The 115,343-nt window shown below is 71.6% G+C and carries 93 protein-coding genes, 2 pseudogenes and 1 riboswitch (1 of these 96 running past the window's edge); of the genes and pseudogenes, 60 read left to right on the top strand and 35 right to left on the bottom strand.

Annotated features, from left to right (window positions below; all coding sequences use genetic code 11):
* Positions 1–210: 210 nt before the first annotated feature.
* Positions 211–2,268, top strand: a complete 2,058-nt coding sequence (locus NX794_RS25505; RefSeq protein WP_258781294.1) for an ATP-dependent DNA helicase — start codon at positions 211–213, stop codon at positions 2,266–2,268.
* Positions 2,269–2,374: 106 nt separating this feature from the next.
* On the opposite strand, the gene lexA is transcribed toward NX794_RS25505, so the two are convergent.
* Positions 2,375–3,154, bottom strand: coding sequence for a transcriptional repressor LexA (gene lexA / locus NX794_RS25510; protein WP_030342891.1), 780 nt, complete (start codon positions 3,152–3,154; stop codon positions 2,375–2,377).
* 622 nt (positions 3,155–3,776) lie between these two features.
* On the opposite strand from lexA, the gene nrdR reads away from it, so the two are divergent.
* Both nrdR and NX794_RS25520 read left to right on the top strand, forming a co-directional pair.
* Positions 3,777–4,328: a transcriptional regulator NrdR gene (nrdR, locus tag NX794_RS25515; protein WP_258781295.1), complete on the top strand. Its 552-nt coding sequence runs from the start codon at positions 3,777–3,779 to the stop codon at positions 4,326–4,328.
* A 166-nt stretch (positions 4,329–4,494) separates the two neighbouring features.
* Positions 4,495–7,392: a vitamin B12-dependent ribonucleotide reductase gene (locus NX794_RS25520; RefSeq protein WP_258781296.1), complete on the top strand. Its 2,898-nt coding sequence runs from the start codon at positions 4,495–4,497 to the stop codon at positions 7,390–7,392.
* Positions 7,393–7,485: 93 nt separating this feature from the next.
* Here the strand turns inward: NX794_RS25520 and NX794_RS25525 are convergent, their stop codons facing one another.
* Positions 7,486–8,019, bottom strand: a complete 534-nt coding sequence (locus NX794_RS25525) for a TerD family protein (RefSeq protein WP_258781298.1) — start codon at positions 8,017–8,019, stop codon at positions 7,486–7,488.
* A gap of 152 nt (positions 8,020–8,171) precedes the next feature.
* On the opposite strand from NX794_RS25525, the gene NX794_RS25530 reads away from it, so the two are divergent.
* The 5 genes from NX794_RS25530 (at position 8,172) to NX794_RS25550 (ending at position 12,271) form a co-directional block, all read left to right on the top strand.
* The gene (locus NX794_RS25530) at positions 8,172–8,777 is read left to right on the top strand and encodes a YdbC family protein (protein WP_258781300.1); all 606 of its coding nucleotides are present in this window, start codon (positions 8,172–8,174) and stop codon (positions 8,775–8,777) included.
* A gap of 129 nt (positions 8,778–8,906) precedes the next feature.
* The gene (locus tag NX794_RS25535) at positions 8,907–9,566 is read left to right on the top strand and encodes a histidine phosphatase family protein (RefSeq protein ID WP_258781301.1); all 660 of its coding nucleotides are present in this window, start codon (positions 8,907–8,909) and stop codon (positions 9,564–9,566) included.
* 12 nt (positions 9,567–9,578) lie between these two features.
* A complete protein-coding gene (locus NX794_RS25540) occupies positions 9,579–10,493 on the top strand; it encodes an ADP-ribosylglycohydrolase family protein (RefSeq protein WP_258781302.1) in 915 nt (304 codons plus the stop codon).
* A gap of 375 nt (positions 10,494–10,868) precedes the next feature.
* A complete protein-coding gene (gene rnhB / locus NX794_RS25545) occupies positions 10,869–11,570 on the top strand; it encodes a ribonuclease HII (RefSeq protein WP_258781303.1) in 702 nt (233 codons plus the stop codon).
* Between the two features lie 68 nt (positions 11,571–11,638).
* Complete coding sequence (locus tag NX794_RS25550; RefSeq protein ID WP_258781304.1) at positions 11,639–12,271, top strand: hypothetical protein; 633 nt, start codon at positions 11,639–11,641, stop codon at positions 12,269–12,271.
* A 363-nt stretch (positions 12,272–12,634) separates the two neighbouring features.
* Here NX794_RS25550 and NX794_RS25555 read toward each other — a convergent pair whose 3' ends face one another.
* Together NX794_RS25555 and NX794_RS25560 are read right to left on the bottom strand one after the other, a co-directional pair.
* The gene (locus NX794_RS25555) at positions 12,635–13,255 is read right to left on the bottom strand and encodes a hypothetical protein (protein ID WP_258781305.1); all 621 of its coding nucleotides are present in this window, start codon (positions 13,253–13,255) and stop codon (positions 12,635–12,637) included.
* A gap of 268 nt (positions 13,256–13,523) precedes the next feature.
* The gene (locus NX794_RS25560) at positions 13,524–15,689 is read right to left on the bottom strand and encodes a RecQ family ATP-dependent DNA helicase (RefSeq protein WP_258781306.1); all 2,166 of its coding nucleotides are present in this window, start codon (positions 15,687–15,689) and stop codon (positions 13,524–13,526) included.
* Positions 15,690–15,913: 224 nt separating this feature from the next.
* Here NX794_RS25560 and NX794_RS25565 point away from each other — a divergent pair, with 224 nt between their 5' ends.
* The 6 genes from NX794_RS25565 (at position 15,914) to NX794_RS25590 (ending at position 24,882) form a co-directional block, all read left to right on the top strand.
* The gene (locus NX794_RS25565; protein WP_428985959.1) at positions 15,914–17,269 is read left to right on the top strand and encodes a DUF4192 domain-containing protein; all 1,356 of its coding nucleotides are present in this window, start codon (positions 15,914–15,916) and stop codon (positions 17,267–17,269) included.
* Positions 17,270–17,464: 195 nt separating this feature from the next.
* Positions 17,465–18,223 (top strand): NUDIX hydrolase, encoded by a 759-nt coding sequence (locus NX794_RS25570; protein WP_258781308.1) that lies wholly within the window; start codon positions 17,465–17,467, stop codon positions 18,221–18,223.
* Between the two features lie 158 nt (positions 18,224–18,381).
* The gene (locus NX794_RS25575) at positions 18,382–20,871 is read left to right on the top strand and encodes an ATP-binding cassette domain-containing protein (RefSeq protein WP_258781309.1); all 2,490 of its coding nucleotides are present in this window, start codon (positions 18,382–18,384) and stop codon (positions 20,869–20,871) included.
* Between the two features lie 162 nt (positions 20,872–21,033).
* Positions 21,034–21,921 carry a FadR/GntR family transcriptional regulator gene (locus NX794_RS25580; protein WP_258781310.1) on the top strand — a complete coding sequence of 296 codons (888 nt, stop codon included), beginning with the start codon at positions 21,034–21,036 and terminating at the stop codon, positions 21,919–21,921.
* Between the two features lie 454 nt (positions 21,922–22,375).
* Entirely contained in the window at positions 22,376–23,920 is a 1,545-nt protein-coding gene (locus NX794_RS25585) for an RNA polymerase sigma factor (RefSeq protein ID WP_258781312.1), read from the top strand.
* Between the two features lie 122 nt (positions 23,921–24,042).
* Entirely contained in the window at positions 24,043–24,882 is an 840-nt protein-coding gene (locus NX794_RS25590) for a serine protease (RefSeq protein ID WP_258781313.1), read from the top strand.
* Positions 24,883–25,014: 132 nt separating this feature from the next.
* Here NX794_RS25590 and NX794_RS25595 read toward each other — a convergent pair whose 3' ends face one another.
* Positions 25,015–25,245 carry a DUF7455 domain-containing protein gene (locus tag NX794_RS25595; RefSeq protein WP_146463514.1) on the bottom strand — a complete coding sequence of 77 codons (231 nt, stop codon included), beginning with the start codon at positions 25,243–25,245 and terminating at the stop codon, positions 25,015–25,017.
* 441 nt (positions 25,246–25,686) lie between these two features.
* Between NX794_RS25595 and NX794_RS25600 the strand changes: the two genes are divergently transcribed.
* The 6 genes from NX794_RS25600 (at position 25,687) to NX794_RS25625 (ending at position 32,739) form a co-directional block, all read left to right on the top strand.
* Entirely contained in the window at positions 25,687–27,810 is a 2,124-nt protein-coding gene (locus NX794_RS25600; protein ID WP_258781317.1) for a DNA gyrase/topoisomerase IV subunit B, read from the top strand.
* 372 nt (positions 27,811–28,182) lie between these two features.
* On the top strand, positions 28,183–28,704 hold the full coding sequence (locus NX794_RS25605) for a DUF1453 domain-containing protein (RefSeq protein ID WP_258781318.1): 522 nt from the start codon (positions 28,183–28,185) through the stop codon (positions 28,702–28,704).
* On the top strand, positions 28,701–29,852 hold the full coding sequence (locus tag NX794_RS25610) for a sensor histidine kinase (protein WP_258781319.1): 1,152 nt from the start codon (positions 28,701–28,703) through the stop codon (positions 29,850–29,852). Before NX794_RS25605 ends, NX794_RS25610 begins: the two co-directional genes overlap by 4 nt.
* Complete coding sequence (locus NX794_RS25615; RefSeq protein ID WP_258781320.1) at positions 29,849–30,532, top strand: response regulator transcription factor; 684 nt, start codon at positions 29,849–29,851, stop codon at positions 30,530–30,532. The genes NX794_RS25610 and NX794_RS25615 overlap by 4 nt, the downstream gene beginning before the upstream one ends.
* Positions 30,533–30,601: 69 nt before the next feature.
* Positions 30,602–31,150 (top strand): DUF485 domain-containing protein, encoded by a 549-nt coding sequence (locus NX794_RS25620; RefSeq protein ID WP_428985960.1) that lies wholly within the window; start codon positions 30,602–30,604, stop codon positions 31,148–31,150.
* On the top strand, positions 31,147–32,739 hold the full coding sequence (locus NX794_RS25625) for a solute symporter family protein (protein WP_258781322.1): 1,593 nt from the start codon (positions 31,147–31,149) through the stop codon (positions 32,737–32,739). Before NX794_RS25620 ends, NX794_RS25625 begins: the two co-directional genes overlap by 4 nt.
* Positions 32,740–32,793: 54 nt before the next feature.
* Here the strand turns inward: NX794_RS25625 and NX794_RS25630 are convergent, their stop codons facing one another.
* From NX794_RS25630 to NX794_RS25645, 4 genes are all read right to left on the bottom strand, one after another.
* Positions 32,794–33,474 (bottom strand): response regulator, encoded by a 681-nt coding sequence (locus NX794_RS25630; protein ID WP_258781324.1) that lies wholly within the window; start codon positions 33,472–33,474, stop codon positions 32,794–32,796.
* Positions 33,471–35,174: a sensor histidine kinase gene (locus NX794_RS25635; RefSeq protein ID WP_258781326.1), complete on the bottom strand. Its 1,704-nt coding sequence runs from the start codon at positions 35,172–35,174 to the stop codon at positions 33,471–33,473. The genes NX794_RS25630 and NX794_RS25635 overlap by 4 nt, the downstream gene beginning before the upstream one ends.
* Positions 35,175–35,284: 110 nt before the next feature.
* Positions 35,285–36,223, bottom strand: a complete 939-nt coding sequence (locus tag NX794_RS25640) for a ferredoxin family protein (protein ID WP_258781328.1) — start codon at positions 36,221–36,223, stop codon at positions 35,285–35,287.
* 53 nt (positions 36,224–36,276) lie between these two features.
* The gene (locus NX794_RS25645; RefSeq protein WP_258781329.1) at positions 36,277–37,533 is read right to left on the bottom strand and encodes a citrate synthase; all 1,257 of its coding nucleotides are present in this window, start codon (positions 37,531–37,533) and stop codon (positions 36,277–36,279) included.
* A gap of 172 nt (positions 37,534–37,705) precedes the next feature.
* Between NX794_RS25645 and NX794_RS25650 the strand changes: the two genes are divergently transcribed.
* Complete coding sequence (locus NX794_RS25650; protein ID WP_258781330.1) at positions 37,706–38,776, top strand: CobW family GTP-binding protein; 1,071 nt, start codon at positions 37,706–37,708, stop codon at positions 38,774–38,776.
* On the opposite strand, the gene NX794_RS25655 is transcribed toward NX794_RS25650, so the two are convergent.
* Positions 38,773–41,232 (bottom strand): DNA gyrase/topoisomerase IV subunit A, encoded by a 2,460-nt coding sequence (locus NX794_RS25655; protein WP_258781331.1) that lies wholly within the window; start codon positions 41,230–41,232, stop codon positions 38,773–38,775. The two genes, NX794_RS25650 and NX794_RS25655, sit on opposite strands and share 4 nt — an antisense overlap.
* Positions 41,233–41,537: 305 nt before the next feature.
* Here NX794_RS25655 and NX794_RS25660 point away from each other — a divergent pair, with 305 nt between their 5' ends.
* From NX794_RS25660 to NX794_RS25675, 4 genes are all read left to right on the top strand, one after another.
* Positions 41,538–42,932: a M16 family metallopeptidase gene (locus tag NX794_RS25660; protein ID WP_258781332.1), complete on the top strand. Its 1,395-nt coding sequence runs from the start codon at positions 41,538–41,540 to the stop codon at positions 42,930–42,932.
* Positions 42,929–44,317, top strand: coding sequence for a M16 family metallopeptidase (locus NX794_RS25665; protein ID WP_258781333.1), 1,389 nt, complete (start codon positions 42,929–42,931; stop codon positions 44,315–44,317). The genes NX794_RS25660 and NX794_RS25665 overlap by 4 nt, the downstream gene beginning before the upstream one ends.
* 217 nt (positions 44,318–44,534) lie before the next feature.
* Positions 44,535–44,695: riboswitch (cyclic di-AMP (ydaO/yuaA leader) on the top strand.
* 12 nt (positions 44,696–44,707) lie between these two features.
* Complete coding sequence (locus NX794_RS25670; protein ID WP_258781335.1) at positions 44,708–45,463, top strand: M23 family metallopeptidase; 756 nt, start codon at positions 44,708–44,710, stop codon at positions 45,461–45,463.
* A gap of 207 nt (positions 45,464–45,670) precedes the next feature.
* Positions 45,671–46,357 carry a GntR family transcriptional regulator gene (locus NX794_RS25675; RefSeq protein ID WP_258781336.1) on the top strand — a complete coding sequence of 229 codons (687 nt, stop codon included), beginning with the start codon at positions 45,671–45,673 and terminating at the stop codon, positions 46,355–46,357.
* A gap of 208 nt (positions 46,358–46,565) precedes the next feature.
* On the opposite strand, the gene NX794_RS25680 is transcribed toward NX794_RS25675, so the two are convergent.
* Complete coding sequence (locus NX794_RS25680; protein ID WP_258781337.1) at positions 46,566–46,847, bottom strand: HPr family phosphocarrier protein; 282 nt, start codon at positions 46,845–46,847, stop codon at positions 46,566–46,568.
* A gap of 176 nt (positions 46,848–47,023) precedes the next feature.
* Between NX794_RS25680 and NX794_RS25685 the strand changes: the two genes are divergently transcribed.
* The 4 genes from NX794_RS25685 to NX794_RS25700 all read left to right on the top strand — a co-directional run bounded on the left by NX794_RS25685 (position 47,024) and on the right by NX794_RS25700 (position 52,450).
* Positions 47,024–49,828: a bifunctional acetate--CoA ligase family protein/GNAT family N-acetyltransferase gene (locus NX794_RS25685; RefSeq protein WP_258781338.1), complete on the top strand. Its 2,805-nt coding sequence runs from the start codon at positions 47,024–47,026 to the stop codon at positions 49,826–49,828.
* Between the two features lie 139 nt (positions 49,829–49,967).
* Complete coding sequence (locus NX794_RS25690; RefSeq protein WP_258781339.1) at positions 49,968–50,555, top strand: DUF5998 family protein; 588 nt, start codon at positions 49,968–49,970, stop codon at positions 50,553–50,555.
* Entirely contained in the window at positions 50,555–51,745 is a 1,191-nt protein-coding gene (locus NX794_RS25695) for an alkaline phosphatase family protein (RefSeq protein ID WP_258781341.1), read from the top strand. Before NX794_RS25690 ends, NX794_RS25695 begins: the two co-directional genes overlap by 1 nt.
* A 54-nt stretch (positions 51,746–51,799) precedes the next feature.
* The gene (locus NX794_RS25700) at positions 51,800–52,450 is read left to right on the top strand and encodes a thymidine kinase (RefSeq protein WP_258781343.1); all 651 of its coding nucleotides are present in this window, start codon (positions 51,800–51,802) and stop codon (positions 52,448–52,450) included.
* A gap of 17 nt (positions 52,451–52,467) precedes the next feature.
* Here NX794_RS25700 and NX794_RS25705 read toward each other — a convergent pair whose 3' ends face one another.
* Positions 52,468–53,253: a VOC family protein gene (locus NX794_RS25705; RefSeq protein WP_258781345.1), complete on the bottom strand. Its 786-nt coding sequence runs from the start codon at positions 53,251–53,253 to the stop codon at positions 52,468–52,470.
* A gap of 152 nt (positions 53,254–53,405) precedes the next feature.
* Between NX794_RS25705 and NX794_RS25710 the strand changes: the two genes are divergently transcribed.
* Complete coding sequence (locus tag NX794_RS25710; protein ID WP_258781346.1) at positions 53,406–54,266, top strand: sulfurtransferase; 861 nt, start codon at positions 53,406–53,408, stop codon at positions 54,264–54,266.
* A gap of 65 nt (positions 54,267–54,331) precedes the next feature.
* On the opposite strand, the gene sepH is transcribed toward NX794_RS25710, so the two are convergent.
* Positions 54,332–55,372, bottom strand: a complete 1,041-nt coding sequence (gene sepH, locus NX794_RS25715) for a septation protein SepH (RefSeq protein ID WP_258781347.1) — start codon at positions 55,370–55,372, stop codon at positions 54,332–54,334.
* 479 nt (positions 55,373–55,851) lie between these two features.
* On the opposite strand from sepH, the gene NX794_RS25720 reads away from it, so the two are divergent.
* A complete protein-coding gene (locus tag NX794_RS25720) occupies positions 55,852–56,613 on the top strand; it encodes a hypothetical protein (RefSeq protein WP_258781348.1) in 762 nt (253 codons plus the stop codon).
* Here the strand turns inward: NX794_RS25720 and NX794_RS25725 are convergent.
* Both NX794_RS25725 and NX794_RS25730 read right to left on the bottom strand, forming a co-directional pair.
* Positions 56,537–57,856: a D-arabinono-1,4-lactone oxidase gene (locus NX794_RS25725; protein ID WP_258781349.1), complete on the bottom strand. Its 1,320-nt coding sequence runs from the start codon at positions 57,854–57,856 to the stop codon at positions 56,537–56,539. The genes NX794_RS25720 and NX794_RS25725 overlap by 77 nt on opposite strands.
* Positions 57,816–59,054 (bottom strand): MFS transporter, encoded by a 1,239-nt coding sequence (locus tag NX794_RS25730; protein WP_258781350.1) that lies wholly within the window; start codon positions 59,052–59,054, stop codon positions 57,816–57,818. Before NX794_RS25730 ends, NX794_RS25725 begins: the two co-directional genes overlap by 41 nt.
* A gap of 170 nt (positions 59,055–59,224) precedes the next feature.
* On the opposite strand from NX794_RS25730, the gene NX794_RS25735 reads away from it, so the two are divergent.
* Positions 59,225–60,352, top strand: coding sequence for a ferrochelatase (locus tag NX794_RS25735; protein ID WP_258781351.1), 1,128 nt, complete (start codon positions 59,225–59,227; stop codon positions 60,350–60,352).
* Positions 60,353–60,360: 8 nt separating this feature from the next.
* Positions 60,361–61,176, top strand: coding sequence for an inositol monophosphatase family protein (locus NX794_RS25740; protein ID WP_258781352.1), 816 nt, complete (start codon positions 60,361–60,363; stop codon positions 61,174–61,176).
* A 76-nt stretch (positions 61,177–61,252) separates the two neighbouring features.
* Here NX794_RS25740 and NX794_RS25745 read toward each other — a convergent pair whose 3' ends face one another.
* Positions 61,253–61,426 (bottom strand): hypothetical protein, encoded by a 174-nt coding sequence (locus NX794_RS25745; protein WP_258781353.1) that lies wholly within the window; start codon positions 61,424–61,426, stop codon positions 61,253–61,255.
* 415 nt (positions 61,427–61,841) lie between these two features.
* Here NX794_RS25745 and NX794_RS25750 point away from each other — a divergent pair, with 415 nt between their 5' ends.
* From NX794_RS25750 to NX794_RS25765, 4 genes are all read left to right on the top strand, one after another.
* On the top strand, positions 61,842–62,495 hold the full coding sequence (locus NX794_RS25750) for a response regulator transcription factor (RefSeq protein ID WP_258781354.1): 654 nt from the start codon (positions 61,842–61,844) through the stop codon (positions 62,493–62,495).
* A 6-nt stretch (positions 62,496–62,501) separates the two neighbouring features.
* A complete protein-coding gene (locus NX794_RS25755) occupies positions 62,502–63,752 on the top strand; it encodes a sensor histidine kinase (RefSeq protein WP_258781356.1) in 1,251 nt (416 codons plus the stop codon).
* A gap of 393 nt (positions 63,753–64,145) precedes the next feature.
* The gene (locus NX794_RS25760; protein WP_005481602.1) at positions 64,146–64,442 is read left to right on the top strand and encodes a DUF4193 domain-containing protein; all 297 of its coding nucleotides are present in this window, start codon (positions 64,146–64,148) and stop codon (positions 64,440–64,442) included.
* Between the two features lie 13 nt (positions 64,443–64,455).
* Positions 64,456–65,370 (top strand): hypothetical protein, encoded by a 915-nt coding sequence (locus tag NX794_RS25765; protein ID WP_258781357.1) that lies wholly within the window; start codon positions 64,456–64,458, stop codon positions 65,368–65,370.
* Between the two features lie 24 nt (positions 65,371–65,394).
* Here NX794_RS25765 and NX794_RS25770 read toward each other — a convergent pair whose 3' ends face one another.
* Positions 65,395–65,868 carry a DUF3093 domain-containing protein gene (locus NX794_RS25770; protein WP_258781358.1) on the bottom strand — a complete coding sequence of 158 codons (474 nt, stop codon included), beginning with the start codon at positions 65,866–65,868 and terminating at the stop codon, positions 65,395–65,397.
* A gap of 66 nt (positions 65,869–65,934) precedes the next feature.
* Between NX794_RS25770 and NX794_RS25775 the strand changes: the two genes are divergently transcribed.
* From NX794_RS25775 to NX794_RS25810, 8 genes are all read left to right on the top strand, one after another.
* Entirely contained in the window at positions 65,935–66,519 is a 585-nt protein-coding gene (locus NX794_RS25775; protein ID WP_258781359.1) for a PaaI family thioesterase, read from the top strand.
* A gap of 26 nt (positions 66,520–66,545) precedes the next feature.
* Positions 66,546–67,097, top strand: a complete 552-nt coding sequence (gene dut / locus NX794_RS25780) for a dUTP diphosphatase (protein ID WP_258781427.1) — start codon at positions 66,546–66,548, stop codon at positions 67,095–67,097.
* Position 67,098: 1 nt separating this feature from the next.
* Positions 67,099–67,869: a DUF3710 domain-containing protein gene (locus NX794_RS25785; RefSeq protein ID WP_258781360.1), complete on the top strand. Its 771-nt coding sequence runs from the start codon at positions 67,099–67,101 to the stop codon at positions 67,867–67,869.
* A 55-nt stretch (positions 67,870–67,924) separates the two neighbouring features.
* A complete protein-coding gene (locus tag NX794_RS25790; protein ID WP_258781361.1) occupies positions 67,925–68,785 on the top strand; it encodes an alginate lyase family protein in 861 nt (286 codons plus the stop codon).
* A gap of 130 nt (positions 68,786–68,915) precedes the next feature.
* Complete coding sequence (locus tag NX794_RS25795; protein ID WP_258781362.1) at positions 68,916–71,471, top strand: sensor histidine kinase; 2,556 nt, start codon at positions 68,916–68,918, stop codon at positions 71,469–71,471.
* Positions 71,468–72,154, top strand: a complete 687-nt coding sequence (locus tag NX794_RS25800) for a response regulator (protein ID WP_258781363.1) — start codon at positions 71,468–71,470, stop codon at positions 72,152–72,154. The genes NX794_RS25795 and NX794_RS25800 overlap by 4 nt, the downstream gene beginning before the upstream one ends.
* 43 nt (positions 72,155–72,197) lie before the next feature.
* On the top strand, positions 72,198–72,596 hold the full coding sequence (locus NX794_RS25805) for an OB-fold nucleic acid binding domain-containing protein (RefSeq protein WP_258781365.1): 399 nt from the start codon (positions 72,198–72,200) through the stop codon (positions 72,594–72,596).
* Positions 72,597–72,599: 3 nt separating this feature from the next.
* Entirely contained in the window at positions 72,600–73,397 is a 798-nt protein-coding gene (locus NX794_RS25810) for a DUF3159 domain-containing protein (RefSeq protein WP_258781367.1), read from the top strand.
* Positions 73,398–73,560: 163 nt separating this feature from the next.
* On the opposite strand, the gene NX794_RS25815 is transcribed toward NX794_RS25810, so the two are convergent.
* From NX794_RS25815 to NX794_RS25825, 3 genes are all read right to left on the bottom strand, one after another.
* The gene (locus tag NX794_RS25815; RefSeq protein ID WP_258781368.1) at positions 73,561–74,232 is read right to left on the bottom strand and encodes a potassium channel family protein; all 672 of its coding nucleotides are present in this window, start codon (positions 74,230–74,232) and stop codon (positions 73,561–73,563) included.
* Entirely contained in the window at positions 74,232–74,903 is a 672-nt protein-coding gene (locus NX794_RS25820; protein ID WP_258781369.1) for a potassium channel family protein, read from the bottom strand. The genes NX794_RS25815 and NX794_RS25820 overlap by 1 nt, the downstream gene beginning before the upstream one ends.
* A 113-nt stretch (positions 74,904–75,016) precedes the next feature.
* Positions 75,017–75,184 (bottom strand): hypothetical protein, encoded by a 168-nt coding sequence (locus NX794_RS25825; RefSeq protein ID WP_258781429.1) that lies wholly within the window; start codon positions 75,182–75,184, stop codon positions 75,017–75,019.
* 161 nt (positions 75,185–75,345) lie between these two features.
* Between NX794_RS25825 and NX794_RS25830 the strand changes: the two genes are divergently transcribed.
* From NX794_RS25830 to NX794_RS25850, 5 genes and pseudogenes are all read left to right on the top strand, one after another.
* A complete protein-coding gene (locus tag NX794_RS25830; RefSeq protein ID WP_258781370.1) occupies positions 75,346–77,400 on the top strand; it encodes an APC family permease in 2,055 nt (684 codons plus the stop codon).
* A 94-nt stretch (positions 77,401–77,494) separates the two neighbouring features.
* Complete coding sequence (locus NX794_RS25835; protein ID WP_258781371.1) at positions 77,495–78,823, top strand: class I SAM-dependent RNA methyltransferase; 1,329 nt, start codon at positions 77,495–77,497, stop codon at positions 78,821–78,823.
* Positions 78,824–79,197: 374 nt separating this feature from the next.
* A complete protein-coding gene (locus NX794_RS25840; protein WP_030566796.1) occupies positions 79,198–79,392 on the top strand; it encodes a ribbon-helix-helix protein, CopG family in 195 nt (64 codons plus the stop codon).
* Positions 79,389–79,781 (top strand): type II toxin-antitoxin system death-on-curing family toxin, encoded by a 393-nt coding sequence (locus tag NX794_RS25845; protein WP_258781372.1) that lies wholly within the window; start codon positions 79,389–79,391, stop codon positions 79,779–79,781. Before NX794_RS25840 ends, NX794_RS25845 begins: the two co-directional genes overlap by 4 nt.
* A 339-nt stretch (positions 79,782–80,120) precedes the next feature.
* A pseudogene (locus NX794_RS25850) lies at positions 80,121–80,991 on the top strand (IS5 family transposase).
* Between the two features lie 287 nt (positions 80,992–81,278).
* On the opposite strand, the gene NX794_RS25855 reads toward NX794_RS25850, so the two are convergent.
* The 5 genes from NX794_RS25855 to NX794_RS25875 form a co-directional block, all read right to left on the bottom strand.
* Entirely contained in the window at positions 81,279–81,491 is a 213-nt protein-coding gene (locus NX794_RS25855) for a hypothetical protein (RefSeq protein WP_258781373.1), read from the bottom strand.
* Positions 81,492–81,726: 235 nt separating this feature from the next.
* Complete coding sequence (locus tag NX794_RS25860; protein WP_258781374.1) at positions 81,727–81,855, bottom strand: hypothetical protein; 129 nt, start codon at positions 81,853–81,855, stop codon at positions 81,727–81,729.
* A 129-nt stretch (positions 81,856–81,984) separates the two neighbouring features.
* Positions 81,985–82,221 (bottom strand): helix-turn-helix domain-containing protein, encoded by a 237-nt coding sequence (locus NX794_RS25865; protein WP_258781428.1) that lies wholly within the window; start codon positions 82,219–82,221, stop codon positions 81,985–81,987.
* 35 nt (positions 82,222–82,256) lie between these two features.
* Positions 82,257–83,024, bottom strand: a complete 768-nt coding sequence (locus tag NX794_RS25870; protein WP_258781375.1) for a hypothetical protein — start codon at positions 83,022–83,024, stop codon at positions 82,257–82,259.
* Positions 83,025–83,328: 304 nt separating this feature from the next.
* A complete protein-coding gene (locus NX794_RS25875; protein ID WP_157854403.1) occupies positions 83,329–83,487 on the bottom strand; it encodes a hypothetical protein in 159 nt (52 codons plus the stop codon).
* Positions 83,488–83,732: 245 nt separating this feature from the next.
* On the opposite strand from NX794_RS25875, the gene NX794_RS25880 reads away from it, so the two are divergent.
* Complete coding sequence (locus NX794_RS25880) at positions 83,733–86,492, top strand: AfsR/SARP family transcriptional regulator (protein WP_258781378.1); 2,760 nt, start codon at positions 83,733–83,735, stop codon at positions 86,490–86,492.
* Between the two features lie 30 nt (positions 86,493–86,522).
* On the opposite strand, the gene NX794_RS25885 is transcribed toward NX794_RS25880, so the two are convergent.
* Entirely contained in the window at positions 86,523–87,425 is a 903-nt protein-coding gene (locus tag NX794_RS25885) for a serine/threonine protein kinase (RefSeq protein WP_258781380.1), read from the bottom strand.
* A 330-nt stretch (positions 87,426–87,755) separates the two neighbouring features.
* On the opposite strand from NX794_RS25885, the gene NX794_RS25890 reads away from it, so the two are divergent.
* From NX794_RS25890 to NX794_RS25905, 4 genes are read left to right on the top strand one after another with little or no spacing between them, the layout of a single operon-like run.
* Positions 87,756–89,027, top strand: coding sequence for a PD-(D/E)XK nuclease family protein (locus NX794_RS25890; RefSeq protein ID WP_258781382.1), 1,272 nt, complete (start codon positions 87,756–87,758; stop codon positions 89,025–89,027).
* Positions 89,024–90,169, top strand: a complete 1,146-nt coding sequence (locus NX794_RS25895) for a pPIWI_RE_Y domain-containing protein (protein WP_258781384.1) — start codon at positions 89,024–89,026, stop codon at positions 90,167–90,169. Before NX794_RS25890 ends, NX794_RS25895 begins: the two co-directional genes overlap by 4 nt.
* Positions 90,162–93,671, top strand: coding sequence for a pPIWI_RE_Z domain-containing protein (locus NX794_RS25900; RefSeq protein WP_258781386.1), 3,510 nt, complete (start codon positions 90,162–90,164; stop codon positions 93,669–93,671). The genes NX794_RS25895 and NX794_RS25900 overlap by 8 nt, the downstream gene beginning before the upstream one ends.
* A 31-nt stretch (positions 93,672–93,702) precedes the next feature.
* Positions 93,703–96,447: a pPIWI_RE module domain-containing protein gene (locus tag NX794_RS25905; protein ID WP_258781388.1), complete on the top strand. Its 2,745-nt coding sequence runs from the start codon at positions 93,703–93,705 to the stop codon at positions 96,445–96,447.
* A 957-nt stretch (positions 96,448–97,404) separates the two neighbouring features.
* On the opposite strand, the gene NX794_RS25915 is transcribed toward NX794_RS25905, so the two are convergent.
* Positions 97,405–97,917: a hypothetical protein gene (locus NX794_RS25915; RefSeq protein WP_258781389.1), complete on the bottom strand. Its 513-nt coding sequence runs from the start codon at positions 97,915–97,917 to the stop codon at positions 97,405–97,407.
* Positions 97,918–98,425: 508 nt separating this feature from the next.
* Between NX794_RS25915 and NX794_RS25920 the strand changes: the two genes are divergently transcribed.
* From NX794_RS25920 to NX794_RS25935, 4 genes and pseudogenes are all read left to right on the top strand, one after another.
* Positions 98,426–98,842, top strand: coding sequence for an SseB family protein (locus NX794_RS25920; protein WP_258781391.1), 417 nt, complete (start codon positions 98,426–98,428; stop codon positions 98,840–98,842).
* Positions 98,839–99,488, top strand: a pseudogene (locus NX794_RS25925) (hypothetical protein). The gene NX794_RS25920 and the pseudogene NX794_RS25925 overlap by 4 nt, the downstream one beginning before the upstream one ends.
* Before the next feature lie 2 nt (positions 99,489–99,490).
* Entirely contained in the window at positions 99,491–104,257 is a 4,767-nt protein-coding gene (locus NX794_RS25930; protein WP_258781392.1) for a putative T7SS-secreted protein, read from the top strand.
* A gap of 7 nt (positions 104,258–104,264) precedes the next feature.
* Entirely contained in the window at positions 104,265–105,023 is a 759-nt protein-coding gene (locus NX794_RS25935; RefSeq protein WP_258781393.1) for a hypothetical protein, read from the top strand.
* A 355-nt stretch (positions 105,024–105,378) separates the two neighbouring features.
* Here NX794_RS25935 and NX794_RS25940 read toward each other — a convergent pair whose 3' ends face one another.
* Positions 105,379–106,278 (bottom strand): NAD(P)-dependent oxidoreductase, encoded by a 900-nt coding sequence (locus NX794_RS25940; RefSeq protein ID WP_258781395.1) that lies wholly within the window; start codon positions 106,276–106,278, stop codon positions 105,379–105,381.
* A gap of 273 nt (positions 106,279–106,551) precedes the next feature.
* Between NX794_RS25940 and NX794_RS25945 the strand changes: the two genes are divergently transcribed.
* Positions 106,552–108,834 carry an ATP-binding protein gene (locus tag NX794_RS25945; protein ID WP_258781396.1) on the top strand — a complete coding sequence of 761 codons (2,283 nt, stop codon included), beginning with the start codon at positions 106,552–106,554 and terminating at the stop codon, positions 108,832–108,834.
* A 166-nt stretch (positions 108,835–109,000) separates the two neighbouring features.
* Here the strand turns inward: NX794_RS25945 and NX794_RS25955 are convergent, their stop codons facing one another.
* From NX794_RS25955 to NX794_RS25985, 7 genes are all read right to left on the bottom strand, one after another.
* Positions 109,001–110,167, bottom strand: a complete 1,167-nt coding sequence (locus tag NX794_RS25955; protein WP_258781397.1) for an NAD(P)/FAD-dependent oxidoreductase — start codon at positions 110,165–110,167, stop codon at positions 109,001–109,003.
* Between the two features lie 29 nt (positions 110,168–110,196).
* Positions 110,197–110,391, bottom strand: coding sequence for a ferredoxin (locus tag NX794_RS25960; protein WP_258781398.1), 195 nt, complete (start codon positions 110,389–110,391; stop codon positions 110,197–110,199).
* A 30-nt stretch (positions 110,392–110,421) separates the two neighbouring features.
* Positions 110,422–111,651 carry a cytochrome P450 gene (locus NX794_RS25965; protein WP_258781399.1) on the bottom strand — a complete coding sequence of 410 codons (1,230 nt, stop codon included), beginning with the start codon at positions 111,649–111,651 and terminating at the stop codon, positions 110,422–110,424.
* Positions 111,652–111,846: 195 nt separating this feature from the next.
* Entirely contained in the window at positions 111,847–112,047 is a 201-nt protein-coding gene (locus NX794_RS25970; RefSeq protein WP_258781400.1) for a hypothetical protein, read from the bottom strand.
* 90 nt (positions 112,048–112,137) lie between these two features.
* The gene (locus NX794_RS25975; protein ID WP_258781401.1) at positions 112,138–112,764 is read right to left on the bottom strand and encodes a DUF2637 domain-containing protein; all 627 of its coding nucleotides are present in this window, start codon (positions 112,762–112,764) and stop codon (positions 112,138–112,140) included.
* 273 nt (positions 112,765–113,037) lie between these two features.
* On the bottom strand, positions 113,038–114,021 hold the full coding sequence (locus tag NX794_RS25980; protein WP_258781402.1) for an Lrp/AsnC family transcriptional regulator: 984 nt from the start codon (positions 114,019–114,021) through the stop codon (positions 113,038–113,040).
* Between the two features lie 124 nt (positions 114,022–114,145).
* Positions 114,146–115,343, bottom strand: partial view of an aldehyde dehydrogenase family protein gene (locus NX794_RS25985; RefSeq protein WP_258781403.1) — the 3' portion only. 188 nt of this gene lie beyond the right edge of the window; only the last 1,198 of its 1,386 coding nucleotides appear in the window; its start codon lies off the right edge, out of view — the gene reads right to left on this strand; its stop codon occupies positions 114,146–114,148.

Below are 115,343 nucleotides of genomic sequence, written 5' to 3' on the forward strand. Positions count from 1 at the left end.
GGCTCCCCCGCCCCACGCCGTCCCCCACCCCGCCCCTTCACTCGTGCGGATGGCATCCCCGCGCCGCCGAAGCTCCTGACCACCCCGGTCCGCCACCCTGAACCCACCCCCGAACCCACCCTGAACCCACCCCGAACCCGCTCCCAGAGGTGCCCCCGGCTTTCCGGGGATCACCCGTTTGTCAGTGCCGGGCCGTAGGGTGGACGGGCTATGACGAAGCCCTCACTTCCCGAACTCCTGCATGCCGCCGTCGCCGCTGTCGGCGGTACGGAGCGCCCCGGCCAGGTCACCATGGCCGAAGCGGTCGCCGAGGCGATCGATGACGGATCCCACCTGCTGGTCCAGGCCGGCACCGGCACCGGCAAGTCGCTCGGCTACCTCGTGCCCGCGCTCGCGCAGGGGGAGCGGGTGATCGTCGCCACGGCCACGCTGGCCCTGCAACGCCAGCTCGTGGAGCGGGACCTGCCCCGCACGGTGGACGCCCTGCACCCGCTGCTGCGCCGCCGCCCGGAGTTCGCGATGCTCAAGGGCCGGTCGAACTACCTGTGCCTGCACCGGCTGCACGAGGGCATGCCGCAGGACGAGGAGGACGGCCTCTTCGACCAGTTCGAGGCCGCCGCGCCCACCAGCAAACTCGGCCAGGACCTGCTGCGGCTGCGCGACTGGGCGGACGAGACGGAGACCGGCGACCGCGACGGCCTCACCCCTGGCGTCTCCGACCGCGCCTGGGCGCAGGTGTCGGTGTCGTCCCGGGAGTGCCTCGGCGCGACGAAGTGCGCGTACGGCGCGGAGTGCTTCGCCGAGGCCGCCCGGGAACGCGCCAAGCTCGCCGAGGTCGTCGTCACCAACCACGCCCTGCTGGCCATCGACGCCATCGAGGGCGCCCCGGTGCTGCCCCAGCACGAGGTGCTGATCGTGGACGAGGCGCACGAACTCGTCTCCCGCGTCACCGGCGTCGCCACCGGCGAACTCACCCCCGGCCAGGTCAACCGCGCCGTCCGCCGGGCCGCCAAACTCGTCAACGAGAAGGCGGCCGACCAGCTCCAGACCGCCGCCGAGGGCTTCGAGCGGCTGATGGAGCTGGCCCTGCCCGGCCGCCTCGAAGAGATCCCGGAAGACCTGAGCTACGCCCTGATGGCCCTGCGCGACGCGGCCCGCACGGTCATCTCTGCACTCGGCACCACCCGCGACAAGTCCGTCCAGGACGAGGACGCGGTCCGCAAACAGGCGCTGGCCTCGGTCGAGTCGGTCCACGACGTGGCCGAGCGCGTCGCGAACGGCTCGGAGTGGGACGTCGTCTGGTACGAACGGCACGACCGCTTCGGCGCCTCCCTGCGCGTCGCCCCCATGTCCGTCTCGGGCCTGCTCCGGGAGAAGCTCTTCGCGGACCGCAGCGTCGTCCTCACCTCCGCCACCCTCAAGCTGGGCGGCGACTTCAACGGCGTCGGCGCCTCCCTGGGCCTCGGCCCCGAGGGCGCGGAGGGTGCCGAGGGCGAGGACCTGCCCCCGTGGAAGGGCGTCGACGTCGGCTCCCCCTTCGACTACCGCAGACAGGGCATCCTGTACGTCGCCAAGCACCTGGCCCGCCCCGCCCGCGACGGCGACCGTGCCGACATGCTCGACGAACTGACCGAACTGATCCAGGCGGCCGGCGGTCGCACCCTCGGCCTGTTCTCCTCCATGCGCGCCGCCCAGCTCGCCGCCGAGGAACTGCGCTCCCGCATCCCCGAGTACCCGATCCTGCTCCAGGGCGAGGAGACCCTCGGCGAGCTGATCAAGAACTTCGCGGCCGACCCGAGGACCTGCCTGTTCGGCACGCTGTCGCTCTGGCAGGGCGTGGACGTCCCGGGCCCCAGCTGCCAGCTGGTCGTCATGGACAAGATCCCGTTCCCGCGCCCCGACGACCCTCTGATGAGCGCCCGGCAGAAGGCCGTCGAGGAGGCCGGCGGCAACGGCTTCATGGCGGTGGCCGCCACCCACGCGGCCCTCCTGATGGCCCAGGGCGCGGGCCGCCTCGTCCGCGCCTCCGGCGACCGCGGCGTCGTAGCCGTACTGGACCAGCGCCTCGCCACCGCGCGCTACGGCAGCTACCTGAGGGCGTCACTGCCCGACTTCTGGTACACGACGGACCGTAACCAGGCCCGCAGGTCCCTCGCGGCGATCGACGCGGCGGCGAAGGAGTCGGAGGCGATGGCGGCGGAGGCGAAGGAGTCGGGGGAGGCCAAGGAGGCGGCGGAGGCGGAGGCCGAGCCGGACCCGGTGAAGTGAGGCGCCCGGCGCCGGCGATCGCGGGCACACGCAGGGCCCCGGAACCGGCGCAGGGGTTCCGGGGCCCGGTCTGGGAGCGGGCCGGCCGAGCCGCCCGCCGCACCGGTCAGACGCGCCGCAGTACGGCCACCACCTTGCCGAGGATGGTCGCGTCGTCGCCGGGGATCGGTTCGTAGGCCGCGTTGTGCGGGAGCAGCCACACATGGCCGTCCTCCCGCTTGAAGCGCTTGACCGTGGCCTCACCGTCGAGCATGGCGGCCACGATGTCGCCGTTCTCGGCGACGGGCTGACGGCGGACGGTGACCCAGTCGCCGTCGCAGATCGCGGCCTCGATCATGGAGTCGCCGACGACCTTCAGGACGAACAGCTCGCCGTCACCGACGAGCTGGCGGGGGAGCGGGAAGACGTCCTCGACGGACTCCTCCGCGAGGATCGGGCCACCGGCGGCGATCCGGCCGACGAGCGGGACGTACGACGCGGCGGGCTTGCCGGCGGTGTCCGTGGGCTGCACGGTCACGGCCTGGTCGGAGCCGCGGACCTCGTACGCACGCGGGCGGTGCGGGTCGCGGCGCAGGAAGCCCTTGCGCTCCAGTGCCATCAGCTGGTGCGCGACCGAGGAGGTGCTGGAGAGTCCGACGGCCTGGCCGATCTCGCGCATCGACGGCGGATAGCCCCGTCGCTGCACCGAGTCCCTGATCACCTCGATCACCCGGCGCTGCCGGTCGGTGAGCCCCGAGCTGTCCGCCCGGATGCCTGGAGGTCGGCCCGGCAGGGAGCGCTTGTGCGCCTCGGGATTCGTGGCTTCGTTCATCGCGTGTACCGGCTCGACCCGGCCCTGGGAGCGGTCCTGGGCGGTGATGGTGGCACTGTCTGCGGTGGTGGTCACGTCGGCCCCTCTCGATGGTCTCCCTGCTGGACAACGGTAGTTGCTTTCGAAAGGTTGCGCCAAACACACGTTCGAGTGAAAATTCGCGCTTTGTCTGACGCGATCACGTGTCTGGGTGTATGGCCAACGCGGCACGCGGCAACGGACGGTCCCTGGGACACGACGGGACCTGACGGACAAATGAGCCCATTGCTGTCATCTTCATCGCCGGAGCCTCGGCCTCGTGGGCCGCGCCCTAGTCTGCCATCCGGAACCCTGCCCACCGGTGCCCGGGACTCCCTTCTGTGCGGGAGCCGCACGCGTCCTCCGTGCGGCGACCACGCTATCTCCGCAAGCGCCACAGCGATACGACCGTGCGTCCGCGTGTTCGGGGGTGGTCGTCCCCCAGGCTCGGGCGGGCCGCCGGTGCCGACCGGGCTCAGCCGTTCCCGCCGCGACACGCGCGCCCGCCTCCCCGTATGAGCCGATCCCCACATCTAGTGGTTGGATGGCTACAGCAGCCCACAAGTTGTGGTCCCCCGGGTCCGAGAAGGCTCAGTCATCGCCTATGCTTAGGGCTGCTTCGCGGGGCCCCTGAGGCCTGGTGAGGCTCATGAGTCTGCTGTGAGGAGGGTTGGAGAACATGCACTGCCCCTTCTGCAGGCACCCCGACAGCCGCGTGGTCGACAGTCGTACGACCGACGACGGCACGTCGATCCGCCGGCGCCGCCAGTGCCCTGACTGCTCCCGTCGTTTCACGACCGTGGAGACGTGCTCGCTCATGGTGGTCAAGCGGTCCGGGGTCACCGAGCCTTTCAGTCGCACCAAGGTCATCAACGGCGTGCGCAAGGCGTGCCAGGGACGGCCTGTCACCGAGGACGCGCTCGCCCAGCTCGGCCAGCGGGTCGAGGAGGCGGTGCGGGCCACCGGAAGCGCCGAGCTGACCACCCACGACGTGGGGCTGGCCATACTCGGCCCGTTGCAGGAACTCGACCTCGTCGCCTATCTGCGGTTCGCCTCCGTCTACCGGGCGTTCGACTCGCTCGACGACTTCGAGGCCGCGATCGCGGAACTGCGCGAGACCACACGGGACCCCGCCCCGGACGACGAGGCCGCGGGAGCGGGGGGCCGGGAAGACGAACGCGGGCCCGGCGGGACCACCCAGGTCCCCGAGCCCGCCACCGCCGCCGACTGACAGGCGGGCCGGAAACCGGGCGGATGCCCGGATTCCGGCCGGGCGGCGGCGATCCACAGACCTGTTGCGGGCGGTAGCTGAGGGTGCCCGCAACACCAGACAGACCATGTGCCACGGGAACAAACGGGGCACTTCTGGGCGTTTTTGCCCGTACCAGGGAGGCGGCATGACAGAGACGGCGAGCGGTCCGGCACGAGGTTCCCGAGCCAAGGGCGGCAAGGCGGGGAACAAGGGGCTGCACATCGAGCGCATCCACACCACCCCCGGCATGCACCCGTACGACGAGGTGAGCTGGGAGCGCCGTGACGTCGTCATGACCAACTGGCGCGACGGCTCGGTCAACTTCGAGCAGCGTGGCGTCGAGTTCCCCGACTTCTGGTCGGTGAACGCGGTCAACATCGTCACCAGCAAGTACTTCCGGGGCGCCGTGGGCACCCCGCAGCGCGAGACCGGCCTCAAGCAGCTGATCGACCGCATCGTGAAGACGTACCGGAAGGCCGGCGAGGACCACAGGTACTTCGCCTCGCCCGCCGACGCCGAGATCTTCGAGCACGAGCTGGCCTACGCCCTCCTGCACCAGATCTTCAGCTTCAACAGCCCCGTCTGGTTCAACGTGGGCACCCCGCAGCCCCAGCAGGTCTCCGCCTGCTTCATCCTGGCCGTCGACGACTCCATGGAGTCGATCCTCGACTGGTACAAGGAAGAGGGCATGATCTTCAAGGGCGGCTCCGGCGCCGGCCTGAACCTCTCCCGCATCCGCTCCTCCAAGGAGCTGCTCTCCTCCGGCGGCAACGCCTCCGGCCCGGTCTCCTTCATGCGCGGCGCCGACGCCTCCGCCGGCACCATCAAGTCCGGCGGCGCCACCCGCCGCGCCGCCAAGATGGTCGTGCTCGACGTCGACCACCCCGACATCGAGGACTTCATCCAGACGAAGGTCAGCGAGGAGGAGAAGATCCGCGTCCTGCGCGACGCGGGCTTCGACATGGACCTGGGCGGCGACGACATCGCGTCCGTCCAGTACCAGAACGCCAACAACTCGGTCCGCGTGAACGACGAGTTCATGCAGGCCGTCGAGGACGGCGGCAAGTTCGGTCTGCGCGCCCGGATGACCGGCGAGGTCATCGAGGAGGTCGACGCCAAGGCGCTCTTCCGCAAGATCGCCGAGGCCGCGTGGGCCTGCGCCGACCCGGGCATCCAGTACGACGGCACGATCAACAACTGGCACACCTGCCCCGAGTCCGGCCGGATCACCGCGTCGAACCCGTGCAGCGAGTACATGCACCTGGACAACACGTCCTGCAACCTCGCCTCGCTGAACCTGATGAAGTTCCTGAAGGACGACGGCAAGGGCAACCAGTCCTTCGAGGCCGAGCGCTTCCAGAAGGTCGTCGAGCTGGTCATCACCGCGATGGACATCTCGATCTGCTTCGCGGACTTCCCGACCCAGAAGATCGGCGAGAACACCCGCGCCTTCCGCCAGCTCGGCATCGGCTACGCCAACCTCGGCGCCCTGCTGATGGCCACCGGCCACGCCTACGACTCCGACGGCGGCCGCGCCCTGGCCGGTGCCATCACCTCCCTGATGACGGGCACGGCCTACCGCCGCTCCGCCGAGCTGGCCGCGGTCGTCGGCCCGTACGACGGCTACGCCCGCAACGCCGACGCCCACCAGCGCGTCATGAAGCAGCACGCCGACGCCAACGGCACGGCCGTCCAGATGGACGACCTGGACTCCCCGGTGTGGGCCGCCGCCACGGAGGCCTGGCAGGACGTGCTGCGCATCGGCGAGAAGAACGGCTTCCGCAACTCCCAGGCGTCCGTGCTCGCCCCGACCGGCACCATCGGTCTCGCGATGTCCTGCGACACCACCGGCGTCGAGCCCGACCTCGCCCTGGTGAAGTTCAAGAAGCTCGTCGGCGGCGGCTCGATGCAGATCGTCAACGGCACCGTCCCGCAGGCCCTGCGCCGCCTGGGCTACCAGGAGGAGCAGATCGAGGCGATCGTCGCCCACATCGCCGACAACGGCAACGTGATCGACGCCCCCGGCCTCAAGCCCGCGCACTACGAGGTCTTCGACTGCGCCATGGGCGAGCGCGCCATCTCCCCGATGGGCCACGTCCGCATGATGGCCGCGATCCAGCCGTGGATCTCCGGCGCCATCTCCAAGACGGTCAACATGCCGGAGACGGCGACCGTCGAGGAGGTCGAGGAGATCTACTACGAGGCCTGGAAGCTCGGCGTCAAGGCGCTCGCGATCTACCGCGACAACTGCAAGGTCGGCCAGCCGCTCTCCGCCAAGAAGAAGGAGGAGGAGAAGGCCGAGATCACCGAGAAGGCCGAGGACACGATCCGTACCGCGGTCGAGAAGGTCGTCGAGTACCGCCCGGTCCGCAAGCGCCTCCCCAAGGGCCGCCCCGGCATCACCACGTCCTTCACGGTCGGCGGCGCCGAGGGCTACATGACCGCCAACTCCTACCCGGACGACGGTCTCGGCGAGGTCTTCCTGAAGATGTCGAAGCAGGGCTCGACCCTCGCCGGCATGATGGACGCCTTCTCCATCGCCGTCTCCGTCGGCCTGCAGTACGGCGTCCCGCTGGAGACCTACGTCTCGAAGTTCACCAACATGCGCTTCGAGCCGGCCGGCATGACCGACGACCCGGACGTGCGGATGGCCCAGTCGATCGTCGACTACATCTTCCGCCGCTTGGCGCTGGACTTCCTGCCCTTCGAGACCCGCTCCGCGCTCGGCATCCACTCCGCCGAGGAGCGCCAGCGCCACCTGGAGACCGGTTCCTACGAGCCGGCCGACGAGGAGGTCGACGTCGAGGGCCTCGCCCAGTCGGCCCCCCGCGCCCAGGAGCTGAAGGCGGTCGCCACGCCGAAGGCCGAGTCCGAGGCGGCCAAGCCCGCCCCGCAGCAGGCCCACACCAGCGCCGAACTGGTGGAGATGCAGCTGGGCATCCAGGCCGACGCCCCGCTCTGCTTCTCCTGCGGCACGAAGATGCAGCGCGCCGGCTCCTGCTACATCTGCGAGGGCTGCGGCTCGACCAGCGGTTGCAGCTGACCGACGCCGTACGGCTCGTGAAGTGAGCTGAAGGGGCGTGGACCGCGGGTCCACGCCCCTTCATCAGTTACCGGTCGTCGCCGGTGCGAGCCCTCAGGGCCGCTGTTCCCGGCCCATGACCCGGGTGAAGGTCGCCGGGTCCTCGTCGAAGCCGTGGACGCCGGGGTGGATCGTCCACTGGCCGGAACCGTCGCGGACGAACTCGGCGACCGTGGCGGCCGTAGCCCCCGGGACCGAGCCGAAGTCGTCCTCGGCGAGCACGGTGTAGCCCTCCCGGATCCGCACGGCCGGGTTCAGCACGCCGGCGAACGTCCGTTCCCCGTCACGCTGCTGGATGACGACGCCGGCCACCACGCGCGCGTAGCGGTCGTCGAGGCGGTCCAGCTCCACGGTCATGACCTCGTCCCAGCCGAACCCCTTGCCGTCCGTGCTGTCCCGGTTGAGCGTGATCGTGCCGTCCGGCGAACGGCTGTCGAAGTGCACTACGTACGCCGGGGCCCCGTACGGGTCCGTGGACACGAAGGTCCCCGCGACGATGTCCAGGTCGGAGGGCGGCTGCCCCGCGGGACTGGGATCCCACTTGAGCGCGATCTCGACCTTGCGGATTCCCTTGCTGAAGCCGGTCACCAGGCTGTCCCTTCCCCCTGAAGCTTCCTCGTCCCCAACTCCCGCCGAGCCGGGGCACCTTGCCCATCGTGCCACGCGCGCGGGAGCGCACGCGCGGTCGATCTCCGCCGGAGCGTGACCGGCGCCACGCCCGCTGGCCTTACGATGGCGCGGTGCTGGTCAAGTGGATTCGCTGCACCGTGGTGGACCGCCGCGGCTTCGAGCGCGGGCAGCGGAAATGGGCGGGGCTCCCGGGGGAGCCGGGGTTTCGGGGACAGGGCGGAGGCTGGAGCCGGCACCGGGAGGGCGTGGCGCACATCTTCGCCTTCTGGGAGAGCCGCGCCTTCTACGACTCCTTCATGGCCCGCTCCCACGACCGGCTGGCCGCCGCACAGGCCGGCACGTTCAAGGACGCCCAGGTCAAACTGTTCGAGTACCGCTTCGACGTGAAGACCGGCTTCGAGCCCCGCTTCACCGACGCCGACCTGGTCCGGGTGGCCCTGTGCCGGGTGCGCGAGGAGCGTGTGGAGCACTTCACCCTCATGCAGGAGAAGGTCTGGAACCCCGCGATGGCCGGCTCCCCCGGCATGATCCGCGGCATGTTCGGCGAGGCACCCCGGCAGGAGTTCATGATCCTCTCGATGTGGCGGTCGGCGGCCGAGCACGGCAAGTACCGCACCGAGCGCGTGGAGCGCCTCGCCCTGCGCGCCCAGACGGAGGCGGACATCGCCGCGCTCTCCGGCGACATCGTGGAGCTGGAGCCGTCCTGGATAGTCTGAGCGCCCCGTGCGTCGCGGTGCTGCCGCCGGGGAGACGATCCCGGCCGTTCCGGCGGTTCCGGTGTGACGTACACCGTATGGAGCCCGTACGAGGGCTCGACCGCCCCTCGTTCGATCTAGGGTTTCGGCATGGCACGACCACGGCGCATCGTCCTTGTCCGGCACGGCGAGTCCACGGGCAACATCGACGACTCCGTGTACGAGCGCGAGCCCGACCACGCCCTGGCGCTGACCGAGCGCGGCCGGCGGCAGGCCGAGCGGACCGGCGACAGACTCCGGCGGACCTTCGGCGACGAGCAGGTCAGCGTGTACGTGTCCCCCTACCGCCGCACCCATGAGACGCTCCAGGCCTTCGGCCTCGACCCGGGCCTCATACGCGTCCGCGAGGAACCCAGACTCCGCGAGCAGGACTGGGGCAACTGGCAGGACCGCGACGACGTACGCCTCCAAAAGGCCTACCGGGACGCCTACGGCCACTTCTTCTTCCGGTTCCCGCAGGGTGAGTCCGGCGCGGACGTGTACGACCGGGTCGGCGGCTTCCTGGAGAGCCTGTTCCGCAGCTTCGAGGCCCCGGACCACCCGCCCAACGTGCTCCTGGTGACCCACGGGCTGGCGATGCGGCTGTTCTGCATGCGCTGGTTCCACTGGACGGTCGCGGAATTCGAGTCACTGTCGAACCCCGGGAACGCCGAGATGCGGATGCTCGTTCTGGGAGAGGACGACAAGTACACCCTCGACCGACCCTTCGAGCGCTGGCGGGAGCCGGTGCCGTACTGGGTCACCGGATAGAGTGGCAGGGCGATGACGGCTGACTCCTCTTCCTCCGGGCGCCTGGAGCGTGCGCTGGCGAGCCTGCGCGGACTCTCCGTGGGGGACGCCCTCGGCTCCCAGTACTTCGTCCCGGCGAACTACCCCCTGCTGAAGCGACGCGACCTGCCCGACGGCCCCTGGCAGTGGACCGACGACACCGAGATGGCCGGCTCCGTGGTCGCCGTGCTCGCCGCCCACCAGCGGGTCGACCAGGACGCGCTTGCCCGCTCCTTCGCCGAGCACCACGACTTCGACCGGGGCTACGGCCCCGCGGTGGGCCGCCTGCTGCGCCTGGTCCGCGAGGGCCAGGACTGGCGGGAACTGGCCGCCGCGCTCTTCAACGGACAGGGCTCCTGGGGCAACGGCGCCGCGATGCGCATCGCCCCCTTGGGCGCCTGGTACGCGGACGACCCGGAGCAGGCCACCCACCAGGCCGAGATCTCGGCCTACCCCACGCATCAGCACCGGGAGGCCGTGGTCGGGGCGATGGCCGTCGCGGCGGCGGCCGCGCTGGCCGGCTCGCCGGGCGGACCGCCCAGCCCCGAGGCGCTGCTGGACGGCGTCATCGCCCTGGTGCCGAAGAGCGCGGTCGGCCAGGGCCTGCGCCGCGCCCGCGACATGCTCGACTACGGCGACGCGGCCACCGTCGCGGCCGTCCTGGGCTGCGGCAGGCGTACGAGCGCCCACGACACCGTCCCCTTCGCCCTCTGGTCCGCCGCCCGCGCCCTCGGCGATTACGAGACGGCGTTCTGGACGACCGCCCAGGTGGGCGGCGACGTCGACACCACCTGCGCCATCGTGGGCGGCGTCCTCGCCGCGAGCAAGGCCGGAGCCCCGCCCGCGGCATGGGTGGAGCGGACCGAGGCGCTGCCGGAGTGGGTGCCCGACGGGCTCGGAGCGTCTTGACATCGCACTTCACCACACCCTTCGCGACTGCGATCGGAGGCGAGTGGAGTGTCTCCGGGAAGGTGATCGACGGGGTGTGGTGGGGTCGGCCAGCCGCATGGCAATAGGCGGCACCCCCACGCAACCGAGCGGGTAAAACTCTGCCGGGTCCCCGCCGTGTGCGTCCTTCCGGCGCCGCCCCGGGCCACGGTGCCGTGTCGCTGCACTGTGTGCGGGAGCGAATGCGACGGCGCCGAGCCGCCAGGACGAATCGCCCGGTGGGCACTTCCGTCGACGACTCTCGACGGAACCCGGCATTCCGCTCCGGCGGCTACCGGACGCTTCGGCCGACCGGGGTGTCACCCGCCGATCCGGGCGGCGTACGCTAAGGGCGCCATGCCGTACGAACCGCCTACCCACACCGTCGAGCGCTCCCTGCGCGCCACGACCGGAGCGAAGATCATTGCCGGTGTCGACGAGGTGGGACGCGGCGCCTGGGCCGGTCCCGTCACCGTCTGCGCGGCGATCACCGGACTCCGTCGGCCGCCCGAGGGTCTCACCGACTCCAAGCTGCTGACGATCCGGCGCCGTACGGAACTGGCCGAGATCCTGCGGACATGGGTGACGTCCTACGCGCTCGGGCATGCTTCCCCCGAGGAGATCGACGAACTGGGGATGACGGCCGCACTGCGGCTCGCGGCGGTCCGTGCCCTCGGCACCCTGCCCGTCCGCCCCGACGCCGTGATCCTCGACGGCAAGCACGACTATCTCGGCACCCCCTGGCAGGTCCGCACGGTGATCAAGGGCGACCGTTCCTGCGTCGCCGTCGCGGCGGCCTCGGTGATCGCGAAGGTTCAGCGCGACAAAATGATGGCCGAACTGGGCATCGACCATGCAGACTTCGGATTCGCGGACAACGCTGGGTATCCGTCGCCCGTGCACAAGGCCGCACTGGAGGAGCGGGGGCCCACCCCGCACCACCGGTTGTCGTGGGCGTATCTTGATGCGTTGCCCCAGTGGCGGCACCTCAAGAAGGCCCGCACCTGGGCGGACGCACGCGTTCCGGAGATCGACGGTCAGCTCGGCTTCGACTTCTGACGGTTCCGGTCGCACTGATGTGCCCCCCGGTCGTCCATACCGCACCAATGTTTGATAAAAATCAGCTCATGCCTCTCATTCCCGAGGAGCCTCAGATTCACGAGAGTGCCCAGGGTCCCCGCGCAACTCCGGCCAGTGGCCGTACCGCGCCGACCCCTCGCCCCGTACCCGGCCCCCGACCCGCGGCTCCGTCCCGCCCCGGTCGTCCCGGCCCCGTAAGGCCGATGCCGCCGGCGCAGCGCGCGCCGCGTGACGTGGCTCCGGCCAAGCCGGGCCCCTCCGGCCCCGCCACCGCGTCCGCCTCCGTGGCGCCGCCCCAGATCCAGTTGATCCCCGCCTCGGCCGAAGGCGCGCTCGACGCCGCGGACGAGGCGGTGGACCTGCTGCTGGACTCGGGCCGTGCCCCCGGTGAGGTGCTCGTGATCACCACCGGTGCCCAGCACCCGTGGGCCGAGCACGAGTTGTCCTTCAGCGAAGCCTCCTACTGGGCGCAGCACGACGCCGGCGACGACGTCTTCTACGCCGACGCCACCGCCGCCGCGCGCGCCGGATCCCGTCCCGTGGTCGTCGTGGCCGTCAATGGAGGTCCCGCCTCCGCCGCTGCCACCGTCCTCCCGCTGGCCCACTCCCGGGCCGGAGCACTCCTGATCGTCTGCGGCGACCCGCAGCAGATCAACTCGGTGGCGGGCGCGGGTCTCTGAGCCGCGTACGGCACCTCGGGACACCGGGGCGCCGCAGGAGCCGCGCCGACGGCATCCGCACGGTGCGGCCTTCGGCCTGCCCGGGCGGGGGCCGGCGGTCGTCGCGCCCGGCGGCTCGCCGCCCGGCGCCACGGAAGTCTCGCGCTACGGGGGCGGCGGCGACCGTCAGGAGGAGTGCCCCGGTGGCCGCCGTCGGCGACCGCCGTGGGCGTACGGCGGGGGCGTGCGGCGTGGGCGTGCGGCGTCGGCCCGGTTCCTCGTCCGTGGGTGAACTCTCCCTGGCTCCGCGCCAGGTGAGGCGGAGGCTCAAGACAGCGCACGGCGACGCGAGGGATCAGCCGGTGACCGGCCGGGCGTCTTCCCTCAGCGGGCTGCCGCCCGCCGCAGGACCTCCGAGACGGGGCCGCCGCTCCGGGGCGCCAGCGGCGGAGCCTGCGCCAGAGCGAAGGGCTCCGGGGCGGAGTGCGCGTGGGGACGGCGTCCGCCGCGCCCCTCGCCGAGCACCTGCCAGCCCTCCTGCGTCAGCGTGATGTACGCCCCGCACCTGAGCCCGTGCAGCGTGCAGGCGTCGCGCAGACCCCACATCCAGGCGCCGTCCTCCTCCGTCCAACGCCCGTCGCCCTCACGGCAGTAGAGCAGCACGGCCGTCCGCACGGGGGTGCGGCGCCGCAGGTCGTGCGGAATGACCCGGCGCAGCTGGGACAGCAGCGCATTGCGGAACATCCACCCGTCCGCCGGCGCGGGACGGCGGGTGAACGAGGCGCTGGCGCACAGCCGTTCCTCGGGATCGAGGACGGCGATGACCGCCGTCTGCGGCTTGGGGTGATGCCGGGCGTGCAGCCCGCTGACGACCTCACGGGGGTTGCGCAGCAGAGGGATACCGGCGGCCGCCCACTCCGCCGGTTCGAGCAGGCGACTGGCGGAGGCGGTGGACGCGGACGTCGACAACGAGGCCGCCGAGGACGAGGCGAATCCGAAGGTCACGTTCCTCCCTTCGGCTACGCGCCCATACTGCGGGCGAGGTCGGATTCGGGGGAGCGCGCACCGCAGCGGAGCCCAACCGGACCACGGGCGAGCCGTGCGGGGAGCGGATCTCAATTCTTCCTGTCGAACTGGGATGCGGCAACGAGCAATTGGCGCCACCGCCGGTTATCTGGCGGTGCGGGGTTTATATCCCTACCCACCAAGTCGGCGTATGACGCCCGAGGCGTCGGATCACGTCACGGGGCGGTCGCCTCCGAAGGACAGGCGGTCATCCCTGGACGGCGAGCACCAGGGGCAGCACCCCTCGCGCCCCCGACTTTCTCAGCAGGCGTGCCGCCACCGCGAGCGTCCAGCCCGTCTCGGTGAAGTCGTCGACCAACAGCACCGGTCCCTGAGCGTCGGCGAGCGCCGCCGCGAGAGCGGGCGGCACCGTCAACGCGCCGTCCAGGGCCTTCAGTCGCTGCGCGCTGTTGCTGCGCGGCACCCGGGGCACGTCCTCGGCGTACTCCACCGCCCCGAGCAGGGGCATCCGGCCGACCTCGGCGATCCGGGCGCCCAGTGAGTGGACGAGTCGCGGCCGGGTGCGCGAGGCGAGCGTGACCACGCCCACCGGACGAGGTGGTGCGTCGGGTGTGCCGGAAGCCCAGCCGCCGGGCCCCCGGGCCCAGTCGGCCAGCACGTCCACCACCGCCCGTGCCACGTCGTCCGGCACGGGCGTGTCCGGTGCCTGGGGCGCGAGGAGTGGACGCAGCCGATTGCCCCAGCCGATGTCCGACAGGCGGCCCAGGGCCCGCCCCCGCGAGGCCTGTTCACCGGCCGGGATACGGCCCTTGAGGTCGACCCCGACCGCCGGCAGGCCGGTCGGCCACATGCGGCGCGGCTCGACCTCGACTCCCGCACGGCCGAGATCGCCGCGCGCGGCGTCCAGCGCCGCGGGGGACAGATCGGCGGTGAAGCGCGGCCCCGCGCAGTTGTCGCAGCGGCCACACGGTTTGGCGCCCTCGTCGTCCAGTTGGCGCTGCAGGAATTCCATCCGGCACTCGTCGGTGGACGCGTACCCACGCATCGCCTCCTGCTCGGCCGCGCGCTGCCGGGCCACCCAGGCGTAGCGCTCGGTGTCGTACGACCACGGCTGCCCGGTGGCGACCCATCCGCCCTTGACCCGCCGCACCGCTCCGTCGACGTCGAGGACCTTCAGCATGGTCTCCAGCCGGGAGCGGCGCAGCTCGACCAGCGGCTCCAGCGCGGGCAGCGACAGCGGCCCCTCCGCCCGGGCGAGGACGTCCAGGGTGCGCCGCACCAGCTCCTCGGGAGGGAAAGCCAGCGAGGCGAAGTACTGCCAGATCGCCTCGTCCTCCCTGCCCGGCAGCAACAGCACCTCGGCGTGGTCGACACCTCGGCCGGCCCGGCCCACCTGCTGATAGTAGGCGATCGGTGAGGAGGGCGAACCGAGGTGGACCACGAAACCGAGGTCGGGCTTGTCGAACCCCATCCCGAGCGCCGAGGTGGCCACCAGCGCCTTCACCCGGTTCGCCAGCAGATCGTCCTCCGCCTGCTGCCGCTCGGCGTTCTCCGTCTTGCCCGTGTACGACGCGACCGTGTGCCCGCGCCGGCGCAGGAAGGCGGTGACCTCCTCGGCGGCGGCGACGGTGAGGGTGTAGACGATGCCCGATCCCGGCAGCTCGTCGAGGTGGTCGGCGAGCCAGGCCATCCGGTGCACGGCGTCCGGCAGCCGCAGCGCGTTGAGGCTGAGGCTCTCCCGGTCCAGCGGCCCGCGCAGCACCAGCGCGTCCGAGGTGCCGCCGGTGCCCAGTTGCTCGGCGACGTCCGCGGTCACCCGCGCGTTGGCCGTGGCCGTGGTGGCCAGCACCGGGACGCCGGGCGGCAGGTCGGCGAGCATGGTGCGCAGCCGTCGGTAGTCGGGACGGAAGTCATGGCCCCAGTCGGAGATGCAGTGGGCCTCGTCCACGACCAGGAGACCGGTCGCGGCCGACAGCTTGGGCAGCACCTGATCGCGGAAGTCCGGGTTGTTGAGACGCTCGGGCGAGACGAGCAGGACGTCCACCTCGCCGGCCGCGATCTCGTCCTGGACCGAGGTCCATTCCTCGGTGTTGGCCGAGTTGATGGTCCGGGCGTGGATACCGGCCCGGGACGCCGCCTCCACCTGGTTGCGCATGAGCGCGAGCAGCGGCGAGACGATCACCGTCGGCCCGCTCCCGGCGGCCCGCAGAAGCGATGTCGCCACGAAGTACACCGCGGACTTGCCCCATCCCGTCCGCTGCACGACCAGAGCCCGGCGGCGGTCGGCGACCAGCGCCTCGATCGCCCGCCACTGGTCCTCGCGCAGCCGTGCCGCGCCCGTGGCATCCCCGACGAGCCGGGCGAGGACGGCGTCGGCCCTGGCCCGGAGATCCGCGTTGCTCGTGTGTTCCATGTCCTCCATACAACAGGACCGGACCGACAGCCGGGCGAGGCTGTGGACAGCGACGACGGCGTTGTCGTGTCCCTGATTCGACTTATCCACAGGCCCGAGCGGCGCCACGGAATCCGCGAGATCGTCTGCGCATGACGAATCACAGCGAAACCACCGGACCCTCCGAAAACCGAGACATCCCAGGGCAGCTGCCCTCCGCCGCATCCGCCGCACACGACCCACAGGTGACCCTCCGCACCCCCGCGGAGCTGGCCGACGCCCTGCCGTACCTGCTCGGTTACCGCCCCGAGGACAGCATGGTGCTGGTCGCCCTCCACGACCGCGAGGGCAAGGGCAGGTTCGGCGGCCGGGCCCGGCTCGGTATCCCCGCCGGCCAGGAGGACTGGACGGCCGCCGCCCGACAACTGGCCCATGGGCTGGTGACCGGCAGCGAGCGGCGCCGGGGCCGCCCGGAGCAGATGGTGGCCTACGTCTGCCAGGAGCCGTCCCCCGGCGAGACGGGCCAGGACGTCAAACGACGCCTCGAAGGGCTGGCCCACGCCCTGCGCGTCGAGTGCGGCAACCTCGACGTGCCGGTCATCGAGGCACTGTGCATCTCGGACGGCCGCTTCTGGAGTTACTGCTGCCCGACCGAGAGCTGCTGCCCCGCGGAGGGCTCGCCCATGGGTCTGCCCGGCACCTCCGTCCTCGCCGCCGCGGCGACCTACGCCGGCCTCCAGGTACGCGGCACACTCCGGGAGCTGCACGCCCGGTTCCAGCCCCGGGAATCCGCCGCGGCGCTGGAACAGGAGATCGCCCTGGACGCGGCGGGCATGACCCTGGTGCCCCGCATCCTGGACGAGACCAGTCGTGCGGGCATCGCGGCGGAGACCCTCACGCTCGCCGAGCGGATCATCCGCCGCTTCGCCGCCGCGACACCGGTCTCCGGCACCCACCCGGCCGACCTGCGTGACGACGGCCTGCTCGGTGACGACGAGGCGGCCGCCCTCATTCTCGGCCTCCAGGACCGCACGACCCGGGACCGCGCGGCCGCCTGGATGGAGGGCGAGGAAGCGGCCCCGGCCCTGCGGCTCTGGCGCGCCCTGGCCCGTCGGTGCGTCGGGCCGTACCACGAGCACGCCGCCGCACCACTGACCCTGGCCGGCTGGGTCGCCTGGTCGACGGGTGACGAACTGGAGGCACGCGAGGCGTTGGCCATGGCACTGGGCGCGGACCGGGACTACCTCTTCGCCCGCCTGCTCCACCAGGCCTGCAACGAAGGCCTCGACCCGGAGGCGATCCGCCGCTGCCTGCGGGCGGAACCCTCGGGCCGTGTGTCGCCGCGGAGCGAGGCTCAGCCGCAGTCGGCGACGCTGACGGAGCCCGAGCCGGACGGCAGGGCGCCGGGTGACCAGGCTGCCGAGGCGGGCACGGCCACCGGCACCCGCCGACGCCGCCGGGTCCGGCCCGCCGACGGTTCACGCGCCAAGCGACCGTCCGCGACGAGGCGACGGCCGACGGGCACCCGCCCCCTGCCGACCGCCTCGGACTCCACCGGGCCGGCCACCAGGGCCCTCCACGCCACCCGAGAGGAGGAATAGACCCCCGCCCGCCGGGACGATCACACCGCACCCGCTGCGCTGCGCCCCCGCAACAGGGCGTGTGACCTCGTACGACGCGACGACCGCGAAGAAAGGGAGCCGAACCCGACCGCCATAACGGAACGAAGCGGAACCACCACCTCTGCGACCGCCGAAGGGAGTGTTTATCGTCAGGCAGACGACTATCATCGCGGCATGCCCTACGACCCGTCAGCCTTCCCGCCCTTCGCCGTCACCGTGGACCTGGTCGTGCTGACCGTGCGCCGCCACGCCCTGTGTGCGCTGGCGGTACGCCGGGGCGAACCTCCCTTCCAGGGGCGCTGGGCACTGCCCGGAGGCTTCGTGCGGGCCGACGAGGACCTGTCCCAGGCGGCGGCGCGCGAGCTGGCCGAGGAGACCGGACTGCGCGCGCACGACCCCGACGCCCCCGCCCAGGACAACGGAGCGCACCTGGAGCAGCTCGCCACCTACGGCGACCCCAAGCGCGACCCGCGTATGCGGGTGGTCAGCGTCGCCCATCTGGCGCTCGCGCCCGACCTGCCCGCACCCCGCGCCGGCGGCGACGCCAGCAACGCCCGCTGGGCGCCGGTGGAGGAACTGCTCCAGCGGGACGGCTACGGCCGTGACGGCGAACCCGTCGCCCCGCTCGCGTTCGACCACGCCCAGATTCTCGCGGACGGGGTGGAACGGGCCCGGTCCAAGATCGAGTACTCCTCGCTGGCCACCGCGTTCTGCCCGCCCGAGTTCACCGTCGGCGAGCTGCGGCGGGTCTACGAGGCGGTGTGGGCCGTAGCCCTCGACCCGCGCAACTTCCACCGCAAGGTGACCGGAACCCCGGGCTTCCTCGTGCCCACGGGTGGGACGACCACTCGCCAGGGTGGTCGTCCGGCCCAGCTCTTCCGGGCCGGCGGCGCCACGCTGCTCAACCCGCCGATGCTGCGCCCCGAGGTCTGAGGAGCGGCGCGGACCGCCACCGAACAGCGCACGAGCCGACCAGTGGGCCTGTCCGGGTCCACCGAACGGCGTACCCGGACGCGGCGGCCCGCGCGGCTTTCAACGACAGAGCGCGCTATACACCAGAAAACCGGACATAGCGCGCTATCTTGCTGCAGGTGATCCAGGCCTTCGGACTGACCAGCAACCCCCGCAAGGCGCACCCGCCCGCCGTCGATGACATCTCCTTCGAAGCGCGCGCCGGGCAGGTCACCGCGCTCCTCGGCGGTGACGGCGCGGGCAAGACGACGGCGCTCAGACTGATGCTCGAACTCCAGCCGGGCCGTGGCATCACCCACTTCCGGGGGCGCCCCCTGCATCGGATCGCCCATCCCGCACAGGAAGTGGGTGTGCTGCTGGGTGATGTGCCGGGGCATCCGGCGCGCTCGGTCCGCGGTCATCTCCGCATGCTGTGCGCGGCCGCGGGAGTGCCCGCGCGCCGCGCCGACGAGGTCCTGGAGGCGGTCGGCCTCGTCAGCCTCCGCGAGGAGCGTCTGGGCACGCTGTCACGCGGCATGGACCGCGGTCTCGGCCTCGCCTGCGCACTGCTGCCCGACCCGCACACACTCGTCCTGGACCAGCCCACCCACGGTCTCTCCACCCGTGAGGCGCGGTGGCTGCACGGCATGCTCCGCGCCCACGCCCGCGAGGGCGGCACCGTGCTCTTCACCACCACCGACCCCAAGGAGGCCGCGCGCACGGCCGACCGGGTCGTCACCCTCGACGCCGGAAGGCTCGTCGCCGACCAGGAGGCCGCGGAGTTCGCCCGCACCCGGCTGCGTCCACGCGTGGCCGTCCGCAGCCCGCACGCGGCACGGCTCGCGGCCCTGCTCGGCAAGGAGGCCCGTACGGCCCGCCGGTCCGTGGAGGTCGTACGGGAGCAGGGCAACCGCCTCTCGGTGTACGGCAGTACGACCGCCGACATCGGCGAGATCGCCTTCCGGAACGGCATCCTGGTCCACCAACTCGCGGACGAGATCGGCGACATGGGACCGGGCGTCACGGGCACCGACGAGAAGGAGGAGCAGGCGGACGGGGGAGAGGCGGCCGAGCGCGAGTCGGCGGCGGACGTGCCCACGGGGGCCGAGGGGCGTCCTGTGGAGAGCACCGCGGAACCCGTGCCCTCGTCGGCGACGGAATCGGCCCGCGCCGCGCTGGGGCTGCCGCCCACTCCGCCGCCTGCGGAGCAGGGCCGCGAACGAGTCGTCGCGGACTCGTCCACGCTGGAGCGGGTGGGCGCCGAGCCGGGCCGGTCGGCGGCAGAACGGCAGACCGCCGGATACGCCCTGTCGGTGGCCGAGCCGAGCCAGGTGGAGCGTGGCTCTTCGGTGGCGGACCCGAACACCCCGGCACGTGACGCCCGCCGACCGGGGCAGGGGGGCCCGGTGCGGGAGCAGGGCCCTGTGGTGTCCTCCGCGGACCACGAGCGCGGCGCGGAGGACAGCGCGGTGAGCAGTCTCGTCGCGGACGACACGACGGCGACGGTCGCTCCCGTCGGCGAGAGCCGGGCCGCCGCCGGGCTCTCCGTGCGGGAGCACACGCGGACCGACCGGGGGGAACTCGGCCGGACCGTTGGGCGCACGTCCCCGGCGCAGCTTGCGGAGAGCACCCCCGGCGCCGCCGCGCACGGCTCCTCCCGGACCGCTGCCGCTCCCGGAACGGGTGACGCGACGGCCCGGGGGGATGGGGGCCCCTCCGGCACCGCCACCCGCACCCGCCTCCCGGGCGCCCGCACCCCCGGCGCCCGCGCGCCGGGGCCCGGAACCACCGCGCACCCGGACACCCCGCGCACGCTCGACACCGACTCCCCGCTCCCGCCCCCCATCGCCGTCCGGCCCTCGCCGAGCCCCCTGCGCCCCCTGCGCTACGAGATCCGGCGTGCCACCGGTATCGGGACCGGCTTCCTCACCTGCGGAGCCGTGCTCGTGGTGTCCGCGATCACGGCAGTGGTGCTGGCCCGCATCGGACACACCCCGCAGGCGCGGCTGTTCGCCGCGTGGCCGAGCCAGCTGCCGCTGCCGCCCGCCGCACTCGCGTCGGGGCTGCTGGGCGCGCTGGCCTTCGGCGACGAGTTCCGCCACCCCGCCCTGGCGGCGGACCGCGGCACCGTGCCCCGCCGCCTGGGGCTGCTGACCGCGAAACTGCTCGTCGCCGGGGCCACCGCGCTGATGCTGGCCTTCCTCACGGTGGGCTGCGACGCCGAAGTGCTCTACCTCGTATACGGACGGGAGCTGACACAGGTTCCCGCGGACTGGCTCTCCCTGACCGCGAGTTGGTTCGGGCTGGTGACCGCCTGTGCCTGGGCCGGGGTGCTGGCGGCCGGCGTGTTCCGGTCCACGACGGCGGGTCTGGCGGCCGTACTCGCCGTACCCGTGCTCGTCGTACCGCTCGCTCAGCTGGTGCTGCGGGGTTCGGGTGTGCGGATGGCGGCCGGGCTGCCGGTGCGGATGCGGGAGGTGCTCCTGCTCCAGTGGCCGTTCGGAGGGGACCGGTACCTGCTCGCCGTGGTGCGTGTACTCACCCAACCCGTGGGCGGGGCAATGACGTTGGCCGTCGCGGGACTGCTCTGCGCGTATGTGTTCACGATGCTGCGCACCAGGGTTCGGTGACCGCTCCGCGCATGCTTCGAAACCCACTGTGCGCACAACTCCCCGAAGAAAGCTCATTTCTTTCCGATAAGGCGTCAATTGCGACGGGGTGAGCGATCACCCTTTCGTGTGCTTTTCACCAAAGACCTCAAGGGAGTTGAAGACGGCGCCGACAAAGGTTCCGTGAGTACCCTTGCGCACACCATGATGACCGCCGCCCGCTCCGCAGACTCAGGTCTGACCGGCCCGGGCGATCTCGACCGCTACCCCTACGCCGAGGCCCCGATGGCCGACCGCGTGGGAGCGCCTTCCTGGGAGGGTGCCGAGCCGGAGTTTGGCCGCGTCGGCCGGCGCGCCACGGGCAGCCGTGGACGCGGCCTGCACGGCCAACTCGTCCAGCAGCTGGGGCAGATGATCGTATCCGGCGACCTGGGCGCGGACCGCCCGCTGGTGCCCGAGGAGATCGGCCAGCGGTTCGAGGTCTCCCGCACGGTCGTCCGCGAGTCCCTCCGCGTCCTGGAGGCCAAGGGCCTGGTCAGCGCCCGTCCGAACGTCGGCACACGCGTGCGTCCGGTCAGCGACTGGAACCTCCTCGACCCGGACATCATCGAGTGGCGGGCCTTCGGGCCGCAGCGCGACGACCAGCGCCGTGAGCTGAGCGAGCTGCGCTGGACGATCGAGCCGCTCGCCGCGCGCCTGGCCGCCGGGCACGGCCGCGAGGAGGTGCAGCAGCGCCTGTGCGACATGGTGGAGATCATGAGCCATGCCATGGCGCAGGGCGACGCCCTGACCTTTTCACGGGCCGACAACGAGTTCCACGGGCTGCTGATCCAGATCGCGGGCAATCGCATGCTGGAGCACCTCTCCGGCATCGTCTCGGCCGCTCTCCAGGTCTCGGGTGGACCGGTGACCGGCTGTGACCGCCCGAACGAGGCGTCCCTCGCGCAGCACGCGCGGATCGTCGACGCCCTCGGCACCGGCGACGGCGCGGCGGCCGAGACGGCCATGCGGCAGCTGCTGGCGATCCACCCCGAGGTGGAGCGCGTGGTGCCCGCCCCGCGCGAGCACTGACCCGCGCGGTGGCGGGCGCGGCCGCCGGGGTGCGACGTCCCCGGCGTGTTCGCGGCCTCGCCGGACCGGTTCTCGTGGTCGCGCGTCGCCTGGGCAGCGGACTCGCCGGGCCGCCGGATCCCCGGTCTCCGGCGGGTCCGGCGGGGCGATGGAGCGTACTGATGTGGTGGGTGACCGGACCTGACGCGGCCGGTGCTCTCGCCGTGCCCCTGTCTGACCGCTTTTGAACGCTTACGGGGTGTGACTCGGGCCACGCAGATTGGGCGTAACGCTCGCGGGAACAGCGCGATGACCTAAGAGGTGACAGCCGCGGAGGGAATACGGACGCCATCACAGGCGCTGTGCATCTTCCCGGCCCCCGCCCGCGCCGTCGGCCCGTCCACGGCCGGTGGTCGGCGCCTGTCCGCAGTGGACGGTGCCGGAAGCCGTTTTCCAACGTTCCGAGAGGTTGTTCGTGTCGGCCAGCACATCCCGTACGCTCCCGCCGGAGATCGCCGAGTCCGTCTCTGTCATGGCGCTCATTGAGCGGGGAAAGGCTGAGGGGCAGATCGCCGGCGACGATGTGCGTCGGGCCTTCGAAGCTGACCAGATCCCGGCCACTCAGTGGAAGAACGTACTGCGCAGCCTCAACCAGATCCTTGAGGAAGAGGGTGTGACGCTGATGGTCAGTGCCGCAGAGCCCAAGCGCACCCGAAAGAGCGTCGCAGCGAAGACCCCGGCCAAGCGCACCGCCACCAAGACGGTCGCTGCCAAGGCGGTGACCACCCGGAAGGCCACGGCCAGCACCGCCGCGCCGGCCGTGCCCACCGCCCCGGGCGAGACCGCGGACCCGGCCGAGGAAGCCGTGGCCGCCAAGAAGGCCGCCGCCAAGAAGGCGACGGCCAAGAAGACGGCCGTGAAGAAGACCGTCGCCAAGAAGACGGCCGCCAAGAAGACCACGGGCAAGAAGGACGACGGCGAGGTTCTCGAGGAAGAGGTCATCGAGGACACCAAGGTCGCCGACGAGCCCGAGGGCACCGAGAACGCCGGCTTCGTCCTGTCCGACGAGGACGAGGACGACGCGCCCGCCCAGCAGGTCGCCGCCGCCGGTGCCACCGCCGACCCGGTCAAGGACTACCTGAAGCAGATCGGCAAGGTCCCCCTGCTCAACGCGGAGCAGGAGGTCGAGCTGGCCAAGCGCATCGAGGCGGGTCTCTTCGCCGAGGACAAGCTGGCCAACGCCGACAAGCTCGCCCCGAAGCTCAAGCGCGAGCTGGAGATCATCGCCGAGGACGGCCGCCGCGCCAAGAACCACCTGCTGGAGGCCAACCTCCGCCTGGTGGTCTCCCTGGCCAAGCGCTACACCGGCCGCGGCATGCTCTTCCTGGACCTCATCCAGGAGGGCAACCTCGGTCTGATCCGCGCGGTGGAGAAGTTCGACTACACCAAGGGCTACAAGTTCTCCACGTACGCCACTTGGTGGATCCGCCAGGCGATCACCCGTGCCATGGCCGACCAGGCCCGCACCATCCGTATCCCGGTGCACATGGTCGAGGTCATCAACAAGCTCGCGCGCGTGCAGCGCCAGATGCTCCAGGACCTGGGCCGCGAGCCCACCCCGGAGGAGCTGGCCAAGGAACTCGACATGACCCCGGAGAAGGTCATCGAGGTCCAGAAGTACGGTCGCGAGCCCATCTCGCTGCACACCCCCCTGGGTGAGGACGGCGACAGCGAGTTCGGTGACCTGATCGAGGACTCCGAGGCCGTCGTCCCCGCCGACGCCGTCAGCTTCACACTCCTGCAGGAGCAGCTGCACTCCGTCCTGGACACCCTGTCCGAGCGCGAGGCCGGCGTCGTGTCCATGCGCTTCGGTCTCACCGACGGTCAGCCGAAGACCCTCGACGAGATCGGCAAGGTGTACGGCGTGACGCGTGAGCGCATCCGCCAGATCGAGTCGAAGACCATGTCGAAGCTGCGCCACCCGTCGCGATCGCAGGTGCTGCGCGACTACCTCGACTAGAACACGCTCGCACGGCCCCGATGGCCCGGTTCCCCTCGCGGGAGCCGGGCCTTCGTGCTGCGGGCGACAGCGCACTGGCTCACTCTGGGTTCTCCAGCAGGACCCCAGAGTGAGGAGGACGCATGCGCCGTTCCGTTGCCCGGGCACTGCTCCGGCCGCTGGCCCTGGCGGCCGCCATGACCGCCATACCCGTGTCGGGCGCGGCCCCGGCCGCCGCCGACAGTGTGGTGGTGGGCGGGTTCCCGATCGACGTCTCCCAGGCACCTTGGACGGTGGCGCTGTCCAGCCGTGACCGGTTCGGAGGTACGCGGGCGGGCCAGTTCTGCGGGGGCGTGGCGATCACACCGACAGCGGTGCTCACCGCCGCCCACTGCATGACCGACGAGGTTCTCGGGGCTCCGCCCGACCGGTCGGGTGATCTCAAGGTCATCGCGGGCCGCACCGACCTGCTGTCGACCGAAGGCGCCGAGATCGCCGTCGAGGACGTCCAGGTCAACCCGGGCTTCGACAGCGAGACGAACTCCGGGGACTTCGCTGTCCTCACCCTCGCCGAGGCGCTTCCGCAGAGCGCGGTCGTCCCCATGGCCGGCCCCGGTGACCAGGCCTACACGCCCGGTACCCGCGCCCTCGTCTCGGGCTGGGGAGACACGACCGGCGGGGGCGCCTACCCGCGCCGGCTGCACGCGGCGAACGTGAGCGTGCTCCCGGACGACCGCTGCGCCCGCGCCTATCCGGGCGGAGCCGAGGGCGCCTACCGGGCCGAGACCATGCTCTGCGCGGGCCAGGAGGAGGGTGGCCCCGACGCCTGTCAGGGCGACAGCGGCGGCCCGCTGGTGGCCGACGGGCGGCTGATCGGGCTCGTGTCGTGGGGGAGCGGCTGTGGACGCCCTGGGAGCCCGGGCGTCTACACCCGGGTCTCCGAGGTCGTGCGCGCGCTTCAGCCGGGCGCACAGGGGTCGTAGAGGCCGTGGCGAGGCCCCAGTGAGGCTCCTGGAGGCCCGCACGCGGGTATGAGCACGGGCGGCCGCTCCTGGTGGGGAGCGGCCGCCCGTTCACCGGCCTGTGCCGGGGCTGGCTCGTCGTGTGTGCGAGATTCAGCGCTCTTCTTCCGAAGCGGTGTTCGGAGCAGACGTCAGCCGCTCCGTCTCGTCCTGTATCTCAGCGGCGATCTTCTTGAGTTCCGGCTCGAACTTACGCCCGTGGTGGGCGCAGAAGAGCAGCTCTCCGCCGCTGAGCAGGACGACCCGCAGGTATGCCTGGGCGCCGCAGCGGTCGCAGCGGTCGGCGGCCGTCAGCGGGCTCGCGGGGGTCAGAACAGTAGTCACGTCGCCTCTTCTCTAGCTCGACGAGCTGTCGTACCAGGGTCAACATCCAACCAGCCCGAAAACGTTCCCGCTCGTGGCTTTTCCTCGAAAAAGTTTTTCCGGGGCGGCTGTCTGCTGCCGGTTGGCGGCGAATGTGCCGTAGTGCGTATCTGGTGTGCTTACGGGTTCGCGCGGTCTATGGGGGGTCGGTCCTCCCGGCTGGCTTGCCGGTTGTTCATGAGGACGTGCCCGGAGCCTAAATGGTTCATGCCTCCAAGGGAACGTGATGTGTACTTCACTCCATCGAGGTATCGAACAGGTATACGAGCCTGGACTAGGGTGGGTTCCCGACGAGGGTGGCGTTACACCGGCTCTACCAGGCCTCGGTACCCTCTGAGCGGCGACCGAAGCCGACCCCTTACCCAGAAGGGGCCATCTGAAATTCAGCGAGGAGCGAACCGCGTGACCGCCGATACGTCCGTGCCGTCCACAGCGCTGCTGGCAGGAGCAGACCGGGACGGTTCCAACTACACCGCGCGGCACCTGCTCGTCCTCGAGGGCCTCGAAGCCGTGCGCAAGCGCCCGGGTATGTACATCGGCTCGACCGACAGCCGCGGCCTGGTGCACTGCCTCTGGGAGATCATCGACAACGCCGTGGACGAGGCCCTCGGGGGCTACTGCGACCACATCGAGGTGATCCTCCACGACGACGGCTCCGTCGAGGTGCGCGACAACGGCCGCGGCATCCCCGTGGACGTGGAGCCCAAGACCGGCCTGTCCGGCGTGGAGGTCGTCATGACCAAGCTCCACGCGGGCGGCAAGTTCGGCGGCGGCTCCTACGCCGCCTCCGGTGGTCTGCACGGCGTCGGCGCCTCCGTGGTCAACGCGCTCTCCGCGCGTCTCGACGTCGAGGTGGACCGCGGCGGCCAGGTGCACGCCATCAGCTTCCGGCGCGGCGTCCCCGGCGCCTACAAGGGCGCCGGCCCGGACGCCGCGTTCGAGGCCAAGAGCGGCATGCGCAAGACCAAGAAGATCCCCAAGACCCGCAGCGGCACGCGCGTGCGCTACTGGGCCGACCGGCAGATCTTCCTCAAGGACGCCAAGCTCTCGCTGGACACCCTCCACCAGCGGGCCCGCCAGACCGCGTTCCTGGTGCCCGGCCTGACCATCGTCGTCCGGGACGAGTTCGGTCTCGGCGAGGGCGGCAGCAAGGGCGAGGAGTCCTTCCGCTTCGACGGCGGCATCAGCGAGTTCTGCGAATACCTGGCGAGTGACAAGCCGGTCTGCGACGTCCTCCGCTTCTCCGGCCAGGGCACCTTCAAGGAGACCGTCCCGGTCCTGGACGACCACGGCCAGATGACGCCCAAGGAAGTCACCCGCGAACTCGGCGTCGACATCGCGCTGCGCTGGGGCACGGGCTACGACACCACGCTGCGGTCCTTCGTCAACATCATCGCCACCCCCAAGGGCGGCACGCATGTGGCCGGCTTCGAGCAGGCGCTCGTCCAGACGATGAACGACGTCCTGCGCGCCAAGAAGCTGCTGCGCGTGGCCGAGGACAACATCGTCAAGGACGACGCCCTGGAGGGCCTGACCGCCGTCGTCACCGTGCGGCTGGCCGAGCCGCAGTTCGAGGGGCAGACGAAGGAGGTGCTCGGCACCTCCGCGGCCCGCCGCATCGTGAACCAGGTGGTCACCAGGGAACTGAAGGCGTTCCTGACCACCACGAAGCGTGACGCCGCCGCCCAGGCCCGTGTCGTCATGGAGAAGGCCGTCGCCGCAGCCCGCACGCGCGTCGCGGCCCGCCAGCACAAGGACGCCCAGCGTCGGAAGACCGCTCTGGAGTCCTCCTCGCTGCCGGCCAAGCTCGCCGACTGCCGCAGCGACGACGTCGACCGCAGCGAGCTGTTCATCGTGGAGGGCGACTCCGCGCTCGGTACGGCGAAGCTGGCCCGCAACTCCGAGTTCCAGGCCCTGCTGCCGATCCGGGGCAAGATCCTCAACGTGCAGCGGTCCTCGGTGACGGACATGCTGAAGAACGCCGAGTGCGGCGCGATCATCCAGGTCATAGGAGCGGGCTCGGGCCGCACCTTCGACATCGAACAGGCCCGCTACGGCAAGATCATCATGATGACGGACGCCGATGTGGACGGCTCCCACATCCGTTGCCTGCTGCTCACGCTGTTCCAGCGCTACATGCGGCCCATGGTCGAGGCCGGCCGTGTCTTCGCCGCGGTGCCGCCGCTGCACCGCATCGAGGTCGTCCAGCCGAAGAAGGGCCAGGACAAGTACGTCTACACCTACTCCGACCGTGAGCTGCGGGACAAGCTGATGGAGTTCCAGACCAAGGGCATCCGCTACAAGGACTCCATCCAGCGCTACAAGGGCCTGGGCGAGATGGACGCCGACCAGCTGGCCGAGACGACGATGGACCCGCGCCACCGCATGCTGCGCCGCATCAACCTCTCCGACCTGGAGGCGGCGGAACAGGTCTTCGACCTCCTGATGGGCAACGACGTGGCACCGCGCAAGGAGTTCATCTCCAGCTCGGCGGCGACGCTGGACCGCTCCCGCATCGACGCGTAACCGCTGCGCTGGGCTTTGGCCGCCGGGAGGGGTACGGGGGCTCCTGTCGGTGGCCGGTGGGACGCGGATCGCACGTCCGCCGCTGATGGGAGCCTGTTCGGTGGGCGGTGGGCACCCCGTTGCCCGTGGGTACGGTCCACCGCCGCAGCCCCTGTCCTCCGTCCCACGCACCGGTCCTCCCGCCTCTCGAACGAACCCGGCCGCTCCCGGGTGCTCCACCCTCGGATACTCCACCCCCGGGTGGAGAAGGGCCGTCGGCGGATCCACCCGTGATCCACCCCGGCTCCGATCCCGTGACCTGCGAACTTCCATAGCTTCGACGGTGTCGGCAGCGCTCGCTGGCGGCGCCCCTTCTCGCTCGCGGAGGATCGGATGTCCGGGCTCGTCAATGCGCTCATGATCGTGGCCGTGGTCGCCCTGGTGATCGTGCGGCAGTTCCGCGCCCGTCCGCTCAGTACGGACCGGCGCTGGTGGCTGCTGTCTCTAATCCTCGCCGTCGTCGCGCTGCGCGAGCCCGGCCTCCTCGACGCCCAGCACCCCGCGGAGTCCGCCGCTCTGCTCGTGGCGGAGTTGGTGACAGGCGTGGCGACCGGTGCCGGCTGGGCCTGGACCACCCGTATCTGGACGGCTCCGGACGGCGTCGTGTGGACCAAGAGCACCAAGGCGAGCGGCGCCGTGTGGTTCGGGGGTATCGCACTGCGGGCCGGTGTCTTCGCCATAGGTTCCCTGCTCGGCGTGCACCAGGACAGCGGCGCCCTGATGCTCGGCCTCGCCGGCACCCTGCTGGTCCGCGGCGGCATCCTGCTCTGGCGGGCGCAGTCCCCGCGGAGCACGAGCCGTACGGCCCCGGCGTACGGTGACCACACGAGGACGGTGTGGCAGGAGGGCGCGTGACCGAGAACGTATGGACCCGCTGGCCGTCACGCGAAGCCCTCGGGCGCGAAGGAACCAGCCGAGCCCGGCGCATGCTCGCCGTCACCGTCCGGCTGACCGTGCTCGCCGTACTGCTGTGGGGCGCTCTGAGCCACCGGCACCTCGGTACGGGGGGAGCGGTCGCCTCGGCGGCAGGCGTCCTCGTCGCCGGTGCCGCCGCCTGGGGCTTCTTCCGGACGACCTACGACCACCGGCTGTCGCCCTCTCTGGCGCTCATCGTCCTGCTGCTGGGGATCGCGATGACAGCCCAGGCCACGGGGTTCGCGGTGCCGGCGCTCGTGATCTTCTGCGGCTGCGGCGTCTGCGCGCTGGAGCGACTTCCGCTCGCCGCGGCCGGGCCGGTGGCGGTCGTGGCGTTGACCCTGTACTCCGCGTTCAACACCGACGCCTGGCTCACCACGGCGGTCACCGTGGCGGGCATGGCGCTGGCCGGGTATGTGCTGCGCCTGGACGCGGAGGCCCGGGGCAGCACCCAGCGGCTGCTGGCCCAGGAGCGGGCCGCCCGGCAAGCGGAGGCTGAGTCGGCCGCGCTGGCCGAGCGGGCCCGGATCGCGCGGGAGATTCACGACGTCCTGGCCCACAGCCTCTCGGCGCAGCTCGTGCATCTGGAGGCGGCCCGGCTGCTGATCGAGAACGGCGCCGACCGCGACCGGATCCTGGAGCGGGTGGTGGCCGCCCGGGGCATGGCCCGCGACGGCCTCGCCGAGACCCGTCAGGCACTGTCCGCCCTGCGCGGCGAGCTGACGCCGCTGGAGGACTTCCTCACCGAGCTCGTCACGGGGTCCGGTGGCGCGGAGGTCACCGTCACGGGTGAGCGCAGACCTCTGCCGGCCGAGGCGTCGGTGGCCGTACGCCGGGTCGCGCAGGAGGCGCTGACCAACGTCCGGAAACACGCCCAGGGCGCCAAGGTGTGCCTGCGACTCGCCTACGGCGAACACGAAGTGACGCTGGACGTCCGGGACTCGGGCGGCCGGCCGGGCGATCTCACGAGGTCCGGCGGCGGGTACGGTCTGCTGGGCATGCGTGAGCGCGCCGAGCTGCTGGGCGGTTCGCTGGACGCGGGACCGGGCGAGGAGGGGTTCGTGGTGACGCTGAAGGTGCCGGTATGACCGAGACGGAGGGGGAGAGGAAGCCCGCGCGGGTGGTGGTCGCGGATGACCAGACCGTGGTCCGGGAGGGCATCGTCATGCTGCTCGGCCTGCTGCCCGGAGTGGAGGTCGTCGGGGCCGCGGGGGACGGCGAGGAAGCGGTGCGGCTGGCTGGGGAACTCGCCCCGGACGTCGTCCTGATGGATCTCAGGATGCCTCGCTGTGACGGGGTGGAGGCCACCCGGCGCATCCGGGAGCAGTACCCCGGTACCCAGGTCGTGGTGCTCACCACCTACGCGGACGACGAGTCGTTGTTCCCCGCGCTGCGAGCGGGGGCGCGGGGCTATCTGACGAAGGACGCGGGCGGTGACGAGATCGTGCGGGCCGTGCAGAGTGTGCTCTCGGGAGAGGCGGGGCTGTCGCCCAGCGTCCAGCTCAGGTTGCTGGAGCGTCTTTCGGCGCCCGAGCCGCGGTCGGCCCCCGGCGAGCCGCCCGACGGGCTGACCACGCGGGAGGCGGAGGTGCTGGTGCTGATCGCCGAGGGATTCAGCAACCAGGAGATCGCCCGGAGACTGCATGTCTCCACCGCGACCGTGAAGACGCACATCAACAACCTCTTCGCCAAGACGGGCCTCAAGGACCGTGCGCAGGCGGTGCGTTACGCGTACGGCAAGGGACTGGTGAGGCCACCGTCGACATGAGTCACCTGATGGGGTGAAGAGCCCGAAGAAGAAGAGTCAGAGAAGCTCCCGGTCTGTCCATCCTTGGGCATGCAGCCAAGCAACGGTCGTTCCCCCGGAGCAGAGGACGACCCCGAGAACTCGCCCGAGCATCGGGAAGAACACGGCGCACCCGCCCGTGACGTGACGTACGAGGACCCCTGGTACGACGCACTGGCCTCCGGCTGGGGCGAGGTGGACGGTACGGGCAGGCCGGCACCGGCCGTGCCGTCGGCTCGCCAGGAGGTGAGCGCGGCGGCGATGCGGGCCCGGGACGTGTACGCCGAGGTGCAGCGCAGCCCGGCCTTCCAGGAAGTGCGGGGCAGGTACCGGCGGTTCGTGGTGCCGGGGGTGATCGCCTTCTTCCTCTGGTACGTGGGGTATGTGGTGACGGCCACGACGGCGCCCGGATTCATGGCGCGGCCCGTCGCCGGCGCGGTGAACGTGGGCATGGTCGCCGGGCTGGGACAGTTCCTCAGCACGTTCCTGCTCACGTGGGCGTACTCCCGGCATGCCCGGCTGCGTCGCGACCGGCCGGCGCTGGAACTGCGCTGGGAGACCCAGGAACTGACGCGCGGCGTGCGGGGAGGTGCCTCGTGAGGGACGGGCATCAGACTCTGGCGCTGCTGCTGTTCAGCTGCTTCGTGGCCGTCACGCTGGGAATCACGACCTGGGTGAGCCGCAGGCGGCACGGTTCGGCGGAGGAGTTCTACGCGGGCGGGCGGTTGTTCTCCCCGATGGAGAACGGTTTTGCCATCGCGGGTGACTACATGTCCGCGGCCTCCTTCCTCGGCATCACCGGTCTCATCGCGCTGTACGGCTACGACGGGCTGCTGTATGTCGTCGGGTTCTTCGTGGCGTGGCTGGTCGTGCTGTTCCTCGTGGCCGAACTGGTCCGCAACTGCGGGCGGTTCACGCTGGCGGACGTGGTGGCGGCGCGGATGAGCGAGCGGCCGGTCCGGATCGCCGCGGGCACGTCCTCGGTCACGGTGTCCGTGCTTTACCTGGTGGCGCAGATGGTCGGTGCGGGCAGCCTGATGGCGCTGCTGCTCGGCCGTACCGGCGGCGCGGCCCAGGCCTGGACGGTCATCGGGGTCGGCGCGCTCATGGTGGTCTATGTGTCGCTGGGAGGGATGCGGGCCACCACCTGGATCCAGATCGTGAAGGCGGTCCTGCTGATGAGCGGGACGATCGCGCTGACCGTGCTCGTCCTGATCCGGTTCCACGGCGACTTCGGCCGGCTGCTGCTCACGGCGGCGGAACGCAGCGGCCAGGGGAAGGCCTTCCTGGCGCCGGGGCTGAAGTACGGCGGGAACTGGACCGCTCGCCTCGACTTCATCAGCCTGGGGCTGGCCCTGGTGCTGGGCACGGCGGGGCTGCCGCACATCCTGTCCCGCTTCTACACCGTGCCGACGGCGCGGGCGGCGCGCCGTTCCACGGTGTGGTCCATCGGCCTCATCGGTGGCTTCTATCTGATGACGATCGTCCTGGGCTTCGGGGCGGCGGCGGTCGTCGGGACGGACGCGGTGCGCGAGTCGAACGAGGCCGGGAACACGGCCATGCCGCTGCTCGCCCTCGACCTGGGCGGCGGCGCGGGCTCCACGGGCGGGACCGTGCTGTTCGCGGTGGTCGCGGCGGTCGCCTTCGCGACGATCCTCGCGGTGGTCGCCGGCATCACGCTCGCCTCGTCCGCCTCGGTGGCCCACGACCTGTACGCGTCGCTGCGGCGTCCCAGGCGCAAGGCGCACAGCGAGGTGGCCGTGGCGCGGTTCGCGGCGGCCGGTATCGGTGTGGTCGCGATCGCGCTCGGGCTGCTGGCCCGCGATCTGAACGTCGCCTTCCTGGTCGGGCTCGCCTTCGCGGTCGCCGCGTCGGCGAACCTCCCGGTGCTGCTCTACTCCCTGTTCTGGCGGGGCTTCACCACCCGAGGCGCGGTGTGGGCGGTGTACGGCGGGCTGATCCCGGCCCTCGGGCTCGTGCTGCTGTCGCCGGTGGTGTCCGGCAGCCCCGGCTCGCTGTTCCCGGGGGTGGATTTCCAGTACTTCCCGTTGCAGAACCCGGGCATCGTCTCCATCCCGCTCGGCTTCCTCGCCGGCTGGCTGGGCACGGTGACCTCGGACGAGGTCGCGGACGAGGCCAGGTACGCGGAGACCGAGGTGCGGTCGCTGACCGGGGCGGGGGCCGTGTAGCGGCGGTCACCGCACGGCTCCCGCACCCGGACGCGGTCAGGGGCCAGGCCGCGCTCAGGCGCGGGTCGCCCACACGTAACGGTGCTCGGGGCGGCCCGCGTCGCCGTACTTGAGGGTCAGCCGGGCCCGTCCGGTGCGCTCCAGCAGCTTCAGGTACCGCTGCGCGGTCTGCCGGCTCACCCCCGTGCGCTCGGCGACCTCCTGGGCGGACAGCGCGCCCTCGGCGTTCATCAGTTCCCGGCGCACCAGCTCCGCCGTGGTGGGGGAGTGCCCCTTGGGCAGTCCCGGCTCCGAGGGCGCCGACAGCGCGCCGAAGATGCGGTCCACCTGAGCCTGTTCGGCCTCGCCGCCGCCGTCCAGGGTGCGCCGCAGCTCGGCGTACGCCTCCAGCTTGGCCCGCAGGCCGGCGAAGGCGAACGGCTTCACCAGGTACTGGAGCGCACCGTGCCGCATCGCCGCCTGCACCGTGGAGACGTCCCGCGCGGCCGTCACCATGATCACGTCGGTCTGGTGGCCGCGCCGCCGCATCTCCCGTACGACGCCCAGCCCGGTGCCGTCGGGCAGGTAGTGGTCCAGGAGCACCAGGTCCAGCCGGGGCAGGGTCTCCACCAGACGCAGCGCCTGCGCCGCGTCGTGGGCCTCGGCGGCCACGTGGAACCCGGGCACCTTCTCGACGTAGGCGGCGTTGACCCGGGCCACCCGGATGTCGTCGTCCACGACCAGGACCTCGATCATGGTGTCCTCTCCTCGGCGGCGTCCGGTGCGTGGTCACCGGGGCCGGGCTCGTCCGGCGCGGCGGACACCGGGTGCGCCGATGCCGGTCCGGCGCCCGTCAGTGCCTCCGGCAGGGCCACGGTGAACTCGGCGCCGCCGCCGTCCGCGGCGTCCACCGTCGCGCTTCCGCCCTGCCGTTCGGCGAGCCGGCGCACCAGGGAGAGCCCGATGCCCCGCTTGCCGTGCGCGGGCGGCTCCTTGGTGGACCACCCGTCGGTGAACACCAGCTCCCGCCGGTGCGCCGGAACACCGGGGCCGGTGTCGCGCACCCGCAGGACGACCGCCCGGCCCTCGGAGCGCAACTCGACCTCCACGCGCGCGTGCGCGGTCCCGGCGACCGCGTCGAGGGCGTTGTCGACCAGGTTGCCGACGATCGTCACGAGGCCTCGCGGATCGATCAGCCGGTCCGGCAGCCGGGTGCGCTCCGACACCCCCAGGGCGACCCCGCGCTCGGCGGCCACGGCGGTCTTGCCGATCAGCAGCGCGGCCAGCAGCGGATCCCCGATCTTCTCGGTGATCTGCTCGGCGGTGACCCGGTGGGCGCCGACCACCTCGCCGACGAACTCCGCCGCGTCGTCGTACATCTCCAGCTCCAGCAGCCCCAGCAGGGTGTGCATGCGGTTGGCGTGCTCATGGTCCTGGGCGCGCAGGGCGTCGATCAGCCCACGCGTGGAGTCCAGTTCCCGCCCCAGCTGTTCCAGTTCGGTGCGGTCGCGCAGCGTGGCCACGGCGCCGCCGTCACCGGTGGGCATGCGGTTGGCGACCAGGACGCGCCGACCGCACACCGTGAGCAGGTCGGTGCCGCCGGCCCGCCCGGTCAGCACGTCCGTCGTACGGCCCGCGCCGAGCGCCTCGTCCGGGGTCCGGCCGAGCGCCTCGTCGCCGAGGGAGAGCAGCCGCCGCGCCTCGTCGTTGAGCAGCCGGACCCGGCCGGCCCGGTCGAGGGCGACCACGCCCTCGCGGATGCCGTGCAGCATCGCCTCACGCTCCGCGAGCAGCGCCGAGATGTCGGAGAACGCCAGGTCCCGGGTCTGCCGCTGGACCCGCCGGGAGATCAGCCAGGCGGCCAGCGCGCCCACCGCGAGAGCGCCGCCCGCGTACGCGAACAGCTCCGGGATCGCACCGAGCAGCCGTGCCCGCACACTGTCGTAGGCGATACCCACGGAGACGGCCCCGACGAGGCGGTGATCGGCGTCGTACAGCGGCACCTTGCCGCGCGCCGAGCGACCCAGGGTGCCCTGGTCGATCTCCATGACCGCCTGGCCGGACAGGGCCGCTGAGGGGTCGGTGGACACCCGCCGGCCGATCTCCGAGGCCGTGGGGTGGGACCAGCGCAGCCAGTGCCGGTCGAGCACCACGACGTACTCGGCGTGGGTGGCCCGTCTGATCCGCTCGGCCTCCCGCTGCACCGGTCCGTCCGGCGTCGGCCGCGTGTCCCGGACGCCCGCGGCGATGTCGGGGTCCTGGGCCGTGGTCTCGGCGATGGCCAGCGCGCGGCGCATCGCCTCCTGGTCCAGCTGCTTGCTCAGCGGTGCGAGGAACAGCCCCGTCGCGAGCACGGCGACTCCCGCGGCGATCGCCACCTGCATCAGCAGCACCTGCGAGAAGGCCCGCCGGGGCAGGCCGAGGCGCAGGCGGCGTGCCGAGGGAGTGGGGCTCATACGCACGACGGTACGGGGCGAGCCCCGGCGGGCCCCAGCGGTGTGGCGTGGATCTCTTGATCAGCTCTTGATCAATGTTGATCGGTCGGCCACGGCCACGGACGTGCCGCTCAGCTCGCCATCGCCGTCGGACGCAGCTCGCGCACCGCCACCACGTCCATCCGCGCGGGCGTCCCCAGCACCGCCGCGCCGCAGCTCTCCGCGCGCGGCGGTAGCGCCGCTCCCCGGCCCACGGTGACGCACCACCGGCGCCCGTCGACGTGCCCGACGGTGACCCGCCACGGCGCGCTGCCCTCGGTCCGCAGGACGCTGAGCACGCCCGCCCGGTACTCGTCAGCGGCCGACCGGACGGCCAGCTCCGCCGCCTGGCCCGGCCGCTCCCAGGCGGAGCACCCGCGGCAGCCCTCGACGACCACGCGCCCCTCCTCGGCCCCGTGCAGGGCCTCCTTGACGGTGTGCGCCTCGGCGCGCCCGTAGGCGTAGCCGTACGGCAGGACGAGCACCGTCGGTGAGAAGCGATGTCCACCCAGATGGGTGACCTCCCAGACCCCGCGCACCCCCGAGGCGGCCAGCTCGGCGGCGAGCGGGCGGCCCAGCAGGGCGCAGCAGCGGTCGCGCTTGCCGTTGGTGCACACCAGCGCCAGCGGGTCGCCGCGATGCGGGCGCCCGTCGAGCGCCGCGTCGAAGGAGCGGGGGTCGCCCGCGCCGAGGGCGGCCAGGTCGAGACCGAGCAGCCGCTCCGGGTCACGGGTGGTGGCACCGCGCAGCCACACGCGGCCCGGCACGGTGTGCGCGGCGTAGACGCGCCGGACGGCGGGGGTGCCGGGGTCGGCGTGGCGGCCGGGGCGGCGGATCAGCGCGACGCGGACGCCGGTGCCCTCGGCCGCGGCCTCCAGAGCCCGGCCCAGCGCCGGGTCCAGGTGGCTCGAAGTGAGCGCCTTCGCGCCCCAGGGGCCGGGCTGTTCCAGCAGCAGCCACGTCCGTGCCGTGGCAGCCGTACCGGAAACGGGCTCGTCGAGAACCCGGGAGACGGTCGCACACCTACTCACAGAGGTGAGCCTAACCTGAGCCGGGGCAGGGTGACTTCCGGCCGTGCCCGTGCCTACTCCGGCAGGGGGCGCGGCGGGCGCGGTCCGACGTAGTGACCGCTCGGCCGCATGCGCAGCGGGCGCTCGCCGTACTCCTCCAGGGCGTGGGCGATCCAGCCCGCCGTGCGGGCCACGGCGAAGATCGTCTCGCCGGCGGTGGCGGGCATCCCGCTGGACGCGGTGAACACGGCCAGGGCCAGGTCGACGTTGGCGTGCAGCGGTGTGTGCCGCGCCGTGGTCGCGACGACGTCCCGGGCCGCGAGCAGGGCGGGCTCCGCGCGCGGCACGTCCTCCAGCAGGCTGAACAGGACCCGCGCGCGCGGGTCCTCACCCGGGTACAGCCGGTGGCCGAGGCCGGGGATACGGCGTCCCGCGCGCAGTTCACCGGCGATCACCGGCACGGCCGTGCCCTGGTCGAGCACGTCGAGCAGCATCCGGTGCGCCAGCCCGCTCGCGGCGCCGTGCAGGGAGCCCTCCAGGACGCCCAGGCCGGCCGAGACGGCGGCGTAGGTGTGCGCGCGGGCCGACGCGGCGACCCGGACCGCGAGGGTGGAGGCGGCCAGGTCGTGGTCGGCCAGCAGCGCGAGGGCGGTATCCAGGACGCGCAGGGACGCCTCGTCGGCCGGCCGGCCGGTGAGCCGGCCCCACAGCCGGTGGGCCAGCGGGCCGTCGTCCTCGTGCGTGCGCAGGGCGGGCGGGAGCGCGGCCACCAGGGTGGGGATGAGGAGCCGCGCGGAGCTGAGCACGGCCTCCTCCGACAGGTCGAAGCGCAAAGGGTCCTCGGCCGCCGCCGCGATCGCCGCCACGCGCAGCCGGTCGGCGGGGGAGGCGTGCTCGGACAGGGCGTCCACCGCGCGCCGGGCCACCTCGACGGTGTCCGGGGGCGCGGAGAAGGCGGCGCCCGGCGCCGGCCGCCCGGTCCACAGCCACTCCGCGACCTCCTCGTACGGGTGCCGGAGGGCCAGTTCGACGGCGTCCACACCCCGGAAGAAGTACCGGTCCTTGTCGATCAGCGTGATGCGGGTCCGCACCGACAGATCGCTCCCGGAGCCCGGACTCCCGGCCGCTTCCCGGCGATTGCGCCGGGCCAGTGCCTCGACCTCCTCCACCTCGAAGGTGCTGCCGCGCCCGCCGGGTTCCCGTCTGCTGCTGAGCAGCCCGCGGCTCACGTACGCGTACACCGTCTCGGGCTTCACACCGAGCAGTTCGGCGGTCTCCTTGGTGGTCAGCCGCCCGCCGGGACGACGGGGGACGGGTTCGTGATCGCGCATGGGGTCACGGTAGCCGTCTTCGCACAGGCGGCCCGGAGCCGCCGCCCGTGGTGCCCGCCGCCGGCCGAGAAGGGCCTCGCCGGCGCCGCTCGTATCCTGGTCGGGCAGTCGAAGCCAGAGTCCGCGCACCGGTTCCCGAGCCGGTACGCGTCCGCGTGAGAGAGGTCGCCCGTTGGGGAACAGTCAGTCCGGCAGCCGTGGCCAGCGGCAGATCCCGGTCGTCGTACTCGCCGGATTCCTGGGCTCCGGGAAGACGACGCTCCTCAACCACCTGCTGCACCGCGGCGGAGGCAGCCGTATCGGGGCGATCGTCAACGACTTCGGGGCCATCGAGATCGACGCGATGGCGGTCGCCGGCGCCCTCGGCGACTCGACCGTCTCGCTCGGCAACGGCTGCCTGTGCTGCGCCGTCGACGCGAGTGAACTGGACGGCTACCTGGCCCGGCTCGCCGCACCCGCCACCGGCATCGACGTGATCGTCATCGAGGCGAGCGGACTCGCCGAGCCGCAGGAACTCGTGCGCATGGTGCTGGCCAGCGAGCATCCGGGCATCGTCTACGGCGGCCTCGTCGAGGTGGTCGACGCCGCCGAGTTCGACGCCACGCGCGCGAAGCACCGCGAGATCGACCGGCACCTCGCCCTCGCCGACCTGGTCGTCGTCAACAAGCTCGACCGCGCGGACGACGCCGACCGGGTCCTCCGGCTCGTCCGCACGCTGACCGACGGCGCCGCCGTCGTCCCGGCCACCTACGGCCGCGTGGACCCCGAGTTCCTCTTCGACTGCCGGCCGAGCGAGGAGCGCGTCGGACAGCTCTCCTTCGACGACCTGCACGACCACGGCGACCACGGCGGCCATCTGCACACCGGCTACGACAGCCTGTCCTTCGTCTCCGGCACGCCGATGGACCCCCGTCGGCTCATGCGGTTCCTGGACAGCCGCCCCGAGGGGCTGTACCGCATCAAGGGCCACGTCGACTTCGGACCGTACGACGCGCGCAACCGGTACGCCGTGCACGCCGTCGGCCGGTTCCTGCGCTTCTACCCCGAGCCGTGGACCGCGGCCGAGCCCCGCCGCACCCAGCTCGTGCTGATCGGCTCCGGCATCGACGCGGACGCCCTCCGCAAGGAACTGGAGGCCTGCGAGGGCGACGCCCCACACGCCGACGAACAGGGCATGTGGGGCGTCCTGCGCTTCGTCCAGGGCTCCGAGGAGGAGCCCCCCGCTCAGGAGCCGGGGGCCTAGCGCACCGCCCCCGCGACCACCCCGACCGTCTTCGGCAGCGAGGTGCCCGAGCCGTCTCGGCGCGGGTCCATCTCCGGCAGCTGGGCCGGTGTGCCGTTCTTCTGCGCGGCCAGGGCCGGGACCGTGCCCACCCAGGCCAGCGCCAGGCAGTCCTCGCCCTTCAGGAACCGCTGGCAGCGCACACCGCCGGTCGCCCGGCCCTTGCGCGGGTACTGGTCGAACGGCGTCAGCTTCGCCGTCGTCTGCACCGAGTCGTCGAGCGTGCCGCGCGAGCCCGCCACCGTGAACACCACCGCGTCGGCGGCCGGATCGATCGCCGTGAAGGAGATCACCTTCACGCCCTCGGCGAGCTTGATGCCCGCCATCCCGCCCGCCGGGCGGCCCTGCGGCCGGACGATGGAGGCCTGGAAACGCAGCAACTGCGCGTCGTCCGTGACGAACACCAGGTCCTCCTCGCCGGTGCGCAGCTCCACCGCGCCGACGATCCGGTCGCCCTCCTTGAGCGTGATGACCTCCAACTCGTCCTTGTTGGACGGATAGTCGGGCACCACACGCTTGACGACACCCTGCTCGGTGCCGAGCGCCAGACCGGGGGAGGACTCGTCCAGCGTGGTCAGGCAGATCACCGTCTCGTCGTCCTCCAGCGAGACGAACTCCGCGAGCGGCGCCCCGCCCGCCAGATTCGGCGCCGTCGTCGTCTCCGGCAGCTGCGGAAGGTCGACCACGTTGATCCGCAGCAGCCGGCCCGACGAGGTCACCGCGCCGATCTCGCCGCGCGCGGTCGCCGGCGCCGCCGAGACGATCACGTCGTGCTTGACGCGCTTGGCGCCCGCCGCCTCCGGGAACGGCTCGGCGGTCGCCGTACGGGCCAGCAGTCCCGTCGAGGACAGCAGCACCCGGCACGGGTCGTCGGCCACCTGGAGCGGCACCGTGGCCACCGGGGTGCCCGCGGACTCCAGCAGGACCGTACGCCGGTCGGTGCCGAACTTCTTGGCCACCGCGGCCAGTTCCGCCGAGACCAGCTTGCGCAGCTCCGCGTCCGAGTCCAGGATCCGGGTCAGCTCCGCGATCTCCGCGGTGAGCTTGTCCTGCTCCGCCTCCAGCTCGATCCGGTCGTACCGGGTCAGCCGGCGCAGCGGCGTGTCGAGGATGTACTGCGTCTGCACCTCGCTCAGCGAGAACCGCTCCATCAGACGCTGTTTGGCCTCGGCGGAGTTGTCGCTGGAGCGGATCAGCCGGATGACCTCGTCGATGTCGACCAGCGCGGTCAGCAGGCCCTCGACCAGGTGCAGCCGGTCCCGCTTCTTGCTCCGGCGGAACTCGCTGCGGCGCCGGACCACCTCGAAGCGGTGGTCGAGATAGACCTCCAGCAACTCCTTGAGGCCCAGGGTGAGCGGCTGGCCGTCGACCAGGGCGACGTTGTTGATGCCGAAGGACTCCTCCATGGGCGTCAGCTTGTAGAGCTGCTCCAGGATCGCCTCGGGCACGAAACCGTTCTTGATCTCGATGACCAGGCGCAGGCCGTGCTCGCGGTCGGTGAGGTCCTTGACGTCGGCGATGCCCTGGATCTTCTTCGCGTTGACCAGGTCCTTGATCTTCGCGATGACCTTCTCCGGGCCGACCGCGAACGGCAGCTCGGTGACGACCAGGCCCTTGCGGCGGGCGGTCACCGGCTCGACGGCGACGGTGGCCCGCACCTTGAAGGTGCCGCGGCCGGTCGCGTACGCGTCGCGGATGCCGTCCAGTCCGGCGATCCGGCCGCCGGTGGGCAGGTCCGGGCCGGGTACGTGCTTCATCAGCGCGTCCAGGTCGGCGTTCGGGTTCCTGATCAGGTGACGGGCGGCGGCGACGACCTCGCGCAGGTTGTGCGGCGGCATGTTCGTGGCCATGCCGACCGCGATGCCGGAAGAGCCGTTGACCAGCAGGTTCGGGAACGCGGCGGGCAGGGCCACCGGTTCCTGCTCCTGGCCGTCGTAGTTGGGCGCGAAGTCGACCGTGTCCTCGTCGATCGACTCGGTCATCAGGCTGGTCGCCTCGGCCATCCGGCACTCGGTGTACCGCATGGCGGCGGGCGGGTCGTCGTTGCCGAGCGAGCCGAAGTTGCCGTGGCCGTCCACCAGCGGTACGCGCATGGAGAAGGGCTGCGCCATGCGCACCAGGGCGTCGTAGATCGAGGAGTCGCCGTGCGGGTGCAGCTTGCCCATGACCTCGCCGACGACGCGCGCGCACTTCACATAGCCGCGTTCGGGGCGCAGGCCCATCTCGTTCATCTGGTACACGATCCGGCGGTGCACCGGCTTGAGACCGTCGCGGGCGTCCGGCAGGGCGCGCGAGTAGATGACCGAGTAGGCGTACTCAAGGTAGGAGCCACGCATCTCGTCGACGACGTCGATGTCGAGGATTCTCTCCTCGAACGAATCGTCGGGCGGCGGGGTCTTCGTGCTGCGGCGGGCCATCGCTGCCTGGCTCCTTGCTGAAGCGTGGGACGGATCTGACGCCGACCATTGTGGACCTCCGCACTGACAGCCCGTGCCACGACCCGGTACCGGCGCCCCCGGGAACCGCCCCGCGGGACCCTCGGGCACCGTCCTCGGCACCGGGAGGCACCACCCGCGGAACCCTCCGGCACCGCCCCGTGATCCGCTGTGGGCGTACGTCCCCCGGGAACTTCTCCGAGGGCCCGCACGCTTTGCATACAGTGGCAGGAACGGCAGGAAAACCGCGGTTTCTCACGACCGCCTCCGCTCGCGAAGGGACGTACATGCCCATGGGTCACACGACCACGGCCGAGGCAGGCTCCGGGGGCCTGACAGCGACCGAGCACCGGCTGGCCAACGGTCTGCGCGTGGTGCTCTCCGAGGACCACCTGACCCCGGTGGCGGCGGTGTGCCTCTGGTACGACGTCGGCTCGCGCCACGAGGTCAAGGGGCGTACCGGCCTGGCCCACCTCTTCGAGCACCTGATGTTCCAGGGCTCCGGACAGGTCAAGGGCAACGGCCACTTCGAGCTGGTGCAGGGCGCCGGCGGCTCGCTCAACGGCACCACCAGCTTCGAGCGCACCAACTACTTCGAGACCATGCCCGCCCACCAGCTGGAGCTGGCGCTCTGGCTGGAGGCCGACCGCATGGGCTCCCTGCTGGCCGCCCTGGACGAGGAGTCCATGGACAATCAGCGGGACGTCGTCAAGAACGAGCGCCGCCAGCGCTACGACAACGTGCCCTACGGCACCGCCTTCGAGAAGCTGACCGCCCTGTCGTACCCGGAGGGCCACCCCTACCACCACACGCCGATCGGCTCGATGGCGGACCTGGACGCGGCGACCCTGGAGGACGCCCGCGCGTTCTTCCGCACCTATTACGCGCCGAACAACGCGGTGCTGTCCGTGGTCGGCGACATCGACCCCGAGCAGACTCTCGCCTGGGTCGAGAAGTACTTCGGCTCCATCCCCTCCCACGACGGCAAGCCCGCCCCGCGCGACGGCTCCCTGCCGGAGGTCGTCGGCGAGCAGAAGCGCGAGGTGCTGGTCGAGGAGGTGCCGGCCCGCGCGCTGATGGCCGCCTACCGGCTCCCCGAGGACGGCACGCGCGCGTGCGACGCGGCCGACCTCGCCCTGACCGTCCTCGGCGGCGGCGAGTCCTCCCGGCTCTACAACCGGCTGGTGCGCCGCGACCGCACGGCCGTCGCGGCCGGCTTCGGCCTGCTGCGCCTGGCCGGCGCGCCCTCGATGGGCTGGCTGGACGTGAAGACCTCCGGTGACGTCGAGGTGCCGGTCATCGAGGCCGCCATCGACGAGGAGCTGGCCCGGTTCGCCGAACAGGGCCCCACGCCCGAGGAGATGGAGCGCGCCCAGGCCCAGCTGGAGCGCGAGTGGCTGGACCGGCTCGGCACGGTCGCCGGCCGCGCCGACGAACTGTGCCGGTTCGCCGTCCTGTTCGGCGACCCGCAGCTCGCCCTGACCGCCGTCAAGCGCGTCCTGGAGGTGACCCCGGAGGAGGTCAAGGAGGTCGCCGAGGCCCGGCTGCGGCCCGACAACCGCGCGGTCCTCGTGTACGAGCCGAAGTCCCCGGAGTCCGTCGAGGACGCCCAGCTCCCCGAGGACCCCGAACAGGAAGCGACCGTAGAGGCCGGCCACAAGAACGAGGAGACGGCCAAGTGACCGAGCTCGCCCCCATGGAGTTCCACCCCCAGCCGCAGCCCGGCGCGGCCAAGCCCTGGGCGTTCCCGGCCCCCGAGCGCGGCACCCTGGACAACGGCCTGACGGTGCTGCACTGCCACCGCCCCGGCCAGCAGGTCGTCGCCGTCGAGGTGCTGCTCGACGCGCCGCTGGACACCGAGCCGGCCGGCCTGGACGGCGTCGCCACCATCATGGCGCGGGCCTTCTCCGAGGGCACCGACCAGCACTCCGCCGAGGAGTTCGCCGCCGAGCTGGAGCGCGCGGGCGCCACCCTCGACGCGCACGCCGACCACCCCGGGGTCCGGATCAGCCTGGAGGTCCCGGTCTCCCGTCTGGGCAAGGGCCTCGGCCTGCTCGCCGACGCCCTGCGCGCGCCCGCCTTCGCCGAGAGCGAGGTCGAGCGGCTGGTCCGCAACCGCCTGGACGAGATCCCGCACGAGCTGGCCAGCCCCGCCCGCCGGGCGGCCAAGGAGCTGTCCAGGGAGCTGTTCCCGGCCACCTCGCGCATGTCCCGCCCCCGCCAGGGCACCGAGGAGACCGTCGAGAAGATCGACGCGGCGGCCGTACGCGCCTTCTACGACCGCCATGTCCGCCCGGCGACGGCCACCGCCGTCGTGGTCGGCGACCTCACCGGCGTCGACCTGGAAGCGCTGCTCGGCGAGACGCTGGGCGCGTGGACCGGCACCCCGGGCGAGCCCCGCCCGGTGCCGGCGGTGACCGCCGACGACACCGGGCGCGTGGTCATCGTGGACCGGCCAGGCGCCGTCCAGACGCAGCTGCTCATCGGCCGCACCGGCCCGGACCGGCACGACCGCGTCTGGCCCGCGCAGGTGCTCGGCACCTACTGCCTCGGCGGCACCCTCACCTCCCGCCTGGACCGCGTCCTGCGCGAGGAGAAGGGCTACACCTACGGCGTGCGCGCCTTCGGGCAGGTCCTGCGCTCCGGCCCCGAGGGCGAGGGCGCCTCGATGCTCGCCATCAGCGGCTCCGTGGACACCCCCAACACCGGTCCCGCGCTGGACGACCTGTGGAAGGTGCTGCGCACGCTCGCGGCGGAGGGCCTGACCGACGCCGAGCGGGACGTCGCGGTGCAGAACCTGGTCGGGGTGGCGCCGCTGAAGTACGAGACCGCGGCGGCCGTCGCGAGCACCCTGGCCGACCAGGTCGAGCAGCACCTGCCGGACGACTTCCAGGCGACGCTGTACCGGCAGTTGGCCGCGACGGGCACCGTGGAGGCCACGGCGGCCGTCGTCAACGCCTTCCCGGTGGACCGGCTGGTGACCGTCCTCGTCGGCGACGCCGCGCAGATCAAGGCGCCCGTCGAGGCGCTGGGCATCGGCGAGGTCACCGTCGTCGCGGCGGAGTAGCACGGCGGCTCGACACCTGTGCGGGCCCTGCCGGTCGACGGACCGTCAGGGCCCGCACCGCTCCACTCGCCCTCCTGGATGCCCGATTTGAGACGGAGGAGGCCTGTCTGCCCTGTGGGATGCGCAACAAAAACCGCGATCCGTTTGAGGATGGAAAGCAGCGTTTCGTAGCGTCATCCAGGCTGTTCGTCAGGCAGTGCGCCGCGTCCGCGGCACCGGACAGTCATCGCCGAGTCCCCGTACGGCGCGAGCCAGGGGAGCCGGGGACCCATCGTCCCTGGGGTGAATCGGGCGCCCGCGCGCGAGCGAGGGGGCCCGTAGGAGACCTTCCTGCTCCGAACCCGTCAGCTAACCCGGTAGGCGAGAGGGAAGGAAAGGACCAGCCACCACATGGCGTTCATGTGCGCCTCCGGGAAGCACCGCAAGCCCGGTCGGGTCAAGCGCACCACCGCTCAGGCGGCCGGTGTCGCGGCCCTCACCACCACCGGCGTCATCGGCACCCTCGCCGCCTCTCCGGCGCTCGCCGCCGAGAACCCCGTGGAGCAGACCGGCCTCACGCCCGTCGTCTCCGTGAGCGACGACGCGGCCGAGCAGATCAGCGCGCAGGCCGACGCCCAGCAGCAGGCGGCACGGCAGCAGGCCGCCGAGGAGGCCGCGGCCAAGGAGGCCGCCGCGAAGGTCAAGGAGGAACGCGAGGCCCGGGCCCGCGCCGCCCGTGAGGCCGAGCGCAAGCGGCTGAACGCCTTCGTCGCCCCGATCGCCCACTCCTTCGTCTCCACCGCCTACCAGGCCAGCAGCTCCCTGTGGTCGTCCGGCTCGCACACCGGCATCGACTTCCACGCGGCGAGCGGCACCGCCGTCCACGCGGTCGGCTCCGGCACCGTGGTCTCCACCGGCTGGGGCGGCGCGTACGGCAACGAGGTCGTGATCAAGATGGCCGACGGCATGTACACCCAGTACGGCCACCTGTCCTCCATCGGTGTCACCGTGGGCCAGAAGGTCGTCCCCGGCCAGCAGATCGCCCTGTCCGGCGCGACCGGCAACGTCACCGGACCGCACCTGCACTTCGAGGCCCGCACCGGCCCGGACTACGGCTCCGACGTGGACCCCGTCGCCTACCTCCGCAAGCACGGCGTGCGCGTCTGACATCCCGCGCACCACATCCGAGGCCCCGGCTCACCGAGCCGGGGCCCTCGTCGTCTTTCCCGGGTTTTCCCGCCGACCGGCCGGATCGTCGGCCAAAAAATATCCATGGATTCCGGTCCGCCGTCGGAAATTCCGGCTCATTGGAATAGAGTCGCGGAACAGGCGTCCATCGTCGGCGTTTCACGGGGATGAAGACGGAGGTCGGTCATGCGAATTCCGGCGCACTCGGTGTGCACGGCGATCCGGGACGACATCGTCGCCGGTGTCCACGAGCGCGGCGGCCGGCTCACCGAGGAGGTCCTGGCCCGCCGCTACGGCGTCTCGCGCGTCCCCGTGCGCGAGGCGCTGCGCACCCTGGAGGCGGAGGGCTTCGTGGTCACCCGCCGGCACGCGGGCGCGTGCGTGGCCGAGCCGACCGAGCAGGAGGCCGCCGACCTGCTGGAGATGCGCGTGCTGCTGGAGCCGCTCGGGGCCGCGCGGGCCGCGCAGCGGCGCACGGACGCCCACCTCAAGGTGCTGCGGGGGCTGGTCAGGCTGGGTCAGGAGCGGGCCAGGCGGGGCAACAGCGAGGATCTGCGCTCGCTCGGCGGCTGGTTCCACGAGACGCTCGCGCAGGCCTCCGGCAGCCCCTCGCTGACCTCGACGCTCACCCAGCTGCGCCACAAGATCGCGTGGATGTACGCGGTGGACGCGCCGCCCAGTCCGCCGGAGTCGTGGGCCGAGCACGGCGCGATCGTGGACGCGGTGGCGCGTGGGGACGCCGAGCGCGCGCGGGCGCTCACGGCGCTGCACGCCGAGCGCGGGGCGGGCGCCCACCGCCTTCGCTTCTCCGGTGCGCCGGAGCGCGTGAGGACTTCGCAACATGCCGTAAACATGACGAGCGTCCGCCATTAACACGGACGCCGTATACAAAGAGGGCGCTATTCGACGTCCCGGTATTTCCGCTGCCCTTTTCCGGGTGTCGGTGAATTAGGTGCCGGGGTCGTTTCGCATGCCCGCGGGAGACAAAGCGGCCGAGGGGTGAGAAACGCGCGAGCCGCGCCGCCCGGAACGGACGACGCGGCTCGGCTCGGCGGGGTGGAAAACCCCGCTCAAAACCCGCTCAGACGGTCTCGGGCAGCTCTTCCAGGCCCTCGGCGACCAGCTTGGCCAGTCGGTCGAGGGCCACGTCCGCGCCCTCGGCCTCGGACGCGAGCACGATCTCCTCGCCACCCTGGGCGCCCAGCCCCAGGACGGCCAGCATCGAGGCCGCGTTGACCGGCGAGCCGCCGGCCTTGGCGATCGTCACCGGGACGCCTGCGGCCGTGGCGGCTCGGACGAAGATGGAGGCGGGACGGGCGTGGAGCCCCTCGGCCCAGCCGACGTTGACGCGGCGCTCAGCCATGTGTTGCTGCCCTTCACTCTCAGGGTTGTCTAGACCAGTTTCCCATATCGCGGAGCCCGCCCGGAGGGGACCTTCGTCACCCCGGGACGGGTGGCCGGACCGCGGCCTCGGTCCGGCCCGTCGCCCCCACAGACTGCCTCGCGCCGCTGTCGGACGCTAGCCGTACGCTGGGGCCCATGCAGACCCCGGCGGACCGGCAGGACCGGCACGAGTACCCCGCCCACTGGGAGGCGGACGTGGTGCTGCGCGACGGCGGCACCGCGCGCGTCCGGCCCATCACCGTGGACGACGCCGACCGCCTGGTCAGCTTCTACGAGCAGGTGTCCGACGAGTCGAAGTACTACCGCTTCTTCGCCCCGTACCCGCGGCTCTCCGCCAAGGACGTCCACCGCTTCACGCACCACGACTTCGTGGACCGGGTGGGGCTCGCGGCCACCGTGGGCGGCGAGTTCATCGCCACCGTACGGTACGACCGCATCGGGGCGAACGGCGCGCCAGCCTCCTTCCCGGCCGACGAGGCCGAGGTCGCCTTCCTGGTCCAGGACGCCCACCAGGGCCGCGGCGTGGCCTCCGCGCTGCTGGAGCACATCGCGGCCGTCGCCCGGGAGCGGGGCATCCGCCGCTTCGCCGCCGAGGTGCTGCCCGCCAACACCAAGATGATCAAGGTGTTCACGGACGCCGGCTACACCCAGAAGCGCAGCTTCGAGGACGGCGTCGTCCGGCTGGAGTTCGGCCTCGAACCCACCGACCGCTCCCTGGCCGTCCAGCGCGCCCGCGAACAGCGCGCCGAGGCGCGGTCGGTACGGCGGCTCCTGGTGCCCGGCTCCGTCGCGGTCGTCGGCGTCGGACGGACGCCCGGCGGGGTCGGCCGCAGCGTCCTCGGCAACATCCGGGACGCGGGCTACACCGGCCGGCTGCACGCCGTGAACGAGGCCTTCCCCGAGGACCTCAAAGAGGTCGACGGGGTGCCGGCGTACCGCGCGGTCGGGGACATCGAGGGACACGTCGACCTCGCCGTCGTCGCCGTACCCGCCGCGTACGTGCCCGCGGTGGTCGCCGACTGCGGTGAGCACGGCGTCCAGGGACTCGTCGTCCTCTCGTCCGGGTACGCCGAGAGCGGGCCCGAGGGGCGGGAGCGCCAACGGGCCCTGGTGCGGCAGGCGCGCGCGTACGGCATGCGGATCGTCGGCCCCAACGCGTTCGGGATCATCAACACCGCGGCCGGCGTCCGACTGAACGCCTCCCTGGCCCCCGAGCTGCCCCGCCCCGGCCGCATCGGCATGTTCGCCCAGTCCGGGGCGATCGGCATCGCCCTGCTCTCCCGGCTGCACCGGCGCGGGGGAGGGGTCACCGGCGTCACCGGCGTGTCCACCTTCGTCTCCGCCGGCAACCGCGCGGACGTGTCCGGCAACGACGTCCTCCAGTACTGGTACGACGACCCCGAGACCGACGTCGCCCTCATGTACCTGGAGTCCATCGGCAACCCCCGCAAGTTCACCCGGCTCGCCCGCCGCACGGCCGCGGCCAAGCCACTGGTCGTGGTGCAGGGCACCGGCGCGGCACCGCAGGGGCACACGGTCCGCGCGACCCGGCTGCCGTACGAGACGGTGTCCGCGCTGCTGCGCCAGGCCGGAGTCATCCGGGTCGACACGATCACCGAGCTGGTCGACGCGGGCCTGCTGCTCGCCCGGCAGCCGCTGCCGGTCGGCCCGCGCGTGGCGATCCTCGGGAACTCCGAGTCGCTCGGCGTGCTGACGTACGACCGCTGCCTCGCGGAGGGCCTGCGCCCGTCCCGCCCCCTCGACCTGACGACCGGGGCGACGGCGGACGACTTCCACCGGGCGCTCGCGCACGCGCTGGCGGACGAGACGAACGACTCGGTCGTCGTGACGGCGATACCCGCCATCGGGGAAGGCTCGCCGGGCGACGCCGAGTTGGCCGAGGCGCTGCGCTCCGCCGCCGCCGCGGTACCGGGCAAGCCGGTGCTGGTCGTGCACGTGGAGCTGGGCGGCCTCGCCGAGGCCCTCTCGGCCGCGGCGAGCACGGCACCCCAGGCCGCGGAGCGGCCGGTCGGCACCGCCGTACCGGTCCCGGCCCCGGCGGCTCCTCCCGACGGCACCCGCCTCATCCCCGCCTACCCCGCCGCCGAGCGCGCCGTCCGCGCACTCGCCGAAGCTGTCCGGTACGGCCAGTGGCGGCGCGAGGCGGCGGAGCCCGGGAAGGTCCCCGAGTACGACGACATCGACGAACGGGGCGCCGCCCGGCTGATCGCGGAGCTGCTGGAGCGCGGGGAAGGGCTCACCATCCCCGCCGACGAGACCTGCGACCTGCTCGGGAAGTACGGCATCCGGGTGCGCCGCGCCCTGCCCGCGCCCTCCCCGGACGACGCCGTCGCAGCCGCCCGCGCCCTCGGCTACCCGGTGGCCCTCAAGGCGACCGCCCCGCACCTCAGACACCGCGCCGACCTGGGCGGAGTCCGCCTGGACCTCGCGGACGAGGAGCAACTGCGCCGGGCCTACACCGAGTTGACCGACCTCTTCGGCAGGCCCGAGGAACTGCGGCCGGTGGTGCAGGGCATGGCACCGCGCGGTGTCGACACGGTCGTACGGGCCGTGATCGACCCGGCCGCCGGCGCGGTGCTCTCCTTCGGTCTCGCCGGTGCCGCCTCCCAGCTGCTCGGCGACATGGCGCACCGGCTGGTCCCGGTCACCGACCGGGAGGCGACCTCGCTGGTGCGCTCGATCCGCACGGCCCCCCTGCTGTTCGGCTGGCGCGGCTCCACCCCCGTGGACACCCCCGCCCTTGAGGAGCTGCTGCTGCGGGTGTCGCGGCTCGTGGACGACCACCCGGAAGTGGTCGCCGTCACCCTGGAGCCGGTGGTCGTCGCCCCGCACGGCGCGAGCGTCCTCGGCGCCACCGTCCGCCTCGCCCCGCCACCGGCCCGCGACGACCTGGGACCGCGCACCTTGCCGGCGTACTGAGCGAAAGGGCGGGGACCGGACGGAGACGAGGGCAGCCGGTGGGACTGGGAGCCGTCTCCTGGGACGCCGGACGGACCGGCCACCCCGCATCCCGGCGACTGGCCCGGACCCCCCTTGCCCACGGATTAGGATGGACGCCATGGCCAAGACCAGTACGACGACCCAGGGGCTGCGCTCGGCGATCGAGCGCAGCGGCTACTACCCGGCCCTCGTGGCCGAGGCGGTGGAGGCCGCGGTGGGCGGCGAGCCGATCCGGTCGTACCTGGTCCACCAGGAGACCACGTTCGACCAGAACGAGGTGCGCCGGCACGTCACCGTGCTGGTCCTCACCGGCAACCGCTTCATCGTCAGCCACACCGACGAACAGGCCGCCGACAGCACCTCCCCGACGCCGTACGCCACCACCTCCACCGAGTCCGTGAAGCTCGGCCGGATCTCCTCGGTCGTGATCAGCCGCGTCGTCGCGAACCCGGAGCAGTACACGCCGGGCACCCCGCCCCGCGAGGTCGTGCTCACCATCGGCTGGGGCGCCGTCAACCGCCTCGACCTGGAGCCCGCCGCCTGCGGCGACCCCAACTGCGACGCCGACCACGGCTACACGGGCAGCTCCACGGCGGACGACCTCAGCCTGCGCGTCAGCGAGGCCGGGGACGGCCCGGAGACGGTGCGCCAGGCGCTCGTCTTCGCGCAGGCCATCTCGGAGGCGACCGCGGACGTCACCCGCTGATGTCGCAGCTCTCCGCCTGGGACCACCCGGAACCGCTGGCCCTCGACACCGCGCCGCTGCCCGCGTACGGCAGCGGTTCCCTCGCCGACCTGCTGCCCACCCTGGCGGCCGGCATGGGCGTGCCCGGCCAGGCCGCGGCCATCGCGGAGCTGACGCCGACCGACCGGGCCTGCGTCTTCCTGGTCGACGGACTCGGCTGGGAGCAGCTGCGCGCCCACCCCGACGAGGCCCCCTTCCTGAACTCCCTGCTCGGCAGCTCCCGCGGCGGCACCGGCCGGCCGCTCACCGCCGGCTACCCGGCGACCACCGCCACCTCCCTCGCCTCCGTCGGCACCGGCCTGCCCCCGGGCGCCCACGGCCTGCCCGGCTACACCGTCCGCGACCCGGCCACCGGCGCGCTGATGAACCAGCTCCGCTGGCAGCCCTACACCGACCCGCGCCCCTGGCAGCCGTACCCCACCGTCTTCCAGCTCGCCCACGACGCCGGGGTGCACGCCGCCCAGGTCTCCTCGCCGGCCTTCGAGCACACCCCGCTCACCAAGGTCGCGCTCAGCGGCGGCACCTTCCACGGCCGGCTGACCGGCGAGGAGCGCATGGACCTCGCGGCCGCGCAACTGGCCGCCGGTGACCGCGCGCTGGTGTACACGTACTACGCCGAACTGGACGGCGCCGGGCACCGCTACGGCGTCGCCTCCGACACCTGGCGCGGCCAGCTCATGTACGTCGACCGGCTCGCCCAGCGCCTCGCCGAGCAACTGCCGCCGCGCAGCGCCCTCTACGTCACCGCCGACCACGGCATGGTCGACGTCGGGTTCGACGACGAGCACCGCATCGACTTCGACACCGACTGGGAACTGCGCGCCGGCGTCGCCCTGCTGGGCGGCGAGGGCCGGGCCCGGCACGTGTACGCGGTGCCGGGCGCCGCGAACGACGTGCTGACCGTCTGGCGCGAGGTGCTCGGCGAGCAGTTCTGGGTGGCCTCGCGGGACGAGGCGATCGCGGCCGGCTGGTTCGGGCCGCACGTGGACGAGCGGGTGTACGACCGGCTCGGGGACGTGCTCGCCGCCGCGCACGACGACGTGCTGATCATCGCCTCGGAGCGGGAGCCCAAGGAGTCGGCCCTGGTCGGCAACCACGGGTCCATGACCCCCGCCGAGCAGCTCGTCCCGCTGCTCGAAGTACGCTCCTGACCCGCCCCGACCCGTCCGCCTACCGACCTCTCACCGAAAGGTGCCCGCCCCCTCATGCCCGAGCTGGTGTTCTTCTCCGGAACGATGGACTGCGGGAAGTCGACGCTGGCTCTGCAGATCGAGCACAACCGCTCCGCGCGCGGTCTGGCCGGCGTGATCTTCACCCGGGACGACCGGGCGGGCGAGGGCAAGCTGTCCTCCCGCCTCGGCCTGGTCACCGACGCGGTGGAGGTCGAGGACGGCCGGGACCTGTACGCCTACCTGGTCGAGCACCTCTCCCAGGGCGGCCGGGCCGACTATGTGATCGCGGACGAGGCGCAGTTCCTCGCGCCCGAGCAGATCGACCAGCTCGCGCGCGTGGTGGACGACCTCGGTCTGGACGTCTACGCCTTCGGCATCACCACCGACTTCCGCTCCAAGCTCTTCCCCGGCTCGCAGCGGCTGGTGGAGCTGGCCGATCGGATCGAGGTGCTCCAGGTGGAGGCGCTGTGCTGGTGCGGCGCCCGCGCCACGCACAACGCCCGCACCGTCGGCGGCGCGATGGTGGTCGAGGGCGCCCAGGTGGTCGTCGGCGACGTCAACCAGGCGGCCGGCGAGATCGGCTACGAGGTGCTGTGCCGCCGCCACCACCGGCGCCGGATGACCGCCGCCACGGCCCGCGCGGCGGCCCTGTCCCCGGACGTCCTGCCCGTCTCCTCCGTCTGACGCCCCCTGGGGGCGGCTCAGCGCGGGTCCTGGAGCACCGAGAACTCGGCCCCCTCCGGGTCCGCCACGTCCGCCACCCGCCCCCGCGCTACGTCCCGGGCCGGTCCCAGCACCCGCCCGCCGAGGTCCACGACCTGACGCAGCGTCGCGTCCGCGTCGGCCACCTCGAAGTAGGTCCGCCAGTGCGAGCCGCGATCCCGGCGCAGCGCGGAACCCACACCGCGCAGACCCGCCACCGGACGGCCGCCGAGCCGCAGCGTCACCTGGTCGGGGCCGGCCGACTCCTCCGGCTGCCGGTCGTAACCGAACACGGTGGCGTAGAACTTGGCGACACTCTCGGTCTCATAGGTGAGCAGTTCGTTCCACACGGGCGTGCCGGGCCGGCCGGCGACCGCCGCGCCCGGGTGACCGGCGCCCTGCCAGATCCCGAACACCGCCCCCGAGGGATCGGAGGCGAGGGCCATCCGCCCGGCCTCGGCCGCGTCGAGCGGCCCCACCGCGAGCGTGCCGCCGCACAGCCGCACCAGCTCGGCGGTCCGGCCCACGTCGTCCGTGGCGAGGTACGGCGTCCAGGCGACCGGCAGCCGGCGGTCCGCGGGGAGCCGGCCCATGCCCGCCACCTCCCGGCCGTCGAGCAGAGCCCGCACGTAGGGACCGAGCTGCCGCGGACCGGGCCGGAACTCCCAGCCGAACAGCTCCCCGTAGAACTCCTCGGTGGCGGCCAGGTCGTGCACCATCAGGCTCACCCAGCAGGGCTCGCCGGGCGCGCGCCGCGCGTACGCCGGCTCGCGTGCCTCGGTCATCGATCACTCTCTCCCCGGCCCCTCGCGGTGGCCGTGTCGCTTCCGCTCACCGGCAGCACAGCATGTGCTCGATCCCCTACGCCTCGTGATCGAGTCTGTCCGGCCGAGCAGAGTAGCCGGACCTGGACGCCGAGGCCACCCCTGGCGTATGGATGGACGCCATGACGACAGCCATCATCACCGCGACCGAACTGGCACCCGAGCTGACCGGCCCGAACCCGCCCGTGCTGCTGGACGTCCGCTGGCAGCTCAGCGCGGCGAAGGCGGCGGGCGCGCCGGCCTTCGACGGCCGGGCGGCGTACGCGGCCGGGCATCTCCCGGGCGCGGTCTTCGTCGACCTGGACCGGGAGCTGGCCTCGGCCCCCGGGGCCCACGGCCGCCATCCGCTGCCCGGCCTCGCGGAGTTCGGCGCGGCCATGCGCCGCGCGGGCGTGTCGGCGGCCCGGCCGGTCGTCGTCTACGACGGCGGACAGGGCTGGGCGGCGGCCCGCGCGTGGTGGCTGCTGCGCCGGACGGGTCACCCGGACGTGCGGGTCCTGGACGGCGGGTTGCCGTCCTGGGAAGGCGAACTGTCCACCGAGGAGCCCGCCGTGGCCGAGGGGGACTTCGTGCCGGAGCCCGTCGGCGGGCTGCTGGACGCGGACGGCGCCCAGGACCTCGCCCGCACCGGTGTCCTGCTGGACGCGCGCGCGGGGGAGCGGTACCGCGGCGAGGTGGAGCCCATCGACCGGGTGGGCGGCCACATCCCGGGCGCGGTCTCGGCGCCGACGACGGAGAACGTGGGCCCCGACGGCCGCTTCCTGCCGCCTGAGGAGCTGAGGGACCGCTTCAAGGCCCTGGGCGTCGGTGCGGAGACCGAGGTGGGGGTCTACTGCGGTTCGGGCGTCTCCGGCGCCCACGAGGTCCTGGCGCTGGCCGTGGCGGGCATCCCGGCGGCCCTGTACGTGGGTTCCTGGTCGGAGTGGTCAGCGGATCCGTCCCGCCCGGTCGCGGTGGGCGCGGACCCGCGGTAGGGCGTACGTGCGTACGGGGGGTGAGGCACGCGCGCGCGTGCCTCACCCCCCGTACACCGTGCCGGCTATTCCTGCTTCTTGCGGCGGGTGCCGAAGACGATCTCGTCCCAGCTCGGCACCGCGGCGCGGCGGCCGGGGCGGACGCCGTCGGCCTCGGCCTGCCGGTCGGTGGCCCCGACGAGCCGGTCGCGGTGGCTGGCGACCGAACGCGGCATCAGCACGTCCGCGTAGGCCGAACCGGCCGACGCCGCGGACGCCGGGGGCTCCTCCGCCTCGACCTCCTCCGCGGGCTCCTCGTCCGGCTCCGCCGGGCGTTCCGGCACCACGAGATCGCCCCGGAAGCTCGGCACCGCCTCCAGCAGGCTGGTCAGCGAGTCGCGTTCACCCGGGCTCTCCTCGGGCGGCTCGGACGACGGCGCGGGCAGGCCCGGCCGGTCGCGGTCGAGACGTTCGAGCGCGCGGTCCATGGAGCGCTCGCGCGGCAGCCGGGCGATGCGCGGGACGAACGGGAAGCTCGGCTCGGGCACGGCGAGGTCGTCGCTCTCGCCGATCAGCGAGCGCGCCTCGTCGTCCACGGCCTGGACGAGCCGCCGGGGCGGGTCGTACGTCCAGCTCGCCGAGTGCGGTTCGCCCGCGACGAGATAGCCGAGCATGACCTCCCAGGTGCCGTCGTCGCGGCGCCAGGAGTCCCACTGCACGGTGTCCTTGTCGGCGCCCCGCAGCAGCAGCCGCTCCTGCACGGCCTCGCCGAGCAGCGGGCCGGAGTTCTCGCCGGGGCGGCGGACCGGGGTCTTGCGGGCGCGCTCCGCCATGAAGGCGCGCTCGGCCAGGACGGGGCCCTCGAAGCGCCGTACCCGGTCGACGGGGATGCCGGCGAGCTGCGCGACCTCCTCGGCCGTGGCACCGGCACGTATCCGCGCCTGGATGTCACGGGGCCTGAGATGGCTCTCGACCTCGATCTCGATCTGGCCGAGCCGGGGCCGGTCGCCGCGCACGGCGGCACGCAACCGCTCGTCGATCGGAAGCGTGTACTCCGTGGCGTCGGCAGCCTTCAGCACCAGTCGTGTGCCGTCATTGGAGACGGCCACGACACGCAGTTCGGGCATGGGGACCTCCCGGGTGGTGCCTGCCGACGTCACGTGCGTCGCTGCTTCCGCTAGTCGAGTGTGGCCTGCCCGGGTGCAGCCTGCCACAACCTTGCCGAGTTGCCCGGCGTGTCGGGCGCGGGCCCCGAGCCGCCGTTATGGCACGGTTACCTGTTCGCAACGCTAAGTGACCAACTCCATCACCCTGTGCAACCAGCCCCCTCCCGGCGGTCCAGCAAGGCCACGGACACCCTGGTGGGAGGCCGGACCCAGGGCTCGCAACAGTACTCCATTCGGACCACGTACGTGGATCGGCGCGCCACCCAACTTCTCGCCAGGAAGCCGACTTGGCCGCGCGCCACCGGTTTTGTGGATCATGAACGTGGCGAAGTTCACGTAATCCCCGGAAACGGAACTATTGGTTTCGCGTGTCCGTCCCTTTCTCGTGCGAACAGTTCCATCCGTCGGACAAGTACGGGAAAGGCAGGCAAGTTCCGGGTATGCGTGAGACGCCCGACACGGGTCGCAAGCGGATCGACCTGAGCGTCCCCCAGGTCGCGGGCAGTGCGCTGGCGGCGGTCGTGGCGGCCAAACTGGCCTCCTACTTCGGGGTGTACGGCACGATCGTCGGCGCCGGCGTGGTCAGCGTCGTCGCCACCTGTGGCGGCACGGTGTTCCAGCACTTCTTCAAACACACCGGCGAGCAGCTCCGGGAGAAGGCGACGGTGACCGCCCGGCCCCGGGAGCAAGTGGGTCCCGCGCCGGGCGAGTTCTCGGCGGGGACCGTGTACCGCGCGCGGGTGCGCAGCTGGCGGCGCCCACTGATCGGCGCCGCGCTGGTGTTCGCCGTCACCATGGCCGGTGTCACCACCTACGAGCTGGTGTCCGGCAACAGCTTCAGCGGCGGCGGGGGCACCACGGTCGGCGACGCCGTCACCGGCCGCGGTTCGTCCTCCTCGAAGCCGGGCGGTACGACCCCCTCCTCGCCGGCGTCCGAGCCGTCCGGCTCCTCCCCCTCCGGCGGCAGTGCCGGCTCCGAGGGTGAGACCGGCCCGACCGGCTCCGGCGGCGGGGGTGACAGCCGTACGGCCTCGCCCACGCCGAGCGGTTCGCCGGACCCGGGCGCGGGCGACGGTGCCACGACTCCGTCCCCCGCCCCCACGCCGAGCGGATCCGCCGGGACGCCTACTCCCCCAGCACCCTCCGCAAGTAGGGGTTCTGAAACAGCCGCTCCGGATCAAGACGGTCCCGCAACGCCGTGAACTCGGCGAAGCGCGGATACACCCGGGAGAGGTACTCGGCGTCCCGCGTGTGCAGCTTGCCCCAGTGCGGCCGGCCCTCGTGCGCGGTGAGAACGCGTTCGGCGGCGGTGAAGTAGGCCTGGTACGGAGTGCCGCGGAACATGTGCACGGCGATGTACGCGCTGTCCCGGCCGGACGCGGTGGACAGGGTGATGTCGTCGGCCGGGGCGGTGCGCACCTCCACCGGGAAGCTGACGCGCAGGCCCGAGGAGTCGACCATCGCCTTCAGTTCGCGCAGCGTCTCCACCACGGCCGCGCGCGGGACGGCGTACTCCATCTCCACGAAGCGCACCCGGCGCGGCGAGGTGTAGACCTTGTAGGGGATGTCCGTGTACGTCCGCGCGGACAGGGCCCGGCTGGAGACCTTCGCGATCCCGGGGACGGCGGCGGGCGCCGCGCGGCCGGCCCACTGGGCCACCTGGAAGACGCCGTTGGAGAGGAACTCGTCCTCGATCCAGCCGGCCACCCGCCCCACGGGCCGCTCGGGTCCCGCACTGCGGTTGTTGCGCTTCGTGTTGGTGCTGCCGGTGTGCGGGAACCAGTAGAACTCGAAGTGCTCGTTCTCGGCCCACAGTTGATCGAACTCGGCGAGGACCCGGTCCAGGGGCATCGGTTCCTCGCGGGCGGTGAGCAGGAAGAGGGGCTCCACGGCGAAGGTGATTGCGGTGACGACGCCGAGGGCGCCCAGGCCTGTCCGGGCGGCGGCGAAGACCTCCGGGTTCTCCTTCTCGGAGCAGGTGAGCACCGAGCCGTCCGCCGTGACGAGTTCGAGCCCCTTGATCTGGGCGGCGATGGAGGCCGACTCGCGGCCCGTGCCGTGCGTGCCGGTGCTGGTGGCCCCGGAGACGGTCTGCTCCATGATGTCGCCCATGTTGGTGAGCGACAGCCCCTCGCGCGCGAGGGCGGTGTTGAGCCTCTTGAGCGGGGTGCCGGCCGCCACCGTGACGGTCATGGCGTCCCGGTCGATGTCCCGGATGCCCGTCAGCAGCTGAGGGCGGATCAACACGCCGTCGGTCGCGGCGATCGACGTGAAGGAGTGGCCGGTACCGACCGCCTTCACCCTCAGCCCGTCCTCCCGGGCCCGGCGCACCACCGCCGCCAGCTCCTCCACCGAGGCCGGCTCGACCTGCCGGGCGGGCCGTGCGGAGACGTTTCCGCCCCAGTTACGCCAGGTGCCGTTCTTCCCGCTCGCTGTGCTGCTCAACGGTGCCTCCCCGCCCCGCGGCCGGCTTGCGCAGCCGGCGGTACCCGAGGAAACCGACCACGACCGCGACGGCTCCGGACACGGCCGGAACCCCGTACCCGGCCCGTGCGCCGGCGGCGTCGATCACCCAGCCGGCCGCGGACGAGCCGAGCGCCACACCGACCGCGAGGCCGGTGCTCACCCAGGTCATGCCCTCGGTGAGGCGCGCGCGAGGTACGTGCTCCTCGATGAGGGACATCGTGGTGATCATCGTCGGTGCGATGGCCAGCCCCGCAACGAACAGCGCCACGGCCAGAAGCGGCAGGTTTCCGACCAGTAGGAGGGGGATCATACTCACGGCCATCGCCGTCACGCCCAGCAGCCAGCGGCGTTCCGGCGCCCCGGTGAACCGCAGCAGACCGAAGACCGCCCCGGCCGCGCAGGAGCCGGCCGCGTACAGCGCGAGGACCAGGCTCGCCGCGCTCTTGTGGCCGCGCTCGTCGGCGAAGGCCACGGTGACCACGTCCACCGCCCCGAAGATGGCGCCCGTCGCCACGAAGGTGGCCACCAGCACGCGCAGTCCGGGGGAGCGCAGGGCGCTGCCGCCGCCGTGCTGCCCGCGCGGGTGCGGTTCGGGCTCGGTGGCGCCCTGCGCGGTGAGCCAGAAGACACCGGCCGCCAGGAAGCAGGCCGCCAGCAGGGGACCGGCCTCGGGAAACCAGGCCGTGGACAGCCCGATGGAGATGATCGGGCCGAAGATGAAGCAGACCTCGTCGACCACCGACTCGAACGAGTACGCGGTGTGCAGCTGTGGCGTGCCCCGGTACAGCGCCGCCCAGCGGGCCCGGATCATCGCGCCCAGGCTCGGCACCGCGCCGATCCCGGCCGAGCACACGAACAGCACCCAGTCCGGCCACGCGAAGTGCGCGGTCAGCAGCAGACCGGCCCCGGCGGCCAGCGCCACCAGGGTCGCCGGGCGCAGCACCCGGCGCTGTCCGTGCCGGTCCACCAGCCGGGACACCTGGGGCCCGAGCACCGCGGCGGACAGCGCGATGGTGGCCGACAGGGCGCCCGCCAGGCCGTAGCGCCCGGTGAGCTGGGAGATCATCGTGACGACGCCGATGCCCATCATCGACAGCGGCATCCGGCCCAGGAACCCCGCGGCGGAGAAGGCCTTGGTGCCGGGTTCGGCGAACAGGGCGCGGTAGGGGCTGGGCACAGGGTCTCCGGGCGGCTCGGTAAGGCGCGAATGCGGTGGACACAGATTACAAGTCAGGGAACCCGCAGTACATCGGATTCGCCACCGGGACGGACCTGGACGAACCACCCGGAACGCGAGCTTCACCCCGCCGTTGTCCGGCTGTCGGCGCCGAGTGGGAGGATCAAGACATGCCAGACGCGCTCGATGCCACCCCGTACGACGCCCTGCTCCTGCTCTCCTTCGGCGGCCCCGAAGGCCCGGACGACGTGGTCCCCTTCCTGGAGAACGTCACGCGCGGGCGCGGCATCCCGAAGGAACGCCTGAAGGAAGTCGGTCAGCACTACTTCCTCTTCGGCGGGGTCAGCCCCATCAACGGCCAGAACCGCGCCCTGCTGGACGCCCTGCGCGAGGACTTCGCCGAGCACGGCCTCGACCTGCCGGTCTACTGGGGCAACCGCAACTGGGCGCCGTACCTGACGGACACCCTGCGCGAGATCACCGCCGACGGCCGCCGCCGCGTCCTGGTGCTGGCCACCAGCGCCTACGCCTCCTACTCGGGCTGCCGGCAGTACCGCGAGAACCTGGCCGACGCGCTGGCCGCCCTGCGGGCCGAGGGCCTGGAGCCGCCGAGGGTCGACAAGCTGCGGCACTACTTCAACCATCCCGGCTTCGTCGAGCCCATGACCGAGGGCGTGCTGCGCTCGCTGGCCGACCTCCCGGAGGACGTCCGCGAGGGCGCCCACCTCGCCTTCACCACCCACTCGATCCCGATCTCGGCCGCCGACACCTCCGGTCCCGTCGAGGCCCACGGCGACGGCGGCGCCTACGTCGCGCAGCACCTGGACGTGGCCCGGCTGATCGCCGACGCCGTCCGCGAGCGCACCGGCACGGACCACCCCTGGCAGCTCGTCTACCAGTCCCGCTCGGGCGCCCCGCACATCCCCTGGCTCGAACCCGACATCTGCGACCACCTGGAGGAGCGGCACGCCGCCGGGGTCCCGGCCGTCGTGATGGCCCCGATCGGCTTCGTCTCCGACCACATGGAGGTCCTCTACGACCTCGACACCGAGGCCACCGCCAAGGCCGCCGAACTGGGCCTGCCGGTGCGCCGCTCGGCCACCGTGGGCGCCGACCCGCGCTTCGCCGCCGCCGTCCGCGACCTGGTCCTGGAGCGCGCCGCCACCGAGCGCGGCCAGGTGGCCGCGCCCTGCGCCCTCGGCGCCCTCGGCGCGAGCCACGACGTCTGCCCGGCCGGCTGCTGCCCGGCCCGGACCCCGCGCCCCGCCGCCGCGGGCGCCGAGGGCCCCCACGCGTGAGGAGCACCGTGACCGACCCCCTGCACCAGGACCTGCTGGCACTGGCCCGGGAGGCCGCCGGCCGGGCCGGCGAGCTGCTGCGGGACGGCCGCCCGGCCGACCTGGCCGTGGCCCGGACCAAGTCCAGCCCGATCGACATCGTCACCGAGATGGACGTCGCGGCGGAGAAGCTGGTCACCGACCTGATCTCCGCGCGCCGGCCGGACGACGGCTTCCTCGGCGAGGAGGGCGCCTCCGTCACCGGCACCAGCGGCATCCGCTGGGTGATCGACCCGCTGGACGGCACCGTCAACTACCTGTACGGACTGCCCACCTGGGCGGTGTCCGTGGCCGCCGAGCGGGACGGCGAGACCGTGGTGGGCGTCGTGGCGGCGCCGATGCGCGGCGAGACGTACCACGCCGTGCGCGGCGGCGGGGCGTGGGCCACGGGCGCCTGGGAGGGCGAGCGGGCGCTGCGCTGCCGTACCGCGCCGCCGCTGGACCAGGCCCTGGTCTCCACCGGCTTCAACTACGTCACCGAGGTCCGCACCCACCAGGCCGAGGTGGCCGCGCGGCTGATCCCGCTGCTCCGGGACATCCGGCGCGGCGGGTCGGCGGCGGTCGACCTGTGCGACGTGGCCTGCGGCCGGCTCGACGGGTACTTCGAGCGGGGCCTGCACGCGTGGGACTACGCGGCGGGGGACCTCATCGCCCGGGAGGCGGGCGCGCTGACCGGTGGACGCCCCGGAGAGCGCCCGTCGGGCGGCCTGACGGTGGCGGGCACACCGGGAGTCTTCGAGCCCCTCCAGCGGCTGCTGGAGGACTTCGGGGCCTGGCACGACTGAGCCCCGGGCCCGCCCCGCACGCAAAGGGACCCCGGCGCTGGATTCGCCGGGGTCCCCTCTTGCGCTTTCAAGCCGGTCAGACGCGCGACGCGCCGACCTCCACACCGTGTTCGGCGGCGAGGCGTCGCAGGTCGTCGAGCTCGGCCTGCTCCACCTCGACGAGGAAGTCGTCGCCCTCGTCGCGAGCCCGGGTCAGGTCGGACTCGGTCGTCTGTATGCGCTGCAGAAGTCCTGCGGTGAAAGCGTCCATGCTGCGCCCCCTCGTCCAGGGTCGTGGGTCGGTGGCACGGGGGTGTGCCGGTGTTGAGAAGGGGCGATCACGTCTCTTACGGGTGCCCAGCGCAGCCCTGCCGGGCGGCGACGGTGCCGGACACCCGCGCCCGCTCTGCGGAAGCGGACCGCGGAGTACCGCATGGTGCTGCGGCACATGCAGAGCGTGATCGCGGGGTGTAAAGCCGTCCTCCCCCCGCTCCCTTCCCGGGAAACCTCAACTGGCGGAGAAAATCCCGCATTCCCGCCCCGGAGCGCGGACCGGCGCGAGCGGAACCCGTCTTACAGCCGACTTACGGCCGAAAAGGGCAGGATGGAGCCCACACTCCACGAACACCCCCGCCCGCCCGCGCCCCCGGCGCGCTACGCGGGTGGACACAGGAAGGACAAGCGACGTGCGCGTACTCGTCGTCGAGGACGAGCAGCTGCTCGCCGATGCGGTGGCCACCGGACTGCGCCGGGAGGGCATGGCCGTCGACGTCGTGTACGACGGCGCGGCCGCCCTGGAACGCATCGGTGTCAACGACTACGACGTGGTCGTCCTCGACCGGGACCTGCCGCTCGTGCACGGCGACGACGTCTGCCGCCGGATCGTCGAGCTGGGCATGCCCACGCGCGTGCTCATGCTCACCGCCTCCGGCGACGTCAGCGACCGCGTCGAGGGCCTGGAGATCGGCGCCGACGACTATCTGCCCAAGCCCTTCGCCTTCAGCGAGCTGATCGCGCGCGTGCGCGCCCTCGGCCGCCGCACGAGCGTGCCCCTGCCGCCCGTCCTGGAGCGGGCCGGCATCAAGCTCGACCCGAACCGCCGCGAGGTCTTCCGCGACGGCAAGGAGGTGCAGCTCGCGCCCAAGGAGTTCGCGGTGCTGGAGGTGCTGATGCGCAGCGAGGGCACGGTGGTCTCCGCCGAGCAGCTCCTGGAGAAGGCATGGGACGAGAACACCGACCCCTTCACCAACGTCGTGCGGGTGACGGTCATGACGCTGCGCCGCAAGCTCGGCGAGCCGCCCGTGATCGTCACGGTCCCCGGCTCGGGCTACCGGATCTGATCCGCCGTGGCAGCGACACCCGCGCCGCCCCAGGCGCCACCGAAGCCGACCTGGGACCCCAGGAAACCGCAGGCCCCCTACCCGTGGCTGCGCCCCACCATCCGCATACGCCTCACCCTGCTCTACGGCGGCATGTTCCTGATCGCCGGCATCCTGCTGCTGTCGATCATCTACCTGCTGGCCGCGCAGGCGATCAACACCGGCAACCAGCCGCTGTTCAAGATCGTCAACTTCGAGAAGCTCCAGGTCTCCAGCCCGAGCTGCCCCGCGATCAACACCACCAGCCTCCCGCTGTCGGACTTCAACGACGCGATCGCCCACTGTGTGGACCAGCAGCGCCAGGGAGCCCTGGACAACCTGCTCAGCCGCTCGCTGCTGGCCCTGCTGGGCCTCGCCGTGATCGCCTTCGCGTTCGGTTACGCGATGGCCGGCCGGGTGCTGTCCCCGCTCGGCCGGATCACCCGTACCGCCCGCGCGGTGGCCGGGTCCGACCTGTCCCGCCGGATCGAGCTGGACGGCCCGGACGACGAGCTGAAGGAACTGGCCGACACCTTCGACGAGATGCTGGAGCGCCTCCAGCGGGCCTTCACCGCCCAGCAGCGCTTCGTCGGCAACGCCTCGCACGAGCTGCGCACGCCGCTGGCGATCAACCGCACGCTGCTGGAGGTGCACCTGTCCGACCCGAACGCGCCGGTCGAGCTGCAGCAGCTCGGCAAGACGCTGCTGGCGACCAACGAGCGCAGTGAACAGCTGGTCGAGGGGTTGCTGCTGCTCGCCCGCAGTGACAACCAGATCGTCGAGCGCAAACCGGTCGACCTGGCCGAGGTCGCCACCCAGGCGATCGACCAGGTGCACGCCGAGGCGGAGGCCAAGGGCGTGCGGATCGCCGGCGGCGAGCGCAAGCCCGTGGTGGTCCAGGGCAACGGCGTGCTGCTGGAGCGGATCGCGCTGAACCTCGTGCAGAACGCGGTGCGGTACAACGTGGCCGAGCAGGGCTGGGTGGAGGTGGCCACCGAGGCCGAGCACGGGCAGGCGGTGCTCACCGTCACCAACACCGGTCCGGTGGTGCCGGCGTACGAGATCGACAACCTCTTCGAGCCCTTCAGACGGCTCCGGACGGAGCGCACGGGCAGTGACAAGGGTGTCGGCCTCGGCCTTTCCATCGTGCGGTCGGTGGCCCGTGCGCACGGCGGGCACATCGTGGCGCAGCCGCGCGAGGGCGGCGGGCTGGTGATGCGTGTCACCCTCCCGCTGTGACCGGGAGGGACACACGCGGAGAATGTTCGCTTGACGCGGAATTTTCCGACACCTGGACGGGGTTCTGTCTGTGTGATCGATCACATGGACGGATTTCCGGCCATGCACTCTCCGTGATCATGAAGTGTGGTGGAAAGCCGGGAAAGTCCGGGTTTTCGACCCTCCTGATCACGGGAAGTACACGGTGAGGCGCCTTTGAGGTGCGGCATTCGGACCGTGTACGGTCCTCACCGCCATCCAAGCCGATCAACCTCGGGAGGTCGGTTTGGGTGTCGATTGAGTAACAGACCTTGATGTGAGGCAAAATCTCCGCCTCAGGTCGGGCACAAGTCCGGCCTCTCACGCGTTACGTGCGCTGGAGACACCGCAGACACCCAGAGGGGGAGAGCGAATATGGCAACCGATTACGACACTCCACGCAAGACCGACGACGACGTCGACTCGGACAGCCTCGAAGAACTGAAGGCTCGCCGGAACGACAAGTCCACCTCGGCGGTGGACGTCGACGAGTTCGAGGCCGCAGAGGGCCTGGAACTGCCCGGCGCCGACCTGTCCAACGAGGAACTGGCAGTCCGTGTGCTGCCCAAGCAGCAGGACGAGTTCACCTGCATGAGCTGCTTCCTGGTGCACCACCGCAGCCAGCTGGCCCGCGAGAAGAACGGTCAGCCGATCTGCCGCGACTGCGACTGAGGACGGGTCGGCCATGTCTGGCTCGACTCCTCCGCGGAAGCGCCGCTTCTCCTTGCGGAAAGCGGACCACGGGCCGTCCGACGGCTCGCACGGCGCACGTGACGACGAGCGGGGCTCATCCACAGCGGGAGCCTCGCTCGAACCGGCGCCGGACCGGACTGACCTTCCGGAGCCGGCGCCGCATCCCGCGCCCGTCGCACGGCGACGGGCCGCGGTGATGCGTGACCGAACCCGGGAGATGGCCCGGGAAGGGGCCCGTAAGGGCCACAGCCGCGCTCGCGCGGGCCTGGCGTACCTCGCGGACCGCGTCATCGAGATCGCCCCGCGTGTCCCCGTACGCGACCTCGCGACCCTGCGCAGGCAGTTCCCCGGGCTCGGACCCGAGGAACTCGCCGACAAACTGGTGGCGGGCGCGGCGGCCGGGACCTCGACGATCGGGGCCGGGATCGGTGCGGCGGCGATGCTGCCGGTGCCGCCCGCCATGCCGACCGAGCTGGCCGCCGAGATCACCGGGGTCGCCGCGATCGAGCTGAAGCTCATCGCCGAACTGCACGAGGTCTACGGCGCCCGTCCGCCCGGGAACCTCCGCACCCGCAGCACCGCGTACCTGTCCTCCTGGTCGGGGGAGCGCGGCATCGACGTGATGAAGCCGTCGACGTACGACACGGCCCTCGGCGGCCGGATGAAACGCGAGCTGCGCCAGCAGATCATGAAGCGCATGGTCCGCGACCTGCCCAACCTGATGCCGTTCATGGTCGGGGCGGCGGTCGGAGCGGTCATGAACCGCCGGGACACCAGAAGACTCGCCGCCCGCATCCGGGCCGACCTGCGCAAGACCCAGGTGCCCTGGGACGAACTGCCCGAGCTGCCGCCCCTGGACGAGCCCGAGAAGCCGCTCCGCATGCGCGAGCTGCCCGGAGACCAGTAGGAAACCCTCAATGCCCGGGGCCGCCTACGCGTCCTGGGTGTTCGCCTTCCCGGCCGCCTCGATGGCCGCGGCCAGCCGCTCCGGCTCGCGCGTCGACAGGTACAGGTAGGGCGTCGGGTCCGCCGGGTCGGTGACCTCCACCCGCAGCGCCCGCGGGATGTAGGCGCGCAGCAGCATGAAGGCGCGGGTGTCGGCCTTGTACGTGCGCCAGGCGCGCGCCTCCTCCGGGTCCAGCACCTCCGACGCCCCCAGCGCGGACACCGGGATCTTCGCCTCGCCCGCGATCAGCGCGTCCCCCACGATCCGGATGCGCGGTGAGCCGTAGGCGCTGGCCATGACCGCGGCGACGGCCGTGCCGCCGACGAGACCGCCCAGCAGCGGCAGCGTCCCGAAGGGCAGCAGGATCAGGGCGAACGAGACGCCCACGAGGAAACTGATCAGCCACCACGAGCGGGGGGCGGTGAGGCGTTCTTCGTACGGGGCGGCGGAGAGCTGCATGGAGCCAAGCTTGGCACGGGAACGCGCGCCGACCGGAGCCGGGGCGGCCGGGTAAGGTCTGCGCCTGTGAGTGGTAGTTCCGCAGCTCTTCAGCCCCCGGCCGACGCCGTGAAACCGGTACGGCACCCCGACGCGCCCGCACCCGGGGAACTCCTCGGTGCCCACTACGAACACTGTTTCGGTTGTGGCCCCGGCCAGCCCCACGGACTGCACCTGGAGGCCCGGGCCGGCGAGGGCGTCTCGCTGACCGCCGAGTTCACCGTGCGGCCCGCCCACCAAGGCGCCCCCGGCCTCGCCCACGGCGGAGTGCTGGCCAGCGCCCTGGACGAGACGCTGGGCTCGCTGAACTGGCTGCTGCGCACTATCGCCGTCACCGGCCGGCTGGAGACCGACTTCGCGCGGCCCGTGCCGGTCGGGACCACGCTGCATCTGGCGGCCGAGGTCACCGCGGTGGCCGGCCGCAAGATCTACTCCACGGCCACCGGGCGCCTCGGCGGCCCCGAGGGCCCGGTCGCCGTCCGCGCCGACGCCCTGTTCATCGAGGTCAAGGTCGACCACTTCGTCGACCACGGCCGCCAGGAGGAGATCCGGGCCGCCATGAACGACCCGGACCAGGTCCGGCGCGCCCGCGCCTTCGAGGTGAACCCGTGAACCATGACCCCGTGAACCACGACCCCGTGACCCGTGACCCCCTGCCCGTCCTGCTCCGGCGCGTCGACCCGGACGTACCGCTTCCGGCGTACGAGCACCCCGGGGACGCCGGCGCCGATCTGCGCACCACCGAGGTGTGCGAACTGGCGCCGGGCGAGCGCGCCGTGCTGCCCACCGGAGTGTCCATCGCGCTCCCGGAGGGGTACGCGGCCTTCGTGCACCCGCGTTCCGGTCTCGCCGCCCGCTGCGGTGTGGCCCTCGTGAATGCCCCCGGGACGGTTGACGCCGGGTACCGTGGGGAGATCAAGGTGATCGTGGTGAACCTCGACCCGCGCGAGTCCGTGCGGTTCGAGCGCTTCGACCGGATTGCCCAACTGGTCGTCCAGCAGGTCGAGCGGGTCCGCTTCCGGGAGGTGGCGGAGCTTCCCGACTCGGCGCGGGCCGAAGGGGGCTTCGGGTCCACCGGTGGCCATGCCGCGGTGGGCGACGAGAGCGGCGCAAGCGGCCGGATCGCCGACGGCGGTCCGGCGGGTGGGAATCGATACGCTTCGGTCGTATCCGACCGGGAAGGACAGTGACGTGTTCGGACGTCGCAACAAGAAGGGTGCCGCCGAGGACGCGGCCGGCGAGGCCGAGCAGGTCGTCGACAGCGTCGACACCGAGGCGCCCGAGACGGACGAGGAAGTGGCCGAGCGCGAGCGCGTCCGGCTGGAGCCCGGGCCCCGGCCCGACGGCCCCTGGGACGACAGCGAGGTGCGCGACCCGGGCGAGGGCCGCGTGGACCTCGGCGGGCTGTTCATCCCGGGTGTCGACGGCATGGAGCTGCGGGTCGAGGTGGCCGGTGACGCGATCGTCGCCGCGACCGTCGTCCTGCGGGACAGCGCCATCCAGCTCCAGGGTTTCGCCGCGCCCAAGCGCGAGGGCATCTGGGGCGAGGTCCGCGAGGAGATCGCGGCCGGCATCACCCAGCAGGGCGGCATCATCGACGAGGTCGAGGGCCCCCTGGGCTGGGAGCTGCGCGCCCAGGTCCCGGTGCAGCTGCCCGACGGCACCGGCGGCTTCCAGGTCGTGCGGTTCGTCGGTGTGGACGGCCCGCGCTGGTTCCTGCGCGGCGTGATCTCCGGCCAGGGTGCCGTGCAGCCGCAGGCCGCCGGCCTGCTGGAGCAGATCTTCCGTGACACGGTCGTGGTCCGCGGCGAGGGCCCGATGGCGCCCCGCGACCCGATCGTCCTGAAGCTGCCCAACGACGCCCAGATGGTGCCGGAAGGCGTCCAGCAGGAGGAGTCCTCGCGCTTCTCCGGCGGCATGGGTCAGCTCCAGCGCGGTCCGGAGATCACCGAGGTCCGCTGACACCGCACAGCCGACGAAAGGGCCGCACCCCTCGGGGTGCGGCCCTTTCGCATGCGTGACCTCTAGACGTGTCCATGGTCCGTACCTACCGTCTCCGGCGGCCCACTCCGCCCCCGCCTCCTTCGTCCACCCCGGCGTCACCGTCTCCCGGAGCCGGCTGGACTTCGCCCGGGACAAGGTGCTGGCCGGCGCCCAGCCCTGGAAGAGCGCCTGGGACCGGATGACGGCGAGCGAGTACGCCGACCTGAACCGCACGCCCAAGCCCCGGGCCACCGTGGAGTGCGGCTCCTACTCCGACCCCAACCACGGCTGCACCGGCGAGCGCGAGGACGCGATCGCCGCCTACACCGACGCCGTCGCCTGGTACGTCACCAAGGACGCGCGCTACGCCCAGAAGGCCATCCAGCTCATGGACGCCTGGTCGGCCACCATCACCGGCCACACCAACAGCAACGCGCCCCTCCAGACCGGCTGGGCGGGCTCCTCCTGGCCCAAGGCAGCCGAGATCATCACGTACACGTACACCGGCGGCTGGGCGAACCAGAACCGCTTCGCCACCATGCTCCGGAACGTCTACCCGCCGGTGGTGATCAAGGGCTCCCACTCCAACGGGAACTGGGCTGTCCGGATCCAGGGCCAGGACCTGTACGGCACCGACGTCGGCGAACGCCTGCGGCAGGCGCTCGGCTTCCAGGCGAGGTACCAGCGCGGCGAGACCGTGCCGGGCCGGCTGTGCGGCGGCTCCCTCACCCTCGGCCTCGGCCCCGTCACCGAGGTCGGCTACAACGCCCTGCACTACCGGCTCGGCACCGCCATGACCGACACCGAGGCGCTGACCCTCCAGCAGCGCCCGGCCGGCGGCGACAACCTCTTCGTGGCCTGGGAGACCCTCACCCACGGCGACAACCCCGACTGAGCGGCGGCGGACCGGGTCATCAGGGATGCGTCAAAGTTGCCCGCGAGGCGCCCCCGTGTCCCTTTCGCCGTGATCGCTGCCCGTAGGGTCGACGCTGCGCAGGCAGGAGTCACGGGAAGACAATGGGGCCATGGCACGCGGCAAGCTTCGGATCTACCTCGGTGCGGCACCGGGCGTCGGCAAGACCTACGCGATGCTCTCCGAGGCACACCGCCGCAGCGAGCGGGGCACGGACTGCGTCGTCGCCTTCGTGGAGCACCACGGCCGCCCGCGCACCGAGGTGATGCTGCACGGCCTCGAACAGGTGCCGCGCAAGGACATCGACTACCGGGGCGCCGTCTTCGGCGAGATGGACGTGGACGCCGTACTGCGCCGCGCCCCCGCCGTCGCCCTCGTGGACGAACTCGCCCACACCAATGTGCCCGGCTCCCGCAACGCCAAGCGCTGGCAGGACGTGGAGGAACTGCTCGCCGCCGGCGTCGACGTCGTCTCGACCGTCAACATCCAGCACCTGGAGTCACTCGGCGACGTCGTGGAGTCCATCACCGGGGTGCGGCAGCGCGAGACGGTGCCGGACGAGGTGGTACGGCGGGCCGACCAGATAGAGCTGGTCGACATGTCCCCGGAGGCGCTGCGCCGCCGGATGGCGCACGGCAACATCTACCAGCCCGACAAGGTCGACGCGGCCCTGTCCAACTACTTCCGCCCCGGCAACCTCACCGCCCTGCGCGAGCTGGCGCTGCTGTGGGTGGCCGACCGGGTCGACGCGTACCTGAACCGGTACCGCAGCGAGCACCGCGTCTCCCGCATCTGGGGCTCCCGCGAGCGGATCGTCGTCGGGCTGACCGGCGGCCCCGAGGGCCGCACCCTGATACGCCGGGCCGCCCGGCTCGCCGAGAAGGGCGCCGGTGGCGAGGTGCTCGCCGTCTACATAGCCCGCAGCGACGGCCTGACCTCGGCCTCCCCGAAGGAGTTGGCCGTCCAGCGGACCCTCGTCGAGGACCTCGGCGGCACCTTCCACCACGTGGTCGGCGACGACATACCGGCCGCCCTGCTGGACTTCGCGCGCGGGGTCAACGCCACCCAGATCGTGCTCGGCTCCTCCCGCCGCAAGGCCTGGCAGTACGTCTTCGGACCCGGCGTCGGCGCCACCGTGGCCCGCGAGTCGGGCCCCGACCTCGACGTCCACATCGTCACCCACGAGGAGGCCGCCAGGGGCAGGGGACTGCCCGTGGCCCGCGGCGGACGGCTCGGCCGGGCCCGGATCCTGTGGGGCTGGGCGGTGGGCCTGGCCGGTCCGGCGGTCCTCGCGCTGCTGCTGAACGCCATCGACCTCGGCCTCGCCAACGACATGCTGCTGTTCCTGGCCGTCACCGTCGCGGCGGCCCTGCTCGGCGGCCTGCTGCCCGCCCTGGCCTCGGCCGCCTTCGGCTCGCTGCTGCTGAACTACTTCTACACACCGCCCCTGCACCGGCTGACCGTCGCCGACCCCAAGAACATCGTCGCCATCGCCATCTTCTTCGGCGTCGGCATGTCGGTCGCCTCGGTCGTGGACCTCGCCGCCCGGCGCACCCACCAGGCCGCCCGGCTGCGCGCCGAGTCCGAGATCCTCTCCTTCCTCGCCGGGAACGTGCTGCGCGGCGAGACCGGCCTGGAGGAACTGCTGGAACGGGTCCGCGAGACCTTCGCCATGGAGTCCGCCGCCCTGCTGGAACGCGCGAGCGACGTCGAACCCTGGACCTGCGCCGGACGCGCCGGGTTCGGACGCCCACTGGAGCGCCCCGAGGACGCCGACGTGGACATGCCCGTCGGCGACCACATGGCCCTCGCGCTCACCGGCCGCGTGCTGCCCGCCGAGGACCGCCGGGTGCTCGCCGCCTTCGCCGCGCAGGCCGCCGTCGTCCTGGACCGCCGGCGGCTGCGCGAAGAGGCCGGGCGGGCCCGCGCGCTCGCCGAGGGCAACCGCATCCGCACCGCCCTGCTGGCCGCCGTCAGCCACGACCTGCGCACCCCGCTCGCCGGCATCAAGGCCGCCGTCTCCTCGCTGCGCTCCGCCGACGTCGCCTGGTCCGAGGAGGACCAGGCGGAGCTGCTGGAGGGCATCGAGGAGGGCGCCGACCGGCTCGACCACCTGGTGGGCAACCTGCTCGACATGTCCCGCCTCCAGACCGGCACCGTCACCCCGCTCATCCGCGAGATCGACGTCGACGAGGTCGTGCCCATGGCCCTGGGCGGCGTACCCGAGGACAGCGTCGGACTGGACGTGCCCGAGACCCTGCCGATGGTCGCCGTGGACCCCGGGCTGCTGGAGCGCTCCGTCGCCAACCTGGTGGAGAACGCCGTCAAGTACAGCCCGCCGGGCCGCCGCGTCCTGGTCGCCGCCAGCGCCATCGCCGACCGGGTCGAGGTACGGGTGGTGGACCGCGGGCCGGGCGTGCCCGACGCGGCCAAGGAACGCATCTTCGAGCCCTTCCAGCGCTACGGCGACGCGCCGCGCGGCGCCGGGGTCGGGCTCGGCCTCGCGGTCGCCCGGGGTTTCGCCGAGGCCATGGGCGGCACCCTCAACGCCGAGGACACGCCGGGCGGGGGGCTCACCATGGTGCTGAGCCTGCGCGCGGCAGGATCACCTCCCGAGCCCGCCGAGGCGGGCGGGGACATCGCGGAACCGGAAAGGCAGGCCCTATGACCCGGGTGCTCGTGGTCGACGACGAGCCGCAGATCGTGCGCGCCCTCGTGATCAACCTGAAGGCGCGCAAGTACGAGGTCGACGCGGCCCCCGACGGCAAGACCGCCCTCGAACTCGCCGCCTCCCGCCACCCCGACGTGGTGGTCCTGGACCTCGGCCTGCCCGACCTGGACGGCGTGGACGTGATCCGGGGCCTGCGCGGCTGGACCCGGGTGCCGATCCTGGTCCTGTCCGCCCGGCACTCCTCCGACGAGAAGGTCCAGGCGCTGGACGCGGGCGCCGACGACTACGTCACCAAGCCCTTCGGCATGGACGAACTGCTGGCCAGGCTGCGCGCCGCCGTCCGCCGGGCCGAGCCGGTGGGACCGGGGGAGGACGACCTGACGACCGTCGAGACCGAGGGCTTCACCGTCGACCTCGCCGCCAAGAAGGTCAACCGGGCCGGCAAGGACGTCCGGCTCACCCCCACCGAGTGGCACCTGCTGGAGGTGCTGGTCCGCAACACCGGCCGCCTGGTCAGCCAGAAGCAGCTGCTCCGGGAGGTGTGGGGGCCGTCGTACGGCACCGAGACCAACTATCTGCGGGTCTACATGGCCCAGCTCCGCCGCAAGCTGGAGAAGGACCCCTCGCACCCCGAGCACTTCATCACGGAGCCGGGGATGGGCTACCGGTTCGAGAAGTGAGCTTGGCTACGGCGCTGTCGGTGGTCACCGGTAGGCTCTAGACATGAGTGCTGTTCCTCGCTCCGAAAAGCCGGCCGGCCGGTTCCGGCGCATGCTCGACCGGCTCTCCTCGTCCCAGGAGGACCTGGAGTCGGAGGAGCTGCGCGAGGACACCGAGACCGCCGGCTGCACCCGGATCGGCGACTGCCGGGACCGGCAGATCGTCACCGTAACTGGTACCTTGCGCACGGTCACCCTGCGGCCGCGCGCCGGGGTCCCCGCCCTGGAGGCCGAGCTGTTCGACGGCTCCGCGGCGCTGGACGTGGTGTGGCTCGGCAGGCGCTCCATCGTGGGCATAGAACCGGGGCGCAAGCTGATCGCATCGGGCCGGATCTCGATGAGCCGGGGCCGCCGGGTGCTGTTCAACCCGAAATACGAACTGCGACCCCTCGGACGGGAGTAGCCGGTGACGTCCCTCGACAAGCCGACCAAGGACACCGACCAGAGTCCGCCCGGCGCGACCGACGATGCCCGCGCGGTGACCGAGGCCGCCCTGTTCGAGGCGTTCGGCGGCATCCGCGGCATGGTCGAGACGGTCGTGCCGGGCCTGCTGTTCGTCGCGATCTTCACGGTCAACAAGGACCTGCACCTGTCCGCGATCGCCGCGCTGGCCGTCTCCCTGGTCCTGGTCGTGGTCCGCCTCGCCATGAAGGACACCGTCAAGCACGCCTTCAGCGGCGTCTTCGGCGTGGCCTTCGGCGTGGTCTTCGCGATGTTCACCGGCAACGCCAAGGACTTCTACCTGCCCGGCATGCTCTACACGCTGGGCCTGGCCATCGCCTACATCGCCACCACGCTCGCCGGCGTGCCCCTGATCGGCCTCATCCTCGGCCCGGTCTTCAAGGAGAACCTCTCCTGGCGCACCCGCAACCCCGGCCGCAAGAAGGCGTACGCGAAGGCCAGTTGGGCCTGGGGCCTGATCCTGCTCGCCAAGTGCGCGATCCTCTTCCCGCTGTACTGGTGGGCGAACACCGCCCAGCTCGGCTGGGTCCTGGTCGCCCTCAAGATCCCGCCGTTCCTGCTGGCCGTCTGGCTGACCTGGGTCTTCCTCGCGAAGGCGCCCGCGCCGATCGACGTGTTCGCGGAGATGGAGGCGGAGGAGAAGGCGGAGAAGGCCGAGAAGGAGGCCGAGGAGGAACGCAGGGCCGCGCTGGCCGCCGAGGGCGGCGAGGGCACGGGCGGGCGGCACCGGCGGGGGGCCTGACCGCTCCCGTACGGCTTCTGCCCGGGGCTCCGGCGCGGACCTGGACCTCTCGCACGGACTCCCATACGGCTCCCGTACGGCTCCCGTACGGCTCCTGTACGACGACGGAGGGCGCCCTCGGCAGCGAGGGCGCCCTCCGTGTGTCTCAGGTGTCTCCGGCCGGTCAGGCCTCGTCGCGCCGGACCGACAGCAACTCCTCCAGTTGCTCCTCCCGGGCCTGCGCGGCGACGAAGAGCAGCTCGTCGCCCGGCTCCAGGGAATCCTCCTTGGAGGGGGTCAGCACCCGGGTGCCCCGGATGATCGTGACCAGCGAGGTGTCCTGGGGCCACTCGACGTCCCCGACCTGGGTGCCGGCCAGCGCCGACTCCTCCGGCAGGGTCAGCTCGACCAGGTTGGCGTCGCCGTGGCTGAAGCGCAGCAGCCGGACCAGGTCGCCGACGCTCACCGCCTCCTCGACCAGGGCGGACATCAGACGCGGGGTGGAGACGGCCACGTCCACCCCCCAGGCCTCGTTGAACAGCCACTCGTTCTTGGGGTTGTTCACCCGGGCGACGACGCGCGGGACGCCGTACTCCGTCTTGGCGAGCAGCGAGACGACCAGGTTGACCTTGTCGTCGCCGGTCGCGGCGATCACGACGTTGCAGCGTTGCAGCGCGGCCTCGTCCAGGGACGTGATCTCACAGGCGTCGGCCAGCAGCCACTCCGCCTGGGGCACCCGCTCCACCGAGATGGCGGTCGGGGCCTTGTCGATCAGCAGGATCTCGTGGCCGTTCTCCAGCAGCTCGCCCGCGATCGAGCGGCCGACGGCACCGGCTCCGGCAATGGCGACCCTCATCAGTGACCCGCTTCCTCTTCCGGGCCCTCGGCGAACGTCGCCTCGACCTTCTCGACGTCGTCCGTCCGCATCATCACGTGCACGAGGTCGCCCTCCTGCAACACCGTCTGCGAGCTGGGCAGGACGGCCTCGCCCAGCCGGGTCAGGAACGCCACGCGGACGCCCGTCTCCTCCTGGAGTCGGCTGATCTTGTGCCCGACCCACTTGGCGGAGGCGTGCACCTCGGCGAGCTGGACACCACCGGTGGGATCGCGCCACAGCGGCTCGGCGCCCGAGGGCAGCAGCCGGCGCAGCATCTGGTCGGCCGTCCAGCGGACGGTGGCCACGGTCGGGATGCCCAGGCGCTGGTAGACCTCGGCACGGCGGGGGTCGTAGATCCGGGCGGCCACGTTCTCCACACCGAACATCTCGCGGGCCACGCGCGCGGAGATGATGTTGGAGTTGTCACCGCTGGAGACGGCCGCGAAGGCGCCGGCCTCCTCGATGCCCGCCTCGCGCAGGGTGTCCTGGTCGAAGCCGACCCCGGTGACCCGGCGGCCCCCGAAACCGGGACCGAGCCGGCGGAAGGCGGTGGGGTCCTGGTCGATCACCGCGACCGTGTGTCCCTGTTGCTCCAGGGTCTGGGCAAGAGCGGAACCCACTCTTCCGCAGCCCATGATGACGATGTGCACGACCGTCCTTCCGTGTCCAAAAGCTACTGCTGAGCCTCAGGGTCTCAGACCGACGCCCAAAGCTACACACGGGCGGTCACAGCCGAGCACCCCCGTGCCGGGGGGCGCCCCGCTCAGCGGGGATCCCCGGGCCGCGACTCGCCCGGCCGGTGCCGCGGTTCCCCCTCGGTGAGCAGGGAACGGGCCCACCGCCGAGTGATGCTGCGCACGCTGAAGAAGGTCAGGATTCCGAGGCAGAACAGAGCGAGCGCCGCCCCGATCAGCTCCGCGGTCGCGGGCATGGAACCTCCGAGGTGCGACGACAGGCGGCGTTTGCCATCTAGACACGGAACGCGCGCCGGCCACGGAATCCGTGGTTCCTGTGTGGTTCGAGTTCACTCGTGGGGCAGATACGGGACGGTGACTGGGCGGCTGCCTGTTCGAAGGCTTACGATCCTCTCTCGTGTCCAAACTGACCGACGTGCCCAAACGGATTCTGATCGGGCGCGCACTGCGCAGCGACCGGCTGGGCGAGACGCTCCTGCCGAAGCGCATCGCGCTGCCCGTCTTCGCCTCCGACCCGCTGTCCTCCGTCGCCTACGCGCCGGGGGAGGTTCTGCTGGTCCTGTCCATCGCGGGCGTGTCGGCGTACCACTTCAGCCCCTGGATCGCCGTCGCGGTGGTCGTGCTGATGTTCACCGTGGTCGCCTCCTACCGGCAGAACGTGCACGCGTACCCGAGCGGCGGCGGCGACTACGAGGTCGCCACCACCAACCTCGGCCCACGGGCCGGCCTGACGGTCGCCAGCGCCCTGCTCGTGGACTACGTGCTGACCGTCGCCGTCTCCATCGCCTCCGGCATCGAGAACCTCGGCTCCGCGATCCCGTTCGTGGTCGAGCACAAGGTGCTGTGCGCGTCCGCCGTGATCGTCCTGCTGACCCTGATGAACCTGCGTGGTGTGCGGGAGTCCGGCAAACTCTTCGCCATCCCGACGTACGTGTTCGTCGGCGGCGTCTTCATCATGATCGCCTGGGGTGCCTTCCGGGGCCTGGTCCTCGGCGACACCATGCGCGCCCCGACCGCCGGCTTCCACATCAAGGCCGAGCACCAGGGCCTGGCGGGCTTCGCGCTCGTCTTCCTGCTGCTGCGCGCCTTCTCCTCCGGCTGTGCCGCGCTGACCGGCGTGGAGGCCATCTCCAACGGCGTCCCGGCCTTCCGCAAGCCCAAGTCGAAGAACGCGGCGACCACGCTCGCGCTGATGGGCCTGCTGGCCGTCACCATGTTCTGCGGCATCATCGCCCTCGCCATGACCACGAAGGTCCGCATGGCCGAGCACCCGGCCACCGACCTGATCAACGGCAGCACCCCGGTCGGCTCCGGCTACGTCCAGAACCCGGTGATCTCCCAGGTCGCCGAGGCGGTGTTCGGCAAGGGCAGCTTCCTGTTCGTGCTGCTGGCCGCCGCCACCGCGCTGGTGCTGTTCCTGGCCGCCAACACGGCCTACAACGGCTTCCCGCTGCTCGGCTCGATCCTCGCCCAGGACCGCTACCTGCCGCGCCAGCTGCACACCCGCGGCGACCGCCTCGCCTTCTCCAACGGCATCGTGCTGCTGGCCGGCGCGGCGGCCCTGCTCGTGGTCATCTACGGCGCCGACTCCACCCGCCTGATCCAGCTGTACATCGTCGGCGTGTTCGTGTCCTTCACGCTCAGCCAGACCGGCATGGTCCGGCACTGGAACCGGCACCTCGCGGCCGAGAAGGACCCCGCCAAGCGCAGCCACATGATCCGTTCGCGCGCGATCAACGCGTTCGGCGCCTTCTTCACCGGCCTGGTGCTGGTCGTCGTCCTGGTCACCAAGTTCACCCACGGCGCGTGGGTGGCCCTGCTGGGCATGGTGATCTTCTACGCCACCATGACCGCGATCCGGAAGCACTACGACCGGGTCGCCGAGGAGATCGCGGCCCCCGAGGGCCCCGCCGACGACATGGTCCGCCCGTCCCGGGTGCACTCGGTGGTCCTCATCTCCAAGATCCACCGCCCGACGCTGCGCGCCCTGGCCTACGCCCGGCTCATGCGCTCGGACACCCTGGAGGCGCTCACGGTCAACGTCGACCCGGCCGAGACCAAGGCGCTGCGCGAGGAGTGGGAGCGGCGCGGCATCGACGTACCGCTGAAGGTCCTGGACTCGCCGTACCGCGAGATCACCCGGCCGGTGATCGAGTACGTCAAGAGCCTGCGCAAGGAGTCCCCGCGCGACGCGGTCTCCGTGATCATCCCCGAGTACGTGGTCGGCCACTGGTACGAGCACCTGCTGCACAACCAGAGCGCCCTGCGCCTGAAGGGCCGCCTGCTGTTCACCCCGGGCATCATGGTCACCTCGGTGCCCTACCAGCTCCAGTCCTCCGAGGCGGCCAAGCTGCGCGCCCGCAAGCGGCAGGAGTGGAGCGCCCCGGGCGCCGTCCGGCGCGGCCCCGCGGCGGAACGGCCGAAGGAGCCCACGACGGCGGCCGAGGACTGAGGGCCGCGAGGGAGGCCGTAGACTGGTGGGCTGTTGTCCCGGCCCGCCGCTCTTCCCTCCCTCGGGCCTCTCTTCGATCTGGAGTCACCCCACCATGCAGGCAGAACCGACGAAGTCTCTGGTGGGCCGGGAGTACGAGGTCGAGGTCGGCCCAGTGGCCCACGGCGGCCACTGCGTCGCCCGCACCGCCGAGGGCCAGGTGCTGTTCGTCCGGCACGCGCTGCCCGGCGAGCGGGTGCTGGCCCGGGTGACCGAGGGCGAGGAGGGCGCCCGCTTCCTGCGCGCGGACGCCGTGGAGATCCTCGACGCGTCCAAGGACCGTATCGAGGCTCCCTGCCCCTTCGCCGGTCCCGGCCGCTGCGGCGGCTGCGACTGGCAGCACGCCAAGCCGGGCGCCCAGCGCCGCCTCAAGGGCGAGGTGATCGCCGAGCAGCTCCAGCGGCTCGCGGGCCTCACCCCCGAGGAGGCCGGCTGGGACGGCACGGTGATGCCGGCCGAGGGCGACAAGCTGCCGGCCGGCGAGGTCCCGCAGTGGCGCACGCGCGTGCAGTACGCCGTCGACGCCGAGGGACGCGCGGGCCTGCGCCGGCACCGCTCGCACGAGGTCGAGCGCATCGACCACTGCATGATCGCGGCGGCGGGCGTCAGCGAGCTGGGCATCGAGCGCCGGGACTGGACCGGCATGGCGTCCATCGAGGCGATCGCGGCCACGGGCTCCCAGGACCGCCAGGTCATCCTGACCCCGCGGCCGGGCGCCCGCCTGCCGATCGTGGAGCTGGACCGCCCCGTCTCCGTCCTGCGCGTCGGCGAGAAGGACGGCGGCGTCCACCGTGTGCACGGCCGCCCCTTCGTCCGCGAACGCGCCGACGACCGCACCTACCGCGTCGGCAACGGCGGCTTCTGGCAGGTCCACCCGAAGGCGGCCGACACCCTGGTGAAGGCGGTCATGCAGGGCCTCCTCCCGCGCAAGGGCGAGATGGCCCTCGACCTCTACTGCGGCGTCGGCCTCTTCGCCGGCGCCCTCGCCGACCGCCTCGGCGAACAGGGCGCGGTTCTCGGCATCGAGTCCGGCAAACGGGCGGTCGAGGACGCGCGCCACAACCTGGCCGGCTTCCCGCGCGTCCGCGTCGAACAGGGCAAGGTCGAGTCCGTCCTGCCGCGCACCGGCATCACCGAGGTCGACCTCATCGTCCTCGACCCCCCACGCGCCGGCGCCGGCCGCGCCACGGTCACCCACCTCACCTCCCTGAACGCCCGCCGCATCGCGTACGTCGCCTGCGATCCCGCTGCGCTGGCCCGGGACCTGGGGTACTTCCGGGAGGGGGGGTATCGGGTGCGGGTGCTTCGGGCGTTCGATCTGTTTCCGATGACGCATCATGTGGAGTGCGTGGCGATCCTTGAGCCTGCCGAGAAGGGCCTTTGACCTGCCGTTTTGCATTTCGGTGGTTAGCTCGACCTGTTTTCGCTCGCGGAATGCGTCGACTGAGGTTCGCTTGTGCAGAACGCTCTGAGCTGCAGGTTCAAGGGTCGGCGTGGGTCTCGCGGCGACGTGGCGATGCGCAATGCAGAATCTTTGACGCTCGGATGACGCTCGAATATCGGAAGCCTCAACCTCTCACCTGTCCGGCCCTGGGCCGCAGACCGGGGCCGTCGGCGCGGGGCAAGGACTCCCTCGTTGCACGCACCTCGGAACCGAGACCGCGGCCCGACCGGACACGAAGGACGGCGTCGTGGTCCGAGGTCTTGAGTGGCTGGTATCGTCTCGTCACTCAGATACCAGTCCGGTATCATTCCGGTATGGCGATGACACTCCGACTCCCCGAAGACCTTGACGCGAAGCTCACCGAGCGGGCTCGTCGGGAGGGTCGCAGTAAGCAGGAACTTGCCATCGAGGCCATCCGTGACGCCCAGCACCGGGCCGAGCTGAAGGTCGATGACGTCCTGGCCGAGCTGATGGACAGTGATGCGGAGATCCTGGACTACCTGAAGTGACCCAAGTGCGCTACATCCATATCGACGAGATCGTGGCCATCGCTCGCACGGTCAACGATACCGAGCACAGCGTGCGTGACATGGGGCTTTTGGTGTCAGCGATCGAACGGCCCCGGACGAACGTGTTCGGGGCCGAGCTGTATCCCACGCTGCACGAGAAGGCGGCGGCACTGTTGCACTCCGTCGCTCGCAATCACGCGCTGATCGACGGCAACAAGCGCACCGCCTGGCTTGCCATGCGTGTCTTCCTGCGGTTCAACGGCGTCAGCGCCAGTACCGCTCCGCCACCCGTCTCCGTGGCTGGCCCGTTCGTCGAGGAAGTCGCGCAGGACAACGTCGATGTACCGGCTATTGCCAAGCGCCTGTCGGCCTGGTTCCCCGTTTCCTGACGTTCGACGTCGTGGGTACGGGACGGAATGAGGTTCTGGGAGCGGTGCTGGCTCCTGGCAGTCCGCCGGGGACTGACCCGTTCGTTCAGCGGGTGGATTCGTATGCTTAGAGGTCGTTTTCATCTTTGATGTGTGCTTTGCTCTGATCTTTTCGGCCGTGGGTTGGCGTCTCGGTGGGTGTGGTGGAGCGGTTGTGGCGCATGCGCCGGACGGGGTGACGGCTGGGGTGGGGTGCGCCTTGCGCCCGTCTCATCCCAAGCCGCCCGTCGCGTGGTGGTGCTCCCGCCGATCTCGGTTCACGCCTGGGCGCACGCCCCTGGCCGACGGTACGTCCAGGTCATGGCTGAACGTCGTCCGTATCCGAGTGATCTGTTCGATGCCCGCCGGGAGCTGATCGAGCCGGTACTCAGTGCCTGGCGGGCCGAGCGGCGCCGGTATGCGCTGAACATCGGCCGCCCGCCGGAGCATGACCTGCGCGAGATCATGAACGCCCTCCTGTACGTGGATCGCACCGGGGTGCAGTGGCGCTACCTGCCGCACGACTTTCCGCCCTTTCAGACCTGCTACGGCTACTTCGCCAAGTGGCAGAAGGATGGTGTGTTCGCCCAGCTCACCGGGGTTTTACGGCGGCTGTTACGGCAGTGGGAGGGCAAGGAGGCGGAGCCGTCCGCGTGTGTGATCGACGCCCAGAGCGTGAAGACCTCCACCAGTGTGCCGGCCGCCGGGCAGGGCACGGACGCTGCGAAGAAGATCGTGGGCCGCAAGCGGAGCATCGTCACCGACACCTTGGGCCTGCTGCTCGCGGTGCTGGTCACGGCCGCGAGCGTGCAGGACTCCGTCGCCGGCACCCACCTGGTCGACCAGGTCGCCGCGGCCCATCCCACCATCCGCAAGGTCTGGGTCGACGGCGGCTACCGCCAGCACCTCGTTGAGCACGCCGCCCAGCTCGGCATCGACATGGAAATCATTCAACCGAAACCCCGGTACCAGAGGCTTCACTCCGCTGCCCAAGCGCTGGACCGTGGAGCGCACGTACGGATGGCTGATGTTCCACCGCCGTCTGGCCCGCGACTACGAGACCTTGCCCGCCCGCTCCGAAGCCATGATCCACCTCGCCATGACCGACCTGATTGCCCGCCGCCTCACCGGCGAAGCCACCATCTCCTGGCGCGACCCGACACCACGGGATCAAACGCCAATTCCGGGATGAAACATCGGGAGAAAACGACCTCTTAGGGGAGACAAGGTGCCGGAGGAATGGATACCGGCTCTCGTGGCGGACTTTGGGTCCGAGTGCAGGGAGCGTCTGCGGGTCAGCGACACGGAGGCGTCCATCAGCCTGCCGGTGGCGAAGCTGGTGGAAGCATTCGGGGCGCGCTGGAAGCTGAGTCCTCGCCTTCATCCGGGTGCGTCTGGACTACGCGGTGGAGACATCGGGGCGCATCACCGGCTTCCTGGAACTGAAGGCGCCAGGGCACGACGTCATGCCCGACGGCTTCACGAAGCGGACCGGGAGCAGTGGGAGGTGATGCGCGGACCGCGGTGGCCCGGTACCAGTCCGGTTCCTGCGGGCACAACTCGGGCGCGCAGGTGCGCCCGGACGAGGGCTCGTGCGGCGGTGACGAGGTCGGGGTTCCCGTCGGTGACCTCGGCAGAGTCGAAGGCCGGGATGCCGCCCAGTCCGTGCTCCGCGTCGTCGAAGTTGTCCAACCTGGTCTTCGGTGCGGGAGACGCCGTGTAGGCGTCGCTTCCCCAGTCCTGTCGGTCGGAGAAGATTGGGTGGGTGCCAGTCCTTCGTGCCCACGACGACGAGGACCTTCGGGGTCATCCCCTCGAAGGCGGTCGTGGCGAGCGGTGCGTAGGGCTGGGCCGCCGGGCCGTTCAGATCCGCGCCCCGGCCGGGCACGGTGATCATGACGCGGGCGCCGAAGCATGCGTCGACGGCTCACCGGCAGGTTCGGGGTTGACGGGCGTGCTCGCCGTAGCTCGGGTCGGTGATCGCCGGCGGGTTCACGAACTGGCTGACGTGCGCGGGCTGTCGGCCGCCGAACCGCTCGGCGAAGAAGGAGGGCATCCTTTCGCCCTCCGATTGCCGAACAGCCCTGGAGAACCGTGCGGCGTACGTCGGCGGCGAACGGCTGTCGTAGGAGGCAGGGCCGTGCGGCTCCGTGGCCGATGCCACGGAGCCGCACGGTGGTTACCGTCAGAAGCCGACGCTCGGATCGTCCGTGTCCTCTTCCGGGTCCATGCTGTACAGCGGGCGGTCCTCGATCCCCAGGGCGCGCATCAGCTCGTTGGTCGGAATCCTGTACCTACGTCCGACGCGGAGGACGGGGCAGGGGAACTCGTGCTCGCGGATCAGCCGGTACGCGGTCGTCGAGCCGATTCCGAGTGCTCGGGCCGCCGTGCGCAGGTCCACTGCGACGGGCAGGTCGAACATCTCCGTGAAACTGAGGCGGCCTTCTGCCGGGTCCTTCACCCTCGCCTCCCCGCAGGGCGGACCGGCCGGGTATCCGCGCGGCGCCCGGGCCGTCGCCTCTTCCCGGGGCTGTGACCCGCCGAACGGTCCTGCGACCCGTCGTCGGTGTCGATGAAGATTCCCTGTCGGCGCAGATGCTCCGGGCGCACCCGGAAACGCAGCGGTGCGCACAGCCCGTCCGGGCCGTCCGGACGGTCGACCCGTACGTCCAGGCTCTCCGCCGCCGGAGCGCCCGCCTCCTCGCCGGACGCAGTGAGAGCGTGCTCCTCGGTGATGCGTTCGATCTGGGGGGAGGGAAGCTCCCGCAGCCCTTCCCGGGCGAGATGCCACGCCCTGGCGCGCGCCGCGTGCAGCAGGGAGGAGCCGGTGAGACAGCTCGCGCCGTCCCGATCCGCCAGCTTCTCCAGGAGAGCCAGGACCATCTCGGCCTCCACGTCCGACCGGTCGGCCCGCAGGCGCGTGCAGACCCGGTGGACCGTCCCGGTCAACCGGGGCAGGGCCAGCCAGATCGCCAGGAGTTTCCCCGTGCTGTCCGGAGTCAGGTCGCTCTGCGCCGTGCGGATGACCTCTTTCCAGACCGCGGTGGCGAACTGCGGGTCGGAGCCGGGGCCGTACAAGGCCTCGTGCGTCTCGGCGGCGGTCAGCCGGACCGGATCAGCCTCGTCGGCGTCCGTGGGGACGAGCACGAAGACCGCGTCACTGGTCCGGGGATCGTCGAAGTGCCGCCTCACCGAGGCGAACGCACTGCTGTGCGGTGGATACATCAGGAAATGTCCTCTCTTCGGACTGCGGAAACCTGAGTCCGGAGGTGCTGGAGATACCGAGATGCTGGACGAGGTGGGTCCTGTGGTGGGGACGTACCGCCTCATATCCGCGTCAAGCGGAGACGAGTCCCACCAGCCTCACTTTGATGCGTGAGCATGCGGTAGTGGTCTTCTCGACCAGGTGTCGCCGCCTTTGACCACGAGCGTGTGAGAAGCGCGGCAGCCAGGCCGTGAGTTCGTCGGTGACGAAGTTCGCGAGGCTGGTGGGTGCCCGTACAGGACGGGCACCCACGATCTGTTGCGCTCAGGCGGTCTCGGAGGACGAGGTGTCCGGCGCCTCGGTGGGCGGGGTCGCCGGGGTGGTGTCCTCGGTCCGGACGGCCGCCCGCCGGCGGCGGCTCGGCGGCCAGTCGGGGGACTGGCGCAGACGGGCTGCCCGGCGGTTGCGCTGACGGCTGTTCATCGGGTTCGCGGTTCCTCTCTGATGAGTCGATAGATAACTAAGCCGCCGTTTCGTGCTTCTGCGAGCGGCTGGTGCCATCGTGCCCGGGGGTGAAGCGGGGCCGCAGAGCGAAAACTGAGGGATAACTGAGTCCCCGGGGGGCGTGAAGAAGCAAGCGCGTGTGAAGCGGCACAGCCCTGCGCACAGATGAAGGAGCGCCTACGAGGGGCCGGATCACCGACTGCGGCGCGGTGAGGGGGAGGGCGATGGAGGGGTACGTGCTGGGCCCGGTGCGAGCCGAAGGGGATGGCGGCAAGAGGGTGGTCGAAGGGTCGAAGGTGGCGGCCCTGTTCGCGCTCCTGGTGACCTCGCCAGACTGCCGATGTAAGAGGAAGGACATAGCCGAAGTCCTCTGGGAGGGCGTCGAGGACGCCGGCGATCTGGTTAACCGCGTCGTCGCCGACCTGCGGAAGCGGCTGGGCCAGGAGTCCGTGCCCCATAGCGGCAAGTCGGGTTACTGCACGCTCCGCGTACCGGTGGGAGACGTCGACCTGCTCCGTTTTCGCGAAAAGGTGAAGCAGGCTGAGGGACTGACCTGCAAAGCGCAGTTCGAGCTGCTCGGCGCGGCCTTGGAGGAGTGGGACGGCGAGGACGAACCGCTGCACGGACTGTCCGAGACCGGCTTCCACTTGCGTCGGGAGGCGCTACGGGCCGAGTTGATGGCCGCCGTGTACGCGCGGCTGGACGCAGCCCACAAGTCCATGGAGGTCAAATGGCTGCGCGAGGAGACGGAGAAATGGTTCGAGCGCGCGCCGGAACTGCCCAAGATCTTCGGGTTCTACCTGCTCGCCCACGCAGACCTGCCGGAGTCCCGACGTGAGCGGCTCATCAAGAAGTGGGAGAAGCGCAACGGAAAAGCGGATGTCGAGCTACAGAGCGCCATTGACCAGGTCCGGGGAGAGGGCCGCCGGCCGGGCGGGGTGCTCCTGCCCCCCGTTCCCGACCAGTTGCCCGGCGGCAGGCGCAAGCCGATCGGGCAGGACGAGCTGATCGGCGACCTCTTCGAGGCCGTGTGCGAGGAACAGGATGCCGGCAATCTGGCGCTGGTCCTGATCAGCGGCATGGCGGGCGTCGGGAAGACCACGGTGGCCGAGAACCTCGCCGGTCGGCTGCGAGAGCGGTTTCCCGACGGGGTGCTGCGCGGCGAACTGAACGGATTCGCCGACGGAGACGTGCGGCCCACCGAACCGGACGAGATCCTGGACGGCTTTCTGGCCGCGCTGCCGCCCTACACCACGGTGACCGGAACGGAGAGCAAGAGCAACGCGCTGCGGTCGGCACTGGCCCACCGGTCGGTGCTCATCGTCCTCGACGACGCGCTCAGCGCCCAGCAGGTGCTGCCGCTGCTTCCCGGAGACGGTACCTGCGCCGTGATCGTCACCAGTCGTAACGACCTCTTGCGGCTGCAGTCCGAGAGAAAGGTGCAGTTCCGCAAGATGGAGCCGCTGCACGAGGCGGACGCGCTGGAGGTGCTCCAGGAGAAGGTGTCGGCCGAGGACCGGGCCAAGCACGCCGTGCCCTTCAGCAAGCTGGTCCACCTCTGCGGTCGGCTGCCGTTGGCCCTCGTGGTGGTGGCCCGGCTCCTGGAGGTCGGTGCGCGTCCGCTGCACACCCTCCCTGCCCTGGTGCGGGAGATGGAGAAGGAGCTGGAGCGGGCGAAGCTGGACACCCTGGACCTGCCCGAGCACGAACTGTCGGTCCGCGCCGCGCTCAACTGCTCTGTGCGCGTGCTGAATGAGGAAGCCCGGCTGCTGCTGTGGCAGCTCGCCCTCCACCCCGGGCCCAGCGCTTCCTGGGAGGCGGTGATGGATCTGGGACGGGCAGTGGACGAAGGGACGCGTAGCGACCGGGCCCTGATGGACCTCGTGGCGGCGAACCTGGTGGAACATCACGGCGACCGCTACGGGCTGCACGACCTCGTGCGGGCCTTCGCCCTTCGGCACGTGCGGCCGGTGTCGGACGGAGAGAACGCGGAGATCGAGCGGGCGACCGTACGGCAGGTGCTGGAACACCAACTGCACAACATCCGAGCCTGCGACCGGGTACTCGACCGCGAACGCACCTTGCCCACCGGCGAGCCCGGAGCGGTCAAAGTCACCGACCCCGCGGACCTCGCGGAGGCGATGGCGTTCGTGGACGAGGAGTACACCACCGTCCAGCGAGGCATTCGCTTGGCGATCAATCGGCGTATCGACCGGTACGTGTGGCTGCTTCCGATGGCCCTGGTCATCTACCAGTGGCGCCGTCGCCTGCTCGATGATGCGCGGCAGAACCTCCGGGACGCCGCCGAGGCGGCGGAAACCGTCGCCGGCCCGGTCGATTGCGCCATGGTCTACCGGTCGCTGGCAGGGACCCACTGGCGGCTCGGTGAGTACGACTTGGCTGTGGGCAACCTGCGCAGGGCCGTCCGGCTCAGCGAGGAGGACCGCAGCACGGAAGGCCGGCTGAGCCTGGCCCGTACGCTGCACCGGCTCGGACTCACCCTGCGCAAGCAGGGCGACCGGACGGGAGCGGAGGAAGCGCTCGGCCGCGCGCTGGAGTTGTGCCGGGAGGTGTCCGACCGGGTCGGGGAGGCGGCTGTTCTGAACGTCCTCGGCGCGATCGACCTCGACCGGGGCGAGCACGAGCAGGCGCTCCGTCGGTGCGCCGACGCCCTGGGCGTGGTGGAGCGCACGACGGAGCGCAGCGGCCTGGCCGATGTGTTGTTCACCCTGGCCAAGGTGCACCTGGCCCGTTCCGAACGGGACGAGGCCATCACCCTGTACCGGCAGGCCTCCGACATCTACCGCGAACAGGAGAACTGGCCCAACGAGGACAAGGTACGGATGCTCTTCGCTGATGTCCTGGTGTCCGCCGGCGACACCGACGCGGCGGTGCGGGAGCTGGAGAGGGTCATCGTGCTGCGTGAGCTGATGGACGGTGAGGGGGTGCGGGAGGTCCGAGAGCGGCTGGAAGGGCTGAGGTGACCCGCCCGGTCGGCAGCCGTCGACTCACCGTCAAAGCCGGGGCGGATGCGTGCGGTAGTACTCGGTCGGGTCCGGGCGCAGGGGCTTCGATGGCCGTTGCGAGCCGAGCCGGGGTAGGTAGCAGCGGAGCCGATCGAACACTTCACGGACATCCGCGGGGCGCTCCGCCGCCTTCCACCGGACCATCCACAGCGCCAGGGAGGCGAACTCCGGGGGTAGTTTGGCGAGCCGGTCGGCCGGCAGCACCGGGGTGCCCTCTTCTGCCCGCTCGTTCTGTCCGCCGTAGGGCAGGCACATCACGGTCATCTCCAGCAGGATGCAGCCGAGTGCGAAGATGTCCGCTTGCCGCGTCAGACCTGACGGGCACGCGTCGGACTGCTCGGGGGAGGCCCAGCCGCGCGTGCCGCGTGCGTATTCCGTCTCCTGATCCGCCACGACCGCGTGGCCCATGTCAATGAGCCGGAGACGGCCGTCCGGCTGCACGATGACGTTCTCGGGCTTGAGATCGCAGTGCACCAGATTCCGGTCGTGGACTTCTGCCAGAATTTGGCACAGTTGGCCGATGACGGCCGCAACGGTCCCAGGATCCTTAACGGGCAGGGCCGCCGACAGGACTTTCTGCAGTTGGTGCCCTTCGACGAATTCCATGACCAGGCACCGGCGTCGCCGGTGTGTCCCCGTGGCGATGACTTCGGGAATCGCCTGGATTCCCGTCAGCATCATCATGCGTGATCCCTCTTTGAGGAGTTCATCGCCGGCCCAGTGGAAATCGCTCTCGGGTCCGAGGTCCCGGGCCTTCTGAAGCTTCAACGCTACCTTCTGCCCGCTGTTGCGGTCACGCCCGAGGAAAAGGTCGCCTTGGCCGCCGTCGCCGACCATGTCCAGCACTTCGTAGCGCCTCTCCACATCGCCGACCTCCTCGATCTCCCTCACGGCCATCCACCTTTCCTCCGTACGGAAATGGAGCATGAAATGTCACAGCCATGGCTGCCCCCCGACGGGGTGACCCGCACGTCCGACGTCATCACGGTATCCGCCGGAATGTTCAAGGGGGGAGAGTTCCGATGCCCCGCCGCTGACGCTCTCAAGACCCGCGGTTACCACACCACCGACCCCGTACCGCGCCGCCGTGAGCGGTTGGAGCACTTCGCCCTGGGCCCCTTCATGGCTGCCTGCGACATCCGTTCGGGGCCTGCCGGCCACCCGCCCCGGACACGTACCGGGCCCTTGCACGACGGTCTGCGGACCTGGTCGGAGCACGGCGTGACGTTGTACGAGGCGGCCTTCCCCCTCGACCCGGCACGCCCCCTGCACGAGGTGCCCGAGCCGTGGACGTACCGCTACCGGCCGTCCGGTCCCGACCCGCGCGACGCCCAGGAGTACCGCCTCACCGTGTGGGGCCGCTGCCTGGCCTCCCCCGACGGGGCCTACCGCGAGCTTCGTCTGCCCGTGCACCGCCTGCGGGACCTGCCGCCCGACGGGTTCACCGCGGCCGTCGCTCTAGTGCTGGCCGAGGGCGCCCCCGGACCACCGCCGGAGTACGTACGGATCGTAGAGTTCGCGCTCTTCGACGGCCGTACGCGGGAACTCTTCGCGGGAAGCCGGGAAGAGGCGCGCGCCCGGTACCGCGAACACGGCCCCGCTGCCCTGGCCGGCGTACTGGACGGACGGGAATACCGCCCGGGGTCCGCCTGTGGCGGATGCCCCTACCTGTCGGTGTGCCCGGCCCTGCGCACAGCGCCCGGACTGCTGGGCATCGAGGCGCACGGCCGGCCCCGCCGCACCTGGTCGGTCACCAACGGGCGGGCCTACCGAGCCTGCCCGGCGCGTGACCACATGCGCCGGCTGCACCTGCCCACGGCGGACTCCGTCGAACGCGAGGTGACGGCCGAGCGCGGCCGGGCGCTGCACGCCTACCTCGCCGAACGGCACGCCCACGGATCGCCTCGGCCCTGCACGGTCGAGGTCCCCGAGGAGTGGGTACCGGAGGGATTCGACCTGCCCGCACCCGAACGCGCACTCGGCGTCATGCTGTTGCGGCGGCACGCCGCGGTCTGTCCGCTGCGGTACGTCGGGGACGGTACGGATGTGCGGACCGAGCCCCGGGTGGTGCGGCACGACACAGCCGCCGACGTGGTGGTCCTGGCCGCGCCCGACCTGCTCTACCGGGATGCCGGGTCATGGGTGTGGCGCGAGACCAAGACCTCCGTCACCGATCGGCGGTCCGACCGCCCCCTGCTGGAGCGTTATCCGCAGTTGGCCCTGGCCGTCGTGCTGATCGCCCGCGGTGACCTGGGCGGTGATCCGTTCCGCGCGCGGGTCGAGCTGGAGGTGCTGCGCCCCGACGGCGCCGACCTGGAGATCATCGATCCCTTCGCCCCGGCCAATCGGGTCACCGCCGAGACGGTACTGCGGGCGATGGTGGCCGACTGGCACGGGGACGACCAGTACACGGCCCGGCCCGGACGCTCCTGCGAGCGGTGCGAAGTGGCCCGCTGGTGCACGGCGTCATCCGTCAGCGAGGCCGCGGCATGAGGGCGGGGCCGGCCGGCCGGGCCGATCGGTCGGACGCCGGCGAGGTGCCCGAGGGCGTGGGCAGCGACCTCTTCGGTGAACTCGCCCGCATGGTGGTGGCTCTCTCCGAGGTCCAAGGGCTCCGCTCCTTCGCCCTGCCCTATCCCGCCCTCGCCCAGCGGGCGCTGGATCACACGGTGATGCGCTGCCTCGATGCGGGGGAGGTGGCGCCGAGGAGCCTTCCGGAGCTGTGGGAGTGGTGCCGGACCAGGCCGTCCGACGACCCACTCTTCGCGGTCCCCTCCTCCCTGGTCTCGCCGGGCACCACGCTGGTGCACCGGGTCGGCCGGATGCCGACCCGGTCGTGTCTCGAGGTGGCCTCGCACGGACTGGACGGAGGCGTGGCGGCACACGCCCGCGCGCTCCTCGGGGACCTGCACGCGCGGAGTGGATCGGAGGAGCGCTACCGGCAGTGCCGGGCGTTCCTGGCGCGCCACCCGGTCGTCCACCAGCAGGACCGCTTCGCGCCGGGTTGGAACAGGGCGGTCTGGAGCCGGGTCAAGAGCCTCTACGGTCCGTTGCCCGAGTTCCTGCTCGTCGACGGAGACTTCCTGTACTGCCCCTCGTGCAGGCTCCCCGCGCTGCCCCGGAACAGTGCCGTGCCCGTACCCGGACCGTCCGGCTCCGGCACGGAAGTCTGGTGCGAGGGGGAAGACTGCCCGCGCGACGCCCCTCCGCGGCTCATCCGTGAGCCGGACCAGGCGTGGATCCTGCAGCGCTCGCTGCGGTGGTACCTCGTACTGCCGCACCGCACCGACGAAGCCGCCCGGGAGGCACTGGAGCGCGCCGGAGTCGCGTACGAGACCCTGCCCGGTCTTCTGCCCGCCTACCGGCTCAGGGACACCGGCCCCCGCATCGTGGACATCCAGGTGTACGACCGCCTGCAGCCGGCGCTCCTCGCAGCCCACCTCACCGACCACACACCCCTCGCGGACCGCACCCTCGTCGTGGTCCCCGACGCGCTCGCCGGACGGGACGGCTACCGGCAGGCCTTCACCGACGCCCTTCCCGCGCTCCTGCAGGACCGGCTGGTGCTCACCACCCCCATGGACCTCGTGCCCGACCTGGGACAGGCCCGGCGAGAGGAGAAGGACGATGCGTAGCATCACCCCGCCCTTGACCGACGTGTTCAACGCGCTCAAAGCTTTCTTGGGGTCTTCCGTGCCCCAGCCCGCGCTGGAAGCCCTCTGCCAGGTCGAACTCGGCCTGTACCTCCAGCAGAAGATGATGCCGGGCAGCCCCGCGGGCAGCGCCTGGGTGCTGTTCAGCGGGTACGGGTTCGCCGAGGCGCACCGGGCACCGCTGTCATCCGATGCGGCGAAGACCCTGCGTATCGCCAGGTACTCGCTGTGGACGCTGCGCCGGAGCCGTACCTGGCTAGAGGCGCTGGACACCTACCAGAGGTTCGACCCCAGGGCGCGCGCCTACGACGTACCGGACACCGAGACACCCGCTGCCCGCCGCGACCTCTCCGTCGCCGGCGACCGCTTCTCCGTCTACGAGCAACTGCTGCGTGCCGCACCGCCGCTGGCGGGCAGGCGCCTGCCGGTCGCGGGTCAGGGCCCGCACGCCTTCCCCGTCAGTCGCACCATGGCCGTCGTCGACCTGCCACCGGTCCCCCGCATCCCCCTCGTCGCCCACGACATGGACCTGGAACCGGCCGGCGGCGGCGAGCCCTTGATCTTCACCAGCGAGGACCTGGAGCGCACGGCGGCGGAGATGGACGCCCAACACGCTCGCTTTGGCAAGGGCCGGGCACCACGGTGGCTGGAGCGGCTACGGTCGTTCGACCTGTCCACCAAGGAGAACGGAACCTTCCACAAGGCGAGGAAGGACGAGGACTTCGCCTTCACGGTCGATGGCATCCAGCACCTGCTCGGCATCGTCGGCGCCGGCAAGAGCACACTGCGCGACATCATCGCCGTCTATCTCGCCAAGCTAGGCAAGCGCACCACCATCGTCGTCACCGATGTCGCGGAGGTGCTGAAGCTCGTCCGGCTCTACGACCTCTACACCGACGGCGCCGCCGCACCCGTGCTCGGCTCCTCGGGCCGTGAGCGGCACGCCCAGCGGTTGCACCGTCGGCTGGCGGGCCGGGGCGAGCACCGACTGCTCGCCCACGACGACCCCGCCTTCACCTACCTCGGCACGTCCTGCCTGCTCAACGTCAGACGGCAGGGCGCCACGTCGACGACCGAACCACTCACCTACGGTGAGGCACCCTGCTCCCGGCTCCGACCCCCCTCGGCCCTGCGGCGTGACCCGAGCGACAGACGGCACTCCGCGTGGCAGAAGAGGGTGACGAGCTGCCCGTACTGGTCCGCCTGTCCCCGTCACCACGGAGCTCGGACCCTGGTCGGCGCCCTGATCTGGGTGGCCACGCCGGCCGGGCTGATCGACGCCTCGCCGCCCCGCCCTCAGAACGGCGAGCGCATCCGCTTCCTCGAACTCGCCTGCCGCCGCAGTGACCTCGTGATCATCGACGAGGCCGACCGTGTCCAGATGCAGCTCGACCAGACCTTCGCACCCGCCGTGGTCCTCGCCAGCGACGAGGACAAGGGCCTCATCGACCAGCTGAGCCGACACAAGATCCGGGAACTCGCGGCCGGCGGACGCACCCAGCTCTCCGAACGGGACGTCGAGACCTTCGCCGCCGCCCTCAACACCGCAGGCGCGGCCACCGACCGGCTGTACGCGATGCTCGTCGCCGGGTACGAGCTGCGCAAGTGGGTGCGAACGGGCTACTTCAGCGCCTGGACGCTCCAGCTGGGGCTCCTCGACGAACGCTACGAACTCCCCGACGACAGCGGTCCGGACCACCCTCATCACGCCCCCCGCCAGGCTCTCGGGAAACTGCTCGACGCGTTCCGGGACAACCCCTTCGGTGACCGTCACCGCAGGACGGAGGAGGACTTCGGCCGGCTGACCGCCCTCCTCAACGAACTGCTCCACACCGGCAACCCGGAGAACACCCGGCGCCGTCTCACCGAGGTCATGGACGAGGTCTTCGCCATCGACCCGAAGTACATGGCTGCCCGGCAGCGGAAGTACCAAGAGGCGTACGACAAGTGGCGGCGCGAGAAGGAGGAACAGGAGAAGAAGCGCGGACGCCGCAGGAAGCCCAAGCCTCCGCCCCAGACTCCCGAGGAATGGCGGAAGCAACTCGCGGAGCGCTTCGAGTTCACACTGTTGCTCAGCGCCCTGGAACCACGCCTCGCCATGATCAACGCCATGTGGCCCCGCGTCGAGGCCGCCCTCAGCCTGGGCTTCAACACGATGTACCGCCGGCCGCTCGACTACGGCCCGATGGTGCCCGAGGCCCCGATGGGCAATGTGCTCGGCTTCCAGTTCCGGGTCCCGGGTGAGGACAAGGGCGGAGTCCGCAGCGGCGAACTGACCTTCTTCCGGTGCAGCGGCGTCGGACGTGAGCTGCTGCGCGCCATCCCCGATCTCACCTCCGTAGACGGCAGGCCCGGTGCCCATTTGCTGCTCATGTCGGGCAGCAGCTGGGCGGGCGCGTCCAGCCGCTACCACGTCTGCGTCCCGGTCGGCGTGGTCATCGAACCGCCGGCCGAGGTGACCGAACGCATCGCCAACGAGAGTTCTATGCGCTTCGAGTTCATCGACGACGGCGACGAGAAACTGCGCATGTCGGGAACCCACCCGGACGACCGCCCGGAGAAGCTGCGCCGCATCGCGTGCCATCTAGGTGAGGGCGGAGACGAGTACCAGGTCACTGAAGGTGGTCCGCTCCAGCAGGAGTTGCTCTCTCTTCCTCCAGGGCGCGACCAGATCCTTCTGCTCGTCGGCAGCTACGCCGAGGCACGTGTGGTGGCCGACACACTGCACAACCTCAACGTCCGCTGGCGCAACAAGGTGCTGTGCCTGGTGTCGGACGACGAGGAGATCACCGCGGAGGACGAGGCGCCGTCCGCCTACCACGCCCGATCACTGCGCCGGGGCGATGTCGAGCACCTGAAGGACCTCGAGGCGGACATCCTGGTGGCGCCCCTGCTCGCGCTGGAACGCGGCCACAACATCCTCAACGAGGACGACGAGGCGGCCATCGGCACGGTCTACTTCCTGGCACGGCCCCATCCGCACCCAGAGGACCTCCACCTGGCCGTCAACGCCGTCAACGACTGGGTCGTCCGCGCCGTCACCGGTGGTGACTTCGCCACCCTGGTGCAGGGAAACCCCACCGTCGAGGAAGGAGCGGAGGAGTTCCGCCGCCTCGCCCGTTCGTACTGGTACCAGGTACTCGCCCGTTCGATGGCGTGGAGCCGTCTCGACGACGATGTACGGGAACAGGTCACCTGGGACATGCTGGTCCTGTTGTGGCAGGTGATCGGGCGACTGGTACGCGGTGGCGTACCGGCCCGGGTGGTCTTCGTCGACGCCGCCTTCGCCCCCAACCGCGGCGCCGTACCGGCGCGGCCCGACACCCCCGAATCCAGTCTGCTGCACAGCGTCCTCGCCGTCCTGGACCCGTATTTCGACGGCGGCACGATGACCGCGGAGGAGCAGTTCATCGTCCGCGCCCTGTACGCGCCGCTGCGCAGCATGCTCACCCGCCTGCTCGCCGCCGTACCCGCCCACCCGTAAGCGCCGAACCCCTGTCCCAGGAGGTAATTCCGTGTACCACCACATTCGCGTCGCGGCCTACGAACCCGACCCGCTCCACGGACCCTGGCGGGAGGAGATGAAAGTGCTGCGGCTCGGCGAGGACCTGCACGCCGAGCTCACCGGGATGCATGCCGAGGCGGACAAGAACTCCGTCCACCCCCACCGGCTCCCCGTGCGCAGGCTCAACTCCCTGCTCCAGGCGATGGCGCCAGGCGTCATCGCGACCGGCCGCAACGCCGGGACGGATGGCCGTCTGCCGTGGCTCTACGCGCGGGAAGCCGTCCCGCCGGACGTGCTGGCCCCGGTGGTAGGAGCTTGGGCGGCGGGCATGCACCGGGAGGACGACGACTCGGAGGGCGCCGATCTCGAGGAGAGGCTCCGCTCCGGTGACCCGGCCGAGACGGTACGTCTGCCCCATTGGGAGACGGAACCGGTCGACCTCGCCGAGAGCGTGCTCTCGGCGGGCGGAACCGCCGAACCCGCTGCGCGGCTTTACAGCCTGCTGCCCGAGTGGATCGCCTTCCGGCTGGCCGCCCGGACGTTCCGCACGGGCGGCACCACACTCCACTTCCGCGTCGAGAGCTCGGGTGACGGCGCGCGACTTGTCTCCTGGCCGCCTCAGCGATACGAGCGCCGACGGCAGACCTGGTACTACTCGGCCTGCCTCACCATCACCGTCCACACCGTGCCGTTCGCCCCGCGGTTCCGCGTCCATGTGTCCACCCAGGTACGCCGGTGGGCCACCCGACTGGATGTACGCCCCCATCAGCTCGGCGGTACGACCGTCCTGCTCGACGCTCCACTGCCGTGGCCGGAAGGGCCGGACCGGGGCCACCGGCTGATGGTGAACACGCTGGGCTACGACCGGCGGTCGAAGGAACTGGCCTGGCGCCGGCACAGCCCCGCACCGCTCGTGCCCGAGCTGGACATCGTGCGCAACTACCCCCGGCCCGAAGCGCTCTTCTCCGACCCCGAACGCTGGATCAACGGTTCCGGAGACGTGGCCGCCGGCATCGTCTACCACCCGTCGATCGGCCCGCACGAGGTCGGACCCGGGCTGATGCCACGGGAGCGGGCGGATCTGGACGCCTGGGTCGAGGAAGGGCTGCGCCCTGTGCTGACCCGGGTCCCCGACCTCACGCGCGTCTCCCGGAGCAACACGCCCTCCCTGCTGCCCCGTTCCGGCGCCGGACGCGTCCCGGGCGTCCGCGACGCCCATCTGGCTCTGCAACGGCGGGCGGCGCTGACACGCGCACTGAACGGCCGCCCCCTGGAGATCGACGTCTTCTGGCAGTCCCCGGAAACCCGTGCGGCGCTGCTCGCCGAGCTGCCCAAGCTCATTGGTCTTCCCGCTGGGCAGCAAGTGCCGTCGGCCGACGGGGAGACCTGGCAGTGGCAGTGCGAGGGGGCCGACATTCGTGTCCGGGCCCGGCCCGCAGGACCCTTGGCCGACGCCCTGCCGACCACCCGAGCCCGCGGGCGCCTCAGGGCCGTCCGGCTGGCCGAGGCCATCGAAGGGCGCTGCGGGCTCGTGGCGGACCGGGCGGACCCGCTCCTCGGCGGGGCCGGAGTCGTGATCACGGAGATCGCCGGCAAGGAGCGCTTCGCCGCCGTCCCGGACTCCGACCCCAAGCACGCGCTGCGCATCGCCTGGGCACGGCAGGGACGGCTGACCCAGTTCGTGAACTCGCCCGACGACACCGACAGCGCTCTGGAACACCGGGCCAGGTGGACCTGGCTGGACGCCTTCCGGCAACTGGGCGCGATCAGCCCGCCCGCCCATCGGGTGGGAGCCGGCATTCCGGGCGACCTTCAGTACGCGGCGCTCTGGCTCGTACGCCACACCAGGAAGGGGCCCACGCGATGCCCCGTCCACCGGCTGGTGGCGGTGCGGGTGCGCCCTGGGGACGGACCGGGCGTCATCGAGGGGTGGGACGCAGAACGAGCCGAATGGGTGCCGTATCCGAAGCTGTTGCTGATGCTCTCCCAGGCACGGGAACCGGCGGCGAGCGGCGGGAAGGAGATCGGCACGGGGAAGCTCGTCGATGACTCGGCAGCCCCGGGAGGATCCCGGCCCGCTGCCCGCCCGGGTGTGGTCGAGCAGGACAGGCAGCGGGAGACCGAGCGGCAGATCCGGGCACTGCTCTTCCAGCTTCGCGACCGCCCGACGCTGCTGCTGGCGGACGCCGGCAATCTGCGCCAGTGCTGGCCTGACCTGCGCAACGGCGCACTGGACCGCGACATGCTCGGCTTCGGGGCCGAACCCGCCCAGCGGCACACGCTCTACGGCCACGACCTGCGGGTGCTGCTCGTACGGGACGCCAATGCCCGGGGTGAAGTGGCGGAGTGGTACGCCCACGACACCGAGGACGGGGTCGGCTTCGCCGAGGGTGTGTGGGGGACGGCGGATACGGAGGGCCGTGTCTTCACGAGTACGGCCTCGAAGCCGCACACGGTGGCGAAACTGCCGAAGGGGCTCATGAAGCTGGTGCCCACGGCACAGGGCCGGACAGCGCCCGGGAAGACCGCGTGGAACCCCGGGCAACTGGAGATCACCGTGCTCGGCTGTCTGTCGGAGAAGGCGTTGACGGACTCGGAGCGTGCGGGTGACCCGCCCGACCGGCCGGCGGAGTGGGCGACGCTCGCGCACCAGCTGCGTTATCACGACGACTACCCGCCGCTCGCCCGGCCTCTCCCGCTGCACTGGGCGCGTCTCGCCGGTGAGTACGTGCTTCCGGTGGCCGGAACGAAGTAAGCGGGGAGTACTTCATCCGCTTCCTGAGCGAGGTGCCGCCTGCATGGGGCGGCCCAAACGATCGACGCTGCGAAGAATCGATGCTTCCCTCGTGTGGGTGCCGAAGCCTGCACCTGACCACGGTGGACGACGTCTGGTGCACTCCTTGCTGGGGTCACTAGGCGTTATTGTTTTCTCCGCCATGACGCTCTTCGCGCCTGGTGGCTCCAAGGCGAAGACGAGAGAGTTCACCTGACCTGCGGTTTTCTCTGAGCCCACCCGGGTGACACGCTTCCTATGACGCATCATGGGGAGTGCGTGGCGATCCTGGAGCCTGCGGAGAAGGGCGTCTGACCTCGTCCGCGATCTGCTGGGCCACCGGTACGGGGCGCGGTGCCGCCCGGCAGGTCTGGCGTGCTTCCGCGGCCTGCTTGGCTGTTCCGTTACCGTCGGTTGGCCACGAGCGTGAGCGTTCGGATCGGCTGAGGCTCAGACGTGGCGGGGGCGGCGGAGATCGTGGAAGAACGCGGTGATGTCGTCGGCGAGCAGGGCGGGTTCCTCGTGGGCGGCGAAGTGTCCGCCCCGGGGCATGTGCGTGTGGCGCGTGAGCCGGTAGGTGCGTTCGGCCCAGCTTCCCTCGGTTGTATGCGGGTGTCATGCCCGACCGAGTCTGCGCAGGTCAGCGCGTGCCGCGGATGGTGGCCACGGCACCGGTGACACCGACGCCGTAAGACGCAGAAGCCGCGATCAGGTGAACCCGGGCCTGGACGCGCCGCTTGGGGCGCCTGCCGCACGTTGGCACGCGCAGCTACATGGAGAGGAGCATGCTGTGCCGACGTGGCGGGACGAGCCCGGAGCCAAGCGGTGGCGGCGAGCCGAGGACGCGAAGGATCAACTTCGCCGAGGAGATGCTGTTCGATCCGACGAACCAGTCACCTGCCGACTGACCCGCGGTGGGTCCACTCCAGAAGATCAGCCTCAGTCCTCATGGGGGTTTTCGGAACTGTCTTCGTTCGCTCCAGCGATCTTGCCGCCGACGAATACCACGCCCAGTCCGATGGCGGCTGCACCGGCGGCTGCCACCACCTTCATCCCCGCCCCCAGGAACTGCTTGCTCTCGCTGTCCTTCTCGAATACCCGCCCCACGTTTCGTTCGAGGCGGTCGTGGAGGGACTCCCGCTGTGCCTCGCTGAGGTCGTCCCGGCCGAGGTCGGCCTGCAGAGCGTCCCGCTGGTCCTGCGACGCCTTGTAGAAGTGGTTCTGACTGTTCTCGTTGGCTGCGAGAGTGGACTTGTGGGCCTCTGTGACCGCATCGATATGGGCGTTGCCCAGGTCCTTGAAGGCGGGGAACTGCTCGATGAGCTTGAGCCGCGCCTCGGTGGCCATCTCGGGCATCGCTGCCGCGAACTTGAGCACCTTGTCCTTGGACAGGTTCCGCCAGTTCGGGATACCCAACTTCCGTTTGACAGCTGCTTCGTTCACGTCGCCCATTCCCTGACTCCGCTCGTCGTCCCGTGAGGCACCGTGGATAGTAGCGGTGCCCACCGACAAGCCTCGGCACGACCGCAGAAGTCAGCTCATCTCCGAGGGCCGGTCGAGGCCGAGTGCCGGGACCGGCCGCAGGCCGAATCCGCAGATCCCCATCCCGGCGAACGAGGCATGGTCCCGGTCCAGCATGTTCGAGTCCCGTGCCGACCGACGCGGGGCCGTGACGCTCTGGGCGTCCGGCGGCTTTCATCCGGGATCCAAGAGCAGCTCTGACCTGCTGCTTTCCTGCTTGCGTCCAGGCCGACATCTTTCCGATGACGCATCATGTGGAGTGCCTGGCGATGCTGGAGCCGGTCGCGAAGAGCGCCTGACCCGCGCCCTCGGCTGCGAGGGTGACCGCCGCTGTCTGTGGCCGCGCGTTCCCGTCGGCTCACGAGGTCCCGAGAACCATCCCCTGGTCGCACGCGTCCCTCCCTAGGGTTCCGTTGGCAACCATGACCAGGGAGGCACCGTGCGGCAGTCGGATGCGGCGCTCGCCGAGCGCATCGCCGAGCGGAGGGCGGGAGGCGACGATCCCCGCGCTCTGGTCGGGGAGATGCGGCGTTCGGTTCTGCTGGTGCCGGTGGTCGATGGAGGACTGTGGTCGGTGCGCGCGGGTGGGGTGCGGTGGGTCTGCGGGTTCACCGACGAGGCCGCGCTGGCCCGGTTCGCCCTGCACCACGGGTCGGCGGAGCAATCCGTGGAGTACGCGGCTCTGCTGGGCGCGCGCATCGTCGACGAGATCGTGCCCGCCCTGGGCGAGCCCGGCGGTCTCGCTGTCGACATCGCCACCGAGGACGGGGCGATGTTGTTTCCGCCGGTCGCCGGCGTCGTCCCGGACGAGGTCGCCGTCGATGCCGGGCGGTCGGGGCGGGGGGTGCGGTGGTGAGCGGTGACGGAAAGGATCTTCAGCTCGACAAGGACTCCGTCGACAAGTTCACGCAGGGTCTGGGAACGACCATCGACCAACTCGGTGACCTTGGCGGTGCCACCGGTTCGGTGATGGGAAAGGGGTTCTCGGAGCTGGCGATGACGGGCATGGAGGCCGGGCACCACGGCCTCTCGGTCGACTTCGAGGACTTCTGCGAACGCTGGGAGTGGGGCGTGCGCGCCCTGGTCCGGGACGCCGGCGAGATCGCGAATCGGCTCGGTCTGGCGGCAGGCACCGTGTGGGAAGAGGACCAATACGTCGGGGGCTCGCTGAAAGTGGCCGTCAACGCCGTGTTCGGCGGGAATCCGCACGCCAGTGAGGAGGAGGTCGCGAAGCAGGACTGGGGTGACGTCTTCACCCCGGACTACCTGCACCCCGACTGGAGCGCCGAGTCGTTCGAGAAGTCTGGGCACGACATGGCGCAGACCTGGAAGGACACCGGCCGCAGCCTTCTGACCGAGGCCGGGGCGGGAGGCAGTCGCAATTGCTCAACCAGGCGTTCGGTGTCTCCGACGATCAGTGGAACCAGGCGCTGGACCACACCTTCGGACCGTCGCCCGAGGACCGTGCACAGCGACAACAGGGTGAGCCCGGGGAGAACTGACAGTGGGCATCGGCGACTTCATCAGCGACATCACGCCCGACTCGATCGAGGACAAGATCGAGGACGGCGCCGAGTGGGTGGGCGACCGGGTCGAGGACGCGGGCAACTGGACCGCCGACCGGTTGCAGGACGTCGGCTGGGAATCCGGCGCCGACTGGGTGCGCGAGCAATCCCGTTCCGTCGCCAACCGGCTGGGCGCGGAGGTCGACGAGCTGGACCTCGGGCAGACCGAGGACAAGACCAAGCTGATCTACGGCAGCCCCGGCAAGATCAATTCTGTCGCCGCGAAGCTCCGCGCCTTCGAGTCGGCCTTCGACGAGACGGGCGACGGCCTCAGGGGACTCGACTCCTCCCGGCTCAAGGGCGAGGCGGCCGACGCGCTGCGCATCGCCACAGGCGAGCAGCCGCACAAGTGGTACAAGGCGGCTGACGCGTGCGTCAAGGCGATCGGCGCGCTGGAGGCGTTCGCCGACACGGTCACCTGGGCCCAGGGCCAGGCACAGACGGCGATCGACAAGTGGAAAGAGGGTGTCAAGGCGTCCCAGGACGCCGCCGACGCCCACCGTAGGACGGTCGACGCCTACAACAAGGCCGTCGACCGCTACAACGCCCAGCCCGCCGACAAACGCGACCCGTCCTCGCTCCCGCCCTGCCCCGCCGAGACGTTCGACGACCCTGGCAAGAAACTCATGAAAGACGCGCAGGACATCCTGGCCGAGGCACGCAAGCAGCGTAACTCGGCCGCGGAGACCGCGCGCTCAGCGGTACGCGCAGCCCGCGACATGGCCCCGAAGAAGCCGTCCTACGCCGAGCAGTTGCGCGACGGCTACGACGAACTCCAGATCATGCAGGACCACGTGGCCGGTGGCCTCGTCAAGGGCACCGCCGGGATCGTGAACTTCGTCCGCAGCGTCGACCCCATGGACCCGTACAACCTCACGCACCCGGCCGAGTACGCCACGTCCCTCAACAGCCTGGCCGCCGGCCTCCTGGTGGCCGCCAACGACCCCGTCGGCACCGGCACCCAGATGGTCAAGGACTTCATGAAGGACCCGGCCGAGGGCTTCGGCCGATTGATACCCGACATCGTGCTGACCGTCGCCACCGACGGCGGTGGCGCTGCGGTGAAGGGTGCGCGCGTCGCCGAGGACGCCTCCGAGGCCGCGAAGCTGCGCAGGCTCGTGGACGACACCCCGGAGGGCACCCACGGCCGCCCGGACCCGCACCGCACCAGCAAAGGCTCCGACCCGGTGGACCTCGCCACGGGCCGGATGTACCTGCCCCAGACCGATGTGGAGATCCCGGGGATCCTGCCGCTGGTCTTCACCCGGCGCACCGAGTCCGGTCTGGCGACCGGCCGCTTCCTCGGGCCGTCCTGGTCGTCCACGGTGGACGAGCGGCTGGAGGTCGACGCCGTCGGCGTCCTCCACGTCACCGCTGACGGCCTCCTGATCGCCTACCCGCATCCGGTCCCCGGCGATCCCACCCGGCCACGGTCGGGCGAAGCCCGCACGCTGCTCGCCCGGGACGCCGATGGCGGCTACGCGCTGACCGACCCCGACTCGGGCGTGGTCCGCCATTTCACGGCTCCCGAGGGGGCCGCACCCGGCGGTGACGGAACCGCCTGGCTGACCGGCATCACCGGACGCGGCGGCCACACCGTCACCGTGGACCGGGCCGACGACGGGCTGCCGCTGGCGCTCGTCCACTCGGCCGGTCACCAGGTGAGGCTGGCCACCGCCGACGGCCGTGTGACCGCCCTGTGGCTGGCGGGAGCCGACGAGAGCGGCGCGGACCAGCCTCTGATGGGCTACGGCTACGAGCAGGGCGATCTCACCAGCGTGATCAGGCCGTCCGGCGCCGTCACCACTTTCGCGTACGACGATCGCCACCGGGTCGTTGCCTGGACCGACTCCAACGGCCGTCGCTACGACTACGTGTACGACGACCGGGACCGCGTTGTCGCCGAGGGCGGCGAGGCCGGCCACGTCCAGATCACCTTGACGTACGGCGAACCGGACCCCACGACCGGCCACCGTACGACGGTCCTGACCACCGCCGACGGCCGCTCCACCCGGCATCTTGTCGGCCCCGGCTGCCGGATCGTGGCCACCACGGACGCCCTCGGCCACACCACCCGCTTCCGCCACGACCCGAGCGGCAACCTCCTGTCCCGCACCGACCCGCTCGGCGCCACCACCGCCTTCGGTTACGACGAGGGCGGCCGGCTGGTCTCCGTCGTCCGTCCGGACGGCACCGAACTGCGCGTCGTGCGCGACCCGTTCGGGTTGCCGGTGGAGGTGATTGGGCCGGACGGCGCTCGCACCGCCTACGGCTACGACGAACATGGCAACCACACGGCGCTCACTGATCCGGCCGGCCACACCACCCACATGTCCTACGACGACGCCGGACGGCTCACCGCGGTCATCGACGCCCTCGGAGACACAACCCGGGTGCTGTGCGACGCGGCGGGGCGGACCGTGGCGGTGACCGACCCGTCCGGCGCCACCACCCGCACCGAACGGGACAGGCACGGCCGTCCGGTCCGTGTGACCGACCCGACGGGCGGCGTCACCAGCCTGGAGTGGAACGCGGACGGTCAACTCGCCCGCCGCACCGGCCCGGACGGGGCGAGCGAGGCATGGACCTACGACGGCGAGGGCAACTGCACGGCCCACACCGACGCCGCCGGAGCCGTCACGCGCTACACATACACCCACTTCGACCTTCCGCTGGCCACCGTCCTTCCCGACGGCGGCCGTTACGAGTTCGAGCACGATGCCGACCTGCGCCTCACCCGGGTCACCGGCCCACAGGGCCTGAGCTGGACGTACGTGTACGACGCGGTCGGCAACATCGTCTCCGAGACCGACTTCGACGGACGTACCCTGACCTACCGCGTGGATGCCGCCGGCCGCCTCGCCGCCAGAACCGACGCCCTCGGCGGCACCGTCACCTTCGAGCGTGACCCACTCGGCCAGGTGCTGGGCAAGACCGTCGGCGGCCGGGTGACGACGTACGTGTACGACCGGGTGGGCCGCCTCCTGGAGGCGGTGGGGCCGGACAGCGAACTGCGGTACCAGTACGACCGCAACGGGCGCGTCAAGACGGAACTGGTGGACGGCCGCCCGATGCTCTACTCCTACGACACCCTGGGCCGGCGCGTCCGCCGGACCACCCCCACCGGGCACGTCACCTCCTACGCCTACGACTCCGACGGGAGTCCCGCACGGATGACCACCGGCGGTCGGCCGGTCGACTTCACCCACGACGCAGCCGGTCGCGAAGTGGCCCGCGCCTACAGTGACGCACTGACGATGACGTCGGCCTGGGACGAGGCCGGCCGGCTCGCCACGCAGCACATCACCGCCGGAACCCAGGCCGTCAACAGCCGTGCGTACAGCTACCGCGCCGACGGACACCTGCTCTCCATCGCGGACCGGCTCTCCGGGACCCGCACGTTCGACCTGGACCCGATGGGCCGGGTCACCGCCGTCCACGCCCCGGCCTGGACGGAGCAGTACGCGTACGACGACGTAGGCAACCAGATCTCGGCCGTCTGGCCGGACCGGCACCCGGGCGGCGAGGCCACCGGATCGCGCGCCTACAGCGGCACCGGCATCACCCGTGCCGGAGGCGTCCGTTTCGAACACGACGCGCTCGGCCGGGTCACTCTGCGGCAGAAGACCCGCCTGTCCCGGAAACCGGAAACCTGGCGCTACGCATGGGACATGGAGAACCGCCTCACCTCCGTCACCACCCCTGATGGCACCCGGTGGCGATACCGGTACGACCCGCTGGGGCGCCGTACCGCGAAGCAGCGTCTCGCGGCCGACGGTGAAAGCGCGGTCGAGGAGGTCCGCTTCACCTGGGACGGACTCACCCTCTGCGAGCAGACCAGCCACCGGCCGGACCTCCCGCACACGGTCGCGCTCACCTGGGACCATCGGGACATCGTGCCGCTGGCCCAGACCGAACGCATCCTGACGGCCGACAGCGGGCAGCAGGAGATCGACCGGCGGTTCTTCGCCATCGCCACCGACCTGATCGGCACACCCACCGAACTGATCGGCGAGACCGGCGAGATCGCCTGGCGCAGCCGCAGCACCCTCTGGGGCACCACTGCCTGGGCGCAGGACAGCAGCGCCTACACCCCGCTCCGTTTCCCCGGCCAGTACTACGACCCCGAGACCGGCCTCCACTACAACCTCTTCCGGCACTACGACCCCGAGACCGGTCGCTACACCTCCCCGGACCCGTTGGGTCTCGCCCCCGCACCCAGTCCCCTCGGCTACGTGGACAACCCCTGCACGGGATGCGACCCGCTGGGGCTGATGCCCAAGTACACGAAGGAGGAGAAGGCGCAGAAGCGGGTCGACAAGATCCTCGACGATGTCGCCGACAGGGCGCGGAACGGTGAGATGAACAAGCATGCGAAGTACCACGGGGACACGCGCCACGGTTTCACCGACGAACGGGTCCTGGAGATCCTCAAGGAACCCGACGCCGTGTACCAGTCATCGGGTCAGGCCGGGAACTTCATCTACCGGAAGGGCAACGACATCGCCGTGGTCTACGGGCCCGGTTCCAAGCAAGGCCAGCTCATCACGGCCTACGGGGAGTCAGGCATCAAGGGCGAGTCGGGGGCCAAGGCGCTCGGTGGCAGTGCGACGGACTCCGGAGCCCCGGTGACCCACGAGGACATCGTGCAGGGCAGGATTCCCACCGAGGACGGCTACCTCGCACCGGCGAAGCAGATCAGATGAGGCACGAATGACGATGACACTGTCCTTCGACGGCGGCTGGCGCGCGACGGTCACGGACGATCCGCTGCACATCACCCCCCGCTTCACAGGCAACTCCGTCGATGTCGTGCGGTACGCGGACGTGCAGGAGCGGGAGCGATTCCTCGTGGACACCTTCGGCAGCCAGGACCGGTTGTGGGACTCGCCTGACGTCCTGCGGTTCGACCCGGTCAGCCGGAAGCTGGTCGGGGCCGAGCTCCAGATGCCGTACGTCTCCGCGTCCGCCGAGACCTCGGTCCGTGTTCCGGTCATGCCCCCGGTGCGCCCGGGCGGGCTCCGGGCGGACGAGGTCCGGGACTTCCGGCACGAGATGTGCACGGTGCTGTGCCGCGCTCCCGGGGACACCGTGCTGACCTGCCTGCGCGACCTCGACGTGCTCGATGAGCCAGTGGAGGCCTGTGTCGGCATCGCCCCCGACGTGGCGCTCCTGGTACAGGACTCCACCGTCGTCGGCTGGCGTCTCTCCGACCCCGCACGGCACCTGACCACCCCGTACGGCGCCCCCGACCCCAGCCCCCCGTCGCCTGCGACCCGTCGGCTGCTGACCGAGTGCGTGGACCTGGTGACCACGCCGGTGGTCGACGACCTGGTGGACGGCGAGCCGGCCGCCCTGGCCCGCCTGCGGGCCGCCGACCAGGCCCTCCGCGCCCAGCGCGACGACCGGCGCCGCGCCGACGCCCTCCTCTCGCTCATCGGTACCCTGGTGGAGGACTACGGGAATCGGTGACCCGAGAGCGGTGACGGCGCTCCCAGCGGGCTGCCTCGTCATCGAGTGCGGCGGAGTTCCCGGCTCGATCCACCCCGGATCGCGCCGAGGCGGGTCCGGGGCCTGGTGCTCAGCCGTCAGCCCGGAGGCGGCGCAGGGCGTGCTCGGAGTCGTGATCGTCGGGCAGGTAGACCAGGAACTGGTGGCCGGGCTCGTCCGCAGCGGCCAGTTGGCCGGCAGCCACCACCGCTCAGGAGCACGACTACCGGCACCTGTTCCGGCCGGCGGCGCCCCTGACCGACGCCGCGGTGGTGGGCCGGGCGCGCTGCCGCTGAGAAGTGGGCCCCCGCGTCGGTCGCGCAGGTCCACCGGAAGGTCAGCCCTGCTTGAACGCCTCGACCAGGCTGGCCAGGCTGTGGCCGGCGTGGCCCTCGGCGACGCGCCGCTCGATCAGCGCCTGGATGGCGGCCGAGAAGTCACTGTCGACGCCGAGCTGCCTGCTCGTGGCCACCAGGTGCTCGATCGCGGCCTTGTTCACGCCGAGGCTGGAAACCTCGGTCGCGAAGTTCCCCGAGTCGATCTCCTGGGCGCTCCGCGGGATCGCCGGGGTGATGACGTGCTCGATCCAGGTCAGGGCGAACGGCGTGAACGCCTCCGCCGAGACACCGGCCGACTGGACGAGGGCCACGGCGTGGAAGTACCCCGCGAGGCTCGACCACAGCAGCGACAGCAGACCGAGGTCGTAGATCATCGCGGCACCGGTGTCCGCGCCCAGGTACACATTGCTGCCCGCGAGCGGCTTCAGCAGTTCCTCCTGCTCGGCGAACACCTCCTGCGCACCGGCGTAGAAGACCATCGCCTGGGGCAGGCCGATCATCTGCGGGACGGCCATGATGGTGCCGTCCAGGTAGCGCACCCCGTGCTGCTCGGCCCAGCCGGCGAGGGCGCGGGCGTCCTCGGGGGTGCCGGAGGTCAGGTTGACGATCGTCTTGCCCTTGAGTTCGGCCGCGGCACCGCCGATCAGCTCGTTCAGCACCTCGTACGTGGAGACGCACGCCACGATGACCGGGCTGGCCTCGATCGCCTGCCGGATGCCGGCCGTGAAGACCGCGCCCTGCTCGACGAGCGCGTCCGCCTTGCCGGCGGAACGGTTCCACACGGTGGTCGCGTTGCCGTTCTTCACAAAGGCGGTGGCCAGTGCTGTGCCCATCATGCCCAGACCGAGGACGGTCACCGGGCCCTGGTTCGTGTTCGACGTGTTCGACGTGTTCGACATGAACGTGTTCCTCATTTCTCTACTCGCGTCGATCGGAATCAAGTTCCGTTTTCGGGGCCCGAACAAAGCAGAACAGGGACCGGGCCATACGCGGCCACCGAGCGCCCACCGGACGGTAATCCGCCGCTCCGCGGCGGTTTCCCGACCCGTGGGGGCACGGTGTCGGTTCCCCCTCTTAGTACCCTTGGCCGTGTTCCCGGCGTCCAGAGGGGTGAGCCCTGCGCCGCACGTCAACGCTGCTGAGGGACTATGTGGTTCAGGATGTTAGGGCTGTTGGAAGTCATATCCGGCGGGCAGTCCATCTCCCTCGGGGGCATCAAACAGCGGGCGACGCTCGGATACCTCCTTCTCCACTCCAACCAGACGGTCCCGACCAGCGGACTGCTGAAGGCTTTGTGGAGCGTCGAAGAGGCTCCGCTGACCGCGCGCAAGATTCTCCAGAACTCCGTCTGGAGCCTGCGCCGCAAACTCGTCAGCGGTGCGGGAGCTGACACACCCGTGACGCTGCGCACCCAGCCTCCCGGCTATGTCCTGGACGTCGCCCCCGACCGCGTGGATCTGCACCTGTTCCATCAGCGCGTGCGCGAGGGGCGGTCCCGGCTGGAGGCGGGTGAGCCCGGCGCGGCGGCGACACTGATCTCCGGCGCCCTGGAGCTGTGGCGCGGCCCGGCTCTCGCGGACCTGACCGAAGCGGGCGTGCTGTGGCCCGAGTTGACCGCCCTCCAGGGCATGCGGCTGGACGTCCTTGAGGACCTCTTCGAAGCCCAGCTCGCCTGCGGGCGCCACTACGCGGTGCTCGGCGAGCTGGAGTCGCTGGTGGAGAACGAGCCGCTGCGCGAGCGCGCCTGCGGCCAGCTGATGCGCGCCCTCTACCGCTGCGGACGCCAGTCGGACGCGCTCGGCGTGTTCAGCCGGCTGCGGGCCCGGCTGGTCGGGGGACAGGGTCTCGAACCCAGCCGGGAACTCCAGCGACTCCAGCAGGCGATCCTCACCCACGACCCCGCCCTTCATGCCGGCCAGGCGGGCGTCCTGCCCACCCCTGTCCCGTCTCTGGCGCTCGCCGAGTCCCCGTTCCGGCCGCGCACCGCCGGCCCCCTGTCCGCCAGCCGGTCTCCGGCCTCGCCCACGCGCCGGGCGCCTGTCCAGGGTCCGGGGCCCGGCCCCCAGCGCCCGGCCCTGCGCGCGGTCCTCGCCGCCCCCGCTACCCGGCCGGCATCCCAAGTGCCGGTCCCCGTCAGCGGCTCGGCGCCACAGGGCATCACGGCGACACACCACGCCGCCCCCGCCCGGGACCTGCCGACGGCGGACGCCGGCACCCCCACCGCCGCCTCCGCGGTGCGCCGCGAGGCCAGCCTCCTGCTGGTACGGGCCGAACCCGACCCCGCCGCGACCGACCCCGGCGAACTCGACACCGTGATGGACGGGGTGGGCACACTGGTCCACCAGGAGATCGAGCGCTGCGGCGGTACGGTCGTCTCCTCGCTGCACGCGCTCACCCTCGCCCTGTTCCCGGCGGCCCCGGACGACACCGGACACCCGCTGCGCGCGGCCCGCGCCGCCGTCGCGTTGCGCACAGCCCTCGCTCCGCCCGGGGCGGGCGTCCCCGTCTCCGCCCGCACGGAGCTGCGTACGGCCGTCGCGACGGGCGCCGTGCTGGTGAGCCGGTCGCTCGGCGGCGGCCGGCCGCCCCGGGTCTACGGCGCCACGGTGAAGGAGTGCGAGGCGCTGCTGGCCCTGGCGGCCTCGGACGGCACCCATGTCTGCGACCGCACGCGGGAGGAGACCAGGGAGCACTTCGCGTACGAGGAGATCCCGGGCACGCCCGCCCGCTGGAAGCTGCTCGGACCCGTCGAGCCCGACACCACCGCCGACGAAGATGCCCACAACCGCGAACTCGACCTGCTTCAGGGCGTGATGACCCACAGCAGCCGCTGGTCGCAGCCGCACCTGATCACCGTACTGAGCACCGAGGAAGCCCCCCGCCGCGCGATGCTCGCCAGACTGGAGGACTTCGCCACCTCGGCGCCGGCCGGCGCCCGGGTGCTGACCTGGGACAGCCGCGACGCCGTCGAGTCGGGCCCCTTCGGCCTGCACCGCAGGATCATCTCCAGGTTCGCGGGCCTGTCGGAGTCCGACCCGCCCTGGGCGGTCCGCCGCAAGGTCGGCGCCGCCGTCCAGCGGCTCGACGCCGGCGAGAGCTGCATCAACTGGCTGGTCGACCGCTGTGCTTCCATCCTGGAGACCTCGAACCCCGCACCCGAGCGCTTCGACGCCGACGAGTGGCGCGATGTCTGGCGGTACTTCCTGGAAGCGGTCGCCCATGACGGCCCGATCGTCCTGATCATCGACGACCTGCACCGCGAGGACACGGCCACCAGGGAACTCGTCGGCCTCCTCGCCCGCCTCCCCGGCCGCATCCCCCTCACGGTCGTCGCAGCCGCCGAACCGGAACTCCTCCGCCACCCCGACTGGTCCTCCGACCGCCGCTCCGCGACCACAGTCCTCCTCGACAGGCCATCCGACGACGAACTGACCTGCACGGAGAACGCCTGTTAGGCCGTCCGCACTCGGGGGCGACCGCGACTCCAAGGACGTGACCCGCCCCGACTTCGCGGTCGGACAGAGCGGTTGGGCGCGGTTCGTGCGGCACGCGGCCCGGGGCTGAGGCGAGCATGAGGTGTGCCGGTGGCTCCGACCGACGGAGCCGCCGGCACACCCTGGGTCAGAAGGCGTCCCGCCACTCCGTCCCCGTCGCGATGGCCGTGCGCCACGGGCGCAGGGCGCGTGGCGGCATGCCCAGGGACAAGGCGCCGGTGACGACGCGCCCGGTGCGGTAGGCGACGAGGAAGCGGCCGTCGGCCGGGTCGCCGTCGATCAGGCGGGCCTCCTCGTGGCCGCGGAGGTGGCCGAAGGCCTGGATGCGGGTGTCGTACTGGTCGGACCAGAAGTAGGGCACGGGTGTGAAGGGCTTGCGCTGCCCGGGGTCGAGGAGGTTGCGGGCGGCGGCCATGGCCTGTTCGGCGGCGTTGGTGCGGTGCTCGACACGCATCGCCGTGCCGAAGAGCGGGTTGAACCAGCGGGCCACGTCTCCCGCGGCGTAGACACCGGGCGCGGCGGCGCTGTACTCGTCGCATCCCACGCCGTCGGTCAGGTCCAGCCCGCTGCCGCGCAGCCACTCGGTGTTGGGGTGGGAGCCGACGGCCACCAGGATGTCGTCCGCCGGGACGGTCGTTCCGTCACTCAGCCGGACACCGGTGGCGTGGCCGGCGGTCGTCGTCGTGATGCCGGTGACCTTCGTGGCCGTCCGCACGTCCACGCCGTGGTCGCGGTGCAGTCGTGTCAGATGCGTACCCACCTGCTCGCCCACCGCGTGCGCGAGGGGGACGGGCGCGGGCTCGACCAGGGTGACGGCCATGCCCAGGGAGCGGGCGGCGCCGGCCGCCTCGGCGCCGAGGAACCCGGCGCCGACCACGACGAGCCGGCCGCCGGCGGCCAGCCGGTCGCGCAGGGCGAGGGCGTCGTCCAGGTCGCGCAGCACGTGCACCCCCGGGGTGCCGCACCACGGCAGGCGGCGCGGCCGGACCCCGGTGGCGATGACCAGGCCGTCGTAGGGGAGTTCGGTGCCGTCGGTGAGCGTCACGGTGCGGGTGGAGGTACAGAGGGCGCTCGCGGGGGTGCCGAGCCGGAGGTCCAGGCCGAGGGCGGCCAGGTCGGCGGGGCGGCGCAGCGTGACCTGTTCGGGTTGCCAGGCGCCGGTGAGGAGTTGCTTGGACAGGGGCGGGCGGTCGTAGGGGAGGTGCCGTTCCCGGCCGACGAGGGTCAGGGTGCCGTCGAAGCCCTGGCGGCGCAGGGTCTCGGCGGCCGACAGACCGGCCACCGAGGCCCCCACGACCACCACCCTGCGCGGGGGACCGGCCGTCACTCCCGCACCAGCCGGATCGCCGCGGCGGGACAGATGGCCACCGCCTCGCGCACACCGTCGTGCTGGTCCGGTTCGGGGTGGTCGGCCAGCATCTCCACGATGCCGTCGTCGTCCTGGTCGAAGACCTCGGGAGCCGCCAGGACGCACTGTCCGGACGCCACGCACCTGGGCTGGTCGACTTCCACGCGCATGCGGTTCTCTCCGTTCGTCGTTTCCGGGTGCTACCAGGTGACGGGCAGCTCGTGGACGCCGTAGATCAGGCCGTCGTGTTTGAACGGCAACCCGTCCACGTCAGCGGCCAGTTGGAGGGTGGGGATGCGGTGGTACAGGGTGCTGTACACGACCTGGAGTTCCACGCGGGCCAAGGGCTGGCCGAGGCACTGGTGGACGCCGAAGCCGAAGGCGACGTGCCGGCGGGCGTCGCGGGTGAGGTCGAGCCGGTCGGGGTCGGGGAAGGCCTCGGGGTCGCGGTTGGCGATGTCGCCGGCGACGATGATCCCGTCACCGGCGCGGATGACCTCGCCGCCGATCTCGATGTCCTCCAGGGCGACGCGGCGGCGCCCGGAGTGGACGATGGTCAGGTAGCGCAGCAGCTCCTCCACCGCGCCGGCCACCACCTTGGGGTCCTCGGCGTCGCGCAGCAGGGCGAGCTGGTCCGGGTTCTCCAGCAGCGCGAGCGTACCGAGCGCGATCATGTTCGCCGTCGTCTCGTGGCCCGCGCTGAGCAGCAGCACGCCCATCTGGGCCGCCTCCCGCCGGGTCAGCTCACCGGTGTTCACCCGCTCCGCGGCGAGCCTGGAGAGCAGGTCGTCCGCGGGGTGGGCCCGCTTGACGGTCAGCAGGTCGTCCAGGTACTCGGTGAGGGCCTGCTGCGCCGTGACCACCTCCTCGGGCGTGGCGCTGCGGCTGACGATGACCCGGGTGTTGCGCTGGAACAGGTCGTGGTCCTCGTACGGCACCCCGAGCAGCGCGCAGATGACCAGGCTGGGCAGCGGCAGCGCGAACGCCTCGACCAGGTCGGCCGGTTTCGGCCCGGCGAGCAGCGCGTCGATCAGGTCGTCGGTGGTCCGCTGGACCGCCGGGCGCAGCGCCTCGACCTTCCTGATCGCGAAGGGCGCCGTCACCATCCGGCGCAGCCGGGCGTGTTCCGGGTCGTCCATGACGAGGAACGTACGGCGGACCCGGCTGCTCGCCTGGGTTCCGGGCGAGCTGTGGGGATAGCCCGGGCGGGTCGCGTCGGCGCTGATGCGCGGGTCGCCCAGCAGCGCGCGCATCTGGTCGTGGCGGGTGACCAGCCACGCGGTGCTGCCGTCCCAGATCCGCACCCGGGAGACGGGTCGTTCGGCCTGGAGCGCACGTAGGGCGGGGGGCGGATCGAAGGGGCATCCGGCCGCCCTCGGCGAGGGGTACTCGTGCGCTGCGGTCGACGTGTCCGGCAGGGTCTCGGTCATGCCAGCCTCCTCGGCGGGAGTGGTCACCCCACACCCCTCACGGTGTTGGGTGCTTCAGGCAACTTTATGGACCGAGCGTGGCGGATCAATGGGGCCCGGGCGTTCGCGGATGCTATTCGGCCAGGTGTGAGCGGGCGGAACGTCCGCTCTGCGCCCGATACGCGTGGCCCCCGCGTCCGGCGGCCGGCCGTGCCCTCAGAGGTCGGCCGGCCAGGGCGGCCGGCCCGTCAGCCGGTCCCACTCCGCGTCCGGCAGGCCGGGCACCGTCAGGCCGAACGCCTGCCAGCAGTCGGCGAGTTCGGTGAAGATCGGCTCCGGGTCCACGGTCTGCCGCAGCGCTCTGCCGCGCCACTCGGTCCTGGGCGCGGGCATCAGTCCGGCGGCCGGCACGGTCATGTGACGGTCGTGGGAAAACCCGTCGGAAAAATAGGTCTTCATCATGGCTGCGTGCACATATCTCTTGGGTGGTGAAGTGCGGTGGCGCGTCTACTCGTGACTCGCCGCATGGCGGGGCTTTGCCGTCTTGGAGGAGACTTGGCCGACAATTTCCCAGAAACACACCAGTGACGTGACCGGGGGAATGCCGAAAATGATAAGGGAGATCAGGGAATGCGGGGCGTGGCTGACGCACAGGCCGACCGCCATCACGGAAGCACCCAGGAGCACGCCCCAGGATCTGCGCGCCTTCCGCCCCTGGACGGCCGCCCGCAAAATGGAGAGCGCAGCCACCAGCCAGGGGCCGTACACGGTCAGCGGCCACCAGCGGGCCACTTCGGCCGGCAGCACCGAGGAAGCGGTCGCGCGCAGTTGGACGTAGGCGTAGGAGAACGACCACCCCAGCATGCAGACCGCGCAGACCGAGATCAGCGCGACCAGGACCGCCACCTGGATCCTGCGCTGACCGGCGTGCGGACAGCCGGAGTCCTCGCGCGGCCGGCGCCGGCTCTTGCGGTGGCTCGACCGGCCCTGGGCGGGGCGCGGCCCGGGGATGGTGGCCGACGCCTGCGACAGCAGCCGGGCCAGCTCCTCCGCCGGGTCCCACTGCGCGTCGATCGTATGGAAATCCGGGCCGAAGGAGAGATCCTCGTCCTGGAGCCTGTCCGTCCCGTCCATCACTGTTTCCCCGTAATCCCTACAGTCCGGCCATGGTTCGGAAGTACTCCCTTTCCAGCTGACTGATTCTTCTCAGAAAATCGACCAGGAGATCCGAGCAGTCGGTGACGGACATACGATCTTCGCCACTCTCCACGCGGAAGTGCGAGACCGGGCGCGGCGTCTCGGGGATGCGCTTTTCGCTGTGTGTCACGTCCGCCTAACGACCCTGTGAAAGCACGTGGCTATGGGTTGTTCGGGTGTTTCCGCGCCTCGAAAGAGGTACGTGGTCACTCACCTCAGGGTGCCCACCGCTTTGAGTGTCCGCAGTACCGGTGCCGTCTCCAGGGTGCGGATGGCCTTGACCGAGCCCAGACCATGGGTGAGGTAGTGGTAAAGGGCTGTCGTGTCCCTGCACAGAGCGTGCGCCACCAGGTTGGTCGGGCCGGTGGTGTGGGCGACGAAGGCCAGTTCGTCATGCCCGGCCAGGGTCGTGGCGACCTCGTCGAGATGAGCCGGGGCGACCGCCATCCACACCAGGACCCGGACACTGCCGCCCAGCAGCGCCGGATCGATCTCGATGTCGAAGAAGATCGCTCCGCAGGCGCGCAGTTGGTCCAGTCGGCGCGAGACCGTCGCGGGTGACCAGCCGGTTCCGGAGGCGAGTTCCCCGAGTCCCGCCCGGCCGTCCCGGCGCAGCGCCTCCATCAACGCGTGGTCGGCGGGCGACAGGTGCACGGGGCGCCTGCGGGCCGGGGGCGGCATGCCGTCGTACCCGGCGAACGCCGCCGCGCCCAGCATCCGTTGCTGCCGGGCCGTGAGCGCGTTGGCGCTCATCCGCCACGGGGTGCGCCAGCCGAGGTAGGTGTGCAGCAGATGGTGCGCGGAGACGGCGGTGAGGCCGACACTGGGCGGCAACTCGCGCAGCAGCAGAGAGTGGCCGTGTGCCATGCCCAGCGGGGTTTCCAGTACGGCGACGATCTCGGTGCCCCCACCGGTCAGGTACACCCATGAGGTGTCCGGCCGGCGCACCAGCGCGTGCGCGAGGTCGAGGGCGGTCTCCGGGCCGGCCGTCAGCCGTAGCAGCCACTGCTCCTGCCCGGTCAGCTGCGGATCAGGCAGACCCACCACGCGCAGCGCCGCGTCGTCGCGCAGCCTCTCGTAGCGGCGGGAGACCGTCTGCGGGGAGACCGCCAGCACGCCGGCCAACTGGGTGAAGGAGGCGCGGCCGTCGATGTGCAGCGCGTGGATCAGGGCGCGGTCGATTCCGTCGAGCATGCGCACACCATCCTTCGGGCCCCCGTGCGGCGGGGGCGGACACGGCCGCCGACGGGGAGAACCGTCCCGTGAGGTTCTCCCCGTCAGCGGGGCGGTGCGCACGCACCGCCTCGGGCGGGTTCGGTCAGTCCCTGATCACCGACTTGCAGCGCATCAGGAACTCGGCGAGATAGCCGTCGTGGGGCAGCCCGGACCGCATCCGGTGGGTGGGCTGGTCGCCGACGTACACATTGCCGATCGTCGGCTCCTGGACCAGGGCGGCCACCAGGGCGTCGTCGTGCGTGAGCGCCGTCAGCACCAGGCTGTCGCGCAGCGGTCCGAGGCCCGCCTCGCGCGTCCAGGGCGCCACCCACACGCAGGGGAACGGCAGCTCGACGGCGGACTGCGGGGCCTCGGGGCTGTCCAGCTGGTGCACGGCGGCACGCAATGCGGCGCTGCCGTCGCCGACTTCGCCGAGCACCTGCTCGCCGCCCAGCCACGCCCTGGTGCCGGTCGCCCGGTGCAGCAGATGCGCCTGCAACGCCTTGGCCGTGGCCAGCGGCTGGACCGGGAAGACCGCCGCCGGGTCCTCGGGGGGCAGGCTCGGTACGGCGGCCAGTCGCTCGGCCAGCGCCGCGCACAACGGGCCGGGGTCGCCCTCCACGAACACGGCCGTCGTGTTGACGCACCCCGTGCCGCCGTGGCCGCTCACCGAATCGACGATCACGTCCAGGTGCGCGCGCCAGTCGACGTCCCCGGTGATCAGGATCTTCGACCGGCCGGGGCCCTGTGGCAGCACCGACGGGTCGCCGGCGTACCTGCGCACCACGTCCTCACCCCCGTACACGAGCCCGAGGTCGGCGCCGCGCAGCAGCGCGTCGGCGGTACCGTGGTCGGTGGGCAGCAGCGCCACCTGGTCGTTGCCGAAGCCCGCCGCACGCAGCGCGGTGACCAGCCGGTGCGGGGTGAACGGCTCGCGCCGCGAGGGGCGTACCGCGACCCGGTAGCCCAGCGCGAGCGCCTCCGGCCACAGGCTGTGCTGACCTGGGTGGTTGCCCGCCGCGTGGACCGCGAACACGCTTCCGCGCCGCACCCACACGGCCCGACCCGCGCGGGTCAGCGGATCGTCCCACCGGTGCACCGCCCCCGTCGGCCGCGCCTGTTCCACCGCGTGCTGGACCTCGCGCAGCCGCGCCGCGATGGCCGCCATCGTGCTTCGTACGACGGAGATCGGCGTCCCGCCCACCCGGCTGACCCCGAGCGCGTACTCGTCGGGCGTCAGGCCGTTCAGCTCGGCCGTCGCGAAGAGCCCGGCCGCCCGGCCGATCATGCCGATCCGCTCG

The sequence above is a fragment of the Streptomyces pyxinicus genome (assembly GCF_024753135.1).
GTDB lineage: Bacteria > Actinomycetota > Actinomycetes > Streptomycetales > Streptomycetaceae > Streptomyces > Streptomyces pyxinicus.

Coding starts and splice junctions, on each gene's coding strand:
- NX794_RS25835 (WP_258781371.1), top strand. CDS start 77,495: ATGCAGGCAGAACCGACGAAGTCTCTGGTGGGCCGGGAGTACGAGGTC.
- NX794_RS25700 (WP_258781343.1), top strand. CDS start 51,800: ATGCCCGAGCTGGTGTTCTTCTCCGGAACGATGGACTGCGGGAAGTCG.
- NX794_RS25865 (WP_258781428.1), bottom strand. CDS start 82,221: ATGTTCGACCTGCCCGTCGCAGTGGACCTGCGCACGGCGGCCCGAGCA.
- NX794_RS25770 (WP_258781358.1), bottom strand. CDS start 65,868: ATGCAGCTCTCCGCCGCCCCGTACGAAGAACGCCTCACCGCCCCCCGC.
- sepH (WP_258781347.1), bottom strand. CDS start 55,372: ATGCCCGAACTGCGTGTCGTGGCCGTCTCCAATGACGGCACACGACTG.
- NX794_RS25675 (WP_258781336.1), top strand. CDS start 45,671: ATGCGAATTCCGGCGCACTCGGTGTGCACGGCGATCCGGGACGACATC.
- NX794_RS25535 (WP_258781301.1), top strand. CDS start 8,907: ATGGCACGACCACGGCGCATCGTCCTTGTCCGGCACGGCGAGTCCACG.
- NX794_RS25915 (WP_258781389.1), bottom strand. CDS start 97,917: ATGGGCGACGTGAACGAAGCAGCTGTCAAACGGAAGTTGGGTATCCCG.
- NX794_RS25935 (WP_258781393.1), top strand. CDS start 104,265: ATGACGATGACACTGTCCTTCGACGGCGGCTGGCGCGCGACGGTCACG.
- NX794_RS25620 (WP_428985960.1), top strand. CDS start 30,602: ATGCAGCCAAGCAACGGTCGTTCCCCCGGAGCAGAGGACGACCCCGAG.
- NX794_RS25690 (WP_258781339.1), top strand. CDS start 49,968: ATGGCCAAGACCAGTACGACGACCCAGGGGCTGCGCTCGGCGATCGAG.
- NX794_RS25815 (WP_258781368.1), bottom strand. CDS start 74,232: ATGAGGGTCGCCATTGCCGGAGCCGGTGCCGTCGGCCGCTCGATCGCG.
- NX794_RS25660 (WP_258781332.1), top strand. CDS start 41,538: ATGCCCATGGGTCACACGACCACGGCCGAGGCAGGCTCCGGGGGCCTG.
- NX794_RS25630 (WP_258781324.1), bottom strand. CDS start 33,474: ATGATCGAGGTCCTGGTCGTGGACGACGACATCCGGGTGGCCCGGGTC.
- NX794_RS25505 (WP_258781294.1), top strand. CDS start 211: ATGACGAAGCCCTCACTTCCCGAACTCCTGCATGCCGCCGTCGCCGCT.
- NX794_RS25670 (WP_258781335.1), top strand. CDS start 44,708: ATGGCGTTCATGTGCGCCTCCGGGAAGCACCGCAAGCCCGGTCGGGTC.
- NX794_RS25540 (WP_258781302.1), top strand. CDS start 9,579: ATGACGGCTGACTCCTCTTCCTCCGGGCGCCTGGAGCGTGCGCTGGCG.
- NX794_RS25895 (WP_258781384.1), top strand. CDS start 89,024: ATGAGGGCGGGGCCGGCCGGCCGGGCCGATCGGTCGGACGCCGGCGAG.
- NX794_RS25655 (WP_258781331.1), bottom strand. CDS start 41,232: ATGGCCCGCCGCAGCACGAAGACCCCGCCGCCCGACGATTCGTTCGAG.
- NX794_RS25975 (WP_258781401.1), bottom strand. CDS start 112,764: ATGGACGGGACGGACAGGCTCCAGGACGAGGATCTCTCCTTCGGCCCG.
- NX794_RS25635 (WP_258781326.1), bottom strand. CDS start 35,174: ATGAGCCCCACTCCCTCGGCACGCCGCCTGCGCCTCGGCCTGCCCCGG.
- NX794_RS25720 (WP_258781348.1), top strand. CDS start 55,852: ATGCGTGAGACGCCCGACACGGGTCGCAAGCGGATCGACCTGAGCGTC.
- NX794_RS25550 (WP_258781304.1), top strand. CDS start 11,639: ATGCCTCTCATTCCCGAGGAGCCTCAGATTCACGAGAGTGCCCAGGGT.
- rnhB (WP_258781303.1), top strand. CDS start 10,869: ATGCCGTACGAACCGCCTACCCACACCGTCGAGCGCTCCCTGCGCGCC.
- NX794_RS25795 (WP_258781362.1), top strand. CDS start 68,916: ATGGCACGCGGCAAGCTTCGGATCTACCTCGGTGCGGCACCGGGCGTC.
- NX794_RS25695 (WP_258781341.1), top strand. CDS start 50,555: ATGTCGCAGCTCTCCGCCTGGGACCACCCGGAACCGCTGGCCCTCGAC.
- NX794_RS25840 (WP_030566796.1), top strand. CDS start 79,198: ATGGCGATGACACTCCGACTCCCCGAAGACCTTGACGCGAAGCTCACC.
- NX794_RS25960 (WP_258781398.1), bottom strand. CDS start 110,391: ATGCGCGTGGAAGTCGACCAGCCCAGGTGCGTGGCGTCCGGACAGTGC.
- NX794_RS25645 (WP_258781329.1), bottom strand. CDS start 37,533: ATGCGCGATCACGAACCCGTCCCCCGTCGTCCCGGCGGGCGGCTGACC.
- NX794_RS25940 (WP_258781395.1), bottom strand. CDS start 106,278: ATGTCGAACACGTCGAACACGTCGAACACGAACCAGGGCCCGGTGACC.
- NX794_RS25875 (WP_157854403.1), bottom strand. CDS start 83,487: ATGAACAGCCGTCAGCGCAACCGCCGGGCAGCCCGTCTGCGCCAGTCC.
- nrdR (WP_258781295.1), top strand. CDS start 3,777: ATGCACTGCCCCTTCTGCAGGCACCCCGACAGCCGCGTGGTCGACAGT.
- NX794_RS25965 (WP_258781399.1), bottom strand. CDS start 111,651: ATGACCGAGACCCTGCCGGACACGTCGACCGCAGCGCACGAGTACCCC.
- NX794_RS25880 (WP_258781378.1), top strand. CDS start 83,733: ATGGAGGGGTACGTGCTGGGCCCGGTGCGAGCCGAAGGGGATGGCGGC.
- NX794_RS25685 (WP_258781338.1), top strand. CDS start 47,024: ATGCAGACCCCGGCGGACCGGCAGGACCGGCACGAGTACCCCGCCCAC.
- NX794_RS25900 (WP_258781386.1), top strand. CDS start 90,162: ATGCGTAGCATCACCCCGCCCTTGACCGACGTGTTCAACGCGCTCAAA.
- NX794_RS25745 (WP_258781353.1), bottom strand. CDS start 61,426: ATGGACGCTTTCACCGCAGGACTTCTGCAGCGCATACAGACGACCGAG.
- NX794_RS25980 (WP_258781402.1), bottom strand. CDS start 114,021: ATGCTCGACGGAATCGACCGCGCCCTGATCCACGCGCTGCACATCGAC.
- NX794_RS25570 (WP_258781308.1), top strand. CDS start 17,465: ATGCCCTACGACCCGTCAGCCTTCCCGCCCTTCGCCGTCACCGTGGAC.
- NX794_RS25710 (WP_258781346.1), top strand. CDS start 53,406: ATGGACGCCATGACGACAGCCATCATCACCGCGACCGAACTGGCACCC.
- NX794_RS25590 (WP_258781313.1), top strand. CDS start 24,043: ATGCGCCGTTCCGTTGCCCGGGCACTGCTCCGGCCGCTGGCCCTGGCG.
- NX794_RS25735 (WP_258781351.1), top strand. CDS start 59,225: ATGCCAGACGCGCTCGATGCCACCCCGTACGACGCCCTGCTCCTGCTC.
- NX794_RS25560 (WP_258781306.1), bottom strand. CDS start 15,689: ATGGAACACACGAGCAACGCGGATCTCCGGGCCAGGGCCGACGCCGTC.
- NX794_RS25970 (WP_258781400.1), bottom strand. CDS start 112,047: ATGACCGTGCCGGCCGCCGGACTGATGCCCGCGCCCAGGACCGAGTGG.
- NX794_RS25825 (WP_258781429.1), bottom strand. CDS start 75,184: ATGCCCGCGACCGCGGAGCTGATCGGGGCGGCGCTCGCTCTGTTCTGC.
- NX794_RS25615 (WP_258781320.1), top strand. CDS start 29,849: ATGACCGAGACGGAGGGGGAGAGGAAGCCCGCGCGGGTGGTGGTCGCG.
- NX794_RS25760 (WP_005481602.1), top strand. CDS start 64,146: ATGGCAACCGATTACGACACTCCACGCAAGACCGACGACGACGTCGAC.
- NX794_RS25605 (WP_258781318.1), top strand. CDS start 28,183: ATGTCCGGGCTCGTCAATGCGCTCATGATCGTGGCCGTGGTCGCCCTG.
- NX794_RS25520 (WP_258781296.1), top strand. CDS start 4,495: ATGACAGAGACGGCGAGCGGTCCGGCACGAGGTTCCCGAGCCAAGGGC.
- NX794_RS25765 (WP_258781357.1), top strand. CDS start 64,456: ATGTCTGGCTCGACTCCTCCGCGGAAGCGCCGCTTCTCCTTGCGGAAA.
- NX794_RS25800 (WP_258781363.1), top strand. CDS start 71,468: ATGACCCGGGTGCTCGTGGTCGACGACGAGCCGCAGATCGTGCGCGCC.
- NX794_RS25705 (WP_258781345.1), bottom strand. CDS start 53,253: ATGACCGAGGCACGCGAGCCGGCGTACGCGCGGCGCGCGCCCGGCGAG.
- NX794_RS25870 (WP_258781375.1), bottom strand. CDS start 83,024: ATGTATCCACCGCACAGCAGTGCGTTCGCCTCGGTGAGGCGGCACTTC.
- NX794_RS25680 (WP_258781337.1), bottom strand. CDS start 46,847: ATGGCTGAGCGCCGCGTCAACGTCGGCTGGGCCGAGGGGCTCCACGCC.
- NX794_RS25805 (WP_258781365.1), top strand. CDS start 72,198: ATGAGTGCTGTTCCTCGCTCCGAAAAGCCGGCCGGCCGGTTCCGGCGC.
- NX794_RS25860 (WP_258781374.1), bottom strand. CDS start 81,855: ATGCCCTCCTTCTTCGCCGAGCGGTTCGGCGGCCGACAGCCCGCGCAC.